Below are 92,693 nucleotides of genomic sequence, written 5' to 3'. Positions count from 1 at the left end.
GGGGCCCCGCGGGGGGGGGCCCCCCCCGGGCCCCCCCCGCCGGGGCCCCCCCCCCCCCCCGCGGCGCGGGGGCGGGGGCGCGGCCCCCGCCCCCCCCCCCCCCCACGCCGCTGGGCACCCGCAGTTCCGGGCCGTCCGGTGCGATGCCCTGGGCCCGGGCGGCCCTGAGCCACACCGGAAGCTCCGCGAGCAGCAGGTCGTACAGCTTCTGGTCGGAGACCTTCCGGGGGTCCTGCCCCAGGTGGACGAAGCCCGCGTTGTCGATGGGCCGTCTCGCCGGGACCGCCAACCCGTCCAGCTTGCGCAGGAAGTCGAACTGCCGGCTGCCCGGGTCGCCGAACCCGATGAACTGCCAGAAGATCGGCAGCTTCGCGGCCTCGCACAGCCGCTGCTCCGCCGCGCCCTTGTCGATCGGCCCGCCGTCCGTCTGGAACAGCACCAGGGCCGGCGCCGTGGTGCCGCTCTTCCGGTAGTGCTCGACCACGGCATCCATCGCCAGGTGGTAGCTGGTCCGGCCCATGTGGCCGAGGCGCGCGACGATCCGGTCGATCCAGCCCGCGTGGTCCGCCAGGGCGATCTCCTCCTCCGCGTCCACCTCGGTGGAGAAGAACACGACGGGCACGCTCCCGTCGTCGTCCAGGTTGGCCGACAGCCCCAGCACCCGGTCCGCGAGCGCCTGGACGCTGCCGTCCTTGTAGTAGGGCTTCATCGAGCCGGAGTAGTCGATCACCAGGTACACCGCCAACCGCTGGCCGCTCAGCCCGCTCCGCTCCACCGAGGCGCTCGCGGTCTTGTAGAGGTTCACCAGCGCGGGCGCGCTCTGCTCGACCTTGCTCAGACTGACGGCCACGGGCCACTCCCTCACTCACCGCGACAGCCGGGGGCCGCCGGAGCGCGTGATCGTCGACGCGCCCCGGACACTCTGCGGCGCGGACAGGCGTGGCGGCAAGCCGCTACGCGAAGCAGCCGTTCACAGGAACAGCGGGTCGGACGGCCACGGGTAGCCCAGTCGATCGACCTCGTACCCTCCCCAGACTTCGGCGGTGGCCCGGGGATCTCCTTCGGTCAGCCGTGCTTCGAGCTGCTCGGCCTGGACCGACGGGGCGTCCGCGGAGATCCAGAGGGTCGTCCCGAACTGCACGTGGGGCAGGTCCGTGTCGGCCCGGCCGCGGGGGTGCCTCAGGACGAGGTGGATCCGATCGGGTTGATCGCGGGAGGCCCAGACGGCTTCCAGCTCGCAGTCCCACCTGAGCAGCCAGTCCTCGCGCTCCCTCAGCGCCTCCTCCAGCAGCTGGGCGACCGCTCCCCCCGGCCACTGCCACCTGCGGTCCGCTCCGGCTCGCCGGACCTCGGCGTCGTACTGGCCCGCGCCGAACCGGAGTTCCGGCAGGCCGAAGTCCTGGTTGGCCGAGTCGCGCAGGTCCGACCAGACGACATGCTCCCCGTCCCGCCTGACCGTGACGTACAGGGCGCCGCAGCACATCTCCAGTCCGCACCCGGACCAGCCGAGACGGACCTCCCGGGGCGCCGCGGTGGCGCGCAGGGCCCCGGCCCGGCCCAACAGGGACCGGGGGTCCGCCGCCATGTACCGGGAGCCTCCGACGCCGCCGGGGAGCACCTCTGCCAGGAGATCCTGGCCGTTGACGACCGGGCGGACCTGCACGCCGCCCTTGTCGTCCGATGGGCACACGATGTTCAGGCTGAGAAGGTCCGGTTCCATGGCCACCGGCCCATGGTCGCGGAGCCGGCCGCGGCTGTCATCCGAATTCGCGCCGCCCCGCTCACAGGCCGCCCGGGTGCCGCGACAGCCAGTCGGCATGGCAGGGGAGTCCGCCACATCCGTCCCACCAGCCCCGGCCTGGTGAAATCCCCTCGTCAGGGCCGCCCGGCTCCCGTAGCGTGGTTCGGTCGATCTTGACGGCAGTACAGGGCAGAACGGGGCACCACAGATGCAGCAGTGCCAGGGCTGGGCCGACGAGCGCTTCGGCGCCGTCGCGGACGTCTTCGCCGCCAACTTCGCCGAGTTCCCCGAACTGGGCGCCGCCGTCACGGTGTTCGCCGACGGCCGGAAGGTGGTCGAGCTGTGGGGCGGCACCGCCGACGAGCGCACCGGCCGGGCCTGGACGCAGGACACCGTCGTCCCCGTGTTCTCCTGCGCCAAGGGCCCGGTGAGCGTCTCCGCGCACCTGCTCGCCGAGCAGGGCCGGCTCGACCTGGACGCGCCGGTGGCCCGTTACTGGCCGGAGTTCGCGCGGGGCGGCAAGCAGGCCGTCACCACCCGGATGATCCTCGGCCACCGCGCCGGCCTCCCGGCCCTGGACGCGGCGCTCTCCTTCGAGGAGGTCGCCGCCTGGGAGCCGGTGATCCGGGCGATCGAGGCGCAGCAGCCGCTCTGGGAGCCCGGCACGACCTACGAGTACCACGGCCACGTGCTCGGCTTCGCGGTCGGCGAGGTGATCCGCCGGATCACCGGGCTGACCCCGGGCGCGTTCCTGCGCAAGGAGATCGCCGAGCCGCTCGGCCTGCCGGTCTGGATCGGCCTGCCGGAGAGCGAACTGCCGCGCCTGGCGCGGCTGGTGGAGGCCGAGGGCCGCCGCCCGATGCCCGGCCCGGAGCACCTGCTCACCCGGATCGTCACCATGAACGGCGCCCTGGTCTTCCCCGGCCTGGACGTGCCGCACGGCTGGAACGACCCGGACCTGCACGCCATCGAGCTGCCCGGCGCGGGCGCCGTCGCCTCGGCCACCGGTCTGGCGGGCGTCTACGCGGCGGCGGCCACCGGCCTGGACGGCGGCGAGCGGCTGCTCTCCCACGACACGGTGACCGACGCGGTGCGCGAAGTCTCCTCCGGCGCGGGCTTCCTGGGCTTCGACATGGGTGCCCGCTGGGGCTCCGGCCTGCTGCTGGACTCCCCCGCCTTCCGCCCGCTGCTCGGCGCCCGCAGCTTCGGCAACGACGGCGCCGGCGGCCAGTTCGCCTTCGGCGACGACGAGTTCGGCGTCGGCTTCGCCTACGTCGCCAACCGGATGATCGGTCACGGCGACGCCCGGGCGAACCGGCTGATCGAGGCGGTGCGCGGGTGCCTGGGCTGACGGGCTTCCTCCCGATCGTCGCCGGCCTGGCCACCACCGGCGCCCTCGGCGAGCTGCGCTACGGCGCCTCGCTGCCCGAACTCGCCGCCCACTACGGCGAGCCGTGGGACGGCGGCGGCATCCACCGCGGCGACCGCTGGCCGCACGCCTTCGGCTGGGGCGACGTGCAGACGGTGTTCTGCCGCTGCCGGCAGCTCCACTCGCTGTCCCTGTCGGCCTGGCAGGGAGAGCTCGAACTCCCGGAGCCGGGAGGCGGGTCCGTGATGCTCGACACCCGCGTCACCGAGACCGACCTGATGGCCGCGCTGGCCGCCACCGGTCGCACCTGGGAGACGGTCACCTACGAGAACCTCCCGGACCAGCGGAACCTGGTCTTCTCGCCGGCCGAGGAGGTCCGGGTGGAGCTGGTCCTCTCCGACCGGCCCGCCTACGACCAGCCGCCGCTGGAGGGGTTCGTGCTGTACAAGGCGGTGCTGTGGGGCTACGAGCACGTCGACTGCCCCGAGCCGGACGCGGCCCTGCCGGACGACGGCTGGGGTGCGGCTCAGCCGTAGCGCGGTAGCGCCGCCGACCGGTAGCGCGGCGGCACGCTCAGCCCAGCGCCCGCGGCAGCACCACCCGCACCCACTCCTCCGGCTGCGACAGGTGCGGGGCGTGCCCGGCGCCCTCGTACAGGTGGCGTTCCGCCTTGGGCAGGGCGAGGTCGATGAGGTCCAGCACCTCGCCGAACATCGGCGCGCTGTCGTCGCTCTGGGTGAGCAGCGCCGGTTCGCCGAACCGGGAGAGCCCCGTGAGGTCGAGGTCGAGCGCGTCCGGGTCGCGCAGCTCGTCCAGGTAGGTGGGCGCGTTGCGGATGTAGGTGTGCCGGACCGGTGCGGGCAGCTGCTCCCAGGCACCCGGGCCGAAGGCGAGGCTGTCCACGTACAGTTCGGCGGCCGCGGCGGACTCGGCCTGCTCCAGCAGCTCCCGGACGGCGGCGATCCGGTCGGCGAAGGCGGTGCCGATCGGGCGCAGGTCCGGGTCGGCGAGCAGGATGCCGGTGCCCGGCGGCTCGTGCACGGCGATCCCGCGCAGCAGGTCGGGCCGGGCGGCGGCGAGCCGGAGGGTGACCAGTGCGCCGTAGGAGTCGCCGTAGGCGAAGGCGGGCGCGAGGCCCAGCCCCTGGATCAGCCCGGCCAGGTCGGCCGCGTCCTCGTGCACCGAACCCTGGGTGAGCAGGTCCTCGCTGCGGCTGTGCCCCCGGCGGTCGTAGGCGACCGCGGTGGTGGACTCGGCCAGGCCCGGCAGCACCCGCGCCCAGGAGTCCGCGTCGCTCCACGAACCGTGGACCAGGACGACGCCGGGGCCCTCTCCGTGGGCCTCGTAGTGCAGCGCCACCCCGTTCACCCTGATCTCGGTCATCACGAGCCTCCCGATCTCGGCGGTGCTCCCCCACCAGACTGACACAACCGCCCGGAACGCTCAGGTCCTCCGGCGGCGGGTCCCCTTCCCGGGGGAGCTCCGGTGACGAAGATCATCCCCGGGCGCGATCCGGCCGCCGTACCGTCCGTGCCAGGCTCGACGCATGCACTACGACGTACGCCGGCTGGCCGCCGGGGAGTGGCGGGAACTGCGCGGGATCACCCTGGAGGCGCTGCGGGACTCCCCGAACGCCTTCAGCTCCTCCTACGCCGACACCGCCGCCCGCCCCGACGACCACTGGCGGCAGCGGGCCGCCCACCAGGCCACCGCACGGGAGAGCGCCACCTTCACGGCCGGTGACGAGGACGGCGCCCGGGTCGGGATCGCCGGCGTCGAGCCGCTGGCGGACGTCCCCGACCACGTGCACATCCACTCGGTCTACGTCGCCCCGGCGCACCGCGGAGCCGGCGGCCCGGCCGCCGAGCTGGTGCACGCGGTGATCCGGCACGCCCGGGAGCACACCACCGTGGGGGCGCTGACCCTGGGCGTGCACGAGGACAACGAGCGCGCCCAGGCGTTCTACCGGCGGCTCGGCTTCGAGCCGACCGGGAAGGCGGTCCCCTACGTCCTGCGGCCGGCGGAGCGGATCCTCGTCCTCGGCTACCCCGGGTTCCGGGCGTAGGGTTTCCGGCGTCGGGGGGGCCTCCGGCGTCGGGGCTGTCGGCATCGGGGCTGCCGGGTGTAGTCGACCGGCAGCCGGCAGCCGCCCGTCAGCTCATCACCCGCACCGGCGGCTCGTCCCGCGTCCCGTCCTCCGCCACCACCGTGAACCGCTCCGGGCCCGACAGCGACAGGTCCACCGGGTAGAGCGACGCGGTGTCGTTGACGTCCAGCACGGCGCTCCGCCGCCCGGTCGCCGCCTCCACCCGGGTGATCCGGCCCCGGGTCATCGCCCACACCGAGCCGCCGTCCACCACCAGCCCGGTCACCCGGTCGTCCAGCCCCGCCGTCCACCGCCTGCCGCCGTCCGTGAGCGAGTACGCCAGCAGCCGACCGGTGGCGGTCCGGCTCGGGTGACTGCCGCCGCCGCTGATGCCGACGTCGCCGGGCCTCTCGCCCGGCACGACGAAGAGGTCCCCCACCACCACCCCGCCGAACAGCGGCCGGGCGCTGAACTCGTCGAAGGCGTGCAGCCCGCCCAGCATCACGTCCAGGTCGTACTCGTCCCCGGCGACCGGTATCGCCGCCCGCTGCCGGCCGGCCCGGTCGTAGCTGAGCACCGCGTGGGCGCCGCCCTCCGCCTGGGCGTCCACCCACACCGCGAGCGGGTCGACCGACACCACCGCGAGGTTCCTCAGCCCGCCCGCCGCGGGCAGCGCGATCCGCTGCCGCTCCCGGCCGTCCGCCGGCGCCAGCGAGCGCAGCACGGGCGGCGCGTCGCCGCACCGGGCGACCGTGACGGCGTCCCCGGGCCCGCCCGCGACCTGCAGCGGGGCGCAGCCGGGGTCGGCCGCGCTGCGCCAGACGTCCCGGCCGTCCGCCAGCCGTACCGCGCGCCAGCCGGCCTTCTCCTGGAGGAGGGCCTGCGGCCCGGCCACCGCGAGCACGTCCGGCGTGGCGTCGTCGCCGTCCCGAGCGGGCGCGTCCACGGTGGCGGTCCAGCGCTCCCCGCCGTCGGCGAGGTCGAGCGCGGTGACGGCGGAGCACGGCCTGCCGGGCGGCGAGTGGCCGATCAGGCCGACGGCGCCGCCGCGGCCGGTCCCGTCCGGCCCGGTGCCCCGGCTCATCGCGCACACCGAGTCCTCGCCGGGCGGGGTCCAGCGCCAGGCGACGGCCCCGGTGGCGCCGCGGTACGCCACCACCAGGTCCGGCCGGACCCGCACCACCAGGTCCCCGCCGGCCCAGCTGCCCACCGCACGGATCGTGGACGGACGGTCCAGCGGCGCCTTCCAGGAGTCGTTGAGCCCGTCCCCGGCGAAGCCGACGAAGATCCCGAGGCCCAGCAGCGCCCCGACGGCGGCCGAGGGGAGCCCGGCCCTCGGGTGGATCAGCGCCCAGACGAAGCCCGCACCGCACGGCACCAGCCCGAGGATGCTGACGATCCCCAGGCAGGCGAGGCTGTCGCCGCCGAACCCGTGCGCCCGGCCGAACAGCACCGCCAGCCCCATGCTCGCGAACATCGCCCCCAGGACCCCGCCCGAGACCACCGGCCAGGTCGCCCCGTCCCGGGCGAACCCGGCCCCCCACCCCGCCCGGACGACACTGTCCTCGGGCCGCCGAACGGCCATGCCGGTCTCTCCCCTGCGACGCGCCGCCCACCCGCGACAGGGCGACGATCATCGGATCGTCGCAGAGCGCGCCATGGTCCGGAACAAAGAGCAGGGAAAACCCCGGCCATGACCCGCACATACCAGGCCCCGGCGCAGGGACACGGTGAACCCCCGCCCCTACGCGCTGTCCGTCCCGGCTCCGCCCGGCCGCCTTCCTGGCGGCGGAAATCGATTGCCCGCCCCCGGGCCGCTGACTAGCGTCTCCCGACATGACCGCGACTCCCACCACCCCCGACTGGCGCACCGCCAACCGTGCGAACTGGGACGAGCGCGTACCCGTCCACGCCGCCGGCCGGTTCTACGACCTGCCCGGCTTCGTCGCGGGCCGCGACACCCTCCAGGACTACGAGCCCGCCGAGGTCGGCGACGTCACCGGCCGGACGCTGCTCCACCTCCAGTGCCACCTCGGGCTCGACACCCTCTCCTGGGCCCGCCGCGGCGCCGTCGTCACCGGGCTCGACTTCTCCGCCCCGGCCGTCGCGGCCGCCGCCGGCCTCGCCGCCCGGGTCGGCGCCGACGACGCCCGGTTCGTCACCTCCGACGTCTACGAGGCCGTCGAGGCGCTCGACGGACGGACGTACGACATCGTCTACACCGGCTTCGGCGCGCTCTGCTGGCTCCCCGACCTGACCCGCTGGGCCCGGACGGTCACCGCGCTCCTCTCCCCCGGCGGCTTCCTCTACGTCGCCGAGCACCACCCGGTGGCCGATGTCCTCGCCGACGACGGGCGCAGCTTCGAGGAGGACTACTTCGAGCGCACCCCGATCGTCGTCGACCACCCCGGTACCTACGCCGACCCGGACGCCCGGCTCGACGCCACCGTCACCGTCCAGTGGCAGCACGGCCTCGGCGAGGTGGTGACCGCCCTGGCCGACGCCGGCCTCCGCCTGGACTTCCTCCACGAGCACGCCCACGGCCACTTCCGCGTCCCGGCCGGCTCCCCCGCCCCGCAGTCCTACTCCCTCCGGGCCACCCGGCCCCGCTGACGCCGCCCTTCGGGTCGCGCCGGGGCCAGGGAGGGCCGGGGTGGGGCGGGCCCTGGGGTGGCACGGGCCAATATTTGCCCCCTACGGTCGGCCCGGCTCCGCCCCCGGCACCCAGTTCCCGTGCAGGCCCAGCGGCACCCGCACCGGCAGGTGGATGCGGGCGACGGGCTCGCCGGTGAAGTCCTGGGCGGCGAGGATCACCAGGTCCGTCGCGCCCCGGGCCGGGTCGAGGACGTAGGCCATCAGGTACCCGTCGTCCTCCGCCGTCGGCGACTCGGCGGCGACGAACACCGCCTCGCCCACCGCCCCGTCCCGCCCGAACTCGTGGGCCTCGACGGTCCCCCGGTCCAGGTCGTGCTTGAGCAGGGCGTTGCTGAAGCCCTCGTCCGGGCGGTCGTCCCCGGGGCCGGCCGGCGGCGCGTAGAGCTCGACGGCGGCCGCGTAGCCGTAGCGGTAAGGGCGGCCGGTGCGGCGCGGGTTGAGGCGCGGGAACTCCTGGACCCGGTCGTCCAGCCGCTCCTCCCGCACCGTCCCCGCCGCCAGGTCGATCGTCCAGCGGTCGAGCGTGGGCCGGCTCGCGCCGATGGCGCGCAGGTCCATGCCCGGCGGGTGCCGCACGACGTCGACCACCAGCGAATCCGCCGTCCGCTCGTACGCGTTGAGGGTGTGCCCGACCAGGTGCGGCGCGAGCTCGAACCACCGCACCGCGCCGCCCTCGCGCGGCATCACCCCGACCCGGGCCGTCCGCCGATCGTCCCAGGTGAACGGCACCCCGGTGGCCAGGTGCGCCGCGCTGAACACCACCGGCGTGTCGTACAGCAGCACGAACCGCTCGGTGAGCGCGAAGTCGTGCATGTACGGGTTCCCGGGCACCTCGATCAGCGTGCTGCGCCGGACGGCCCCGGCGGCGTCCATCACGATGTGCTGCACGTGCTCGGAGCCGTACCGGAAGGCCAGCGAGTGCAGTTCCCCGGTGTGCGGGTCGAGGATCGAGTGGGCGTTGGCGCTGTACCCCTCCGGCGTGGCGCCCAGCTCGCAGGGGCCCACCGTGTCCAGCTCGTAGGTGAGTTCGTACGGGCGGATGCCGCCCTCGATCAGCGCGTAGGTGCGCCCGGCGAGGCCCGCGACCTGCACGTTCGGGGAGACGTCCAGCCGCTCGTCGACGGGCGTGCCGCGCCGGGGCTCGCCGAGCCGGTCGGCGACCGCGCCTGAGCGGACCCAGCGGTTGCGGTACCACTCGGCCCGCCCGTCCCTGATCCGGACGCCGTGGACCATGCCCGCGCCCAGCGTCCACAGGTGCGCGACCGGGTCCTCGATGCCCAGCGGGTTGGGACCGTTGCGCAGGTAGCGGCCGTCCAGGTGGGCCGGTATCCGGCCGGTGACGGGCAGGTCGTAGGCGGTGACCTCCTCGGTCACCGGGGCGAAGTTGCCGGACAGGTAGCGGTTGCGGCCGGTGTCGCTGCCGCTGGCACTGCGGCTACGACTGCGGCTGGCGGTGTCACGGTTCATGGTGTCGACCTCTCGTCCGGTGATGGGGTGTCTGCGCCGAACGCCCTTCCCAGCGCGGCCATCAGCGCCTCGTAGCGCGCCCCGGCCTCGGCCGGCGCGAAGTGGCCGGCGAGCTCCAGGCTCACCGCGCCGTGGGTGGCCGCCCAGAACAGCTTGGAGACCTCCCGGGCGTCGCCGGGCCGGAAGGCTCCGGCCGCCATGCAGGCGTCCACGGCGGCCACCGAGGCGCCGAACGCCCCGTCCGCCACGGCCAGCGCCTCGGCGCTGGGCCGGAATCCGGGCACCGGCTGCTCGAACATCACCCGGTAGTAGGCGGGTTCGGCGATCGCCCGCTCCCGGTAGGCCCGGCCGAGCTCGGTCAGGTACGCCAACGGCTCGTCACCGCGCGGGACCTGCTCCTGCGCTCGGCGCAGCCGCGCGAAGCCCTCCCGGTACAGCGCGTCGAGCAGGCCCTCCTTCCCGCCGAACATCGTGTACAGCACCTTGGTCGAGGAGCCGATCTCGGCGGCGATCCGGCGCACGGTCAGCGCGGCGGGGCCTTCGGCGACGAGGAGGGAGATGGCGCGGTCGAGGATCACGGCGCGTACGGCGTCCTGGCCGGTCCGCTGCGCGTCCTGGTAGGGCGTGCTCATGGGTAACAACGTAACCGATGGGAAACACTGTTACCAGCCCATCGGGTGAAGCGCCTTCGAACCCGCGTCCCACCGCCGTGTCACGTTCCGGCGGCCCGCCCGGTCCCTGCTGGTGACGGCCTCGGCCCGGCCCGAATGCCCGGACCACCCGAAGGACCCGAACGACTCGAAGGAGCGAGCGATGCGCGTACTGCTGGCAGGTGCGACCGGGGCGATCGGTGCCCCGTTGACCAGGGTGCTGACCGGCGCGGGCCACCAGGTCCTCGCCCTGGCCCGCTCCGAGCGATCGGAGCGGGCCGTCCTCGCCGCGGGCTGCACGCCCGTACGGGCCGACGCGCTGGACCGCGAGGGGCTGCTGCGCGCGGTGGACGGCCTGGCGGCGGACGCGGTGATCCACCAGCTCACCGCGCTCCGCGCACCCTCCCGCAGGGTCGCCGCCGACAATCCGACCAACGTGCTGCGCGTCCGCGGCTCCGCCAACCTGCTGGCCGCCGCGCGGGTCCTGGGCGCCGAGCGCTTCCTCACCCAGTCCCTCGTCCTCGGCTACGGCTACCGCGACCACGGGGACCGGCCCGTCACCGAGGAGGACCCGTTCGGCGTGTACGGCACCGGCTCCCGGCCCACCGCCTCCGACCACGTCGTCACCGGCCTGGTCGAGGCCGAGCAGCGGGCCTTCGAGGCGCCGCACGTCGCCGGGATCGCCCTGCGCTACGGCCTGTTCCACGGGCCGGGCACCTGGTTCGACCCGACCCCCGGCGCCCGCCCGATGCCCGTGCCGCTGGGCGGCGGCGGCGTGCTGTCGTGGATCCACGTCGAGGACGCCGCCACCGCGACCCTGGCCGCGCTGGAGCACGGCCGGGGCGGCGAAGCCTACAACCTCGTGGGCGACCGCCCGGCGAGCTTCGGCGAGTTGGCCACCGCCGCCCGCCGCGGCCGCCCGGCCCTCCGCCTCCCCGGCTGGGCCCTGCGCGCCGCCGTGCCCTACCTCGGCGAGCTGATGCTGGACACCACCCTGCGGGTCTCCAACGCCAAGGCCGCCCGCGAACTGCACTGGACCCCGCGCCACCCCGACCCCCGCACCGCCCCGACCGCCGTCCCGCACTGACCGCCGCCCCGCACTGACCGCCGGGCACCGGGCGCGCCCGTCCGGAGCGGGAACTCGGCCCAGCCGGCTCCCCGCTCCGGGCACCCTTCCGACGCATCCCGCCCTCACCGGTGCGGCGCGTCCCGGGCGCGCGCCGGCCCCGGGCACCGGCGCGCCGGTCGGCGCGCCAGCCGTCCGCCAGGTGCGCGCCAACCATCCGCCACGGTCTGCCAGTTGGCGCGGGACCAAGGTTTGCCCCGGGCCGTCGGCGCACCCGATCTCCGCATCGTGCTGAGCCGACCGGGTCAACCTCTTCGCCGGACAGTACGCGTACGCCCGGTCGGCTCGTTCTGCTGTACATGCCTCCCCCGATCTCGACGCCGTCCCCGTCGCCCGCGCACGACACCGCAAGGAGGTTCCCGTGGCTGTGATCGGCCGCGCGACGGCCACCGTGGTCGCGCTCGGCATCCTGCTCGTCCCGGCGGCCGTCTCGGCGGGCACCGACCTGCCGCCCGAGCTCGGCGCGGGCTGGTGGGAGGTGTCGGCCAACGCCGCCAACGTCCGGGTCGACCACTTCGGCGAGGAGACCGTCATCGGCCTCGCCCGTTCGGGTGACCGGGTCGAGGTGGTGGACACCTGGACCTCCCCGCTCGGCGCCCGCTGGGCGAAGGTCATGGTGGAGCGCACCCGGGTGTCCGGCTGGGTCCTGTGGTCCTTACTGGCGCACCGCGACCCGTCGTCGGAACCGTAGAATCCGCCTGTACACATCAGGAGGGAATTCGCGTGTTCCGAGCGCAGCGTCCGCGCACCGCAGAGCTGACCCCGTGGCAGGGCGAGGAGCCGGTCAACGGCGTCGCCCTGCTGCTGCCGGGCGGATTCATCCGCAGCCGGCGCGCACCGCTGAAGGTCGCCGAGCTGGGCCTGCGGGACCTGGCCGCCGAGCTCACCGACCGCGGCCGCCCGCACGGCCTCGCGGTGCACCTGCTGCGCTACCGCCACGGCGGCTGGAACGGCGCCGACGCGGACACCGCCGTCGACACCCGCTGGGCGCTCGACGAGCTCGCCCGGCTGCACCCGGGCACGCCCGTCGTCCTGGTCGGCAACTCGCTGGGCGGGCGGGCCGCCTTCTGGTGCGCCGGGCACCCTTCGGTGGTCGGTGTGGCCGGGATCGCGCCCTGGCTGCCCAGCGGCGACCCGGTCGACCAGCTGGCGGGGCGGCGGGTGCTGATCGTGCACGGCACCGGGGACCACAGCTCGGCCAGTGCCACCCAGTCCCTGGAGTACGCGCTGCGCGCCCGGCCGGTCGTCCCGGACCTCGCGCGCTACGAGGCCCCGGGCGCCAACCACCTCCTGATCCGCGAGTCCCGCGACATCAGCGCGCTGACCACCGCCTTCACCCTGGCCGCCCTGGGCGCCGAACCCGATCCGCTGGTGGCGGGGACGGTCTGCACCCGGCTCCCGGCGCGGGTGTAGCCGACCCCGCCGTCCGCACCGTCCACTCCCCGGGCCTCCCCTGCCGATCGGCAGGGGAGGCCCGGCCACGTTTCCGTGGGATTCCTGCCGATCGGCACATGCGTGAACGGGGTCCTGGCGATCAGTCTTGGAGTCACCGCGACGGCGGCCACCCGGGCGGCCGCGGAAGGGAGTCTCCACCGTGTTCCGTGCCCCAGATCTCCACCTGCGCACCGCGGCGGCGCAACTGAACGGCCGTCAGCCTCGTGTTCTCCAAGGCGGGCCGGCCCGGCCCACACCCGTCCCAGCAGCACCGGAGAGCACATGGCCGTCAGCAAGCCCACCACCCTCGCACTCGGTCTCGCCGCCCTGCTCCTCGCGGCCGTGCCCGCCGCGCCCGCCCTCGGCCGGACCTCACCCGCCGGTCCCGATCCCGCCGCCCTCGACGCCGCGATCGCCGCCCGGGCGGGCGATCCGGCAGCGGGCGCGGTCGCCCGGGTGACGGTCGACGGCGTGGTCTGGCGCGGCAGCACCGGCGACCCGGTGAGCGGGCGGCCGGTGGCGCCGAACGCCGCCTTCCGGATCGGCAGCATCAACAAGACCTTCGTCGCCGCGGTGCTGCTCCAACTGGCCGCCGAGCAGCGGATCTCCCTGGACGGCACCGTCCAGCAGTACCTGCCCGGAACGCTCCCGGCGGGCTTCACGCTGCCGATCACCGTCCGTCAACTCCTCGACCACACCAGTGGACTGCCGCAGGCCGTCGAGGGCCCGGAGGGCGTGGACCGGGACGGCCTGATCGCCCAGCGGTTCGCGACGGAGACGCTCGACCAGGTCATCCAGCGGACGCTGCGTCCCCACCCGGAGGACGGTCTGCCCGAGGCCGTCCCGGCCTTCGACCCGGGCACCGCGCAGGAGTACAACAACTTCAACTACCGGCTGGCGGGCCGGATCATCGAGCAGGTGACCGGCAACACGATCAGGGAGGAGGTGACGGCCCGCATCCTGAGGCCGCTCGGTCTGCGGCACACCGAGGTGACGGAGGGCAGGCCCTCGATGCCCGAGCCCCACCTGGCCGGCTACTTCCCCGACAACGCCGGCACTCCGACGGACGTCTCCGAGCAGGGTGGCAACCCGGAGTCGATGGTGTCCACCCCGGCCGACCTGGACCGCTTCCTGCGCGCCCTGCTGGACGGCGAACTCCTGCCGCCCCGGCAACTGCAGGACCTGCTCACCCTGCCCCGGGACGCCTCCGGCCGGCTGCTGCCCGTACGCGGGGCGGGCGAGTGCCGGTTCGGCCCGGACAAGGGGCTGGCCTGCTACAGCGCCGGGCTGATGGCCATCCCCCTGCGGGACGGCACGGTGGTCTGGGGCAAGACCGGGCACGACCTCGGGTACTCCGACGGCTTGTTCACCACCCCGGACCTGCGCAGGCGGTTGGTCTACTCCATCGGTACCGGCGACGGCACCCCCGCACCGGCGCTCCGGCTCGCTGCCACGGCCTTCGGCCCCTTCGCCCCCTGAATCCGACCGCACCAGCGACCCGCACCAGCTACCCGCACCGACCCCGCGTCCCCGAGCGCCGCCGAGCGCCTGCCCCGCTACCCGCCGCCCCGAAGGAACCCGCATGATCACCGTCCCCGACGCCCTCGCCCGCACCACCGTCGACCGCGAGGGAGCCCCCGGCTCCGCCTGGATCGCCGAACTCCCCCGCATCGCCTCCGAACTGCTGGACCGCTGGGGCTGCGTGCCGGACGGCGGGGCCACCCACGGCGGCGTCGGCCTGATCCTTCCCGTCCGACAGACGGCGGGGCGCGCGGCCGTACTGAAGGTCTCGTTCCCCCACCCCGGCAACGTGCACGAGCCGGACGCCTTCGCGGTGTGGGCGGGCCGGGGCGCCGTCCGGCTGTACGAACGGGACGACGAGCGCTTCGCGATGCTGCTCGAACGGGCGAGTCCGACCACGCTCGCGGAGGTCCGGGACAGCGACGAGGTGCTGACGGTCGCCGGGCGGCTCAGTCGCCGGCTCGCCGTCCCGGCGCCTCCGGCGCTGCCCCGGCTGAGCGACCAGGCGGCGGACTGGGAGGCCAGGCTGCGCAGCGACGCGGCGTCCCTGGCCCACCCCCTGTCGGCCCGCGCGGTGGGCGCCGCCCTCGCGACCGTCCGCGAACTCGCCCGCACCCAGCCGGACGTGCTCGTCCACGGCGACCTCCACCCCCGCAACATCCTGCGGGCCGAGCGCGAACCCTGGCTGGCCGTGGACCCCAAGGGCTACGTGGGGGACCGGGCCTACGACGGCGGCACCCTGCTCAAGGCGCACGCCCTGGCCCTGCTCGGCGCGACGGACGTGCACCGCGCCCTCCTCCGCGCGCTCGACGTCTTCACCGAGGCCGCCGAGCTGGACCGCGCACGCACCCGTCGCTGGGCCCAGCTCCACGCCGTCCAGGCCGCCTTCTGGGGTCGACGGCACGGCTTCCGGCTCGCCCGAGGCGGCCCCGAGCTCGACCGGCTCACCCGGTACGCGGACGGGCTCGCCGAAGCGCTCACCCCCGCCTGACCAGTACGCCCGACCGCCGACGAGGGCCGAGTCCCACCCGCCCCCTCACGAAAGGAGCCCCACCCGACACCACCGCACTCGTACCACCGCAGTCGCACCACCGCACCCGCGACACCGAAATCGTGTTGGCGGTCGGCGGCCCGTGCTGCCTATGGTCGGGGGATGACCACTCGAACCTTCCGCATCATGGTGCGCGGCGTCTTCGACGGCCTGACCGACGATCAGCGCGCCGGCCTGCTCGCCACCGCACCCGAGCACGACGTGCTGCACGCCGCCTTCACCCGCGAGGGCCACCTCAGCTACGACCTCTCCGCGCGCGCCGCCTTCACCTTCCGCTTCCTCGACGAGGGCGAGGCCGAGGAGGACATCCTGGAGGCCACCGAGCGGGCCGAGCAGTCGGCGCGGACCTGGCTCGCCCAACGCGGTTACGGCTACAAGAACCTCCGTTCCCAGGCCGAGGACCTCTCCCAAGCGCCGCTCGGCAAGCGTCAGCGCCGCGCCGCCAACGCCACGCGCTGACCCGACCCCCTCCCCCTCCGCCACCTCCTTGACGGCTCCGCGTCGGGATATACTTGAGCAGTCAAGGAGGTGGCAATGACAGAACAGCCGACGCAGCCGGCACACCCGACGCCGGAGGCGCAGGTCGAGCGGCCCGGGACCGCACCGACCACCACGGGCCCGGGCCCCGACCCGTTGGACACCGCCCTGCGGCTGGTCCGCGCCCAGACCGCGGTGGTCAAGCGCTTCGACGCGAGCCTCAGCGGCCTGCACGGCGTCAGCCTGGCCGACTTCACCATGCTGCTCCACCTCTCCCAGGCCCCCGGAGCCCGGATGCGCCGGGTCGACCTCGCCGAGGCGCTCGGGCTCACCGCCTCCGGCGTCACCCGCGGCCTCGCGCCGCTGGAACGGATCGGCCTGGTCGCCCGCGAGGCCGCGGCCCGCGACGCCCGGGTCGCCTACGCCGCCCTCACCCCGACCGGCCGGGAGCGGCTCACCGAGATGCTGCACACCGCCCGACAGGTCGCCGCCGACCACTTCACGGCAGAGCGGTGGAGCCCCCAGGACCTCGGGCTGCTGGCCACCCTCCTCACCCGCCTCGGCGGCACCGCCCCCGGCCAGCGCCTCGGCTGATCCGCCGGTCCAGCCCCCCACCCACCACCCCCGCCACACCCGCCGCCCGATCCCACGTCCTAGGCTGATCCCGCACGGCTCGCACCACCCGCATCACCTGCACCACCGGCACCACGCACACCCCCGCGAAGGGCAGCACCATGACCGACACCCCCGACACCGGGCCCGGCCTGCTCCGCACCCTCGCCGACGCCCAACGTGCGCACTGGCAGCAGACCTACACCGCCGACCCGGGGGTGTACGGCGAGCGGCCCTCCGCTCCCGCCGAGTACGCCGCCGAGGCGTTCGCCGCCGCCGGGGCCCGGGAGGTGCTGGCACGGGGTGCCGGGCACGGCCGGGACGCCCCGCGCTTCGCCCGGGCCGGCTTCCGCGTGCCGGCCGCCGACTTCAGCCCCACCGGCCTGCACCGACTGAGCGACGCCGCCGCGGTGGACGCGCTCGCCGAGGGCCGGCGCCTGACCGACGTCCACCCCTTCGAGAAGGGCGAACTGCCCCGCCGCCTCTGGCGCATCACCCAGGAGACGCCCCGATGACCGCACCCGACGCCGCCACCGCCAAGAGCACCACCCCCACGGCCACCACCCCCACGACCGTCGCCCCCGAGGCCGTCTGCCCCGACACCGCCACCGCGGCGTCCCCCGACCTCACCATCGACGGCACCGGTCTGCTCTGCGTCCAGCTCCTGCTCAAGCTGCGCGCCCGGATCGCCCACCTCCCCGCCGGCGCGGTGGTCCACATCCACACCACCGACCCCGCCGCCCCGCTCGACCTCCCCGCCTGGTGCCACCTGACCGGCCACGAGTACCTCGGCCAGGTCCCGTACGAGGCGACCGACCGCGAGGTGTACGCGCTGCGCCTCACCTCCGCCCCGGTCCCGACCCGCCCCGACCGCCCCTGGCACCCGTCCCCCGAAGCCGACACCCACGCCGGCACCGGCACCGGCACCGACTGACCACCCCTCACACCGCCCGCCAGGGGCCCGCGCCCCGGAAATTCCCGCGCACCCGCCCCCACCGTCGGGCCAGACTGCGTCCATGCCCGCAGCCGACGCTCCGCGCACGAGCCCGCCCACACCCCCGGCCCCACCCCCACCGTCAACCACCTCCTCGGCCACCCGCCCGACGCCCGCCTCCTCCTCCTCAACTGCGACGACCTCGGCCTGGACGAGTCCGTCAACCTCGCCGTGATCGACACCGTCCGGAACGGCGTCGCCGCCTCCTGCAGCCAGATGACGCCCTGCGCCGCCGCACCGCACGCCCTTCGGCTGCTGCGCCGGCACCCGGAGGTCCCGTTCGGCGTCCACCTCGCGCTGGTCTGCGAGTCCGCCGACCGCCGCTGGGGCCCGCTCACCGCCCGCGACCGGGTGCGCTCCCTCCTCGACGCCTCCGGCGAGCTCTTCGCCCCCACCCCGGCCGGACGCGCCGAGCTGCTCGCCCGGGCCCGACTCGACAAGGTCGAGCGCGAGTTCCGCGCCCAGATCGACGCGGTGGCGGCGGCCGACCTCGCCCCGACCCACCTCGACTTCCACTGCCTGGCCGACGGCGGCCGCGAGGACATCCTCGACCTCACCCTCGCCCTCGGCGCCGACTACGGCCTGGCGGTCCGGGTCTGGCTGCCGCCCGCGCTGGCCCGGACGCGCGAGCGCGGCCTGCCGGTGGTGGACCACGGCTTCCTCGACAGCTTCTCCGTCCCCCTGGAGGGCAAGACCGCCCACTACGCCCGCTTGCTCGCCGCCCTCCCGCCGGGCCTCACCGAGTGGGCGCTGCACCCAGCCCTGTCCGGCCCGAACACCGGCAACCCGGACGACGGCCGGCGCGTCCGGCACACCGACCACGCGTTCCTCGTCTCCTCCGAAGCCCGTCGGCTGCTCACCGAGCACGGCATCACCGTCCTCGGCTACCGCACGCTCCAGGAGGCCTGGGAACGGGCCCGAGGACGGCTCACGGCCGACGCCCCCGGCCCGCCCGGTGTGCCACGATGAGGAGCTACGAACACCCCAGCGCCACACGGAGGTTGACCACCGTGAACCCGATCATCAGCTGCCGTTGGCAGGACCGGACCGGCGAGTGGGCCCTGACCGTCGGCCACAGCGGCGACGACTGGGAACTGCTCGCCTCGACCCCGTACTGGTCGGAGTCGATCCCCTTCGCGAACCCGGAGGAGGTCCGCCGACTCGCCCAGGCCCTGCTGGACCTGCCCGCCGAACCCGAGCCGTACGAGTTCGAATGGCAGCTCTCCCGCACCGGACCGACCGGACCGACCCCATCGACCGGACCGACCGGACCGACCGGCTCGCCCTCGGCAGGGGCCGAGGCGGCCGACTCGCCCCCTGACGGGAGCGAGCCCCAGCCGCACTTCGCGACCTTCGCCGTCGGCCTCGACCCCACCGACGACCACCGCCCGTACCTCGCCTACCAGTCCTACTACGACCTGGGCCGGGCGACCGGACTCGGCCTGGAGGTGATCTGCGAGGACCCGCCGGTCGACCACCTCCGCGCCCAGGCCCACGCCTTCCTCACCACCTTCCCCGGCTCCGCCCGCCGGTAGCCACGCGGACCGGCCCCTCACCAGCCCCCAGCCCCGCACCGACCCGGCGCACCGGCTCACGCCACGGCGCGCACCGCCCAGTCCACCTCCGTCGCCCAACTCTCCGGCGCCGGCCAACCGTTGACCACCGCCAGCAGCTCCAGGTACCGCTCCCGCCGCGGATCGGCCATCGTCCCCAGCCGCTCCGCCAACCGGTCCCGCACGGCCCCGGCATCCGCCGGCACCGCCCCCGCGCACCACCGCCCGTACCGCTCCACCAGCGCCGCGACGACGGCCGCCCCCTCCGGCGACCCCGGCTCCACCCCGGCCGCGACCGCCGGTCCGGCCAACTCCCGCACCGCCACGGCCAGACCGGGCCTCGGCAGACCGGCCCCGGCCTCCGGCGCCGCACCCACTTCCCCGACGCCCACTTCCCCGACGCCCGCCGCCTCCACGCCCGCAGCCTCCGCGGCCTCCGCCTCCACGAGCCCGCGCAACAGCGCCCGGAATCCGGCGTCCCCCGCCAACCGAGCCAGCTCCACCCAGGCCTCGACCTGTTCGGCCGACGGTTCCTCCGGCAGCTCCGGCGTCAACGAGCGTGCCGCGGCGGCGAACCGCCCGCCACCGGCGATCCCGTCGAACACCCCCGTCAGGAACTCCCCGATCAGGCGCCCCCGTTCGTCCTCCGTGAGCCGGGCCAACTGGTGCACGAGCGTCAACTCCTCAGGCGTCGAACCGAGCCTGGCCACCATCCCGAGCACCGCCCGCCGCAGCCGCAGCACCCGGATCCGGACGTCGATCGCCTCCGCCTGCGCGGCGGCGACGTCGGCCGGCGTCAGCTCGCGCTCCACCACCCGCCGGATCGCGGGCAGTCCGAGCCCGAGCTCGCGCAGGGTGCGGACCAGTTCCAGGCGCGCGACGGCGTCTGCGCCGTACCGCCGGTGGCCGGCCGGGTTGCGGTCGGCCGGCGGCACGATCCCCTGGTCCGAGTAGAAGCGGACGGTCTTGACCGTCAGCCCCGTCCGCCGGGCCAGCTCACCGATGGTGTACGTCGCGTCGCCGTTCATGGCCACCACCCTGCTACCTCCCCCCACGGGAGATGCAAGCACCGTTCGCGACCGTCTCACGCCCCGGACCCGCGCCGTGGGCCTCCCCCACTCGGACCGCCGCGGCGTCCGCCAGGCGGCGAACAGGTCGCCCGTCCCACCGATGACCGCCTGCAGCGCCCCCGTACCGGCAGGCAGGCCGGCAGACCAGGGTGCACACCGCCAGGATCACCATCAGGGCGATCAGATCGAGCCGGCGGCCGTCCCCCTCGGCCCGGCGGGCCCGGGGTTCCGGCGCGGCACTCCGCGAACCGGCGGGTCCGTCCTGCGATCGTCGAGTCTCCGATGACCCTGCCCGTCTCCCCCGGTCGGGAGGGGAAGCCGCCCGGGATCGCACCCCGCGCTATCCGAAGCAGCCGCGTCGCACCGCATGTCCTGTGGGGTTGCTTCCCCGGCCCCGCCGCCCCGACCTCCCCGCCAGTCCGGCTCCCGCCGGTCCGGCCTCCCCACCGAGGTGCCACCCCCGGCGGGGAGCCGGCGGGACCCGACGGGCCCGCCCTCCGCAGGTCAGGCGGTACGCCGCAGCAGCGCCAGGTACATCGCGTCCGTCCCGTGCAGGTGCGGCCAGAGCTGCACGTCCGGCCCGTCGCCGAGCGCCGGGACGCCGGGCAGCAGCGGGCGGGCGTCGATCCACTCGACCCGGCCTCCCTCGCCGCGCAGCACGTCGTCCACCACCGCGCGGGTCTCCGCGAGGTGCGGCGAGCAGGTCGCGTAGCCGACCACCCCGCCGACCCGGGTGGCCTCGATCGCCGAGCGCAGGAGGTCCCGCTGGAGCGGGCCGAAGGCCGCCACGTCGGCCGGCCGGCGGCGCCAGCGCGCCTCCGGGCGGCGGCGCAGCGCGCCGAGGCCGGAGCACGGCACGTCGACCAGCACCCGGTCGAAGCCGCCGGAGCGCCAGGCCGGGCGCGTCCCGTCGGCCGCGATCACGGTGTACGGGCCGGGGTTGCCCGCCAGGGCCCGCGCCACCAGCCGGGCCCGGTGCGGCTGCTTCTCGCTCGCGACCAGCGCCGCGCCCCGTTCGGCGGCCAGCGCGCCGAGCATCGCGGCCTTGCCGCCGGGGCCGGCGCAGCCGTCCAGCCAGAGCCGGTCCGGCCCGTCCAGCGGCGCCGAGGCCAGCGCCAGCGCGACCAGCTGGCTGCCCTCGTCCTGCACGCCCGCCCGGTTCTCCTGGACCGCCGCGACCGAGCCCGGGTCGCCGCCCTCGGCGAGCCGCAGCGCGAACGGGGACCAGCGGCCCGGCTGGGCCTCCGGCAGCGCGTCGGCCAGCTCGCCGACGGTGGCCCGGCCGGGCCGGGCCACCAGCGTCACCTCGGGCCGCTCGTTGTCGGCCCGCAGCAGTTCCTCCACCGCGCTGCGCCCGGAGGCGTCCGGCTGCCAGCGGCCGAGCGAGTCCCAGAGCGCGGAGACCACCCAGCGCGGGTGCGAGTGCACGACCGCCAGGTGGTCCTCGGCGTCCTGGTCGTACGGCGGGGCGACCTGCTCGATCCAGGCGTCCAGGTCGTGGGCGCTGATCCGGCGCAGTACGGCGTTGACGAACTTGGCCTTGCCGTCGCCGAGCACCACCCGGGCCAGTTCGACCGTCGCCGAGACGGCCGCGTGGCTGGGGATGCGGGTGGTGAGCAGCTGGTGCGCGCCGAGCGAGAGCACGTCCAGCACCGGCGGGTCGACCTTGCCGAGCGGCCGGTCGATGCAGGCGGCGATGATCGCGTCATAGGTGCCCTGCAGGCGCAGGGTGCCGTAGACCAGCTCGGTGGCGAGGGCGGCGTCGCGCCGGTCCATGCCCTTCTGCTCGGCCTCGCGGAGCAGCGAGGGCAGGATCAGGTTGGCGTACGCGTCGCGCTCGTCGACGGCGCGCAGCGCGCGGAACGCGACGATCCGGGCCGGGTCCTTCTTCGGGCGGCGGTGCGGGCGGGGAGCGCGCTTGGCGCCGGGGTTACTGCCGGGGGTGGTCACAGGTGCCTCAAGGTGCTGCGGTGGTTATCAACGAACATGGTGATCGACGAACACTGACGATCTCGAACGAACAGTAGCGCCAAACCGGAGCGTCAGCCTCCGAGGCGCTCCCCCGCCTCCAGCCGCGCGCCCCGCGCCCAGTCGGCGGCCCGCATCTCCTTCTTCCCCTGCGGACGCACCTCCCCCAGCTCGACGTCGTGGCTGCCGGTGCCGACCCGGACGCTGTTCTTGCCCACCATCGCGACCTCGCCCGGCGCCAGCTCGGCGGAGTCCGGCAGCAGCTTCACCGGCCCGGTGACCTTCAGCCGCTCGCCCCGGAACTCCGTCCAGGCCCCCGGGGCCGGCGCGCAGCCGCGCACCACCCGGTCGACCCGCAGCGCGGGGTGGTTCCAGTCGATCCGCGCGTCCTCGACGGTGATCTTCGGGGCGAGCGTGACGCCCTCGGCCGGCTGCGGCACGGCGTGCAGCGAGCCGTCCTCGATGCCGTCCATGGTGGCCGCGAGCAGCCGGGCACCGGAGAGCGAGAGCCGGGTGAGCAGCTCGCCGCTGGTGTCGGTCGGGCGGATCTCCTCGGTGATCACGCCGTAGACCGGGCCGGAGTCCAGGCCCTGCTCGATCAGGAAGGTGGACGCGCCGGTGACCTCGTCGCCGGCCAGCACCGCGTGCTGGACCGGGGCCGCCCCGCGCCAGGCGGGCAGCAGCGAGAAGTGCAGGTTGACCCAGCCGCGCTCGGGGATCTCCAGGGTGCCGGGGCGCAGCAGGGCGCCGTAGGCGACCACCGGGCAGCAGTCGGGGGCGAGTTCGGTGAGGCGGGCGACGAAGTCCGGGTCGCTGGGCTTCACCGGCTTGAGGACCTCGATCCCGGCCTCCTCGGCGCGCTGGGCGACGGGGCTGGCGACCAGCTTGCGCCCGCGCCCGGCCGGAGCGTCGGGGCGGGTGACCACCGCGACGACCTCGTGCCGGTCCGAGGCGAGCAGGGCCTCCAGGGCGGGAACGGCGACCTCGGGGGTGCCGGCGAAGACGAGACGCATCAAGTGCCTTTCTACAAACGGAAGTTCGGGAAACCAGCGGAAGTCAGCGGGCGGAGCCGAAGGTGCTGTGCGGCGAGACCTTGACCACCGGGGCCGGCCCGCCGCCCCAGTCCGCCTCCCGGATCGCCTTCAGCGCGGCCTTGCGCTGCTCGCGGTCGAGCCGGTCGATGAAGACGATGCCGTCCAGGTGGTCGGTCTCGTGCTGGATGCACCGGGCGAGCAGCTGGGTGCCCTCCAGGGTCACCGGATCGCCGTACATGTTGAAGCCCTTGGCCACCACGCCGTACGCGCGCCTGGTGTCGTAGCGCAGGCCGGGCAGCGACAGGCAGCCCTCGGGGCCGTCCTGCTCCTCCTCGCTCAGCGACAGGTCCGGGTTGATCAGGTGCCCGGTGACACCGTCCACGTGGTACGTGAACACCCGCAGGGACACCCCGAGTTGGGGCGCGGCGAGGCCGGCGCCGGGGGCGTCCAGCATGGTGTCGGTGAGGTCGGCGACCAGCTTGCGCAGTTCCTTGTCGAAGGTGGTCACCGGCTTGGCGGTGGACCGCAGGACGGGGTCTCCGAAGAGACGGATCGGCTGGATCGCCACGGGGTACGGGCTCCTGTCCGTAGGGGCGCGGGCTGCGGTCGGCCGCTGGTTCACCCGCCAGTCTATGCAACCCGCGCGGCCGCCCGCCGAGGGCTTCCCGGGGCCCGGATCCGCGGCCGGTACGGCCCGACTGTGCCGAGCCGCGTTACCCCGGCCCCCGCTTCGGCGTTGGTCAAGAGAGATTGACCGGGGCCGGGCGCACGGGACACCGCGCCCGGCCGAGCTGAACCGTACGGAAGGTGGCACGTAGGCCATGGCCGAGCAGATCAACCACGACGCCCGGGCGCGGGCGAGCCTGCACCTGCTGGTGCGGGACATCGAGCGGGTGAGGCGGCAGGTCGACGCGCTGCGGACGCTCACCGCTCAACTGGGCAACGTCTACCGTCCGCGCCGACCGAGCACCTCGGCCGGCTTCGTGGTGTACGGGCGGGCGCCGGCGCCGACCGTGCGCCTGGCGCAGGAGCTGCGGGAGAGCGTGGAGACGCTGGTGGCGGCGGCGGTCGAGTTCGACCGGGCGCTGGGCTTCTCCTGGGACTCGGTGGGCTCCGCCCTCGGGGTCACCAAGCAGGCGGTGCACCGGCGCTACGGCATGCGCCGCCCGACCAGCGAGCTCCTCGCCGCGAGCGGCGCCGTCCCGGGCCAGAGCCGCCCGGACCGCTCCGAGGAGCTGCCCACCGGCGCCGAGCGCACCGGTCTGGCCACGACCGTCCCGGCGGCCCGCCAGGGCGGCCTGGACCGCAGCGCCCTGGACCGCACCACGATCGACCGCACCGCTGTGGAGCGCACCTCCTTCGACCGCACCCCCCTGGACCGCACGACGATCGACCGCACCCCCGTCGACCGCGCCCCGACCGACCGCAGCACCACCGCCGACCGCCCCCAGGCGGACCGAACCGGCATCCCGCTGCGCGGCTGACCGAACCGCCGCAGCCGGGCCGTCCGGGGCGGGGTGGCCCACTCACCCCGCCCCACCGGCCCCCGCCCCACCGGCCGCGGCCCCGGCCGTCCTTGCCCCGGCCCGCCCGCGCCCCGTGCCCCGTGCCCCGGGCCCAACGGCTCCCTCAGCCGATGTCCGTCGGATCCACCCGCACCCGCACCGCCTCCGCCGTCCGCAGCGCGATCCGCGCGATCTGCGCCGCCTTGAGCGCCGCCGCCAGCGCGGCCCCCTGCCCGGGCGCCACCCGCAGCAGCGCGCGCTCCTGCTCCTCCCCCCGCAGCGCCGGCACCGGCACCGGCCCGAGCACGTCCGCCCCCTCCGGCAGCCGGATCAGGTTCAGCAGGTCCGCGACCGCCGCCGGGCTCCCGCTCACCGAGGCCATCCGGGACACCGGCGGGAAGTGCAGCTGCGCCCGTTCGTCCCGCTCCATCCCGGCGTGCCCCAAAGGGTCCCAGCGCACCAGCGCCTGCACCGGCCGGGCCGAGGGCTCGGCGACCACGACCACCGTCCCGCCCTCCGTCGAGGGCCGCACCAGCGCGGCCGCCGCGAGCCAGAGCCGCAGCGCCTCCTCCCCCGCCCGCAGGTCGGGCCGGCTGAGCAGCGCCCAGCCGTCCAGCAGCAGCGCGGCCCCGTACCCGCCGCCGCCCTCGACCACCGGCTCCGCGCCGGGTGTGGAGATCACCAGGGAGGGCTCGTCCGGCACGGTGGTGAGCACCGCCTCCCGGCCCGAGGTCCGCACCGGGATGCGCGGGAACGCCTTGCCCAGCTCCTCCGCCGTCCGCCGGGCGCCGACCACCTGGGCCCGCAGCCGGAAGGACCCGCACTCGGGGCAGTGCCAGTCGTTCTCCGGCTCCCCGCACCAGCCGCAGCACAGCGAGGCGTCCGCCGAGGGCGCCTCCAGCGGCCCTTCGCAGCGCCGGCAGCGGGCGGGGGTGCGGCAGCGCCCGCAGGCCAGCCGGGGCACGTAGCCGCGCCGGGGCACCTGGATCAGCACCGGGTGCCCGGCGGCCAGCGACTCCCGGGCGGCCTCCCAGGCCACCGAGGGCAGCCGGGCGGCCTGGGCGGCGGCGTCGCGGTGCTGGTCCTGGTCGGTGACGGTCCGCACCCTGGGCGCGACCTGCCGCACCGTCTCGCGGTCCGCGACCAGCGGGCGTGCCCAGCCGGTGCTGACCAGCTGCGCGCCCTCCACCGTCACCGCGTGCCCCCCGAGCAGCACCGCCGCGCCCTCCTCGGCGGCGCGCAGCAGCGCCACCTCGCGCACGTGCGGGTGCGGGGCGCGCGGGTCGCTGTGGCTGCCGTCCCCGTCCGACCAGACGACGACCAGCCCGAGGTCCCGGACCGGCGCGAACATGGTGGCCCTGGTCCCGACCACGGCGTGCACCGAGCCCCGGCTCACCGCGAGCCAGCGCCGGTAGCGCTCGCGCGGGCCGAGGTCCGCCTCCAGCGCCACGTGCATCCCGGCGCCGAGCAGTTCGGTCAGCGCTTGGTCGACCCGGGCCACCGAGCGCCCCTCCGGGAGCACGACCAGCGCCCCGCGCCCGCTCGCCAGCGTCGCGGCCACCGCCCGCGCGATCTCGTACGGCCAGCCGGGCCCGGGCAGCGCCGACCAGACGGCGCGCGGCGAGCCGCCCGCGGCGAGCGAGGCGAGGAAGTCGGGCCCGGCCGGGTAGCACTGCCAGCCGCCGGGGGCCGGGGCGGCCGGGCGCGGCAGCGGCGGCGGGGAGGGTTCGGCCTCGGCCTTGGCGTGCCGGGGCGGGATCGCCAGTTGGAGCACGTCGGCCAGCGTCCCGGCGTACCGGTCGGCGACGGTCCGGCACAGCCGCAGCAACTGCGGGGTGAGCACCGGTTCGGGCGAGAGCACCTGGGCCAGCGGGGCGAGCGGACCGGCGAAGTCGCTCTTCTCCAGCCGGGCGACGATGAACCCGTCGTGCAGTTCCCCGCCCTCGCGCTGGCCCTTGACCACCCGCGCCCCGAACCGCACCCGGACCCGGACTCCGGGCTGGGCCTCCTCGGCCATGTCGGCCGGCACCTCGTAGTCGAAGAACTTGTCGATGGTGAGCACGCCCTTGTCCACCACGACCCGGGCCACCGGCAGGTGCTCGGCCCGCTTGGCCCCGCGCCAGGTGCGCGGCTTGGCCCGCTTGACCGTCTCCCGGATGAACGCCAGCTGCTCCGGCTCGGCGGCCCCGTTCTCCCCTGTGCTGCTCATCGCCACCAAGTACTACCAGGTCACACCGACAATGCACGAAGCGGCGCCCGCCCCCGTACGGAGGCGGGCGCCGCTCGGGGCGCTTCGGGACGTCAGTCCTGGACGGCGGCCTTCAGCTGCTCGACCCGATCGGTGCGCTCCCAGGTGAAGTCCGGCAGCTCACGGCCGAAGTGGCCGTACGCGGCGGTCTGGGAGTAGATCGGGCGCAGCAGGTCCAGGTCGCGGATGATCGCGGCCGGACGCAGGTCGAAGACCTCGGAGACGGCCTTCTGGATGCTGAGGACCGGCACGGTCTCGGTGCCGAAGGTCTCCACGAACAGGCCGACCGGCTCGGCCTTGCCGATCGCGTACGCGACCTGCACCTCGGCGCGGCGGGCGAGGCCGGCGGCGACGATGTTCTTCGCCACCCAGCGCATCGCGTACGCGGCCGAGCGGTCCACCTTGGACGGGTCCTTGCCGGAGAAGGCGCCGCCGCCGTGGCGGGCCATGCCGCCGTAGGTGTCGATGATGATCTTGCGGCCGGTGAGGCCGGCGTCGCCCATCGGGCCGCCGATCTCGAAGCGGCCGGTCGGGTTGACCAGCAGGCGGTAGCCCTCGGTGGTCAGCTTGATGCCCTGCTCGGCCAGCGCCTTCAGCTCCGGCTCGACCACGAACTCGCGGATGTCCGGGGTGAGCAGCGACTCCAGGTCGATGTCGCTGGCGTGCTGGGTGGAGACGACCACGGTGTCGAGGCGGACGGCCTTGTCGCCGTCGTACTCGATGGTGACCTGGGTCTTGCCGTCGGGGCGCAGGTACGGGATGGTCCCGTTCTTGCGCACCTCGGTCAGGCGGCGGGAGAGGCGGTGCGCCAGGGTGATCGGCAGCGGCATCAGCTCGGGCGTCTCGTCGGACGCGTAGCCGAACATCAGGCCCTGGTCACCGGCGCCCTGCTTGTCCAGGTCGTCCTCGTCGCCCTCGACACGGGCCTCGTACGCGGTGTCGACACCCTGCGCGATGTCGGGCGACTGGGCCCCGATGGACACCGAGACGCCGCAGGAGGCGCCGTCGAAGCCCTTCTTGGAGCTGTCGTACCCGATCTCCAGGATCTTGTCCCGGACGAGCTGGGCGATCGGCGCGTACGCCTTGGTGGTCACCTCGCCGGCCACGTGCACCTGGCCGGTGGTGATGAGCGTCTCCACGGCGACCCGGGACGTCGGGTCCTCCCGCAGGAGAGCGTCAAGGATGGTGTCGCTGATCTGGTCAGCGATCTTGTCGGGGTGTCCCTCGGTGACGGACTCCGAGGTGAACAGGCGGCGAGACACAGCGCTCCCTGGGGTTGCAGCGGCTGCTGACTGAAGCGCCCCGGGTGAACCGGGGAACTCCGGAAAGACTTGATTCCTGGAGTCTAACGGTCTGGTTCCACCGAACGTCACCCGCTTCCGGAATTCCCGACCGTTGCGTGAACGGTTCCGATCAGTTGCCGCCCGTTTCCAACCGCTTTGCGACCAGGTCCCAGACCACGTCCGCGAGCGCCTCCTTCGGGCCCACCGGAACGGCCGTCTCACTGCCGTCCGAGCCCAGAACCACGGCCTCGTTGACGTCCGTGCCGAAGGCCTTGCCGTCGCCCACCTCGTTCACGACGAGCAGGTCGCAGCCCTTGCGGGCGAGCTTGGCCCGGCCGTTGGCGAGCACGTCGTCGGTCTCCGCCGCGAAACCCACCACGAGTTGACCCGAACGGGCCCGGTGGGCCGACAGCTCGGCCAGGATGTCGGGATTGCGGACCAGCGCGACCGGCGGCTGGTCGACCCCCTCGACCTTCTTGATCTTGCCGGTGGCGTACTCGGCGGGCCGGAAGTCCGCCACCGCCGCCGCCATCACCACGGCGTCCGCGTGCCGGACCGCCTCCAGCGCCGCCTCGCGCAGCTCCAGGGCGGTCGAGACGTGCACCACGTCCACCCCTGCCGGGTCCGCCAGCTCGGCGTTGGCCGAGAGCAACGTCACCCTGGCACCCCGCGCGGCGGCCGTCACGGCGAGCGCGTAGCCCTGCTTGCCGGAGGAACGGTTGCCCAGGTAGCGCACCGGGTCCAGTGGCTCCCGGGTGCCGCCGGCCGAGACCACCACGTGCCGGCCGGCCAGGTCGGTCGGCACCGCCCCGCCGCGGCGCAGCACGGCCCGGCAGGCGTCGAAGACCGCCGAGGGCTCGGGCAGCCGGCCCTTCCCGGTGTCCTTGCCGGTCAGCCGCCCGACGGCCGGCTCCAGCACGATGACGCCCCGGCGGCGCAGCGTGGCCACGTTGTCCCGGGTGGCCGGGTGCTCCCACATCTCGGTGTGCATCGCGGGCGCCACCACGACCGGGCAGCGGGCGGTGAGCAGGGTGTTGGTCAGCAGGTCGTCGGCGAGGCCGTGGGCGGCCTTGGCGATCAGGTCGGCGGTGGCCGGGGCGACCACGACCAGGTCGGCCTGCTGCCCGATCCGCACGTGCGGCACCTCGTGCACGCGCTCCCAGGTCTCGGTGGCGGCCGGGCGCCCGGACAGCGCCGCCCAGGTCGCCTCGCCGACGAAGTGCAGCGCGGCCGCGGTCGGCACCACGGTGACCTGGTGGCCGGACTCGGTGAAGCGGCGCAGCAGCTCGCACGCCTTGTACGCGGCGATCCCGCCGCTCACGCCGAGGACCACGCGGGGGGCGTCCGCACTCACAGCCATCAACCGGCCTTTCTCCGCATCGGGTGTCCGCATCGGGAACGCGCCCACCCTACGGCCCCTCAGCCGCCGCCCGCGCGGCGCCCTCCCGCCACGGAAGGCCGAAGGGCCGGGGGAAATACCGAAGGGCCCGGCGGAAACGATTCCGCCGGGCCCTTCCGGAGTTCAGCGACCGCCTCAGGCAGCCTCGACCGCCTCGGCGGTCAGCATGCCCGCGTTGATCTCGCGCAGCGCGATCGACAGCGGCTTCTCGTGCACGTGGGTGTCGACCAGCGGGCCGACGTACTCCAGCAGGCCCTCGCCGAGCTGGGAGTAGTACGCGTTGATCTGACGCGCGCGCTTGGCGGCGTAGATCACGAGGCTGTACTTGGAGTCGGTGGCCTCGAGCAGCTCGTCGATCGGCGGGTTGATGATGCCCTCGGGCGCGGTCATCGAAGAGGACACGCTAAAACCTTCCGAAAGGATGGAAAAGACAGACAGGTCAGGCTACACCGAGCAAGGCTAGCAGTTCGGCCGCTACCTGCTCGACGGAGGTGTTGACAAGGGTCGTGTCGAACTCGGGCTCGGCCGCGAGCTCGACCCTGGCCGCCTCCAGCCGCTTCTCGATCACGTCCGGCGACTCGGTGCCCCGGCCGGTCAGCCGGCGGACCAGCTCGTCCCAGCTCGGCGGGGCCAGGAAGACCAGCTGCGCCTCGGGCATCGACTCGCGCACCTGCCGGGCGCCCTGGAGGTCGATCTCCAGCAGCACCGGCTCGCCGCGCTCCAGCTTCTCCAGCACGGCCGCACGCGGGGTCCCGTAACGGTTCCCGGCGAACTCGGCCCACTCCAGCAGTTCGCCGTTGGCGACCAGCTTGTCGAACTCGTCGTTGTCGACGAAGTGGTACTGGACCCCGTTCTTCTCGCCGGGCCTCGGGTGGCGGGTCGTCGCCGACACCGAGAGCCAGACCTCGGGGTACATCTTCCTCATATGAGCGACGACCGTGCTCTTGCCGACCCCCGAAGGGCCGGAGAGCACGGTCAGCCGCGGACGCTCACTCATGCACCGATTATCCCGGATCGCGGGGGATCCTGGGACCACGGGGCACGGTCAGGCGGCGCCACCGCCGAACTCCCGCTCCAGGGAAGCGATCTGGTTCGTGCCGAGGCCGCGGACACGCCGGCTCTCGCTGATGCCGAGGCGCTCCATGATCTGCTTGGCGCGGACCTTGCCGACGCCCGGAAGGGACTCCAGCAGTGCCGAGACCTTCATCTTGCCGATGACGTCGTTGTCGGCCTTGCCGGCCTTGATCACCTCGTGCAGGGAGGCGCCGGAGTGCTTGAGCCGGTTCTTCACCTCGGCGCGCTCCCGGCGAGCCTCGGCGGCCTTGGCGAGCGCGGCGGTGCGCTGTTCAGGGGTAAGGGGCGGAAGAGCCACGCCGTTCACCTCAGGGTGTGGATGGATGGATTGAGCTAGGACTGGTTCGGTACCGAGGACACCGTCCGCAAGGGGAACCACAAGGCCCTGACCTGCGGGAGCCACGGAAATCGCGACTCGCCGATGACCTATCGCCGGACACTACCCGGATTGCGGCGCCACGTCAGGAAAAGAACACGAAAAGTCCTGGTCAGCCAAGGCCGACCAGGACTTTCCAGGGCAAAATGACCGCGATTGCGAGACTTTGGCGGGGCTGGTGTGACGGCGCTCACGTCCGCTCCGCGGCCACCGCGCGGTGCTGCGGACACTCCGCAGGGTCACCGCGCGGCTACCTGAGGGACCGGTTCCGCTTCTTGACGCGCCCGCCGTCGGACCGCGTCCGCTACCGGACCGCGTCCGCTACGCCACCGCGTCCGCGAACTCCCCGACGAAGCGCTCCGCCGCCTCCCGCAGCGCCGGCACCGAGGGTCCGTGCTTGAGGACGTCCCGGCTGACGCTCGGCACCACGTTGATCACCGAGGCGCCGAACACCCGCGGCAGGTCCGCCATGGTCGCGCCCTGGGCGCCGATCCCCGGGGCCAGCAGCGGGCCGTTGACGGCCAGGTCCACGCCCGCGTCGGCCAGCGTCGCGCCGACCACCGCGCCGAAGGAGCCCAGCGGCGCCGCGCCCTCGTTCTCGGCCGCCAGCCGGCGCAGCACCGTGGCCGCGACCGGCTCGCCGTCCGCGCCCACCGCGCGCTGCACCTCGGCGCCCTCCGGGTTGGAGGTGAGCGCCAGCGCGAACACGCCGCAGCCCTGCTCCCGGGCCAGGTCCAGGGCCGGGCGCAGCGAGCCGAAGCCCAGGTACGGGCTGACCGTCAGCGCGTCCGAGAACAGCGGGCTGCCCGGCGACAGGAAGGCCTCGGCGTACGCGGCCATGGTGGAGCCGATGTCCCCGCGCTTGGCGTCCATCAGGACCAGCGCACCCGCCGCCCGGGCCTCCTCGACGGTCCGCTCCAGGACCGCGACGCCCTTGCTGCCGAACCGCTCGAAGAAGGCGGCCTGCGGCTTGAGCACGGCCACCCGGTCGGCCAGCGCCTCGACCACGGTGCGACTGAAGGCCTCCAGCCCGGCGAGGTCGTCGCCGAGCCCCCAGGCGGCGAGCAGGGAGGCGTGCGGGTCGATGCCGACGCAGAGCTGGCCGCGGGTGTCGAGGGCCTGGCGCAGCCGGGCGCCGAACGGGGCGAGAGTCATGTCGTCCTTTCCAGAACGGGTTCCAGAACCGATGGGGGTGTTCACGAACTGCGCACGGCGCTGCCGACGGCGTCGGCCAGGCTGCGGAAGCCGCCCGCGCGGACCCGGGCGGACAGGCCCCGGTGGATCCGCCGGCACCAGAACGGTCCCTCGTAGATGAAGGCGCTGTAGCCCTGGACCAGGTCGGCGCCGTGGACGATCCGCTGCCAGGCGTCCTCGGCGGTCTCGATCCCGCCGACCGAGACCAGGGTCAGCCGGCCCCCGGTGCGGGCGCGCAACCGCTGGAGCACCTCCAGGGCGCGGGCCTTGAGCGGGGCGCCGGACAGGCCGCCCATGCCGATCTCCTCGACCCGCCCGGCGTCGGTGCGCAGGCCCTCGCGGCCGATCGTGGTGTTGGTGGCGATGATGCCGTCCAGGCCCAGCTCCAGGGCGAGGTCGGCGACCGCGTCGACGTCCTCGTCGGCCAGGTCGGGGGCGATCTTGACCAGCAGCGGCACGTGGTGCGCGGTGGTGCGGTCGGCGGCCTCGCGCACGGCGGCGAGCAGCGGCCGCAGGTGGTCCACGGCCTGGAGGTTGCGCAGCCCGGGGGTGTTCGGCGAGCTGACGTTGACCACCAGGTAGTCGGCGTACCGGGCCAGCCGCTCGGTGGACTTCACGTAGTCGGCGACGGCGTCGGCCTCCTCGACCACCTTGGTCTTGCCGATGTTGACGCCGATCACCGGGGTGGAGCTGGTGTGCGGGCGGGCCGCCAGGCGGGCGGCGACCCGGGCCGAGCCCTGGTTGTTGAAGCCCATCCGGTTGATCAGCGCGCGGTCCTCGACCAGGCGGAACAGCCGGGGCGCCGGGTTGCCGGGCTGGGGCTCGCCGGTGATGGTGCCGATCTCGACGTAGTCGAAGCCGAGCATCGACAGGCCGTCGATGCCGACGCCGTTCTTGTCGAAGCCGGCCGCCAGCCCGAACGGGCCGGGCAGGTCGAGGCCGAGGGCGCGGGTGCGCAGGGCCCGGTCGCGCGGGGCGAGCACCAGCCGCACCAGGGTGCGCAGGCCGGGCACCGAGGAGCCGAGGCGGATCCAGAAGAAGGCGAGGTGGTGGGCCTTCTCGGGGTCCATCTTCTTGAAGACCAGGTCGAACAGAAGCTTGTACAAGGGTGGTTCAACTCCCGGAGCGGAGACCGTACGTACGGGGGCATGGAAGTGGGGGGCACCCGACTGGCTTCGGTGCCCCCCACTGCGGTGGTGCTACTTGCGGCCGGCGTTGATCCGCTCGGCGTGCTCCTGGAGCGACATCACCCCGACCTCGTCGCGCAGCAGCCGGTCGATGCCCTGGACGGCCGCGCCCATCGCCTGGACGGTGGTCAGGCAGGGCACCGCGCGGGCCACGGCCGCGGTGCGGATCTCGTAGCCGTCGAGGCGGCCGCCGGTGCCGTACGGCGTGTTGATGATGAGGTCGACCTCACCGTCGTGGATCAGCTGGACGATGGTCCGCTCGCCGTTCGGGCCCTCGCCCTCGCTGTGCTTGCGCACCAGCGTGGACGGGATGCCGCCGCGCTGCAGCACCTCGGCGGTGCCGGCGGTGGCGAGCAGCTCGAAGCCGAGGCCGACCAGCGCCCGGGCCGGGAAGACCAGGTTGCGCTTGTCGCGGTTGGCGACCGAGACGAAGACCTTGCCCTTGGTCGGCAGCGCGCCGTAGGCACCGGTCTGCGCCTTCGCGTACGCGGTGCCGAAGACCTTGTCGATGCCCATGACCTCACCGGTCGAGCGCATCTCCGGGCCGAGCACGGTGTCCACCCCGCGGCCGTGGATGTCGCGGAAGCGGCTCCACGGCATCACGGCCTCCTTGACCGCGATCGGCGCGTCGGCGGGCAGCGTGCCGCCGTCGCCCTCGGCCGGGAGCAGGCCCTCGGCGCGCAGCTCGGCGATGGTGGCGCCGAGCGAGATCCGGGCGGCGGCCTTGGCCAGCGGCACGGCGGTCGCCTTGGAGGTGAACGGGACGGTCCGGGAGGCGCGCGGGTTGGCCTCCAGGACGTAGAGGATGTCCCCGGCCAGCGCGAACTGGATGTTGATCAGACCGCGGACGCCGACACCACGCGCGATGGCCTCGGTGGAGGTGCGCAGGCGCTTGATGTCGAAGCCGCCGAGGGTGATCGGGGGCAGCGCGCAGGCGGAGTCGCCGGAGTGGATGCCGGCCTCCTCGATGTGCTCCATGACGCCGCCGAGGTAGAGCTCGGTGCCGTCGTAGAGCGCGTCGACGTCGATCTCCACCGCGTCGTCCAGGAAGCGGTCGATGAGCACCGGGTGCTCGGAGATCAGGCCGGCGTGCCGCTCCAGGTACGAGGCGAGCGAGGCCTCGTCGTAGACGATCTCCATGCCGCGGCCGCCGAGCACGTAGGACGGGCGGGCGAGCACCGGGTAGCCGATCTCGTCGGCGATCGCCTTGGCCTCCGCGAAGGAGAAGGCGGTGCCGTGCTTGGGCGCGGGCAGGCCGGCGTCGCGCAGGACGCGGCCGAAGGCGCCGCGCTCCTCGGCGAGGTCGATCGCCTCGGGCTGGGTGCCGACGATCGGCACGCCGTTGTCCTTGAGCGCCTGCGCCAGGCCCAGCGGGGTCTGGCCGCCGAGCTGGACGATCACCCCGGCGAGCGGGCCGGCCTGCTGCTCGGCGTGGACGATCTCCAGCACGTCCTCCAGGGTGAGCGGCTCGAAGTAGAGCCGGTCGGAGGTGTCGTAGTCGGTGGAGACGGTCTCCGGGTTGCAGTTGACCATGACGGTCTCGTACCCGGCGTCGGCGAGCGCGAAGGAGGCGTGCACGCAGGAGTAGTCGAACTCGATGCCCTGGCCGATGCGGTTCGGGCCGGAGCCCAGGATGATCACGGCGGGCTTGGTGCGCGGGGCGACCTCGTTCTCCTCGTCGTAGGACGAGTAGAAGTACGGGGTCTTGGCGGCGAACTCGGCGGCGCAGGTGTCGACGGTCTTGAACACCGGGCGGATGCCGAGGGCGTGGCGCACCTCGCGGACCACGTCCGGCCGCAGGCCGCGGATCTCGCCGATCTGCTGGTCGGAGAAGCCGTGCCGCTTGGCGTGGCGCAGCAGCTCGGGGGTGAGCTCCTCCGCCGCGGCGAGCTCGGCCGCGATCTCGTCCAGCAGGAAGAGCTGGTCGACGAACCACGGGTCGATCTTGGTGGCCTCGAAGACCTCCTCCGGGGTGGCGCCGGCCCGGACGGCCTCCATCACCGTGTTGATCCGGCCGTCGGTCGGCACGACCGCCTTGGCCAGCAGCTCGGCCTTGTCCCCCACCGGGCCGGCCCAGGAGAACTGGGAGCCCTTCTTCTCCAGCGAGCGCAGGGCCTTCTGGAGCGCCTCGGGGAAGTTGCGGCCGAGGGCCATGGCCTCGCCGACGGACTTCATGGTGGTGGTCAGCGTGGCGTCGGCGCTCGGGAACTTCTCGAACGCGAACCGCGGGACCTTCACCACGACGTAGTCGAGGCTCGGCTCGAAGGAGGCCGGGGTCTCCTCGGTGATGTCGTTGGGGATCTCGTCCAGGGTGTAGCCGACGGCCAGCTTGGCGGCGATCTTGGCGATCGGGAAGCCGGTGGCCTTGGAGGCGAGCGCCGAGGAGCGGGAGACGCGCGGGTTCATCTCGATGACGATGACCCGGCCGTCCTCGGGGTTGACCGCGAACTGGATGTTGCAGCCGCCGGTGTCGACGCCGACCTCGCGGATCACGGCGATGCCGATGTCGCGCAGGATCTGGTACTCGCGGTCGGTGAGGGTCATCGCCGGGGCGACGGTGATCGAGTCACCGGTGTGCACGCCCATCGGGTCGAAGTTCTCGATGGAGCAGACGACCACGACGTTGTCGTGCTTGTCGCGCATCAGCTCCAGCTCGTACTCCTTCCAGCCGAGGATGGACTCCTCCAGGAGCACCTCGGTGGTCGGCGAGAGGGTCAGGCCCTGGCCGGCGATGCGGCGCAGGTCCTCCTCGTTGTGGGCGAAGCCGGAGCCGGCGCCGCCCATGGTGAAGGAGGGGCGCACGACGACCGGGTAGCCGCCGAGCGTGTCGACGCCGGCCAGCACCTCGTCCATGGTGTGGCAGATGACCGAGCGGGCGGACTCGCCGTGGCCGATCTTGGCGTTGACGGCCTCGACGACGCCCTTGAACAGGTCGCGGTCCTCGCCCTTGTTGATCGCCTCGACGTCGGCGCCGATCAGCTCGACGCCGTACTTCTCCAGCGTGCCCGCCGCGTGCAGCGAGATCGCCGTGTTCAGCGCGGTCTGGCCGCCCAGGGTCGGCAGCAGCGCGTCGGGGCGCTCCTTGGCGATGATCTTCTCGACGAACTCCGGGGTGATCGGCTCGACGTAGGTGGCGTCGGCGATCTCCGGGTCGGTCATGATCGTGGCCGGGTTGGAGTTGACCAGCACGACCCGCAGGCCCTCGGCCTTGAGGACACGGCAGGCCTGCGTACCCGAGTAGTCGAACTCGGCGGCCTGGCCGATCACGATCGGGCCGGAGCCGATCACCAGGACGGACTTGATGTCAGTGCGCTTAGGCACGCTGGCCCTCCATGAGCTTCACGAAGCGGTCGAACAGGTAGGCGGCGTCGTGCGGACCGGCGGCCGCTTCGGGGTGGTACTGCACGCTGAAGGCCGGGACGTCGAGCGCCTGGAGGCCCTCGACCACGTCGTCGTTGAGGCAGACGTGGGAGACCTCGACCCGCCCGTAGGGGGTGTCGCTCACCTTGTCCAGCGGGGCGTCCACGGCGAAGCCGTGGTTGTGGGCGGTCACCTCGACCTTGCCGGTGGTGCGGTCCTGCACCGGCTGGTTGATGCCGCGGTGGCCGTACTTGAGCTTGTAGGTGCCGAAGCCCAGGGCGCGGCCGAGGATCTGGTTGCCGAAGCAGATCCCGAAGAACGGGGTGGCGCGCTCCAGCACGCCCTGCGCGACGGCGACCTGGTGGTCGGCGGTGGCCGGGTCGCCCGGGCCGTTGGAGAAGAACACGCCGTCCGGGTCGACGGCGTAGACGTCCTCCAGGGTGGCGTCGGCCGGCAGTACGTGCACCTCGATGCCGCGCTCGGCCATCCGCTGCGGGGTCATCGCCTTGATGCCGAGGTCCAGCGCGGCGACGGTGAACCTCTTCTCACCGATCGCGGGCACCACGTACGGCTCGGTGGTGGCGACCTCGGCGCACAGGTCGGCGCCCTTCATCTCGGGCGACTGCTGCACCCGGGCGAGCAGGGCGGCCGGGTCGGCCAGCGCCTCGCCGGAGAAGATGCCGCAGCGCATCGCGCCGCGCTCGCGCAGGTGGCGGGTCAGCGCGCGGGTGTCGATGCCGCTGATGCCGACGACGCCCTGCGCGACCAGCTCCTCGTCGAGCGAGCGGCGGGAGCGCCAGTTGGAGGCGACCCGGGCGGGGTCGCGCACCACGTAGCCGGCGACCCAGATCCGCTTGGACTCGTCGTCCTCGTCGTTCCAGCCGGTGTTGCCGATCTGCGGGGCGGTCATCACGACCACCTGGCGGTGGTACGACGGGTCGGTGAGGGTCTCCTGGTAGCCGGACATGCCGGTGTTGAAGACCGCCTCGCCGAAGGTCTCGCCGAGGGCGCCGTAGGCCTGTCCGCGGAAGGTCCGGCCGTCCTCCAGGACGAGCACGGCAGGCACTCGTTCCCGCCGTTGGCGCTGCGTGGTGGGGGCAGGTGCGGTCATTGCGCGGCCTCTTCCGTCTTCGTCTTCGTACGTGTTGCGAGTTGGGTGACCGCCTCGACCCAGGCGGCGTGCTCATCGGGGTGGTCGGCCCGGAAGCCGGAGTCCAGCTCGATGGTGCCCATGGGGGTCCCCCCGGCCGAAGGCTGGGGGAGCGTCCAGGTGACGACGAGCAGCCCGGAGGGGACGACCTTGCCGGCGATCCCGGAGTCGGTGCGGGCGCCGGTCAGGTGCTCGGCCGGGATCCAGAAGTCCTCGGCGCCGGGGCGCTGCACCAGCAGGCCGTCCTCGCCGAGGGTGAGGTCGGCGCGGCTGCGGGTGCCCAGGCCGTGGGCGACGACCCGGTCGAGCCAGTTCCCGGCGGTGGTCGTGCCGTGGTACCGGCCGCTGGTCTCCAGGACGGTGCGCCCGGCGCGGGCCGGCACGGCCGGCAGCGGCGGGATGCCGGACTGCAGGGTGCGCCGCCAGTTCCAGCCCTGGCGCATCAGCCAGTAGACGAGGCCGATCACGATCAGCAGGCCGACCGACCAGCCGATGTAACCGGGCCAGTCGGTGACCCTGGCCTGCTCCTGGGCGAGCGCGGCGTGGTCCATCACCGCGTGCCGTCCTGCTCGGCGAGCTCACCGGCCAGCACGGTGGCGCGGCCCCGCAGGAAGGTGGCGTGCACCCGTCCGGGCAGGTCCAGGCCCTTGTAAGGGGTGTTGCGGCTGCGGGTGGCGAAGCTGTCCGGGTTCACGGCACCACGGTACGCGGGATCGAACAGCACCAGGTTGGCAGGCTCACCCACCGAGATCGGCCGGCCCTGGCCGCTGAGACGGCCGATCCGGGCCGGGCGGTGCGACATCCGGTCGGCGACGCCCTCCCAGTTCAGCAGGCCGGTGTCGACCATGGTCTGCTGCACGACCGACAGCGCGGTCTCCAGGCCGACCATGCCCATCGCGGCCACGGCCCACTCGCAGTCCTTGTCCTCGGCCGGGTGCGGCGCGTGGTCGGTGGCGACGGCGTCGATGGTGCCGTCGGCCAGCGCCTCGCGCAGCGCCTGGACGTCCGCGGCGGTGCGCAGCGGCGGGTTCACCTTGTACACCGGGTCGTAGCTGCGGACCATCTCGTCGGTGAGCAGCAGGTGGTGCGGGGTCACCTCGGCGGTGACGTCCCAGCCCTTGGACTTGGCCCAGCGGACGATCTCGACCGAGCCGGCCGTGGAGAGGTGGCAGACGTGCAGCCGGGAGCCGACGTGCGCGGCGAGCAGCACGTCGCGGGCGATGATCGACTCCTCGGCGACGGCCGGCCATCCGCCGAGCCCGAGCTCGCCGGAGACCTGGCCCTCGTTCATCTGGGCGCCCTCGGTCAGCCGCGGCTCCTGGGCGTGCTGGGCGACGACGCCGTCGAAGGCCTTGACGTACTCCAGGGCGCGGCGCATCAGCACCGCGTCGTCGACGCACTTGCCGTCGTCGGAGAAGACCCGGACGCCGGCAGCCGACTCGTGCATCGCGCCGAGCTCGGCGAGCTTCTTGCCCTCCAGGCCGACGGTGACGGCGCCGACCGGCTGCACGTCGCAGTAGCCGGCCTCCTGGCCGAGCCGCCAGACCTGCTCGACCACGCCGGCGGTGTCGGCCACCGGGGTGGTGTTGGCCATCGCGTGGACGGCGGTGAAGCCGCCCATCGCCGCGGCCTGGGTGCCGGTGAGCACGGTCTCGGCGTCCTCGCGGCCGGGCTCGCGCAGGTGGGTGTGCAGGTCGACCAGGCCGGGCAGGACGATCAGGCCGCCGGCGTCGATCTCGATGTCCGCCTCGACCGTCAGGCCGGTGCCGATCTCCTTGATCACGCCGTCGGCGAGGTGGAGGTCCTGCGGGGCGCCGCCCAGGATCTCGGCGTTGCGGATCAGGTAGCTGACCGTGTCGCTGGTTCGCTCGCTGCGCTCGTTCACTGGGCGGTCTCCACGGAGTCGGTACGGGGGGCGTCGGCGGGGGCGTCGGCGGGGGCGTCGGCGAAGACGGCGCCGCCGAGGAGCAGGTAGAGGACGGCCATCCGGACGGAGACGCCGTTGGCGACCTGCTCGACCGCGGTGCAGCGCGGCGAGTCGGCGACCTCGGCGGTGATCTCCATGCCGCGGACCATCGGGCCGGGGTGCATCACGATCGCGTGGTCCGGCAGCTGGGCCATCCGGCGGCCGTTCATGCCGTAGCGGCGGCTGTACTCGCGCTCGGTCGGGAAGAACGCGGCGTTCATCCGCTCGCGCTGCACCCGCAGCATCATCAGCGCGTCCGTCTTGGGCAGCACGCTGTCCAGGTCGTAGCTGATCTCGCAGGCCCAGTTCTCGATCCCGATCGGCAGCAGCGTGGGCGGGGCGACGAAGGTGACCTGCGCGCCGAGGGTGTTCAGCAGGTGGACGTTGGAGCGGGCGACCCGGCTGTGCAGGACGTCGCCGACGATGGTCACCCGGCGCCCGTCCAGCCCTCGCCGAAGGGCGTTCGCCGCCGGTCCCGGGTTGAGGTGGCGGCGCATGGTGAAGGCGTCGAGCAGCGCCTGGGTGGGGTGCTCGTGGGTGCCGTCACCGGCGTTGATCACACTGCCGTGCAGCCAGTCGGACTGGGCCAGCCGGGCCGGCGCGCCGGAGGCGTGGTGGCGGATGACCACCGCGTCGGCGCCCATCGCCTGGAGGGTCAGCGCGGTGTCCTTGAGGCTCTCGCCCTTGGAGACCGAGGAGCCCTTGGCGGAGAAGTTGATGACGTCGGCCGAGAGTCGCTTCTCGGCGACCTCGAAGGAGGTCTTCGTCCGGGTGGAGTCCTCGAAGAAGAGGTTGACGACGGTGCGGCCGCGCAGCGTGGGCAGCTTCTTGACGGCCCGGCCGGAGAGCTGGGCCAGCTCCTCGGCGGTGTCCAGGATCAGCAGCGCGTCGTCGCGGCTGAGATCGGCGGCGGAGACGAGGTGGCGCTTCACGCGGGCTACTCCGGGAGGTGCGGTTCGGACGGCTGGGGGGCCAGGGCCTGCGTCGAGCGCGCGGTGAAGTCGCGGTCGCCGACCAGGACGGCGTCCACGCCGTCGCTGTCGGACAGGCGCACCTGCACGGCCTCGCGCAGCGAGGTGGGGAGGTTCTTGCCCACGTAGTCGGCGCGGATCGGCAGCTCGCGGTGGCCACGGTCGACCAGGACGGCGAGCTGCACGGCGCGCGGGCGGCCGATGTCGTTCAGCGCGTCGAGCGCGGCGCGGATGGTGCGCCCCGAGAAGAGCACGTCGTCGACCAGGACGACGAGCTTGCCGTCGATGCCGCCGGGCGGGATCTCGGTGTGTTCCAGGGCGCGGGCGGGCTTCAGCCGCAGGTCGTCCCGGTACATGGTGATGTCCAGGGTGCCCAGCGGGATCTCGCGCCCGGTGATCTGGGCCAGCCGGCCGTGCAGGCGGCGGGCGAGGTGGACGCCCCTGGTGTGGATGCCGAGCAGCACGACGTCCTCGGCGCCCTTGGCGCGCTCGACGATCTCGTGCGCTATCCGGGTGACGACCCGGGCGATGTCCGTGCCGTCCAGCACCTGGTGCGGCGGCCGGGGCGTCGGTTCATGGTGTGTGGTCATGCCGAAGCGGACCTCCTTCCCCGCCTCACGGGACGGGTCTTAAAGGATGTCTGGGACAGCCCCCGCCGACCGGGCGCGGGCTTCGGGTCATCCTACCAGCGCGTCTGACGGCAAACAGACGTCCATCATTCCGCTTCCGGGGGTTAACACTCCGGACGCGCCGACGATGCGGGCCATTCGCACGACTGCCCCATTCGGCTTGACGCAACTACCTTACTCTACGTAACCTCACAGTGAGTTACGAGACGGACGTCGGACCCACCGGTAACGGCGTCGGCAATCGCCCGTGACCCACCACTGAACGCGAAGCAATCTCGTCCGGGGAGATCAATGTCCAGCGACTACGCGAAGCAACTCGGAGGCAAGCTCCGAGCGATCCGCACTCAGCAGGGTCTCTCCCTGCACGGTGTCGAGGAGAAGTCCCAGGGCCGCTGGAAGGCAGTCGTCGTCGGCTCGTACGAGCGTGGTGACCGTGCGGTCACCGTGCAGCGTCTGGCCGAGCTGGCGGAGTTCTACGGCGTCCCGGTGCAGGAGCTGCTGCCCGGCGGCACGCCGGGCGGTGCGGCCGAGCCGCCGCCGCGCCTGGTCCTCGACCTGGAGAGACTGACCCAGGTCCCTTCCGAGAAGGCCGGCCCGCTGCAGCGCTACGCGGCGACCATCCAGAGCCAGCGCGGTGACTACAACGGGAAGGTGCTGTCGATCCGTCAGGACGACCTGCGCACCCTGGCCGTCATCTACGACCAGTCGCCGTCGATCCTCACCGAGCAGCTGATCTCCTGGGGCGTGCTGAACCCCGACGCGCGCCGTGCGGTGCGCGAGGAGGACGCGAGCTGAGGCTCACCGCACCGGCTCCCGCCAGCGGATCCAGGCACGGTCCAGCACTCGTTCCGGTAGTGCCGACAAGCAGAAACGTCACGGCGCGGCTCCCTCGTCCGGGGGGCCGCGCCGTGGTGTCGGGCGGCCTTCCCGGGCGGCGACGGCCTCAGCAGACCGTGCCCAGGCCGTAGCCGGGCTGTGCCGCCACGCCGTCCAGCCGGACCGGCCGGTCCGCCGGCGCCCAGTCCTGCCCGCCGCTCGACCAGGCCCAGGAGGCCTGCAGGTACTCCCCGCAGGACGCCGCCGAGCCCTGCGAGCCGTGCAGCACCGCGACCCCCGGAAGCTCCAGGGCCAGCCCGGCGCAGAGCACCGCGCAGACCAGCTCCAGGTCCTCGTCGTTGATCCGGACCACGCCGTCCTCCCACTGGAGCACCCGCGCCGCGGCGGTCAGCGCCCCGCCGGGCGCGTCCACCCGCAGGCGCAGCTCGTACACGCCGGCGCCCGCGCCGACCAGCATCCGCCGGAAGACCTCGCCCCCGCGCTGGTAGGCGGCGCGCACCCAGGCGGCGTGCTCCTCGTCGGGCGCGCCCGCGCCCCCGTACAGGCCCCCGTCGAGCAGCAGGTCGGCGTGGCAGAGCGTCAGCCCGTTCTCCCGGGCGCGCACCAGGCGGGGCACGAAGTCCCCGGCCAGCTCCTCTCCCTGGTAGGCGAGCAGCTGGGTCTGCAGCGCCGGGTTGGCCAGGTAGCGGTCACGCGCGGCGGGCTCGGCCGGGTCCAGCCCGTGCAGCACGCAGAACTCCTCGAAGTCCTGCGGGTGGAACATCCGGGCCCGGACGCTGTCGAACCGCTCCAGCGCCTCGGCCAGCAGGTCGGCGGTGTCGGCCAGGTAGCGCTCGTGGTCGGGGGCGTCGCAGACCCCCCAGGCGCGGGCCCGGGCGAAGTCCGCGGCGTTGGTGAGCACCCCGATGACGAACGCCTGCTCGGCGCCCTCCGCCCGCCGCGGCCGGTGCGACGCCCGCACCACGGGCCGCGAGCCGCCGGCGGTGCAGTCGGAGTTACGGCGGGCGCGACCCTTCTGACTCATGCGCCCACCTCGCTGCGCTCGGCAGAGGCATTCGCCCATACGCGCCTGTTGACTGTTCGCTCGCTGCGCTCGCTCACGGATGGCTCCTGGCTTCGGCGGTCGGGAGATGGTTGACGGTCAAGCGGCGGGCTCGCCGCTTGACCGTCTTCATCCCCATCCGCGCGCGCCGCACACGTACGGCGTGTCACAGGAATGTAACCACCGGTAATGCGGAGCCCGGGGGTCAGGCCTGCCGGGGCGCCCGGGCCAGCTGACGGGACTGCGCGACCAGGCGGCCGGACTCGTCCCAGACCTCGGCGTCCTCCTCGAAGTAGCCGCCGGCCAGGTTGCGGGTCGCGTGGGTGACCCGCAGCCAGCCGGGCACCGGCCTGGCGCGCAGGTGCACGGTCAGCTCGACGGTGGGGGCCCAGCCCGGCAGGCCGAGGTCGAAGGTGACCGGCGGCAGCGCGTCGGCGACCAGCAGGAGCAGCAGCGGGTCGGGCTCGCGGCCGTCGGCGAGCCGGAACCAGCCCTGGATCCGCCCGTTGCCGGAGGGCTGCCCGAGTGCCCAGCCGATGGTGGCCGGGTCCAGCCGGAGGTCGAACCGCTCCAGCAGGGCGGCCTGGGCGATCAGCTCCTTGGGCGCGTGTTCGACGCCGACGCACTGGTCCGGCGGCGGCAGCTGCGGCGGCCGCGCACTGGTGCGCACCTCGCCGTCGGCGGCGGCGAGGTCACCGTGGCTGGCCACCACGCGCAGCCGCTCGACGCCGTCCTGGCTGAGCGAGGCGGTGCCGGTGGACAGGCCGCGGCCGGTGCGCAGCACCTCGGTGCGGACGGAGGCCGGGCCGGGGGTGGAGGCGGACAGGTAGTAACCACTGATGGACACCGGGTCCGGGTGGGTGCCGTGCTCCAGCGACAGCGCGTGTCCGGCCACGGCGAGCAGCAGTCCGCCGTTCACCCCGCCGCCGATCTGCCAGCCGGCGCCGAGCTCGGCCTCGTAGCGGCCGGCCTCCTCGGGGTGCCTGGTCAGGGCGATGCCCTGGTCGAACTCGCTGCGGATCGCCGTGGTCATGTGGGGGGACCTGCCCTTCGCGCGTGCTTCCGGACGTCAAGTTACTGACGAGTAGGAACCACCCTACGCCGCCCGGGTGAAACGCGGAACGGCCGCCGGACACCTGTTCGGGTCCGACGGCCGTCCGGGAGGTCGATCCGCCTACCGGCGGATGCCCGGCTTCAGCTCCAGGAAGCGGGCGAGCATGCCGTTGACGAAGGCCGGGGAGTCGTCCGTGGAGAACTCCTTGGCGATCTCGACGGCCTCGTCCAGGACGACGGCGTCCGGGACGCCGTCCTCCCAGATCAGCTCGTACGCGCCGAGCCGCAGGACGTTGCGGTCCACGATCGGCATCCGGTCGAGAGTCCAGCCCACGGCGTACTGCTCGATCAGGTCGTCGATGCGACGCGCGTGCTGGACGTACCCCTCGATGAGCTCCATGGTGTACTCACCGACCTGCGGGGTGCCCTCGTCGGGCTTGGGCTCGCGGGCGCGGGCCACCCAGTCGGCGAGGACCTGCTGCGGGTCGACCCCGCGGTGGTCGGCCTCGAAGAGGATCTGGAAGGCCCGGGTACGGGCCTTGCTGCGTGCGGCCGACACGGACTTACTTCACCCGGCCGAGGTAGCTGCCGTCGCGGGTGTCGACCTTGACCTTCTCACCGGTGGTGACGAAGAGCGGGACGGCGATCTCGGCACCGGTCTCCAGGGTGGCCGGCTTGGTGCCACCGGTGGAGCGGTCGCCCTGGACGCCCGGCTCGGTCTCGGCGATGACCAGCTCGACGGCGGCCGGGAGCTCGATGTACAGGACCGAGCCCTCGTTCTGCGCGACCGTGGCCTCGAAGCCCTCCAGCAGGTACTTGGCCGCGTCGCCGACGACGACCGGCTCGATGGTCAGCTGGTCGTACGTGGTCATGTCCATGAACACGAAGTTCTCGCCGTCCTTGTACGAGAACTGCATGGTGCGCTTGTCGACGTTCGCGGTCTCGACCTTGGTGCCCGCGTTGAAGGTCTTGTCGACGACCTTGCCGGTCAGGACCTCCTTGAGCTTGGTACGCACGAAGGCCGGGCCCTTGCCGGGCTTGACGTGCTGGAACTCGACGACGGACCAGAGCTTGCCGCCCTCCAGCTTGAGGACCATGCCGTTCTTGAGATCGTTCGTGGAAGCCACGGGCGCACTAACTCCTGTATAGCTGTCAAGGAACCAAGGGTTTGCGTCCTGCCGCCCGCGGCCCCCCGGGGGGCCGCGGTCACAGGGCGAGGAGCTCCTTGGTGGTGATGGTGAGCAGCTCGGGCCCGCCCTCCTCGAGGGGGCGCACGACGAGCGTGTCCTCGATCCGGACGCCGCCCTTGCCCGGGAGGTGGACCCCTGGGCCGACGGTGACCGGCACGCGGCTGTCCAGTTTACCCATGTCCGCCGGGCCGAGGCGCGGCGCCTCCCGCATCTCCAGCCCGATGCCGTGGCCCACCGGGTGCGGGGAGGCTTCGGCGTGGCCGGCCGCCTCCAGGACCTGCCGGGCCGCCCGGTCGGGTACGCACTGCTCCACGCCCGGTCCGAGCGCCTCCCGCCCGGCCCGCTGGGCCCGGAAGACCAGCCGGTGCAGCTCCACCTGCCAGGGCGCGGGCGCGGCGCCGATCACGAAGGTGCGGGCGGTGGAGACGCCGTAGCCGCGGTACTGGGCGCCCATCACCACGGTCAGGAAGTCGCCCTCCTCCACCCGGCGGTCGGTCGGCTGGTGGGCGGCCTGGCCGGAGTGGCTGCCGGTGCCGACCGAGACCGGGAAGGCCGCCCGGTCGGCGCCGTGGTCGATCATCCGGCGCTCCAGCTCCATCGCCAGGTGCCGCTCGGTGCGGCCGACCAGGATCGACTCCAGCAGCTCGCCCAGCGCCTGGTCGGCGATCTCCGCGGCGATCCGCAGGTCCGCGATCTCGCGCTCGTCCTTGACCACCCGCAGCCGCTCGACCGTCTGGCCGAGGTCCACCAGCCGGGCCCCCTCGGTCAGGCCGGCCACCGCCCGGTGCCGGGTGACGGTCAGGTCGTGCTCCTCCACCGCCAGGCCCGACACCCCGGACCGCGCGGCGGCGGTCGCGGCGGCCAGCGCGGTGTCCGAGCCGGCCGCCACCGGCAGCCTGGTGACGTCCGGAGCGATCAGGTGCTCCCCGGAGTCGTCCGGCGGCAGGTCGTCCGGCAGCGCGAGCAGGGCGCGCTCCCTGGTCAGCAGCAGGCTCGCCCCGCAGGGCGCGCAGCCCGTCAGGTACCGCACGTTCGCCGCGCGGGTGATCAGCGCCGCATCGGCCCCGGCCGCACTGCAGTGCTCCCTCACCCGCTCCCGCCGCCCCGCGTACGCATCCGCCATGCGTCGAGCCTACGAACCCCCGGCCCGAAGCGCCCGCCGAGCACCCCCGGCAGAACCCCCGGTGCTCCCTGCGCGCCCCCCGCGCGACCGCGCCGTCACCTCCGGGCGCGCGCCGTGCGCCCCGCCCCCGCCCGGGGCCGTGCCGAGGCCCCGGGGACGACCGGCGGGACGGGCGCTCAGGCCTCCTGGCCCGGCGTCCAGCGCTGCTCGACCCGGGCGAGCTTCCAGTACCCGATCGCGATCGCCCAGACCAGCACGAACAGCCCGGCGATGCCGTAGCCGACGTTGTCCAGCGAGATGTCCGCGACGAACCCGGAGACCGGGTCGGTCAGGTCGAGCTTCTCGTGCAGCACCCCGACCAGCTCGATGGTGCCGATGACGAAGGCCACCGCGATCGACAGACCGGTGATGGTCAGGTTGTAGTACACCTTCCGGACCGGGTTGGCGAAGGCCCACTGGTACGCGAAGTTCATGAACGTCCCGTCCAGGGTGTCGAACAGGCTCATCCCGGCCGCGAACAGCAGCGGCAGGCAGACGATCGCGTACCAGGGCAGCCCGGAGGCCGCGCCCGAGCCGGCCATCACCATCAGGGTGACCTCGGTCGCGGTGTCGAAGCCCAGGCCCAGCACCATGCCCACCGGGAACATCTGCCCCGGCCGGGTGATCGACCGGGTCGCCCGGTTCAGCACCCGGGCCATGAAGCCGCGCGAGTCGAGGTGCGCCTCCAGCTCCCGCTCGTCGAACTGCCCGGCCCGCATCGCCCGGAACACCTTCAGGATGCCGAGCAGTGCCGCCAGGTTGAGCGCGCCGATCAGGTAGAGGAAGACGCCCGAGGTGGTCGTCCCGACCACGCCGAGCCACTGGTGGGTGGCCGACTCGTCGTCCATCAGCGTGTTCGCCAGCTGCGCGCCGCCCGCCACCAGGGCGGCCATCAGGACCACCATCGAGGAGTGCCCGAGGGCGAACCAGAAGCCCACCGAGACCGGCCGCTTGCCGTCCGCCATCAGCTTGCGGGTGGTGTTGTCGATCACCGCGATGTGGTCGGCGTCGAAGGCGTGCCGCATGCCGAGGGTGTACGCGGTGATACCCAGGCCCACCCCGAAGACCTGGGTACCGACCGCGTACCGCTCGGGTGCGACCAGGAAGACGAGCGTCCCGAAGGCCACCACGTGCATGGCCAGGATCACCCCCATCAACCCGGCCGTACGGATGGTGTCCTCGCGCCGCCACCGGAAGCTCGGCAGCGCGGAGGGGGCCGTCTTCGCCCCGGTGGCGACGGTTTCGGGCAGGGTCATCTGCGGATCACGCTCCAGCACCTCGTGGAAAACCTCGTGAGATGCCGTGGCCGGTCTCCTGGCTGACGGGACGCCCGCACCCGCCTTCCCAGGCGCGCGGGGCGCCCAGTGGCTTCATGGGTACGGACGACGTTCCTCCGTGGGCGGAGGAACGACCCGATCACAGTGGCGAGGGCCGCTCCGGGCTGGGATCCCTGAGGATCCGTCACCGGTCTTCCCGAGCACCACGGCGGGGAACACCGTAGGGGCCGGGCCCCACGGGTGCAAGGCTGCGCACCTGCGCAGGTGTCCAGGATCACAGGACGCCGCCTGCAAGAATGTCCGCATGCATCTCGTACCGGCCGACCGCGCGGGCCACCGCACCATCGACGGGCACCGGGTCTGCGAGGCCATCGCCGCGATCGGCGAGCCCACGCACGTCCGGTCCTGGGCCGAGCGGTTCTCGCTGCTCGCCGACCCCGGGCGGCTCGCCCTGCTGCTCGCCCTCCACCGGGCCGGCCCGCTCGCCGTCACCGACCTCGCGGTCGCCACCGGCATGCGCGACCCCGCCGTCTCCCAGGCCCTGCGGCTGCTCCGCACGGCCGGCGTGGTGACCGGCGACCGGGACGGACGGGTGGTGCGCTACCGGCTCGTGGACGAGGCCATGCGCCCCCTCCTCGACGAGTGCACCGCCGCCGAGCACCACGAGCCCACCGCGGCCGCCGGCTGACACCCGGAAACCCGGGCCGGGACCGGGCCCGACCAGTACGATCATGGTGTGCCGTCCCACCCCCACGTCTGGCCCGCCGACCGCTGGAACACCCGCCCGGTCAGGGCCCGCGTGCTGGCGGTCGCCCGCACCCTCACCTCGGCCACCCGGGTCCTGGACGTCCTCACCCTGCTGAGCCCGGACGGCATCGAGCGGTACTTCACCGTCAACCCCGGCTCCGCCTTCGCCGACCGCGCCCTGGACGAGTACCTGCACGGCCTGCCCGGCTTCACCGTGCTGGACTGGGAGGACGCCGTCCGCCGCCGCTTCGACCTGGCCGTCGCCTGCGCCGTCCACTCCTCCATGCACCGCCTGGACGCCCGCCTCGTCGTCCTCCCGCACGGCGCCGGCTACAACCGCCTGGTCACCGAGTCGACCGGCGACACGGTCACCGCCGCCGGCCTGTCCCGCAACGAACTCACCCATCGCGGACGGGTGTTCGTGGACGTCCTCGGCCTCTCCCACCCCGAGCAGCTGGACCGGCTGCGGGACTCCTGCCCCGAGGCGCTGGACGTCGCCCGGGTCGTCGGCGACCCGTGCTTCGACCGGATGCTCGGCAGCCGGCGCTCCCGCGACGGCTACCGCGCCGCGCTCGGCGCCACCGGGGGCCGACGGCTCGTCGTCGTCAGCTCCACCTGGAGCGAGCACTCGTTATTCGGCCGCCGCCCCGACCTCCCCCAGCGGCTGGTCCGCCGGCTCCCCGCCGACGAGTACACGGTGGCCGTCGTCCTGCACCCCAACGTCTGGAGCCGCCACGACCCCGAGGCGCTGCTCGACGGCGCCCGCCGGATGGGCCTGCGCCTGATCCCGCCCCACCAGGGCTGGCAGGCCGCGCTCGTCGCCGCCGACTGCGTGATCGGCGACCACGGCTCGGTCACCGTCTACGGCGCCGCCCTGGAACGCCCCACCGTGCTCGTCGCCACCGGCGCCGCCGAACTCGACCCGCGCTCCCCCGGCTACGCCTTCGGCCAGGCCGCGCCCGTCCTCGACCCGGACGGGGACCTCGCCGCCCAGCTCGAACTGGCCCTGGCCCAGGACCCGGCCGGCCTGAGCGGCGTCACCGGCCGCTCGCTCGCCCACCGCGGCGAGTCCGCCCGGCTGCTGCGCCCGCTGCTCTACTCCTTCCTGGACGGACTGGACGAACCCCGGGAGGAGCCGGCCCTGCCGCCCTACCCCAGGCCGCTCCCCGCGCCCACCGAGGGGCCCACCGCGTACGACGTCGAGGGCAGCAGCGACGGCACCGAGGTCAGCCTCCGGCGCTACCCCTTCGCCCCGGACGGCCACCCCCCGCGCGGCTTCCACGCCCTCACCGACGAGCACCCGGGCGACGCCCTGCGCTACACCGCCGAGGTCCTCGCCCGCACCGAGGCCCACGCCGAACGCCCGGCCACCCGCTGGCTCGCCGACACCGCCGCCGAACTCCCCGGCCTGGCCGTCGCGGTGGCCGCCCTCGGCCCGGCCCGCCACCTGCTGCGGCTGCGCACCGGCCTGCTGCTGGAGGCCCGCGCCGAACCGGACTGGGCCCGCCCCGACCCCGGCATCGACCCGCTGCTGCTCGGCTCCGCCGTCGCCACCTGGCTCGCCGACGGCGGCGAGCCGGCCGGCCTCGCCGAGCACGGGCTCACCGTCCGCACCGGCGAGCACCGCACCCGGGTGTCGTTCCGCACCGGGTCCTAGCCGTACCGGTTCCTGGCCGTACCGGGTCCTCAGGCCGTACCGCGGCCCTGGCCGCCGGGGCCCTAGTCCGACAGCTCCCGCAGCCGCACCCGGCTGCGCTCGGCCAGCTCCGCGTCGTCCAGCTCCTCGGCGAGGGAGACGAGCAGGGCGTGCGCCTGCGCCTCCTTGGCGTACTGCCCGCGCTCCCTGGCCTGCCGGGCGCAGTCGTCCGCGTGGGCGACGGCGAGGTCCAGCTGCCCGAGCGCCCGGTGGGCCCGGGCGCGGACCAGCGGCAGCTTCATCAGCATGTCGTCGTCCCCGGTCCGCCCGGCGTGAGCCGTGGCCTCGGCCAGCAGGGCCAGCGCCTGCTCCGGACGGCCGTCGGCGATCAGCGCCTGCGCCAGGTTGTAGCTCTGGACGATCTCGCCGTGGTCGTCGCCCCGGTTCTCCGCCAGCGCCAGGGTGAACCGCTGCACCGCGTCGGCCGGGCGGCCGTCGGCCAGGCAGAGCAGGCCGTCCGTCTCGTAGAGCACCCCCACCACCTGGCGCTCGGTCACCAGCGGCACCTGCTCGGTGGCGAGCGCCAACTGCTCGGCGGCGAGCCGGTACTCGCCGCGGTCGACGTGGGCGCGGGCGAGCTGGTTGCGCATCCGCACCACGGCCGCCGGCCGGTTGTCCCACTGGGCCGACTCGACGCCGAGCCGGTGGGTGGCGATCCAGTCCTGGTAGAGCTTGCGGCCGTGGTAGAGCGGCCAGAGCGACTCGCAGAGCCGCCACACCTCGCCGTGCCAGCCCTGCTCGGCCGCCTCCGCCACCACCGCGCGGAAGTTGGCGCGCTCGGCGTACAGCCACTCCAGGGCCGCGGCCCCGGAGGCGAAGCGGGGCAGCTCGTCACCGCTCGGGTCCTGGAGGCGCAGGCGCTTCCCGGCCAGCGCGCGGTCGGCGGCCGACGCCCGGCCCCGGTAGTACGCCACGACCCCGGCGAGGAGGGGCCCGCGGTCCGGCAGCTCCCGGGTCCGGCCGTAGGCGTGCAGCCGCACTACGTCGTGGGCCCGGAAGCGGTCCTCGCGGTCGCCGTCCACCACCTCGTCCAGCAGGTGGGCGCCGCGCAGCTCCCCGATCGCCCGCTCGGCCCGCTCGACGCCGACCGCGCGCGCCAGTTCGGCGGACACGAAGGGGCCGGGGTGCACGCCGACCAGGTGGTAGAGCGCCCGGCCCTGAGCCGACAGCCGTTCGTAGACCAGGTCGTAGGTCGCGCCGAGATCGCTCTCCTCGTCCTCCAGCATCGCCAACCTGCCCTCGCGGTCGTGCAGTTCGGCCACCACCCGGCCGACCGGCAGGTTGTCCCGGTCCAGCAGCTGGCTGCCGACCGCGTTCAGCGCGAGCGGCAGCCCGCCGCACAGCTCGACCAGTTCCGCCAGCTCCCCGTCGGTGCCCCGCCCGGAGCCGACCCAGCCGCGCACCAGCTCGGCGCCCGCCGTCGCGCTCAGCGGCCCGAGCCGGCGCACCTCCGCGCCGTCCACCCGCAGCGCGGGCAGCCGCCGCCGGCTCGCGACCACCACCAGGCCGCCGGACGGGAGCAGGGCGCGGACCTCCGCGGCGTGCTCGACGTTGTCCAGGAAGAACAGGCACCGGCGCTCGGCGGTGGCGGTGCGGAACGCCGTGAACCGCTCGGCCTCCACAGCCGGGGGCTCGGTGCCGAGGGCGCGCAGGAAGCCGGCCAGCAGTTCGGGGAGGTCCACCCCGCCCTGGTGCCGGTAGGCCTTCAGGTCGGCGTAGAGGTCCCCGCCCGGGAAGTGCTCCCGGTGGTCCTCGGTGAACTTGGCGATCAGTTCGGTCTTCCCGACCCCGCCGAGGCCGGTGAACACCACGACCCCGAGCCCGTCCTCCTCGAACCGGCGCAGCGCGGCGGCCAGAGCGGCGATCTCCGGCTCGCGGTTGACGAACGGGCCGTGCGGCGCGCGCACCTGACGGGGCCTCGGCACCTCCCGCGGCTGGTGGAGGTGGAGCGTCCCGATGTTCCCGGCCTGCACCAGGTGGCCGCCCACCGTGGCGCCTGACACGGTGTTGGCCACCTCGTGCCGTTCCATCCGCCTGCTCCCTCCGGCCGGTCGGCCCCAGCCTACGGGCTGGGCGCCGCACCGGTGGGGCACTCGGATGTCACCGGGGGGTGATCTCGCCCATCTCCGCCCAGCCGTCCATGCCGGGGATCTCGGTCGACACGATCCGCGGCTTGGCGGCCACCGCGTAGGACAGGTCCTCCATGGCCTTGGCAAAGTGCGCGGACTCCACGTGCTCCCGGCCCGCGTCGCCGTCGCGGAACGCCTCGACCAGGACGAACTCGTTGGGGTCCTCGACGCTGCGGGACCACTCGAAGAAGATGTTGCCGGGCTCGTCGCGGGTGGCCCGGGTGAACTCGTCGACCAGGTCGAGCCAGCCGTCGACGCGCTCGGGGCGGACCGGGAACTTGACCGTGATGAAGATCATGGGACTTCCTTTCGCTGCACGTTCACACGTGGCAGTACCGGTAGGGGCAGGCTGCTCGGCGAGCACGCCGCCCATCGTCGCAGGTCAGAAAGGTCGTATGCGACACGGGGCGGCGTCGGCGCGCGGCGGCGCGTCGCGGGCGGCCCGGCGGGGCCGGGGCCCGGTCAGGCCGCCTGGCAGGCCGGGCACCAGAAGAGGTTGCGGGCGGCGTGCTCCTCCGTCCGCACGTCGGTGCCGCAGACCAGGCAGGGCATCGCGGCCCGCCGGTAGACGTACACCTCGCCGCCGTGGTCGTCCACCCGCGGCGGGCGGCCCATCGCCTCCGGGGTGTGCTCGGGACGGACGGTGTCGATCCGGCCGGCCGTGACGCCCTCGCGCATCAGGGCGACCAGGTCGGCCCAGATCGCGTCCCACTCCCGGCGGGTGAGGTCGCGCCCGGCCCGGTGCGGGTCGATGCCGTGCCGGAACAGCACCTCCGCCCGGTAGACGTTGCCCACCCCGGCCAGCACCTTCTGGTCCATCAGCAGCGCCGCGACGGTCGTCCGGCTGCCCGAGATCCGGCGCCAGGCGGTGTCCGGGTCGGCGTCGTCACGCAGCGGGTCGGGGCCCAGCCGGGCGGCGACGGCGGCCTTCTGCTCCCCGGTGACGAGCGCGCAGGTGTTGGGACCGCGCAGGTCGGCGTAGCCGTCCTCGTTCTCCAGCCTCAGCCGGACCAGCCCGACCGGCTCGGGCGCCGGGCCGGTGCCGAAGGTGAACCCGCCGTACAGGCCGAGGTGGACGTGCACCCAGCCGCCCTCCTCGAAGCCGAGGAACAGGTGCTTGCCGGTGGCCTCCGCTCCCGTGAGCAGTTGCCCGTCGATCACCTTGGCCTCGTCGGCGAACCGGCCCTGCGGGCTGGAGACCCGCACCGGGCGGCCGCCGAAGGCCGTCCGGCTCTCGATGGCGAGGCGGTGGATGATGTGGCCTTCGGGCACGGGCGTCGGCTCCTCCGGGCGCGGCGACAGGGACCCGTCCATCATCGCAGCCGGCACCGACAGCCCCGCGACACCGCTGGTCAGCGGACCGGGACGCCCATCAGCCGGGCCAGGATGACCCGGTCCAGCTCGGCGGCCGTCCCGGCGACGTCCAGGTAGGAGTTGTCGATGATCGGCAGCCCGGAGTTGTACCAGCCGGCCATCCGCCCGTGGATGCGGGCCACCTCCTCGTCCCCGAGGCGGCGGTTGCCGCTGCGCCGGGCGTTGCGGCGCAGCACCGAGTCCAGGCTGGGCAGCAGCACGACCGGGATCATGCCGGGGCCGATGTGGCGCTTCCAGCCGCCGAGGCCGATCGCCGGGCGGTCCGGGAAGACGGCGTCGTCGATGATGCAGGAGATGCCGTTGGCCAGGTAGTTGCGGCACGCGAAGCCGCAGGTGCGGCGGGCCAGCCGGTACTGCGCCTCGGAGGCGTTGTTCCAGCCGGACTGCGGGTTGGCGAAGCCCGACTGCACCCACTCGCGGACGTCGTCCAGGCTGATGTGCGCGGTCGGGCCGGGCCGCCGCTCGGCCCAGTGGCGGGCGACGGTGGTCTTGCCCGCCCCGGCCGGTCCGATCAGCAGGACGGCGATCGGCCCGGCGGGCGCGTGGTGCTGCGGCGGGTGGGTGGGCAGCTGGACGGGCGCGCCGGACGGCAGCACGAAGTGCCCGGTGCCCCCGGCGGGCACCGGTGCGCTCGGCACCGGACCGGCCGGCGCGGCCGGAGCGACCGCGGGGGCCGGAGCCGGACGGGCGGCGGGCCCGGGAGCCGCCGGGGCGGCGGGCGCCGGACGGACCGGCGGCGGAGACGGAGGGGAGACCGGCGCCCCCGACGACGTCCCCCGGGTACCGCCCACCGGCGGCACCGGCGGGGCGACAGGACGCGGCGGGACCTGCCCACCTCCGGCGTACTGCGTCACGACACCTCCCGACACCTCTCAGCGGGGACACTACACGGCGGCCCGGCGGCGGGCACAGTCCGCCGCCGGGCCACCGCCCGTACCCTCAGCGGGCGGTGAGCTGCTCGGCCAGCGCGCGCAGCGCCAGCTCGTAGGAGCCGAGCCCGAAACCGGCGATGGTGCCGGAGGCCACCGCGGCGATCACCGAGGTGTGCCGGAAGGTCTCCCGGGCGTACGGGTTGGAGATGTGCACCTCGATCAGCGGCGCGGTGCGCTGGGCCGCCGCGTCCCGCATCGCGTACGAGTAGTGCGTGAACGCACCGGGGTTGATCACCACCGGTACCCGCCCGTCGGCCGCCTCGTGCAGCCACTCCACCATCCGCTGCTCGGAGTTGGTCTCGTGGACCTCGACCTCGAAGCCGAACTCCCTGCCCAGCGCGGTGCAGCGCTCGACCAGTCCGGCGTACGAGGTGGCGCCGTAGACGTCCGGCTCGCGGCTGCCCAGCCGGCCCAGGTTGGGGCCGTTGAGCACCATCACCCTGGTCACGCCGAGACCTCCGCGTACGCGGCGACCAGCAGCGACGGGTCGGGGCCCTCCAGCACGGACGTCTTGCCCAGGCCGTCCAGCACGATGAAGCGGATAAGGTCGCCGCGCGACTTCTTGTCGATCTTCATCGCGTCCAGCAGCTTCGGCCAGGCGTCCGCCCGGTAGCTCAGCGGCAGGCCGACCGAGGCCAGGACGGTGCGGTGCCGGTCGGCCGTCTCGTCGTCCAACCGCCCGGCCAGGCGGCCGAGTTCGGCGGCGAAGACCATGCCGATGGAGATCGCTGCGCCGTGCCGCCACTTGTACCGCTCGTTGCGCTCGATGGCGTGGCCGAGGGTGTGGCCGTAGTTGAGGATCTCGCGACGCCCGGACTCCTTGAGGTCCCCGGAGACCACGTCGGCCTTGACCTGGATGGCCCGGCGGATCAGCTCGACGGTGTGCGGGCCGGCCGGCGTCTTGGCGCCCTCCGGGTCGGCCTCGATCAGGTCGAGGATGGCCGGGTCGGCGATGAAGCCGCACTTGATGACCTCGGCCAGGCCGGAGACGTAGTCGTGCCGGGGCACGGTCTCCAGGGTGTCGAGGTCGGCCAGCACGCCCACCGGCGGGTGGAAGGCGCCGACCATGTTCTTGCCCTCGGCGATGTTGATGCCGGTCTTGCCGCCGACGGCCGCGTCGACCATGCCGAGCAGCGTGGTGGGCATGGAGATCCAGCGGACCCCGCGCAGCCAGGTGGCGGCGACGAAGCCGGCCAGGTCGGTGGTGGCGCCGCCGCCGAGGCCGACGACGACGTCGCTGCGGGTGAAGCCGGTCTGCCCGAGCACCGACCAGCAGTACGCGGCGACCTCGGCGCTCTTGGCGTCCTCGGCGTTGGGCACCTGGAGCGCGATGGCCTCGTAGCCCTCGCCGAGCAGGTCCTCGCGGATCGCGTCGGCGGTGGCGGCCAGCGCCTCCGGGTGGATGATCGCGACCCGCTTGGCCCGGGCGCCGATCAGCGGCGCCAGCTCACCGAGCAGCTGGTGCCCGATCAGCACGTCGTACGGGTCGTGGCCGGCGCTGCCGCCGACGTGGATCCTGACGGTGGTGTCAGTCATGGGGGGTCTTCAGCTCCAGTGCTTCCAGTACGGCGTCCGCGACCTGCTCCGGGCTGCGCCCGGCGGTGTCGACCACGGCGGTGGCCACCTCCAGGTAGAGGGGGCGGCGGGCTTCCATCAGCTCCCGCCAGCGGGCCCGCGGGTTGACGGCCAGCAGCGGGCGCGGGGCGTCCAGGCCGACCCGCTTGACCGCGTCGGCGAGCGGGACCTCCAGGAAGACCACCGGCAGCTCGCGCAGCAGCGCGCGGGTGGCCTCGGCCGTCACCGCGCCGCCGCCGAGCGCCAGGACCCCGTCGTGCCCCTCGGCGGCCGCGCGGACGGCCGCCGTCTCCAGCGCGCGGAAGTGCGGCTCGCCCTCGTCGACGAAGATGTCCGGGACGGGCTTGCCGGCCGTCGCCTCGACGTCGGCGTCGGTGTCCCGGAAGCCGACGCCCAGGCGCTCGGCCAGGACCCGCCCGACGGTGGACTTGCCACTGCCGGGCGGGCCGACCAGCACCACGACGGGGGTCGTCATCGGATGATCAGGTGGTCGAGGTAGCCCTGCACGTTGCGGCGGGTCTCGGAGACGTGGTCCCCGCCGAACTTCTCGGTCACCGCGTCCGCCAGCACCAGCGCGACCATCGCCTCGGCGACGATGCCGGCGGCCGGCACCGCGCAGACGTCCGAACGCTGGTGGTGCGCCTTGGCCGGCTCGCCGGTGCGCACGTCCAGGGTCTGCAGCGCCCGCGGCACGGTGGCGATCGGCTTCATCGCGGCGCGCACCCGCAGCACCTCGCCGGTGGACAGGCCGCCCTCGGTGCCGCCGGAGCGGCCGGAGGTGCGCTTGACGCCCTCGGCGGTCGGGACGATCTCGTCGTGGGCCTTGGAGCCCGGCACCCGGGCCAGGTCGAAGCCGTCGCCGACCTCGACGCCCTTGATCGCCTGGATGCCCATCAGCGCGGCGGCCAGCCGGGCGTCCAGCCGGCGGTCCCAGTGCACGTGCGAGCCGAGCCCCACCGGCACGCCGTACGCCAGCACCTCGACCACGCCGCCCAGGGTGTCGCCGTCCTTGTGGGCCTGGTCGATCTCGGCGACCATCGCCTTCGAGGCGTCGGCGTCCAGGCAGCGCACCGGGTCCTCGTCCAGCCGGGCCTCGTCCGAGGGCAGCGGCACCACGCCGGCCGGCGCCTTGGCGGCGGCCAGCTCGACCACGTGGCTGACGATCTCGATCCCGGCCACCTCGCGCAGGTACGCGCGGGCGACGGCGCCCAGCGCGACCCGGGCGGCCGTCTCGCGGGCGCTGGCGCGCTCCAGGATCGGCCGGGCCTCCTCGATCGAGTACTTCTGCATGCCTGCCAGGTCGGCGTGGCCGGGCCGGGGGCGGGTGAGCGCCTCGTTGCGGGCCAGGCCCGCCAGCACCTCGGGGTCGACCGGGTCGGCCGACATGACCTGCTCCCACTTCGGCCACTCGGTGTTGCCGACCATGACCGCGACCGGGCTGCCCATGGTCAGACCGTGCCGGACGCCGCCGAGGAAGGTCACCTCGTCCTGCTCGAACTTCATCCGCGCCCCGCGGCCGTAACCGAGCCGGCGGCGCGCCAGCGCGTCGGCCACCACGTCGGTGGTGACCGGTACACCGGCGGGCAGGCCTTCCAGCGTCGCGACGAGTGCGGGGCCGTGCGACTCCCCCGCCGTCAGCCAGCGCAACGTACCCAACGGAGCTCCTTCATCAGCGGACCGGACCTCGGCACCGCCGGGGCCCGCCCGGGCGTGCCTTGTGCCTGAATCCTTTCATGCCCCAGCAGCACCTGGGGGCACAGTCCGCGTGACGGACGGCAACCGGCCACGATCCGGCCGGGAAGCTGCCGGGAACCTGCCGGGCAGGAGCCGTACGCCTGGGCCGGGTGCCGGGGCTCAGTGCCCGGCGAGCGCCTTCTCCCCCGCCTCGCGCATCGCCGCCAGCGGCCCGGGCCTGCGCCCGGTGAAGGCCTCGCTCTGCAGCACGGCCTGGTGCACCAGCAGGTCCAGCCCGCCCAGGACGGTCGCCCCGCGCCCGGCGCAGGCGGCGGCCAGAGCCGTCGGCCACGGGTGGTAGAGCACGTCGAACAGCGCGCCCGGCTCGGCGGGCAGCGCGTCGGCGAAGCCGTCGGTCGCGCCGACCGGCGTGGTGGAGACGGTCAGCGGCCGGGCCAGCGCCTCGGCGCCGCGCTCCCAGTCCGCGGTGCGGACGGCCACGCCGAGCCGGTCGCCCAGCTCGGCCATCTCCCGGGCCCGCTCGGCACTGCGGACGTAGACCGTCACCTCGCCGGTGCAGACCTGGGCCAGCGCGGCCAGCGCCGAGGAGGCGGTGGCCCCGGCGCCCAGCACGGCCGCCTCGGGCACCTCGGTGATGCCGCGCTCGCGCAGCGCGTTGACCAGCCCGGGGACGTCGGTGTTGTCCCCGGTGCGCCGGCCGTCGGCGGTGAACACCACGGTGTTCACCGCGTCCACCGAGCGGGCCGTCGCGCTGACCTCGTCGAGCAGCGGGATGACCGCCCGCTTCAGCGGCATGGTGAGCGACAGCCCGGCCCACTCGGCCTCGTCCAGGGCGGCGACGAACCCGGGCAGCCCGGCCTCGTCCACCTCGAAGCGGTCGTAGCGCCAGCCGTCCAGCCCGAGCGCCGCGAAGGCGGCCCGGTGCAGGTCCGGCGAGAGCGAGTGGGCGATCGGCGAGCCGAGTACGGCCGCCCGGTGCTTGCTGGTCAACGCTGCCTCTCCGCGAACTGTCTTCCGGCCGTGGCTACTTGGTGGTGCAGTGGCCGCGCGCCTCGTCGAAGTTCTGCCCGGCCGACTGGCAGTACTCCTTGACGTTGGCGTAGTGCTCCTTGCTCGTCTCGGCGAACCGGGTGTTGGTCGGGGACATCGCGATGAAGTACAGCCACTTGCCGTCCGCCGGGTGCAGCACCGCGTTGAGCGCCTCGTCGCCGGGGTTGGAGATCGGACCGGGCGGCAGGCCCGGGTTCACGTAGGTGTTGTACTTGTTGGACGCGTCGTCCATGTCCTTCTTGTTGAGGTCCTTGCGGCCCAACGAGTACTGGAGCGTGGTGTCCATGCCGAGCCGGTGGTTGATCTCGCCGCCGGCGGCCAGCCGGTTCTGGATGGTCTTGGCCATCTTGGCGAAGTCGCCGGCGTTGTTGCCCTCGCGCTGGAGGATGCTCGCCTCGATGAGCACCTCGTAGCCGGTCTTCAGCCCCACCGAGGCGGCCTGGGAGTCCAGGCCGGCGTACTTCTCGGTGGCGTTCTTGACCATCTGCTTGAGCAGGTCCTCGGGCTTCATGCCCTCGGCGATGTTGTAGCGGGTCGGCCAGAGGAAGCCCTCGACGTTGCCGTTCGCGTACGGCGGCAGGCCGAGCTCGTTCACCTGGGCCTTGGCTACGCCCGCCGTGGTGCCCGGCTGCAGCTTCAGCTTGGTGTCGATCAGGTTGTAGATCTCGGTGGAGTTCTTGCCCTCCGGGACCACGATCGCGGCGCCGCCCGCCTGGGCGAGCAGCTCCTTGAGCGCGGCGGCGGCCGGCATCTCCTTCTTCAGCCCGTAGTAGCCGTACTGGATGGTGCCGCACTTGGGCTCGGCCTTGCAGGCCTCGGAGAACGCGTCGACGCTCTTGACCACGCCGGCGTTCTTCAGCGCCAGGCCGATCTGCCCGCCGACCGCGCCCTTCTTGACCTCGACCTGGACGGAGCCGGTGCCCTCGCCGGTGAAGTCCGGCGCCGGGCCGAAGTGGTCCTGGTAGAAGCCGTAGCCCCACCAGCCGGCCCCGCCCATAGCGCCGAGCAGCACCAGCGCGACCAGCAGGCAGGCGCCGCCGTTGCGGCGGCCCGACTTCTTGCCCTTCTCCTTGCGCTTCTTCTGGGCCTCGCGGGAGTCGTCCTGCTCCCCGAGGAAGCCGGCGTCCCCGGCCTCGGCGTGCTCGTCGAGGTAGCCGTCGTCCTGGTGGCGGCCGTCCTCGTGGCCGTCCCACTCGTCCTTGGCACCCTCGCGGGCGGCGGCGACCGGGTCGGCCCCGGCCTCCAGGGCGGCGGCCTCGGCCTCCCAGTCGATCCCGTCTGGGCCGGGGCCGGAGGCCGGCACGGGCTCCGGGGCCGGCTGCCGGCGCCGGCTCCGCTGCCCCGGGGCTTGCTGCTGGGGCGATTGCGACTGGGGCGCCTGCTGCTGCATCGGCGCCTGCTGCTGGGGGGCCTGGCCCTGCTGCTGCGCCTGGCCCTGCTGCTGGCCCCCGGGGAAACCCTGCTGCTCGTAGCCTTGCTGCTCGTACCCCTGCTGCTCGTACCCCTGCTGCTGCATCGGCGCCTGCTGCTGGGGCATCTGCTGATGCTGCGCGTACCCCTGCTGCATCGGCTGCTGAGCCTGCTGCTGCGGCTGCCCGTACCCCTGCTGGGGATAGCCCTGCTGCGACATCTGCTGCGGGTAGCCCTGCTGGACGTAACCCTGCTGCTGGGGGGCCTGCTGCTGGTAGCCCTGCTGCTGCGCCATCATCTGCTGCTGCATCTGCGGCGTCATCTGCTGCTGCGCGTACCCCTGCTGCACGTCCCCGTACGGCTGCTGGGCCGGCTGGCCCTGCTGCGGGTACTGCTGCTGCCACTGGCCGTCCTGCTGGCCGGGGACCGGCTGTCGGCCGTCGTACCCGGGATCACCGGGGTGCCACGGCTCGCCCTGGGGGCCGTAGCCCCCGCCCAGATCGGTCATCGATCCCCTTAACCGACGGTGACGGCCGGAGGATCGAACCGGCCGTCCCGGGACGACGCGGTCCCGGCTGAATCTCGAACCGGCGTGCTAGCGCAGCGCCTGGAGGGAGACGTTACCGTACCGCAGCCTTACCCCCGGCCGGGCGGACGCACCGTCGGTGAGCGGTCTCACCGACGGCACACACCACCGCTACGGCGTCCCCGCACCGGCGCCGGAAGGCGAACCGGCCCCCGCCCCGGGGGCCGCCGGGCCGGAGCTCGGCGCGGACGCCGAGGCGCTCTGCCTGGCCGCCGCCCGGTTGGCGTTGAACTCCGCCACGTTGCGCTGCTGCACGTCGAAGCTGTCGGTGAACCGGGTGTCCCCGGGCTTCACGGTGACGAAGTACAGCCAGTCCCCCGGCGTCGGGTCCAGCGCCGCCATGATCGCCTGCCGCCCGGGGTTGGAGATCGGGCTCGGCGGCAGCCCGGGGTGCAGGTAGGTGTTGTACGGGGAGTCCAGCCGGGTGTCGGTCACCGAGGTGTTCAGGGTCGACCGGCCGAGCGCGTAGTTGATCGTGGAGTCCAGCTGCAGGGGCATGCCCTTGGCCAGCCGGTTGTAGATCACCCGGGCCACCTTGCCCATGTCCGCGGTGTTGTCGGCCTCGCCCTGGACCATGCTGGCCACGGTGACCAGCCCGTACAGGGTCTGCCCGAGGTTCTGCGCGACGACGTTGGCGTCGTCCCGGCCGAACTCCTTGCCGGCCCGGTCCACCATCTGCTTCAGCAGGTCGAAGGCGGTGGTGCCGTCGGTGACGCTGTACGTCGCCGGGAACAGGTAGCCCTCCGGGCTGCCGTTGGTGAAGTCCGGCAGGCCGAGCTCGGCGCCCTGCTCCTGGGCGGTCTTCTGGGTGGTGCCCTCGGGCAGGTTCAGCTTCTTGTCGATGGCCGCGTAGATCTGGTAGCCGCGCCAGCCCTCGGGGATGGTCAGGCCGTTGGCGTTGGCCGGGTCGATCAGGATCGCCAGCGCCGCCACGGCCGACATCTTCTGCTTGAGCGTGTACGTCCCGGGCTGGATCCGCCCGGCCGCCGCCGCACTGCCCTTCGCCGCCCGGGTGAAGGCCAGCGAGCTGGCCACCACCCCGTTGCGGACCAGTGCGGACGCGATCTGGGAGAGGCCGGCGCCCTCCGGCACCGAGACCTGCACGCTGCCGGTGCCCTGCCCGGCGAAGTCGGCGGCGGCCGGGGGTTTGCGCTGCGACTGGAACCAGGTGTACCCGGTCAGCCCGATCCCGCCGAACACCGCGACCAGGGCGAAGGCGGTGAGGCCGCAGGCCAGCCCGTTGCGCCGTCGGTGCGGATCCGGCGCATCGGAGCGCGGGCGGGGCGCGGACGGCGGACGGCCCTCCGGCTCCAGCACCGGCGCACCCAGGTGTCCGGGTGTGAGCCCCGGGTGGAAGTCCTGGTCGGTCATGGCTCGCGCCCCCTCGGCGGTCCCGGATCGGTGCGGATCCTCTCCGGTTCGGACTGGATCGATGCGAATCGATCCAAAACGGACACGGAAACGAACGAAGAAGGGGTCCGTGCGGACGCGTCCGCACGGACCCCTCAACGGGACGTTAGATCAGACCGGTCAGCCGGTCGCCTCGACGCTCTCACCGGGCGGGCGTCCGCTCACCCGTTCGGACTCAAGGGCGGTCTGGAGGATCACCACCGCGGCGGCCTGGTCGACCACCGAGCGGCCCTTCTTCGCCTTGACCCCCGAGGCACGCAGCCCGTGGGTCGCGGTGACGGTCGACATCCGCTCGTCCACCAGCCGCACCGGCACCGGGTAGAGCCGGTTCGCCAGCCGGGCCGCGTACGCCCGGACCTTCTCCGCCGCCGGGCCCTCCTTGCCGCTGAGCGAGCGCGGCAGCCCGACGATCACCTCCATCGCGCCGTACTCGTCGACGATGGCGGCGATCCTGGCCTGCGACTTCACCCCGGCCGGGACGGTCTCCACGGGCGTGGCGAGCACCCCGTCGGGGTCGCAGGACGCGACCCCGATCCGGGCGTCCCCGACGTCGACGGCGATCCGCCGCCCCCGCCGGAAGGGCCTCTCCTCCTGCTCCATCAGCTGGCGCGCTCCGCGACCAGGCCGCGCACCGCGGCGATGGCCTCGCCGACCGCGGCCGGGTTGGAGCCGCCGCCCTGGGCGACGTCGTCCTTGCCGCCACCGCCGCCGCCGAGGGTCTTGGCCGCGGTCCGGACCAGCTCGCCGGCCTTGATGCCGCGGCCGCGGGCGTCCTCGTTGGTGGCGATCACGGTCAGCGGACGGTCGTTGGCCACGGTGAAGGCGGCGACCACGGCCGGGCGCGAGCCGAGGCGGCCGCGCACGTCCAGGACCAGCTTGCGCAGCTCGTCCGCGCCCACGCCGTCCGCGACCTGCGCGGCGACCACGGCGACGCCGTGCACGTCCTCGGCCGAGTCGGCCAGGCCCGCCGCGGCGGCCAGCACCTTCTCGGCGCGGAAGCGCTCGATCTCCTTCTCGGCGTCCTTGAGCTTGGCGAGCATGCCCGAGATCTTCTCCGGCAGCTCCTCCGGGCGGCCCTTGACCAGCTCGGTGAGCTGGGAGACCACGGTGTGCTCACGGGCCAGGAAGCGGTACGCGTCGGTACCGACCAGCGCCTCGACGCGGCGCACGCCGGAGCCGATCGAGGACTCGCCGAGCAGCTTCACCAGGCCCAGCTGGGCGGTGTTGCCGACGTGGGTGCCACCGCACAGCTCCTTGGAGAAGTCGCCGATGGTGACGACCCGGACCTCGTCGCCGTACTTCTCGCCGAACATCGCGATGGCGCCGGCCTTGCGGGCCTGGTCCATCGTCATGACCTCGGCGCTGACCTCCAGCTCGCGGCCCAGCACGTCGTTGATCTTCTGCTCGACGTCGACCAGCACGCTGCCGGGGACGGCGGCGGGCGAACCGAAGTCGAAGCGGAAGCGGCCGGGGGCGTTCTCGGAGCCGGCCTGGGCGGCCGTCGGGCCGAGCGCGTCGCGCAGCGCCTGGTGGGTCAGGTGGGTGGCCGAGTGGGCGCGGGCGATCGCCCGGCGGCGCTCGGTGTCGATCGTGGCGTACGCCGAGGCGCCCAGCACGACCTCGCCGAACAGCACCCCGCCGGAGTGCACGATGACGCCCGGGACGGGCTGCTGCACGTCGCGGATCTCCACCACCGCGCCGGACTCCAGCCGGATCCGGCCCTGGTCGGCGAGCTGGCCGCCGCCCTCGGCGTAGAACGGGGTGCGGTCGAGGATGATCTCGACCTCGTCGCCCTCGGAGGCGGCCGGCGCCGGGACGCCGTCCACCAGCAGGCCGACCACGGTGGCCTCGCCCTCGGTGAGGCTGTAGCCGGTGAAGACGCTGGCGCCGGACTTGTCGGCGACCTCGCGGTACGCGGCGACGTCGGCGTGGCCCATCTTCTTGGCCTTGGCGTCCGCCTTGGCGCGGTCCCGCTGCTCCTGCATCAGGCGGCGGAAGCCGGCCTCGTCCACCTGGAGGCCCTGCTCCTCGGCCATCTCCAGGGTGAGGTCGATCGGGAAGCCGTAGGTGTCGTGCAGCTTGAAGGCCTGGTCGCCGGAGAGGACGGCGCCGCCGGCCTGCTTGGTCTCGGTGACCGCGGCGTCCAGCAGGCTGGTGCCGGCCTTCAGGGTCTGCAGGAAGGCCGCCTCCTCGCCGACGACGACCGTCTCGATGCGCTTGCGGTCGGTCTCCAGCTCGGGGTACTGCGGGGCCATCGCCTTGATCGCGATGTCCGTGAGGTCCTTGGCCACCACGCCGGTGGCGCCCAGCAGGCGCATGTTGCGGATGGCGCGGCGCAGGATGCGGCGCAGCACGTAGCCGCGGCCCTCGTTGCCCGGGGTGACGCCGTCGCCGATCAGCATCAGCGCGGTGCGGATGTGGTCGGTGACCACGCGCAGCGAGACGTCCGACTTGTGGTCGGCGCCGTAGGTGTGGCCGGTGAGCTCGGCGGCGCGGTCGAGGATCATCCGGCTGGTGTCGATCTCGAAGAGGTTGTCGACGCCCTGCAGGATGGCGGCGAGGCGCTCCAGGCCGAGGCCGGTGTCGATGTTCTTGCTCGGCAGGTCGCCGAGGATCTCGAAGCCGTCCTTGCCGTCGCCGTGGCCGCGCTCGTACTGCATGAAGACCAGGTTCCAGATCTCCAGGTAGCGCTCGCCGTTGACGGCCGGGCCGCCCTCCTCGCCGTACGCGGGGCCGCGGTCGTAGTTGATCTCCGAGCACGGGCCGCACGGGCCGGGGACGCCCATCGACCAGAAGTTGTCCTTCATGCCCAGGCGCTGGATGCGCTCCGAGGGCACGCCGATGACGTCGCGCCAGATCTGCTCGGCCTCGTCGTCGTCCTTGTAGACGGTGATCCAGAGCTTCTCCTTCTCCAGGCCGTAGCCGCCGTCCGCGACGGGAGTGGTGAGCAGCTCCCACGCGAACTTGATGGCTCCTTCCTTGAAGTAGTCGCCGAAGGAGAAGTTGCCGCACATCTGGAAGAAGGAGCCGTGCCGGGTGGTCTTCCCGACCTCCTCGATGTCCAGGGTGCGCACGCACTTCTGGACGCTGGTGGCGCGCGAGAACTGCGGCTTGACCTCGCCCAGGAAGTAGGGCTTGAACGGCACCATGCCGGCGTTGACGAGCAGCAGGGTGGGGTCGTCGGCGACCAGGGACGCCGACGGAACGACGGTGTGGCCGCGCTCCTCGAAGAAGCGCAGCCAGCGGCGGCGGATCTCAGCCGACTCCATTAGTGGTCCTTCCGGTTCGGGGTGCCGCCCCGCGGCGGCAGCGCGCGGCGGGGCGTTTCTTCAGTGGTCTGGGGGGTGGTGCCGGCACCGTCGGGTACCGAGCGGGTGCGGGACGACGGAGGCAGGGCGGCGGCCGGGCTACCGGGCGCCGCCGAGATAGCTCGGTACTGCGGCTCGCCGCGCAGCACCCCGCGGGCACTGCGGGGCTCCAGCACGGCGGTGCCGTGCAGCCCGAGGTCGTCCTTCAGCTGCTCCTCGCGCTCGGCCATGCCGGCCTTCACGTCCTGCGCGAACTGCTTGGCCAGGTCGCCCAGGTGCAGGGCACCACGGGCGGCGGTGCCGGAGAGGCTGTCCGGGGTGAGCCGGTGCACGGCCTCGTTGGCCTTGTTCATGGCCCAGACGGTGGCGCCGGCGCCGACCGCCATCCAGAAGATGCGTCGCACCATGCCGTCAGCCCCTCACCGCGCGCCGGACCCGGGAGAACAGGCCGTTCCTGGGCGCCGTCGCGGCGCGCACCTCGGCCCGGACCAGCCGGGCCAGCTCCTCGCGCTCGCCCGCCTGCGCCGGCACCGGCGGCAGGCCGCCCTGCTGCCGGGCGACGGCCTTGCGCACGCCGTAGCTGAACGCGGCGACCTTCACCAGCGGTCCGCCCAGGGTGGCGGCCACGGTGGAGGAGAGCGCGTTGGCGTTGGCGGCGGCGTCCTGCACGTTGGCGGTGATCTCGTCCACCCGCTCCAGCTGCTCGTTGGCGCTGCGCACGGCGGCGCCCGCGTCGGTCAGCAGCGGGACGGCCTGCTCGGTGACCGCGGAGACCAGGACGGCGGCCTCCTTGAGCACCCGCGAGAGGCGGACCAGCACCACGGCGAGCAGGGTGACCAGGACCGCCCAGAACACGGCGACGAGCAATCCGGCCAGCTCTCCCACGGACACCTTTGCGCGCTCCCTCGCCTTGCAACTATTCAGACGGAACCCTATCGCGCCCACGCCCGATTCCCGGACCGGGTTGTCCGCCCGGCGATCCGGTCGGGTGTGCGATCGGTGCGCGTAACCGAGCGGCCGGTCACCTCGTTCTGCCTGGCAGGCCGTCGCCCGTACGGCCCGACGCACGTCCGGACCGCGACGGTCCGGCCTGGAGCACGGGGAGCAGCCTTTGGCCGGGGACTGGAGAGCACAGCCCGGAGAGCCCGGGGCGGGGCCGTGGGAGCCGGAGCCCGGACGGCTGCCGGCCGAGGTGACCGGCTTCGTCGGGCGGCGGGGCGAACTGGCCGAACTGGCCGGCCTGCTGGCCTCGGCCCGGCTGGTGACCGTCACCGGGCCGGGCGGCGTGGGCAAGAGCCGGCTGGCCCTGCGCGCGGCGGCCCGGGCGGCCGACGCGTTCCCGGACGGCACCTGGCTGGTGGACGTGGCCCCGGTGCAGGACCCGCTGCTGCTCGGCCACGCCGTCCTGGAGGCGCTGCGGCTCTCCGACGGCACCGCCCGTCCGCCGCTGGACGTCCTGATCGAGCGGCTGGACGGCCTGTGCCCGCTGCTGGTGCTGGACGGCTGCGAGCACCTGGTGGAGGCCTGCGCCGAGCTGGCCGACGCGCTGCTGCGGGCGCTGCCCGGCCTGCGGCTGCTGGCCACCAGCCGCACCGCCCTGCGGGCCTCGGGCGAGCACCTGCTGACCCTCGCCCCGCTGCCGACCGCCCCACCGCGCCCGGGCGCGCTGCCGGACGCGGTGCGGCTGTTCGCCGACCGGGCCCGGGCGGTGCTGCCGTCGTTCGAGGTGACGGAGGCCAACGCGGAGGCGGTCGCGCTGCTCTGCCGCCGGCTGGACGGCCTGCCGCTGGCCGTGGAGCTGGCCGCCGGCCGGCTGCGCGCGCTGTCGGTGGAGCAGGTCACCGCCCGGCTCGACGACCGCTTCCGGCTGCTCACCGGCGGCTCCCGGACGGCCCTGCCCCGGCACCGGACGCTGCGCACGACGATCGGCTGGAGCCATGAGCTGTGCACGGTGCAGGAACGTTTACTCTGGGCCCGCCTGTCGGTCTTCGCCGGCGGTTTCGACCTGGAGGCCGCCGAGTACGTCTGCGCCGGCGAGGGCATCGAGCCCGAGGAGACGCTCGACCTGCTCGACGAGCTGGTCGCCAAGTCCGTGGTGCTCCGCGAGGACAGCCCCTTCGGCGTGCGCTTCCGGCTGCTGGACACCCTGCGCGAGTACGGCGGCCAGTGGCTGCGCGCCGCCGGCGAGGAGCCCCGGCTGCTGCGCCGCCACCGGGACTGGTACCTCGGCGTCGCCACCTGGGGCGAGGTCGAATGGTTCGGCCCCCGGCAGGCGGAGACCGCCGAGCGCACGGAGCTCGCCCACAGCAACCTCCGCGCCGCGCTGGAGTTCTGCCTCACCGAGCCCGGTGAGGAGCAGATCGCCCTGCTGCTGGCCGGGGCGCTCTGGTTCTACTGGGTCGGCTGCGGCCACCTCGGCGAGGGCCGGCACTGGCTGGACCGCGCGCTCGCCCTGGACCGCGAGCCCACCGAGGCCCGGGCCAAGGCGCTCTGGGTGACCGGCTACATGGCCACCCTCCAGGGCGACCTCGGCACCGCCCGCCCGGCGCTGGAGGAGTGCCGCCGCCAGGCCCTGAACACCGGCGACGACCGGGCCCTGGCCTACGCCGTCCACCGCCAGGGCTGCGTCGCCCTGGTCGGCGACGACCCCGACCGGGCCGCCGAGCTGTTCGAGGAGGCGCTCTGGCACTACCGGACGATCGGCGAGCTCAACAGCAACGTGGTGATGGCCATGCTGGAGCTGGGCCTGGCCTACCTCTTCCAGGGGGACCTCGACAGCGGCGAGCTCTGGTTCGGCCAGGCCCGCGAGCTGTGCGAGGAGCACGGCGAGCAGTGGGCCTACGCCTACGTGCTCTACGCGATGGCGTACTCGCACTGGCTGGACGGCGCGGTGCAGCCCGCCCGCACGCTGGCCCGGGAGTGCGTGCGGCTGAACCACCTCTTCCACGACCTGCTGGGCATCGTGCTGGGCATCGACCTGCTGGCGCTGCTGGAGACCGAGCCGACCGGCCCGGGCACGGTGGGCGACCTGCGCGAGGCCCGGGTGCTCCAGGGCGCGGCGCACCGGATCTGGCGCACGGTCGGCAACCCGTTCCTGGGCTCGCGCAACTTCTTCGGTCCGCACCAGGAGTGCGCCGAGCGGGCCCTGGCCGGGCTGACCGCCCAGGAGTACGAGGACTGCTACCAGGCCGGCGCCCTGCTGGACCTGGACGCGGCGGTCACCCGGGCGCTCGGCGGCGGTGGGGCGGCGCAGGGCCCGGAACCGGCGCCGGGCCCCCGCGCGGTGCCGCCCGCACCGGCCCCCTCGCCGGTGCGGAATAGTTGAAACTTGCCGATTGCTTGAGGAGGCAAGTAACTGCCCGGAAGGAGCACCATGGCCGTCCACAACACCGCCGACGAGTACCGCATGGCGAAGTTCTACTTCGAGTCCAAGGCGTACACCGACGCGGCCCGCATGCTCGAAGGCGTGGTGGCCGAGGAGCCGGCCAACCTCTCCGTCCGGCTGCTGCTGGCCCGCAGCTACTTCCACTCCGCGCAGCTGCGCCGCGCCGAGGCCGAACTGCTGCGGATCCTGGAGGCCGACCCGGCCGAGGACTACGCCCGGCTGATGCTCGGCCGCACCCTGGAGCGCCAGGGCCGCGCCGCGGAGGCCCGCCCGCACCTGCGGCTGGCCGCCGCGATGACCGGCGAGTCCGTCTGACCCGGCAGCCGGAACGGGGCGAGCCCCCGCCGCCTCGAAAGGCGACGGGGGCTCGCTCGCGGTGTCGCGAAGAGCGGAACCGGGTCAGCGCGAGTAGTACTCGACGACCAGCTGCTCGTCACAGATCACCGGGACCTCCTTGCGCTGCGGCGCACGGTCCAGGCGGAAGGCCAGGGCCTTCAGGTTGACCTCGAGGTACTTCGGGGTCTGGCCCTCACCCGCGTAGCCACCCTCACGGGCGACCTGGAAGGGGACCTTCTCCTTGCTGCGCTCGCGGACGGTCACCACGTAGCCCGGCTTCATCTGGAACGACGGCTTGTTGACCTTGCCGCCGTTGACCTCGATGTGGCCGTGGACGACCATCTGGCGGGCCTGGTAGATGGTGCGGGCGATGCCCGAACGCAGCACCAGGGAGTCCAGACGGGTCTCCAGGTCGGCGACGAGCGCCTCACCGGTCTTGCCCTCGGCCTTCTTCGCGCGGTCGAACGCGCGGGCCATCTGCTTCTCGCTCAGGTCGTACTGGGCGCGCAGACGCTGCTTCTCGAGCAGACGGACCTTGTAGTCCGAGTTCTGCTTGCGACCACGGCCGTGCTGGCCGGGCGGGTACGGGCGGGCCTCGAAGTACTTGACGGACTTCGGGGTCAGCGGCACACCGAGGGCGCGCGCGATCTTGACCTTGGGACGCTTCTGGTTCGCCATGAACCAAACCTTCCTTGCTTACGAATACGGCTTCACCAGGTGTTGACGGAGGTCGCATGTCGCGACCCGGAGAAAACCCCGCCGCCTGCGCGACGGGATCAGCCGCTCTCCGGAGCCGGGCACGGAAGTGCTGGTCACACGGACCGGCCCAGGGATCCTGGGCCGCCCGCGACACCGATGACGGTGCGCGACGCTCCTGGTGCGGGCCTCCCGGAGGAGGCCTACCGCCGATGCCCCGCTGGTGCGGCCGGTCGGTGGGGTCTCCCCCGCCGCCGTCCCGGGACATGGCACTCCGACCGAGTATACCGGTCGATCACTCGCCCTTTTCCCCGGGCTGCTCCTCCGCCTCCGGCTCCGGCTTCTCCGGTTTCTCCGGCGCCTTCCCGGCCGGCTTCGCGGCCTTCTTCTCCGCCCTGCGCTCCCCCCGCAGCCGCCCGCGCGTCCACTCCACGACCTCCGCGTAGCGGGCCTCGCCGCCGCGCCTGGTCGGCTGGTAGTACTCCTTGCCGTGCACCGCGTCCGGCGCGTACTGCTGGGCCGCGATGCCCTCCGGCAGGTCGTGCGGGTACCGGTAGCCCTTGCCGTGGCCGAGCTTGCCCGCGCCGCCGTAGTGGGAGTCCCGCAGGTGCGCCGGGACGGCGCCCGCCAGGCCCTGCCGGACGTCCGCCAGTGCCGCGTCGATCGCCAGGTAGGCCGCGTTGGACTTGGGCGCCAGGGCCAGCGCGATGGCCGCCTGGGAGAGGATGATCCGGGCCTCCGGGAAGCCGATGAGGGCCACCGCCTGGGCCGCCGCCACCGCCGTCTGCAGCGCCGTCGGGTCCGCCAGGCCGACGTCCTCGCTGGCCGAGATCATCAGCCGGCGGGCGATGAACCGCGGGTCCTCCCCCGCCTCGATCATCCGGGCCAGGTAGTGCAGGGTGGCGTCCACGTCGCTGCCGCGGATGGACTTGATCAGCGCGCTCGCCACGTCGTAGTGCTGGTCGCCGTCCTTGTCGTAGCGCACCGCCGCCTGGTTGACCGCCGTCTCGGTGGTGGCCAGCGTGATGCTCGGCTCTCCCTTCTCCAGCGCCGCCCCGGCCGCCGCCTCCAGCGTGGTGAGCGCCCGCCGGGCGTCCCCGCCGGCCAGCCGCACCAGGTGGTCCTCGGCCTCCGCGGTCAGCTCCAGCGCGCCCTCCAGGCCGCGCTCGTCGGCCACCGCGCGGCGCAGCAGCGCCCGGATGTCCTCGTCGGTCAGCGACTCCAGGGTGAGCAGCAGCGAGCGGGACAGCAGCGGGGAGATCACCGAGAAGTACGGGTTCTCCGTCGTCGCCGCGATCAGGGTCACCCAGCGGTTCTCCACCGCCGGCAGCAGCGAGTCCTGCTGGGCCTTGGAGAAGCGGTGGATCTCGTCCAGGAAGAGCACCGTCTCCCGGCCGGACATCCCGACCGCCCGCCGGGCGCCGTCGATGACGGCCCGGACCTCCTTGACCCCGGCGGTGATCGCGGACAGCTCCACGAAGCGGCCCTCGACGGCCTGGCTGATCACGTGCGCCAGGGTGGTCTTGCCGGTGCCGGGCGGCCCCCAGAGGATCACCGAGCTGGTCGCCGCCGGCCCGCGGGAGCCCGCGACCAGTCGGCGCAGCGGCGAGCCGGGCTTCAGCAGCTGCCGCTGCCCGGCCACCTCGTCCAGGGTGCGCGGACGCATCCGTACGGCCAGCGGCGCCCGCCCGGGCTCCCTGATCTGGCGTTCCTCGGCTGCGGCGGTGAAGAGGTCCGGTTCGTCCACACCGGAAGCCTATGCGAGGCCGCCGACAGCCCGTCCCTCGGCGGACGGCCGGGTCCGCGGAGGGACGGGCTGCGCGGGCTCACGGCTCCCCTGGACCCATGGCCCCCTGGACTCACGCTCCCCGGCCGCACGGCCGCCGCGGCTCGCGGCTACCGCGGCGGACGGCGGTCCAGCAGGACGACCTCGAACTCCTCCAGCGACCGCACCGTCACGCCGACCTCGGCGGTGACCCGGGACCGCGCCTCGGCCTGCGGGCTGCGGGAGGCCGCGAAGGTGGCCTCGTCCTGGAAGATCGTCCCCACCGAGGCCCGGCCGCGGTCCCGCTGGATCAGCAGGGCGCCGCCCACGAAGCCGTCCATCCGCTCCAGGTTGGGCAGGGCCTGCTCCCGGAACGCCGCGACCAGCCGGTCCGCCGAGGCGGGGTCGAACTCGGCCCGGATCAGCCGGAACCGGGCCCCCGGCCCGCCCTCCCCGGGCGGCGCGAAGGCTGCCGCCTCCCAGACGTCGACGGCCGCCGTGCCGGCGAAGGGGGCGAGCAGCTCGCCGCGCCGCGCGCCCAGCTTCGCGTCGCTGTCCCGCTCGGCCTGCGCGGTGTCCCACCAGGAGCCCATGGTGAAGACCCCCAGCTCGCGGTTGGCGAAGAGCCCGTAGCCCCGGTAGCCGTGCTCGCCGGAGAGCAGGCCGACGGCCTCCGCGCTGAAGCCGTCGAGGGTCCGGCCGAGGCGGGCCGGGTCGCCGGTGAAGTAGCCGGTGCGCACGAACATGGGCGGGTCTCCTGACGTCCGGCGGGCGCCGCGTCGGGCGCCCGCGCCGTGGTGGGCACGTCCATCGCACGACCCGGCCCGGGTACCGGCAACGCCACGCGTCCGTTCGGACGACCCTCCGGCCCCGCTAGCCGAGCCCGGCGGCGTGGTCCGGGACGTACTTCTGGAGGTCGCGCGGGGGCCGTTCGTAGCCGCGCGGCGCGGGGCGGGGCGGCAGCTCGATCTGCGGCGCCCTGATCTCGCGGTACGGCAGGGTGGACAGCAGGTGGGCGATCATGTTGATCCGGGCCCGGCGCTTGTCGTCGCTCTCCACCACGTGCCAGGGCGAGTCCGGGGTGTCGGTGTGGATGAACATCTCATCCTTGGCCCGCGAGTAGTCCTCCCAGCGGGTGATCGACTCGACGTCCATCGGGGAGAGCTTCCAGCGCTTCATCGGGTCCTCCAGCCGGTCCCGGAAGCGCCGTTCCTGCTCGGTGTCGCTCACCGAGAACCAGTACTTGCGCAGCAGGATGCCCGACTCGGTCAGCATCCGCTCGAAGGTCGGGCACTGGTGCAGGAACTGCCGGTACTCCTCGTCGGTGCAGAAGCCCATCACCCGCTCGACGCCCGCGCGGTTGTACCAGCTGCGGTCGAACAGCACGATCTCCCCGGCGGCCGGGAGGTGCTCGACGTAGCGCTGGAAGTACCACTGGGTCCTCTGCCGCTCGGTCGGCGTGGGCAGCGCCGCGACCCGGGCGATGCGGGGGTTCAGGTACTCCGTCACCCGCTTGATCGCTCCGCCCTTGCCGGCGGCGTCGCGGCCCTCGAAGACCACCACCAGCCGGGCGCCCTCGACCCGCACCCACTCCTGGAGCTTCACCAGCTCCTCCTGGAGCCGCAGCAGCTCCCGCTCGTACGGCTTCCTGGCCAGTCTCCCCGGCTTCCCGGTCCGCTGCTGCTCGGCCACCCTCGGGTCCTCCGTCCGGCTGAATGCTGATGCGCAATCACCGTAGGCGCCGTCGGCCGTACCCGCGGGTCGGCGGGGCCGTGGCGACCGGGGCCGGTCTCGTGGACCGGCCCTGGGGAGAGGTGCCCGAGGGAACGGCGCCCGGGGGCCGGGCCGGACGGGTCGAACGTGCCGGACGGGCCGGACGGCTCAGACGGCGACGAACGGCTCGGGGTACCGGCAGAGCCCGCGCGGGCCGCCGTCGTACGCCGCCAGCGGCAGCGCCTGGAAGTACGCCTCCGGCACCTCGAACGGGCCGGTGACCTCGTGCCGACCGGCCGGCGCGAAGCCGAACCGCCCGTAGTACCCCGGATCGCCGAGGACGACCACGAGCTTCTCGCCCGCCTTCTCGGCCGCCGTCAGCGCGGCCCGGACGACCAGCTCGCCGACGCCCCGGCGCTGCCACTCGGGCGCCACCGCGACCGGCGCGAGCGCCAGTCCCCTGCCGTCGCCGACCCGCAGCCGGGTCAGCAGCGCGTGCCCGATCACCAGCCCGGCCTCGTCGACCGCCACCATGGACAGCCCGGGCAGCCAGGCCGGGTCCCGGCGCAGCGCGTCCACCAGGTCCGCCTCGTCCGGGCCGGGGAACGCGGCCATGTGGACGCGTCTGGTGGCCGGTGCGTCCTCCGGACATTCGACTCTCGTTGTGACCTGCATCGGGTCAACCCTCCCTGTGTCACACACCGTTGTGGACCGGCCCCGGACGGCGACTGGGCCGTCCGGGGCCGTTGCAGGTTAGCGGATGACGCGGTGTCAGGACTTGGGCTGGGCCTCGCCCTTGGCGTCCTCGCGGACCTTCGGCTGGGCGTCCACGCCGGCCTCGCGGCGCTGCGCCGGGGTGATCGGGGTCGGGGCGCCGGTCAGCGGGTCGCCGCCGGTGGACGTCTTCGGGAAGGCGATGACGTCGCGGATGGTGTCGTACCCGCCCAGCAGCGTGACGATCCGGTCCAGGCCGAAGGCGACACCACCGTGCGGCGGCGGGCCGTAGTTGAAGGCGTCCAGCAGGAAGCCGAACTGCGAGGCCGCCTCCTCCTCGGAGAGGCCGATCGCGTCGAACGCCCGCTTCTGCACGTCGCGCTGGTGGATGCGGATCGAACCGCCGCCCAGCTCCGAGCCGTTGAGGACCAGGTCGTAGGCGTTGGAGAGCGCCGAGCCCGGGTCGGTGTCGAAGGTGGCCAGCGACTCCGCGGTCGGGGCGGTGAACGGGTGGTGCACCGCGTGCCAGCCCTGGAACTGGCCCTTGTCGTCCTCGATCGGCTCGAACATCGGGAAGTCGACGACCCAGAGGAAGGCCCACCGGGACTCGTCGATCAGCTGGCAGCGGCGGCCGATCTCCAGACGGGCGGCGCCGAGCAGCTCCTGCGAGGCGCGCTCCTTGCCGGCCGCGAAGAAGATCGCGTCGCCGTTCTTGGCGCCCGCGGCGGCGGCGAGGCCGGCCAGGTGCTCCTCGGAGAGGTTCTTGGCGACCGGGCCGCGCAGCTCGCCGGTCTCGGCGTCGATGAGGACGTACGCCAGGCCGCGGGCGCCGCGCGCCTTGGCCCAGTCCTGCCAGGCGTCCAGCTGCTTGCGCGGCTGCGAGGCGCCGCCGGGCATGACCACGGCGCCGACGTACGGGGCCTGGAAGACGCGGAAGTCGGTGCCCTTGAAGTACTCGGTCAGGTCGGTGAGCTCCTGGCCGAAGCGGACGTCCGGCTTGTCCGAGCCGTAGCGGCCCATGGCGTCCGCGTAGGTCATCCGCGGCAGCGGGTTGGGGATCTCGTAGCCGTGCACCTCGCGCCAGACGGCGCCGATGATCTTCTCGCCGAGCGCCAGGATGTCCTCCTGGTCGACGAACGACGCCTCGATGTCCAGCTGGGTGAACTCCGGCTGCCGGTCGGCGCGGAAGTCCTCGTCGCGGAAGCAGCGGGCGATCTGGTAGTAGCGCTCCATGCCGGCCACCATCAGCAGCTGCTTGAACAGCTGGGGCGACTGCGGCAGGGCGTACCAGTGGCCGGGCTGGAGGCGGACCGGGACGAGGAAGTCGCGGGCGCCCTCGGGGGTGGAGCGGGTGAGGTACGGCGTCTCGATGTCGAGGTAGTCGTTCTCCTCCATCACCCGGCGGATGATGTTGTTGACCTTGGAGCGCAGGCGCAGGCCCTTGGCCGGGCCCTCACGGCGCAGGTCCAGGTAGCGGTAGCGCAGCCGGACCTCCTCGTTGACCGTGCCGGGCTCGTACTCGGCGACCGGGAACGGCAGCGGGGCGGCCTCGGAGAGCACCTCGATCCCGCTGACGACGACCTCGACGGCGCCGGTCGGGATGTCCGGGTTCTCGTTGCCCTCGGGGCGGACCCGGACGTCGCCGACGACCTTGACGCAGTACTCGGCGCGCAGGCCGTGCACCGAGTCGAGGTCGCGGACCACGATCTGCACGGTGCCGGAGGCGTCGCGCAGGTCGATGAAGGCGACGCCGCCGTGGTCGCGGCGCCGGGCGACCCAGCCGGCCAGGGTGACGGTGGTGCCTGCGTGCTCCGGGCGGAGCGTGCCCGCGTCGTGCGTGCGGATCACAGCTGCTTCTCCTTCAGGGTGGTGACGAGTGCGTCGAGGGCGACGGGGGTCTGCTCGCCGGTGCTCAGGTCCTTGAGCTGGACGACGCCCTCGGCGAGGTCCCGGTCCCCGGCGATCAGGGCGAAGCGGGCGCCGGACCGGTCGGCGGACTTCATGGCGTTCTTGATGCTCTTGACGCCGAAGGCGAGGTCGGTGGCGACGCCGGCCCGGCGCAGCTCGACCACCTTGGCGAACAGGACGTTCTTGGCCTCCTCGCCGAGCGCGACGGCGTAGACGGAGGTGGCGGCCGGCAGGTCGAGGGTGACGCCCTCGGCCTCCAGCGCCAGGTAGCTGCGGTCCACGCCGAGCGCCCAGCCGACGGACGGCAGCGCCGGGCCGCCGATCATCTCGGACAGGCCGTCGTAGCGGCCGCCGCCGCCGATCGCGGACTGCGCGCCGAGGCCGTTGTGCACGAACTCGAAGGTGGTGCGGGTGTAGTAGTCCAGGCCGCGCACCAGCTTGGGGTCGTCCACGAAGGCCACGCCCGCCGCGGTGAGCAGCTCGCGGACCTTCTCGTCGTACGCCTTGCAGGCCTCGCACAGGTAGTCGCGCAGCATCGGGGCGTCGACCAGCTGGGCCTGCACCGACTCGCGCTTGTCGTCGAGGACGCGCAGCGGGTTGATCTCGGCGCGGCGGCGGGTGTCCTCGTCCAGGTCCAGCCCGGAGAGGAACTCGATCAGCGCGGCGCGGTAGACCGGGCGGCACTCCTTGTCGCCGAGGCTGTTGAGCAGCAGCGAGTAGTCGCGCAGGCCCAGCGAGCGGAAGGCGTCGTCGGCCAGGATGATCAGCTCGGCGTCCAGCGCCGGGTCCTCGGCCCCGATCGCCTCGGCGCCGACCTGGGAGAACTGGCGGTAGCGGCCCTTCTGGGCGCGCTCGTAGCGGTAGTACGAGCCGGAGTACCAGAGCTTGACCGGCAGGTTGCCCTGCTTGTGCAGGTTGGCCTGGAGCGCGGCGCGCAGCACCGAGGCGGTGCCCTCGGGGCGCAGCGCGAGCTCGTCGCCGCCCTTGGTGGTGAGGGTGTACATCTCCTTGGTGACGATGTCGGTGGACTCGCCGACACCGCGGGAGAACAGCTTCACGTCCTCGAAGACCGGGGTCTCGACGTAGCCGTAGCCGGCCCGGCGGGCGGGCGCGGCGATGCGCTCGCGGATCGCCAGGAACGTCGCGGAGCTGGGGGGCAGCAGGTCGTAGGTGCCCTTGGGGGCGGTGAAGGTGCTCAACTTCTCTTCCGTCACATTCCTCGTCGCGGGAAAGCCGGGGCGCCGGCCGCCCCCGCTGCCTGTCGGAGGTAGGGGTTGGTGGCGCGCTCGCGGCCGATGGTGGTCTGACCGCCGTGGCCGGAGAGGACCACGGTGGAGTCGTCGAGGGGCAGGCACACCCGGGCCAGCGATTCCATGATCGCCTCGCTGTCCCCGCCCGGGAGGTCCGTGCGCCCGATGGAGCCGGCGAACAGCAGGTCGCCCGAGAACAGCACCGGGGGGAGGTCCTCGGCACCGGGCGTCCGGAAGGTCACCGACCCCCCGGTATGGCCCGGGGCGTGGTCCACGGTGAGCTGCAGGCCGGCCAGCTCCAGCACGCCGCCGTCGGTGAGCTCGCGCACGTCGTCGGGCTCCCCGACGGTGAGCTCGCCCATCAGCTGGGTGCCCAGGGAGCGGCCGAGCGCCCTCTCCGGGTCGGACATCATGTACCGGTCCTCGGGGTGGATCCAGGCCGGGACGCCGCGGGCGCCGCAGACCGGGACCACCGAGGCCACGTGGTCGATGTGGCCGTGGGTGAGCAGCACGGCGACGGGCTTCAGCCGGTGCTCGCGGACCATCTCCTCGACGCCGCGGGCCGCCTGGTGGCCGGGGTCGACGATGACGCACTCCTCGCCCGCCGCCGGAGCGACCAGGTAGCAGTTGGTGCCCCAGGCTCCTGCGGGGAATCCGGCGATGAACACGCGCGTCCTTCGGGTGTGTGCGGCGGTCGGCTGCGGCGCCCACCGGTCTTGGTGCAGCCAGTGACGATGTACGTGCAGCCTACCGGCGCCGCGGGTGCGGTAGCGAACCAGATAGGGGTGGCGGGGCGCGGCGGCCTGACAGGTTCACCGCGTTCTTACGGGCCCGGTCCCTACACTTGGCCGCCGAGGGATGCGATGATCCGCTCCGGAATCCATCCACTTTTCCCGCACATCCGTAGGAGACACGGCCGGTGGTCAGCAGCGAACAGCGGCGGCGGCAGCTCGCCCGAGAGAAGTACGAGCGCCAGTTGGAGCGCCGGGTCGCGGCCCAGGCCGCGCGCAAGCGGCGGAACACGATCCTGGGCGCCTCGCTCGCCGTCGTGGTGCTGGCCGGCGGTGGCACCCTGATCGCCACCGGCGCGTTCAGCTCGGACGACAAGGGCGACACGAAGACCTCGGCCGCGGACCGCCCCCAGGCCGCGCCGACCGGCACCGACGAGCCGACCACCCCGACCCGCAAGCCGGTCGAGGGCTGCGCGGCCCCGGCGCCGGGCGCGCCCAACGGCAAGCAGTGGCAGGCCGAGCCGCCCATGACGATCGACGCCGGCGGCTCGTACACGATGACGCTGGACAGCAACTGCGGCAAGGTGACGGTCGCGCTGGACGCCGCCAAGGCCCCGCACACCGTGAACTCCTTCGCCTTCCTGGCCGGCGAGCAGTACTTCGACCACACCAAGTGCCACCGCCTCACCACCGACGGCATCTTCGTGCTCCAGTGCGGCGACCCGACCGCCAGCGCAACCGTTCCCGGCGGCACCGGCGGCCCCGGCTACAAGTTCGCGGACGAGAACCTGACCGGGGCGACCTACCCGGCCGGCACCGTGGCGATGGCCAACTCCGGCCCGGGCACCAACGGCAGCCAGTTCTTCCTGGTCTACAAGGACACCAAGCTGCCGCCGAACTACACCCCGTTCGGCAAGGTCACCGGTGGCCTGGACGCCGTCCAGAAGATCGCCGCCGCGGGCACCCTGGAGGGCTCGCCGGACGGCCACCCGATGGCCGACGTCACCTTCAACTCCGTTACGGTGGCGAAGGGTTGACCCACCCCGGGGCCGTCGGCGGGTGGCGTGCGCGCCGCCCCCGCACGGCCCCGGGCCGAAATCGCCCGGCCCGGATGCGGACAGCACCGGGCCTGGTCGCCTATGTTGGCGTTGTATAGGGTGCCCGCACCCGCCTGGCCGTCACCCTCGGCAGCAAGGCACGGCGGACGGGGACGGCGGACTTCTTTCGGTCCGTCGCACATCAACTGTGGACGACGGACGCGCGCCGCCCCGGCGCGGGCGCGACGTCATGTGGAGGACGCGCTATGAGCAGCGACCCGTGGGGCCGTGTGGACGAGCAGGGCACGGTCTACGTCAGGACGGCCGACGGTGAACGCGTCGTCGGTTCCTGGCAGGCCGGCTCGCCCGAGGAGGCCCTCGCCTACTTCGAGCGCAAGTACCAGGGCATCGAGGTGGAGATCGGCCTGCTGGAGAAGCGGGTGCGCACCACCGACCTGGCCGCCAAGGACGCCCAGGCCGCGCTGGAGCACCTGCGCGCCCAGGTCGTCGAGGGGCACGCGGTCGGTGACCTGGAGGGCCTGGCCAAGCGGCTGGACACGCTCGCCGGCGAGATCGAGAGCCGGCGCGAGGAGCGCAAGGCCGCCCGCGCCAAGGCCCAGGACGAGGCCCGCGCGGCCAAGGAGGCGCTGGTCTCCGAGGCCGAGCAGCTCGCCGAGTCCACCCAGTGGCGGGAGGCCGGCGACCGGCTGCGCGCCCTGGTGGACACCTGGAAGGGCCTGCCGCGCCTGGACCGCAAGAGCGACGACGAGCTGTGGCACCGCTTCTCGCACGCCCGCTCGGTCTTCTCCAAGCACCGCAAGGCGCACTTCGCCACCCTGGACGCGGAGCGCGAGAGGGCCCGGCAGACCAAGGAGGCGCTGGTCGCCGAGGCCGAGGCGCTGTCCTCGTCCACGGACTGGGGCAGCACCGCGGCCTCGTACCGCGACCTGATGGCGCGCTGGAAGGCCGCCGGCCGGGCCCAGCGGGACATCGAGGACGAGCTGTGGGCGCGGTTCCGCGGCGCCCAGGACGTCTTCTTCCAGGCCCGCTCCGCGGTGTTCAGCGAGCGGGACGCCGAGCAGGTGGAGAACCAGAAGCTCAAGGAGGCGCTGGCCGCCGAGGCCGAGGCGATCCTGCCGATCACCGACCTCAAGGCCGCCAAGGCCGCGCTGCGGGAGGTGAACGAGCGCTGGGAGGCGATCGGTCACGTGCCGCGCGAGGTCCGTCCGAAGCTGGACGGCCGGCTGAACGCGGTCGAGCGGGCCATCCGCGAGGCCGAGGACGCCGAGTGGAAGCGCTCCAACCCGGAGGCCAAGGCCCGCGCGGCCGGCATGGTGGGCCTGTTCCAGGCCAAGGCCGACAAGATCCAGGCCGACCTGGACAAGGCCCGCGCGGCCGGCAACGCCTCCCGGATCGCCAAGCTGGAGTCCGAGCTGGCCGGTGTGCGGACCCTGCTGGAGCAGGCGCACCGGAGCCAGGAGGAGTTCAGCGGCTGATCTCCTCGCCGCGCTGGACGACGAAGGCCCCCGGGAGCGCTCCCGGGGGCCTTCCGCGTACCCGCCGCTACTTGCGGGCGGAGGTGACGCGGTAGACGTCGTACACGCCCTCGACGCCGCGCACCGCCTTGAGCACGTGGCCCAGGTGCTTCGGGTCGCCCATCTCGAAGGTGAAGCGGCTCATCGCCACCCGGTCCCGGGAGGTCTGCACCGCCGCCGACAGGATGTTGACGTGCTGGTCGGAGAGCACCCGGGTGACGTCCGAGAGCAGCCGGGAGCGGTCCAGCGCCTCGACCTGGATGGCCACCAGGAAGACCGAGGACTGGGTGGCCGCCCACTCGACGTCGATCATGCGCTCCGGCTGCTGGCTCAGCGCCTCCACGTTGACGCAGTCGGCGCGGTGCACCGAGACGCCGTTGCCGCGGGTGACGAAGCCGACGATCGGGTCGCCCGGAACCGGGGTGCAGCAGCGGGAGAGCTTGACCCAGACGTCCTCGACGCCCTTGACGATCACGCCCGGGTCGCCCTTGGCCCGGCGGCGCACCGCGCGGCGGTTGTCGTGGGTCGGGGTGGCGGTCTCCGCCAGGTCCTCGGTCGCGCCCTCCTCGCCGCCGAGCGCCTGGACCAGCTTCTGCACGATGTTCGGCGCGGCGACGTGGCCCTCGCCGATGGCGGCGTAGAGCGAGGAGATGTCGGGGTAGCGCATCTCGTGGGCCAGGGTGACCAGCGAGTCGCCGGTCAGGATCCGCTGGATCGGCAGGCCCTGCTTGCGCATCGCCCGGACGATCGCCTCCTTGCCGTGCTCGATCGCCTCCTCGCGGCGCTCCTTGGAGAACCAGGCGCGGATCTTGTTGCGGGCGCGCGGCGACTTGACGAAGCCCAGCCAGTCCCGGGACGGTCCGGCGTTCTCCGCCTTGGAGGTGAACACCTCGACGGTGTCGCCGTTCTCCAGGGTCGACTCCAGCGGCACCAGCCGCCCGTTGACCCGGGCGCCTATCGTCCGGTAGCCGACCTCGGTGTGCACCGCGAAGGCGAAGTCGACCGGGGTCGCCCCGGCCGGCAGGGCTATCACGTCGCCCTTGGGGGTGAAGACGAAGACCTCGTTGCTGGCCAGGTCGAAGCGGAGCGACTCCAGGAACTCGCCCGGGTCGGCGGTCTCCTTCTGCCAGTCCAGCAGCTGCCGCAGCCAGGCCATCTCGTTGACGGCGCCGGCCTTGTCGTCCTTGCGGACCTGGGTCGGGGTGTCGGTGCGGACCTTGGACGCCCCGGCCACCGCGCGCTGCTTGTACTTCCAGTGCGCGGCGATGCCGTACTCGGCCCGCCGGTGCATGTCGAAGGTGCGGATCTGCAGCTCGACCGGCTTGCCCCCGGGACCGATCACCGTGGTGTGCAGCGACTGGTACATGTTGAACTTGGGCATCGCGATGTAGTCCTTGAACCGCCCCGGCACCGGGTTCCACCGCGCGTGGATGGTGCCCAGCGCCGCGTAGCAGTCGCGGACGGTGTCGACCAGGACCCGGATGCCCACCAGGTCGTAGATCTCGGCGAAGTCCCGGCCCCGGACGATCATCTTCTGGTAGACCGAGTAGTAGTGCTTCGGCCGGCCGGTGACGGAGGCGGTGATCCGGGCGCCGCGCAGGTCCGCCTGGACCTGGTCGATGACGGTCGCCAGGTACTCGTCCCGCTTGGGGGCGCGCTCGGCGACCAGCCGGACGATCTCGTCGTACATCTTGGGGTAGAGGATCGCGAAGGCGAGGTCCTCCAGCTCCCACTTGATGGTGTTCATGCCCAGCCGGTGTGCCAGCGGGGCGTAGATCTCCAGCGTCTCGCGGGCCTTCTTCTCCTGCTTCTCCCGCTTGAGGTAGCGCATCGTGCGCATGTTGTGCAGGCGGTCGGCCAGCTTGATCACCAGGACCCGCGGGTCCTTGGCCATCGCCACGACCATCTTGCGGACGGTCTCGGCCTGCGCGGCCTCGCCGAACTTGACCCGGTCCAGCTTGGTGACGCCGTCCACCAGCAGGGCCACCGAGTCGCCGAAGTCCTTGCGCAGGGTCTCCAGGCCGTAGTCGGTGTCCTCGACGGTGTCGTGCAGCAGCCCGGCCATCAGGGTCGGGGCGTCCATGCCGAGCTCGGCCAGGATCGTCGCCACGGCCAGCGGGTGGGTGATGTACGGGTCGCCGCTCTTGCGCTTCTGCCCGCGGTGCCACTTCTCGGCGACCGCGTAGGCCTTCTCGATGTCGCGCAGCAGCGCCGGGTCGGCCTTGGGGTCGTTGGCCCGGATCGAGCGGAACAGCGGCTCCAGGACGGGGTTCAGCACGCTGGAGCGCTGGCCGCCCAGCCGGGCCAGCCGGGCCCGCATGCCGCCGGTGGAGCCGCGGCCCGACGGGCCGAGCGAACGCGAGGAGGTGGGCGCCGGGCGTGCCGGGGTGGCCCCCGAGGGCGTGGGACGGTCTTCGGGGGCGGCCGCTGCGGCCGTGGGCACAACCTCGTCGGGCAAGGACAACTCCTCGGGGCACCGGGCCGACCCCCCGCCGAGACCCGAACCGTCGGGTACAACCGGGAGGGGATGAATCTTCATGGTACCGAGCCGGGCGCCGACGTGTTCATCCGGCCGGGCCCGGAAACGGAAGGACGGCGGTCGGATGTCCCGACCGCCGTCCTTCCGGGAGGCCCTCAGACCGTGACCAGCGTCTCCAGCGGAGCGCCGTCCAGGTGCCCGGACAGCCGCTCGCGGCCGTCCAGGAAGCCCAGCTCCATCAGCACCACGACGCCCGCCAGCTCGGCCCCGGCCTCCTTCACCAGGTCCAGCGAGGCGCCGATGGTGCCACCGGTGGCCAGCACGTCGTCCACCACCAGCACCCGCTCACCGGGCGCGAAGGCGTCGCACTGCACCTCCAGCGTCGCCGAGCCGTACTCCAGCTCGTACGACCGCCGGAACACCTCGCCGGGCAGCTTGCCCTGCTTGCGGATCGGCACGAAGCCGAGCCCGGCCGCGAAGGCCGCCGGGGCCGCCAGCACGAAGCCGCGCGCCTCCAGGCCCACCACCTTGGTCGCACCGAGCTCCTCGGCCCGGTCCGCCAGTGCCCGGGTGAGGGCGCCGAAGGCCTCGGCGTCGGCGAGCAGCGGCGCGATGTCCTTGAACAGCACACCCGGCTTCGGGTAGTCCGGGACGTCCCGGATCCGGCTGTTCAGCAGCTCGGCCAGTGCGGTGTCGGCGGTGGTCACGGTGGTGTCCTTCACGGTCTGTCGGTGCCTCGGGTCAGCGCTTGGTGGACGGACGGCCCTTGGCACGGCCGGTGCCGGCCGAACGGCCGCGCTGTCCGACCATACCCGCGGGCTGCTCCTCGCCCGACGGCTCCTCGTCCGCCGCGGCCCCCTCCGCGGCCTCGGCCTTGGCGGCCGCGGCGCGGTGCTGGAGGACCCGCTTGCGCAGCGCCTTCATCTCCGGCTGCTCCTCCTTGAGCTGCGCCAGCAGCGGGGTGGCGACGCAGATCGAGGAGTAGGCACCGGCCGCGAGACCGATGAACAGCGCGAGCGAGATGTCGTTCAGGGTGCCGGCGCCCAGGAGGCCGCCACCGATGAACAGCAGCGCGGCGACCGGCAGCAGCGCCACCACGGTGGTGTTGAGCGAGCGCACCAGGGTCTGGTTGAGGCCCGCGTTGGCGGCCTCGCTGTAGGTGCGCCGGTTCTGCTTGGTGAGCCCCTTGGTGTTCTCCTTCACGGTGTCGAAGACGACGACCGTGTCGTAGAGCGAGTAACCGAGGATGGTCAGGAAGCCGATCACCGTACCCGGGGTGACCTCGAAGCCCACCAGGGCGTACACGCCGATGGTGATCAGGAGGTCGTGGATGAGGGCGACCAGGGCGGACACCGCCATCCGCCACTCGAAGGCGATCGCCAGGTAGACCGTCACCAGGATCATGAAGACGATCAGACCGGTGAGCGCCTTCTGGGAGATCTGCTTGCCCCAGCTGGGGCCGATCACCTGGGCCTCGACGGTGTCCAGCGGCACGTCGAGCTTCTGCGAGAGCTCGGTGCGGATCTGGTCCGAGCTCTTCGGCTCCTCGGTGCTGACCTGGATGCGGATCTTGCCGTTCTCGGTCGACTGCACCAGCGGGTGCGAGGAGACGACCCCGTCCGCGGTTTCCTGCGCCTGGGAGACCGTCAGGCCGGGCTTGGCCACGGTGTAGACCGAGCCGCCCTTGAACTCGATGCCCAGGTGCAGGCCCATGGCCAGGCCGATCGCCGCGACCAGCACGATCACGCCGGAGATGGAGTACCAGAGCTTGCGGCGTCCGACGAAGTCGAAGCTGACTTCGCCCTGGTAGAGCCGGTGGCCCAGGTTGGAGAAGCGTGACACGGTGTCAGGCCTCCTTCACGGCGGCAGAGGAGGGGCTACGGCGACGGCTGCTGCGCAGCGGCGGGCGGGCGCCCAGCCGCTTCGGGTCCAGGCCGGACCACGGGTGGCCGTTCAGGAAGAACTTCCGGCGGGCCAGCAGCGTGATGAGCGGCTTGGTGAAGAGGAAGATCACCACGACGTCGAGCGCGGTGGTCAGACCCAGGGTGAACGCGAAGCCCTGGACCTTGCCGACCGAGACCACGTAGAGCACGGCGGCACAGAGGAAGGACACGAAGTCCGAGACCAGGATGGTGCGCCGGGCGCGCGGCCAGGCCCGCTGGACCGCCGGGCGCAGCGGGGCGCCCTCGCGGACCTCGTCGCGGATGCGCTCGAAGTACACGATGAAGGAGTCCGCGGTGATGCCGATCGCGACGATCGCACCGCAGACCGCCGGCAGGTTCAGCGCGAAGCCGATCGCGTTGCCGAGCAGGCTCATGATCGAGTAGGTCAGGGCCGCCGAGACGAGCAGACCGGCGATCGAGACCAGGCCGAGGCCGCGGTAGTAGACCAGCGAGTAGGCGACCACCAGGATCATGCCGATCGCGCCGGCGATCAGACCGGCCTTGAGCTGGTCGCTGCCGAGCGCCGGGGAGACGGTGGTGATGTCGCTCTTGCTGAACTCCAGCGGCAGCGCGCCGTAGCCCAGCACGTTGGCGAGGTCCTGCGCCTCGGCCTGCGAGAAGCGGCCGGTGATGACCGCGCTGCCGCCCGGGATCGCCCCGTTGACCTGCGGGTGGGAGACGACCTGGTTGTCCAGCACGATGGCGAACTGGTTGTTCGGCGGGGCCTGGGTGGCCAGCTGGCCGGTGACCTTGGTGAAGGCGTCCGTGCCGGTGCCGTTGAACTGCAGCTGGACCTGCCAGCCGGCGCCGGTCTGGGTGTCGATGGTGGCCTGGGCCTTGGAGACGTCCGAGCCCTTCACGGCCACGGGGCCGAGGGCGAGCTTCTCGTAGTAGCCGTTCTCGGCCTTCTGCGAGCAGGCGACGACGGCCTTGTCCTCGGCGCCGGTCTGGGCGGCGCGGACGTCGGGCTTGGAGCAGTCCAGGGCGGCGAACGCGGCGGCCAGCTCGGGCGGCACGCTGCCCTGGGTCATCGCGGCGCTCAGGTCGGCGGCGTTCGGCGTGGCCGCGGCGCTCGGGGCACCGGTGGCGGCCGGGGCCGCGCTGCCGGTGGCGGCGGGGGTCGCTGCGCCGGTGGCGGCGGGAGTCGGGGTGGCCCCTTCGGCGGCCAGCGCCTCGCTCGCGGGGCGGCCCTGCTTGGTGGCGCTCGCGGTCGCCGACGGGGTGCCGGTGGCGGCGGCGGACGGGGTCGCGCCCGGGGTGCCGGTGGCGGCCGCGGACGGGGTGCCGGTCGGCGCCGGGGCGCTGATGCCGCTGGGGGCCACGGCCAGGACCGGGCGGAAGAACAGCTTGGCGGTGGTACCCACCTGGTCCGCCGCGTTCTGCCGGTCGCCGCCCTTGGGGATGTTCACGATGATCGTGTCCGAGCCCTGGGTCTGGACCTCCGCCTCGGAGACACCCATCCCGTTGACGCGGCGCTCGATGATCCCGACGGCGATGTCCATGTTGGACTTGCTGAGCGCCTTGGGGTCGGACGACTTCGCGGTCAGCGTGATGCTGGTGCCACCGGCGAGATCGATCCCGAGCCGGGGCTTGGTGGTGCCCGTCCCGAACATGAGGGCGACCAGTCCGACGGTGACGACCAGGATGAGGGCAAGCGCCCGCCCTGGGTAGCCGTCGCGCGGGCGCGACTTGGGTGTTGCCACCTTGCTCGTTTCTCCCTGTCCATGCCACTTCCCCGGCCGTACCCCCGGCCGGCGATCGTCGGGACGGGGGTACGGGCGGTTGTGCGGCCCTGAGGTCCTGTGGGCTCGCGGCACTGCGCCGCGCGGCCGGGCGGGTTGCCCGTCCGTACTACTTGCTCGCGGGAGCCCCGCCCTCGGCATCGCCCTTCTCGGCGCTGTCCTTGGTGAGCGTCAGCGGCTTGTCCTCGGCCGGCTCGGCGTCGGCCTCCTCGGCCTCCGGCTCGGGCAGCTCGTCATCGGCGGGGCGGCCGTTGATGATCGCGTCGTACTCCTGGGGGTCCAGGACGGCCGCGATGGCGCTCTTGGTGAAGTGGGTGACCACGCCGGGCGCGATCTCCAGCTCGACGGTCTCCTCGTTGACCGCCTTCACCTGGGCGTACAGGCCACCGATGGTGCGCACCCCCGCCCCGGGCTCCAGCGAGGTCTGCATGCTCTGCATCTGCTGCTGGCGCTTCTTCTGCGACCGGAACATGAGCACGATCGCGATGATCGGGAGGAGAAGGATGATGAGGTTCACTGCAGCCAGGGTCCTTTACGGGCCGCCGGCCGGCGGCCTGTGTGGTATTGGTCGGCCCGTCAGGTGAGAGGGGCGGTCCGGCGGAGTCTAGGCGACCCCGAATCGATCGGACAACGCCAAGCATCGCATCCTGCCGCCGAAAGTGGCGACCCTCCGCCTGCACTGTTTCCCCGGACTTCCGTCCCGGCTCCTCCGTGTGCCGCCACGGATGCGCGGGGCGGGAACCGACCGGCCGGACTCACCCGTTCAGCCGATGGCGGTCAACTCTCGTCGGCGGGGAACAGCTCCGACTGGGCCGGAACGCTTCCGCGCGTGGTCTGGACCGGCGGGGTCTGCGCCGGCGGGGTCAGGCCGAGGTGCTGCCAGGCGGCGGCGGTGGCGATCCGCCCGCGCGGGGTGCGGGCGAGCAGGCCCTCGCGGACCAGGAAGGGCTCGGCGACCTCCTCGACCGTCTCGGACTCCTCCCCCACGGCGACCGCGAGTGTCGACAAACCGACCGGACCGCCGCCGAACAGCCGCAGCAGCGCGTCCAGCACCGCGCGGTCCAGCCGGTCCAGACCGCGGGCGTCCACCTCGTAGACGTCCAGCGCCTGGGCGGCGATCTCCGCCGTGACCTGCCCGTCGTGCCGGACCTGGGCGTAGTCGCGGACCCGGCGCAGCAGCCGGTTGGCGATGCGCGGGGTGCCGCGCGAGCGCCCGGCGATCTCGGCCGCGCCGGCCGGGTCTATCTCCACGTCCAGCAGCGTGGCCGAGCGGTGCACCACCCGCTGGAGCTCGGCCGGGGCGTAGAACTCCATGTGCCCGGTGAAGCCGAAGCGGTCGCGCAGCGGTGGCGGCAGCAGGCCGGCCCGGGTGGTGGCGCCGACCAGGGTGAAGGGCGGCAGCTCCAATGGGATGGCGGTGGCGCCCGGGCCCTTGCCGACGATCACGTCGACCCGGAAGTCCTCCATCGCCATGTAGAGCATCTCCTCGGCCGGCCGGGACATCCGGTGGATCTCGTCGAGGAAGAGCACCTCGCCCTCGGTGAGCGAGGAGAGGATCGCCGCGAGGTCCCCCGCGTGCTGGATGGCCGGGCCGGAGGTGATCCGGATCGGGGCGCCCAGCTCGGCGGCGATGATCATGGACAGGGTGGTCTTGCCGAGCCCGGGCGGGCCGCTCAGCAGCACGTGGTCGGGCGCGCTGCCGCGCTGGCGGGCCGCCTGGAGCACCAGCGACAGCTGCTCGCGCACCCGCTCCTGGCCGATGAACTCGTCCAGCAGCTTGGGCCGCAGCGCGGCCTCCACCGCCTGGTCCTCACCGTCGGCGGCGGCCGTGACCAGCCGGTCGGCGGGTTCCGGGTCGTACATCGTCGCGGGCTCCAGAGTCTCCGGTGTCGACAAGGGGACAGATCGTCAGGTGGTCAGCGGGCGCGGTTGAGGCCGCGCAGGGCGAGCCGGAGCAGGGCGCCGACGTCCGGCGTCGGCTGCGCCTCGGCCTCCGGGGTGACGGCCGCGACCGCCTCGTCCGCCTCGCGCGGGGCGTAGCCGAGGCCGGTCAGCGCGGAGTGCAGCTGCTCGCTCCACGGCGCCGGGCCGGCCGCGACCGGCTTCTGGGCGGGGACGGCGCCGTGCGGGGCGCCGAGCTTGTCCTTGTACTCCAGCAGCAGCTTGGCCGCCTTGGCCTTGCCGATGCCCGGCACGGCGACCAGCGCCTTCTCGTCGCCGCCCGCGACGGCGGCGCGCAGCGCGTCGGGGCTGTGCACGCCGAGGATCGCCTGCGCCAGCTTGGGGCCGACGCCGGGCGCGGCCTGGAGGATCTCGAACACGGCGCGCTCGTCGTCGTCCGCGAAGCCGAACAGGGTGAGCGAGTCCTCCCGGACCACCAGCGAGGTGGCCAGCCGGGCCGGCTCGCCCAGCCGCAGCCCGGCCAGGGTGTTCGGGGTGCACTGCACGGCCATGCCGACCCCGCCGACCTCGACCACCGCGATCCCGGAGGAGATGGCCGCGACGGGCCCTTGCACGAACGCGATCATCGGACGGTGCCCTTCACGGAGGTGGTACGGGGAGTGGCGCGGGCGGCCCGGACGGCCGCCTCCAGCCGGTTGGTCGCCCCGCCGCGCCAGATGTGGCAGATGGCGAGCGCCAGCGCGTCGGCGGCGTCGGCGGGCTTGGGCGGCGCGTCCAGCCGCAGCAGGCGCTGCACCATGGCGGTGACCTGCGCCTTGTCGGCCCGGCCGGAGCCGGTGACGGCGGCCTTGACCTCGCTGGGGGTGTGCAGGGTGACGGGGATGCCGCGCCGGGTGGCGCAGAGCATCGCGACGGCACTGGCCTGGGCGGTGCCCATCACGGTGCGGACGTTGTGCTGGGCGAAGACCCGCTCGACGGCGACCAGGTCGGGCCGGTGCTCGTCCAGCCAGGCCTCGATGCCCTGCTCGACCTGGAGCAGCCGCTGCCCGATCTCGGCCTCGGCGGGCGTGCGAACCACGCCGACCCCGGCCATCCGCAGCGGCCGGCCCGGCGCGCCCTCGACCACGCCGACCCCGCACCTCGTCAGCCCCGGGTCCACGCCCAGTACCCGAACCACTCGCCCCGCCTCTCGTCGACCGCCGCCCGCAGGCGACCTGCGAAGGCTACCGTCCGGGTCCGACAACCCGACCGACGACACCGGCCCGGTGGTCCAGGGACCACCGGGCCGGGCAGTGGGAACGGTCACCCGCCGTCGATCGGACGCCGCCGTGTCACTCGGCGTCGAGCTGCGCGCCGACCTCGTCGGGGATGTCGAAGTTGGCGAAGACGTTCTGCACGTCGTCGCTGTCCTCCAGTGCGTCGATCAGCTTAAGGATCTTGCGGGCGCCGTCGACGTCCAGCTCGACCTGCATGCTGGGGAGGAAGTTGGCCTCGGCCGAGTCGTAGTCGACGCCGGCGTCGACCAGCGCGGTGCGCACGGCGACCATCTTCGAGGCCTCGGAGACGATCTCGAACGAGTCGCCGAGGTCGTTGATCTCCTCCGGCTCCTGGTCCAGGACGACCTCGAACAGCTTGTCCTCGTCCACGCCGTCGGACTTCGGGACGATGACGACGCCCTTGCGGGTGAACAGGTACGACACCGAGCCCGGGTCGGCCATCGAGCCGCCGTTGCGGGTCATCGCGACGCGCACGTCGGAGGCGGCGCGGTTGCGGTTGTCGGTGAGGCACTCGATCAGGACCGCGACGCCGTTCGGGCCGTAGCCCTCGTACATGATGGTCTGGTAGTCGGCACCGCCGGCCTCCAGACCGCCACCGCGCTTGACGGCGCGGTTGATGTTGTCGATCGGGACCGAGCTCTTCTTCGCCTTCTGGATGGCGTCGTAGAGGGTCGGGTTGCCCGCCGGGTCGGGCCCGCCGGTCTTCGCCGCCACCTCGATGTTCTTGATCATCTTGGCGAAGAGCTTGCCGCGCTTGGCGTCGATCACGGCCTTCTTGTGCTTGGTGGTAGCCCACTTAGAGTGGCCGGACATCGCCAGCTCCTTTACGTCGCCAAAGGGAAATGAACAGATGAGATCTTACCGGTGTTGTCACCGGTGAGGCGCACACGGTCAGCGCGCGGCCGGCCCGGTCAGCGCGCGGCCGCCGCGAGGTGCTCCTCGACCATCCGCACGAAGTACGCGTGCACCCGGTGGTCGCCAGTCAGCTCGGGGTGGAACGAGGTGGCCAGCAGGTTGCCCTGGCGCACCGCCACGATCCGGCTCTCCGGGCCGTCCGCGGCGGGCAGCTCGGCCAGCACCCTGACGCCGGCGCCGACCGACTCGACCCAGGGGGCCCGGATGAAGACGCCGTGCACCGGCGCGTCGTCCAGGCCCGCGAAGTCGATCCCGGACTCGAAGGACTCGTTCTGGCGGCCGAAGGCGTTGCGGCGCACCGTCATGTCGATGCCGCCGACGGTCTGCTGGTCGTCGCGGCCGTCCAGGATCTTGTCCGCCAGCATGATCATGCCCGCGCAGGTGCCGTAGACCGGCATCCCGGCGGCGACCCGCTCGCGCAGCGGGTCCATCACGCCGAACAGCAGCGCCAGCTTGGACATGGTGGTGGACTCCCCGCCGGGGATGACCAGCGCGTCGACCTCGGCCAGCTCCTCGGCGCGGCGCACCGGACGGGCGAGCGCGTCGGCCTCGGCCAGCGCCACCAGGTGCTCGCGGACGTCGCCCTGGAGGGCGAGGACGCCGATGACAGGAGTGCTCACGGTCTTCAACCTCTATCGATCGTTACGACGGACTGCGTGGCGCGGCCCGCCGCGCGCCGAGGCGCTGCGGCGGGCCGGCCGGAGGGGGTGGTGGTTACCAGCCGCGGTTGGCGTAGCGCTCGGTCTCCGGCAGGGTGTCGCAGTTGATGCCGACCATGGCCTCGCCCAGGTTCCGGGAGGCGTCCGCGATGATCTTCGGGTCGTCGAAGAAGGTGGTGGCCTTCACGATGGCGGCGGCGCGCTTGGCCGGGTCGCCCGACTTGAAGATGCCGGAGCCGACGAAGACGCCCTCGGCGCCCAGCTGGCGCATCAGCGCGGCGTCGGCCGGGGTGGCCACGCCACCGGCGGAGAACAGCACGACCGGCAGCTTGCCGAGCTCGGCGACCTCCTTGACCAGCTCGTACGGGGCGCGCAGCTCCTTGGCGGCGGCGTACAGCTCGTTGTTGTCCAGGGCGCGCAGCTGGCCGATCTCGTTCTTGATCTGGCGCAGGTGGCGGACGGCCTCGACGACGTTGCCGGTGCCGGCCTCGCCCTTCGAGCGGATCATGGCCGCGCCCTCGGCGATGCGGCGCAGGGCCTCGCCCAGGTTGGTGGCGCCGCAGACGAACGGGGTGGTGAAGGCGAACTTGTCCGAGTGGTTGACCTCGTCGGCCGGGGTCAGCACCTCGGACTCGTCGATGTAGTCGACACCCAGCGACTGGAGCACCTGGGCCTCGACGAAGTGACCGATGCGGGACTTGGCCATCACCGGGATGGAGACCGCCTCGATGATCTCCTCGATCATGTTCGGATCGGACATGCGGGCCACGCCGCCGTCCTTGCGGATGTCCGCGGGGACCCGCTCCAGGGCCATGACGGCGACCGCGCCGGCGTCCTCGGCGATCTTGGCCTGCTCGGCGTTGACCACGTCCATGATCACACCGCCCTTGAGCTGCTCGGCCATGCCGCGCTTGACCCGGGCGGTGCCGATCTGCGGCTGGTCTGCGGTGGTGGGGGTGGTGGACACGTGAGACCTCACTCGAAGATGAATCAGTGCTATCGCCCTATGGTAGGCAGAACGGGTGACCCACTCTTGCGCCACCAAGTCCAGCCCGGACGACGGGATACGACAAACGGGCCGTA

Annotated in this window: 86 protein-coding genes, 1 pseudogene and 1 riboswitch; of the genes and pseudogenes, 23 read left to right on the top strand and 64 right to left on the bottom strand. The window is 73.5% G+C overall.

The genetic code is table 11. From position 1 onward, the window contains the following. The coding region (locus ACIQI7_RS04585; RefSeq protein WP_401105075.1) for a vWA domain-containing protein at nucleotides 1-850 on the bottom strand (850 nt) is incomplete at its 3' end. A gap of 120 nt (nucleotides 851-970) precedes the next feature. Then, complete coding sequence (locus tag ACIQI7_RS04580) at nucleotides 971-1,690, bottom strand: hypothetical protein (RefSeq protein ID WP_401105073.1); 720 nt, start codon at nucleotides 1,688-1,690, stop codon at nucleotides 971-973. A gap of 259 nt (nucleotides 1,691-1,949) precedes the next feature. Here ACIQI7_RS04580 and ACIQI7_RS04575 point away from each other — a divergent pair, with 259 nt between their 5' ends. Further along, complete coding sequence (locus ACIQI7_RS04575) at nucleotides 1,950-3,092, top strand: serine hydrolase domain-containing protein (protein ID WP_401105071.1); 1,143 nt, start codon at nucleotides 1,950-1,952, stop codon at nucleotides 3,090-3,092. Beyond that, nucleotides 3,080-3,646, top strand: a complete 567-nt coding sequence (locus tag ACIQI7_RS04570; protein ID WP_401105069.1) for a hypothetical protein — start codon at nucleotides 3,080-3,082, stop codon at nucleotides 3,644-3,646. Before ACIQI7_RS04575 ends, ACIQI7_RS04570 begins: the two co-directional genes overlap by 13 nt. 37 nt (nucleotides 3,647-3,683) lie before the next feature. Here ACIQI7_RS04570 and ACIQI7_RS04565 read toward each other — a convergent pair whose 3' ends face one another. Continuing rightward, entirely contained in the window at nucleotides 3,684-4,493 is an 810-nt protein-coding gene (locus tag ACIQI7_RS04565) for an alpha/beta fold hydrolase (protein WP_387751030.1), read from the bottom strand. Between the two features lie 163 nt (nucleotides 4,494-4,656). Between ACIQI7_RS04565 and ACIQI7_RS04560 the strand changes: the two genes are divergently transcribed. Then, nucleotides 4,657-5,175, top strand: a complete 519-nt coding sequence (locus ACIQI7_RS04560; protein ID WP_401105066.1) for a GNAT family N-acetyltransferase — start codon at nucleotides 4,657-4,659, stop codon at nucleotides 5,173-5,175. 88 nt (nucleotides 5,176-5,263) lie between these two features. Here the strand turns inward: ACIQI7_RS04560 and ACIQI7_RS04555 are convergent, their stop codons facing one another. Next, complete coding sequence (locus ACIQI7_RS04555) at nucleotides 5,264-6,781, bottom strand: PQQ-binding-like beta-propeller repeat protein (protein ID WP_401105064.1); 1,518 nt, start codon at nucleotides 6,779-6,781, stop codon at nucleotides 5,264-5,266. Between the two features lie 251 nt (nucleotides 6,782-7,032). On the opposite strand from ACIQI7_RS04555, the gene ACIQI7_RS04550 reads away from it, so the two are divergent. Then, nucleotides 7,033-7,809, top strand: coding sequence for a class I SAM-dependent methyltransferase (locus ACIQI7_RS04550; RefSeq protein ID WP_401105062.1), 777 nt, complete (start codon nucleotides 7,033-7,035; stop codon nucleotides 7,807-7,809). Nucleotides 7,810-7,890: 81 nt separating this feature from the next. Here ACIQI7_RS04550 and ACIQI7_RS04545 read toward each other — a convergent pair whose 3' ends face one another. Then, a complete protein-coding gene (locus tag ACIQI7_RS04545; protein WP_401105060.1) occupies nucleotides 7,891-9,318 on the bottom strand; it encodes a carotenoid oxygenase family protein in 1,428 nt (475 codons plus the stop codon). Continuing rightward, entirely contained in the window at nucleotides 9,315-9,950 is a 636-nt protein-coding gene (locus ACIQI7_RS04540; RefSeq protein WP_401105058.1) for a TetR/AcrR family transcriptional regulator, read from the bottom strand. Before ACIQI7_RS04540 ends, ACIQI7_RS04545 begins: the two co-directional genes overlap by 4 nt. Before the next feature lie 181 nt (nucleotides 9,951-10,131). Here ACIQI7_RS04540 and ACIQI7_RS04535 point away from each other — a divergent pair, with 181 nt between their 5' ends. The 11 genes and pseudogenes from ACIQI7_RS04535 to ACIQI7_RS04485 all read left to right on the top strand — a co-directional run bounded on the left by ACIQI7_RS04535 (nucleotide 10,132) and on the right by ACIQI7_RS04485 (nucleotide 18,718). Further along, nucleotides 10,132-11,055 (top strand): NAD-dependent epimerase/dehydratase family protein, encoded by a 924-nt coding sequence (locus ACIQI7_RS04535; RefSeq protein WP_401105056.1) that lies wholly within the window; start codon nucleotides 10,132-10,134, stop codon nucleotides 11,053-11,055. A gap of 400 nt (nucleotides 11,056-11,455) precedes the next feature. Beyond that, nucleotides 11,456-11,785, top strand: coding sequence for a hypothetical protein (locus ACIQI7_RS04530; protein ID WP_387751009.1), 330 nt, complete (start codon nucleotides 11,456-11,458; stop codon nucleotides 11,783-11,785). A 32-nt stretch (nucleotides 11,786-11,817) separates the two neighbouring features. After that, on the top strand, nucleotides 11,818-12,507 hold the full coding sequence (locus ACIQI7_RS04525; protein WP_401105053.1) for an alpha/beta hydrolase: 690 nt from the start codon (nucleotides 11,818-11,820) through the stop codon (nucleotides 12,505-12,507). A 303-nt stretch (nucleotides 12,508-12,810) separates the two neighbouring features. Further along, on the top strand, nucleotides 12,811-14,007 hold the full coding sequence (locus ACIQI7_RS04520) for a serine hydrolase domain-containing protein (RefSeq protein ID WP_401105051.1): 1,197 nt from the start codon (nucleotides 12,811-12,813) through the stop codon (nucleotides 14,005-14,007). A gap of 103 nt (nucleotides 14,008-14,110) precedes the next feature. Beyond that, a complete protein-coding gene (locus ACIQI7_RS04515) occupies nucleotides 14,111-15,040 on the top strand; it encodes an aminoglycoside phosphotransferase family protein (RefSeq protein ID WP_401105049.1) in 930 nt (309 codons plus the stop codon). Nucleotides 15,041-15,202: 162 nt separating this feature from the next. Beyond that, nucleotides 15,203-15,559, top strand: a complete 357-nt coding sequence (locus ACIQI7_RS04510; protein WP_401105047.1) for a DUF6204 family protein — start codon at nucleotides 15,203-15,205, stop codon at nucleotides 15,557-15,559. A 75-nt stretch (nucleotides 15,560-15,634) separates the two neighbouring features. After that, the gene (locus tag ACIQI7_RS04505; protein WP_401105045.1) at nucleotides 15,635-16,171 is read left to right on the top strand and encodes a MarR family winged helix-turn-helix transcriptional regulator; all 537 of its coding nucleotides are present in this window, start codon (nucleotides 15,635-15,637) and stop codon (nucleotides 16,169-16,171) included. 140 nt (nucleotides 16,172-16,311) lie between these two features. Further along, on the top strand, nucleotides 16,312-16,704 hold the full coding sequence (locus ACIQI7_RS04500; RefSeq protein WP_401105043.1) for a hypothetical protein: 393 nt from the start codon (nucleotides 16,312-16,314) through the stop codon (nucleotides 16,702-16,704). After that, nucleotides 16,701-17,123 (top strand): sulfurtransferase TusA family protein, encoded by a 423-nt coding sequence (locus ACIQI7_RS04495; RefSeq protein ID WP_401105041.1) that lies wholly within the window; start codon nucleotides 16,701-16,703, stop codon nucleotides 17,121-17,123. The genes ACIQI7_RS04500 and ACIQI7_RS04495 overlap by 4 nt, the downstream gene beginning before the upstream one ends. A gap of 192 nt (nucleotides 17,124-17,315) precedes the next feature. Then, nucleotides 17,316-18,152 (top strand): annotated as a pseudogene (locus ACIQI7_RS04490) (ChbG/HpnK family deacetylase); the annotation flags it as partial. A 41-nt stretch (nucleotides 18,153-18,193) separates the two neighbouring features. Further along, nucleotides 18,194-18,718, top strand: coding sequence for a hypothetical protein (locus tag ACIQI7_RS04485; RefSeq protein ID WP_401105039.1), 525 nt, complete (start codon nucleotides 18,194-18,196; stop codon nucleotides 18,716-18,718). 56 nt (nucleotides 18,719-18,774) lie between these two features. Here ACIQI7_RS04485 and ACIQI7_RS04480 read toward each other — a convergent pair whose 3' ends face one another. The 4 genes from ACIQI7_RS04480 to def all read right to left on the bottom strand — a co-directional run bounded on the left by ACIQI7_RS04480 (nucleotide 18,775) and on the right by def (nucleotide 23,376). Then, nucleotides 18,775-19,764, bottom strand: a complete 990-nt coding sequence (locus ACIQI7_RS04480; protein ID WP_401105037.1) for a MerR family transcriptional regulator — start codon at nucleotides 19,762-19,764, stop codon at nucleotides 18,775-18,777. 546 nt (nucleotides 19,765-20,310) lie between these two features. Further along, nucleotides 20,311-21,756: an RsmB/NOP family class I SAM-dependent RNA methyltransferase gene (locus ACIQI7_RS04475; RefSeq protein ID WP_401105035.1), complete on the bottom strand. Its 1,446-nt coding sequence runs from the start codon at nucleotides 21,754-21,756 to the stop codon at nucleotides 20,311-20,313. 92 nt (nucleotides 21,757-21,848) lie between these two features. Beyond that, nucleotides 21,849-22,787 (bottom strand): methionyl-tRNA formyltransferase, encoded by a 939-nt coding sequence (gene fmt, locus ACIQI7_RS04470; RefSeq protein ID WP_401105034.1) that lies wholly within the window; start codon nucleotides 22,785-22,787, stop codon nucleotides 21,849-21,851. 43 nt (nucleotides 22,788-22,830) lie between these two features. Further along, nucleotides 22,831-23,376 (bottom strand): peptide deformylase, encoded by a 546-nt coding sequence (gene def, locus ACIQI7_RS04465; RefSeq protein ID WP_387750973.1) that lies wholly within the window; start codon nucleotides 23,374-23,376, stop codon nucleotides 22,831-22,833. A gap of 253 nt (nucleotides 23,377-23,629) precedes the next feature. On the opposite strand from def, the gene ACIQI7_RS04460 reads away from it, so the two are divergent. Continuing rightward, complete coding sequence (locus ACIQI7_RS04460; protein ID WP_401105032.1) at nucleotides 23,630-24,292, top strand: hypothetical protein; 663 nt, start codon at nucleotides 23,630-23,632, stop codon at nucleotides 24,290-24,292. Between the two features lie 145 nt (nucleotides 24,293-24,437). Here ACIQI7_RS04460 and ACIQI7_RS04455 read toward each other — a convergent pair whose 3' ends face one another. The 14 genes from ACIQI7_RS04455 to pyrR form a co-directional block, all read right to left on the bottom strand. Continuing rightward, complete coding sequence (locus ACIQI7_RS04455) at nucleotides 24,438-26,522, bottom strand: primosomal protein N' (RefSeq protein WP_401105030.1); 2,085 nt, start codon at nucleotides 26,520-26,522, stop codon at nucleotides 24,438-24,440. A 92-nt stretch (nucleotides 26,523-26,614) separates the two neighbouring features. Further along, nucleotides 26,615-27,823: a methionine adenosyltransferase gene (metK, locus tag ACIQI7_RS04450; RefSeq protein WP_387750966.1), complete on the bottom strand. Its 1,209-nt coding sequence runs from the start codon at nucleotides 27,821-27,823 to the stop codon at nucleotides 26,615-26,617. A 151-nt stretch (nucleotides 27,824-27,974) separates the two neighbouring features. After that, nucleotides 27,975-29,204 carry a bifunctional phosphopantothenoylcysteine decarboxylase/phosphopantothenate--cysteine ligase CoaBC gene (gene coaBC, locus ACIQI7_RS04445; RefSeq protein ID WP_401105027.1) on the bottom strand — a complete coding sequence of 410 codons (1,230 nt, stop codon included), beginning with the start codon at nucleotides 29,202-29,204 and terminating at the stop codon, nucleotides 27,975-27,977. A gap of 174 nt (nucleotides 29,205-29,378) precedes the next feature. Then, nucleotides 29,379-29,645, bottom strand: coding sequence for a DNA-directed RNA polymerase subunit omega (rpoZ, locus tag ACIQI7_RS04440; protein ID WP_030056185.1), 267 nt, complete (start codon nucleotides 29,643-29,645; stop codon nucleotides 29,379-29,381). 37 nt (nucleotides 29,646-29,682) lie between these two features. Continuing rightward, entirely contained in the window at nucleotides 29,683-30,240 is a 558-nt protein-coding gene (gene gmk, locus ACIQI7_RS04435) for a guanylate kinase (RefSeq protein WP_401105025.1), read from the bottom strand. A gap of 48 nt (nucleotides 30,241-30,288) precedes the next feature. After that, nucleotides 30,289-30,615 carry an integration host factor, actinobacterial type gene (mihF, locus tag ACIQI7_RS04430; RefSeq protein ID WP_030056187.1) on the bottom strand — a complete coding sequence of 109 codons (327 nt, stop codon included), beginning with the start codon at nucleotides 30,613-30,615 and terminating at the stop codon, nucleotides 30,289-30,291. Nucleotides 30,616-31,014: 399 nt separating this feature from the next. Continuing rightward, nucleotides 31,015-31,848, bottom strand: a complete 834-nt coding sequence (pyrF, locus tag ACIQI7_RS04425) for an orotidine-5'-phosphate decarboxylase (protein ID WP_401105023.1) — start codon at nucleotides 31,846-31,848, stop codon at nucleotides 31,015-31,017. Nucleotides 31,849-31,889: 41 nt separating this feature from the next. Further along, the gene (locus ACIQI7_RS04420) at nucleotides 31,890-32,993 is read right to left on the bottom strand and encodes a quinone-dependent dihydroorotate dehydrogenase (protein WP_387750954.1); all 1,104 of its coding nucleotides are present in this window, start codon (nucleotides 32,991-32,993) and stop codon (nucleotides 31,890-31,892) included. A 93-nt stretch (nucleotides 32,994-33,086) separates the two neighbouring features. Next, the gene (gene carB / locus ACIQI7_RS04415) at nucleotides 33,087-36,395 is read right to left on the bottom strand and encodes a carbamoyl-phosphate synthase large subunit (RefSeq protein WP_387750951.1); all 3,309 of its coding nucleotides are present in this window, start codon (nucleotides 36,393-36,395) and stop codon (nucleotides 33,087-33,089) included. Further along, nucleotides 36,388-37,545, bottom strand: a complete 1,158-nt coding sequence (carA, locus tag ACIQI7_RS04410) for a glutamine-hydrolyzing carbamoyl-phosphate synthase small subunit (RefSeq protein ID WP_387750948.1) — start codon at nucleotides 37,543-37,545, stop codon at nucleotides 36,388-36,390. Before carA ends, carB begins: the two co-directional genes overlap by 8 nt. Continuing rightward, entirely contained in the window at nucleotides 37,542-38,135 is a 594-nt protein-coding gene (locus ACIQI7_RS04405) for a hypothetical protein (RefSeq protein WP_401105679.1), read from the bottom strand. The genes carA and ACIQI7_RS04405 overlap by 4 nt, the downstream gene beginning before the upstream one ends. Next, nucleotides 38,135-39,427, bottom strand: a complete 1,293-nt coding sequence (locus ACIQI7_RS04400; RefSeq protein WP_401105677.1) for a dihydroorotase — start codon at nucleotides 39,425-39,427, stop codon at nucleotides 38,135-38,137. The genes ACIQI7_RS04405 and ACIQI7_RS04400 overlap by 1 nt, the downstream gene beginning before the upstream one ends. Before the next feature lie 38 nt (nucleotides 39,428-39,465). Next, nucleotides 39,466-40,482 (bottom strand): aspartate carbamoyltransferase catalytic subunit, encoded by a 1,017-nt coding sequence (locus tag ACIQI7_RS04395; protein WP_401105017.1) that lies wholly within the window; start codon nucleotides 40,480-40,482, stop codon nucleotides 39,466-39,468. 5 nt (nucleotides 40,483-40,487) lie between these two features. After that, nucleotides 40,488-41,111, bottom strand: coding sequence for a bifunctional pyr operon transcriptional regulator/uracil phosphoribosyltransferase PyrR (gene pyrR / locus ACIQI7_RS04390; RefSeq protein WP_387750939.1), 624 nt, complete (start codon nucleotides 41,109-41,111; stop codon nucleotides 40,488-40,490). A gap of 330 nt (nucleotides 41,112-41,441) precedes the next feature. On the opposite strand from pyrR, the gene ACIQI7_RS04385 reads away from it, so the two are divergent. Further along, complete coding sequence (locus ACIQI7_RS04385) at nucleotides 41,442-41,945, top strand: transcriptional regulator (RefSeq protein ID WP_030056198.1); 504 nt, start codon at nucleotides 41,442-41,444, stop codon at nucleotides 41,943-41,945. 148 nt (nucleotides 41,946-42,093) lie between these two features. On the opposite strand, the gene ACIQI7_RS04380 is transcribed toward ACIQI7_RS04385, so the two are convergent. The 6 genes from ACIQI7_RS04380 to ACIQI7_RS04355 all read right to left on the bottom strand — a co-directional run bounded on the left by ACIQI7_RS04380 (nucleotide 42,094) and on the right by ACIQI7_RS04355 (nucleotide 47,690). Continuing rightward, complete coding sequence (locus tag ACIQI7_RS04380) at nucleotides 42,094-43,011, bottom strand: hypothetical protein (RefSeq protein WP_401105014.1); 918 nt, start codon at nucleotides 43,009-43,011, stop codon at nucleotides 42,094-42,096. A gap of 223 nt (nucleotides 43,012-43,234) precedes the next feature. Beyond that, the gene (locus ACIQI7_RS04375; RefSeq protein WP_401105012.1) at nucleotides 43,235-44,062 is read right to left on the bottom strand and encodes a thioesterase family protein; all 828 of its coding nucleotides are present in this window, start codon (nucleotides 44,060-44,062) and stop codon (nucleotides 43,235-43,237) included. 141 nt (nucleotides 44,063-44,203) lie between these two features. Next, complete coding sequence (gene nusB / locus ACIQI7_RS04370; RefSeq protein ID WP_316520206.1) at nucleotides 44,204-44,641, bottom strand: transcription antitermination factor NusB; 438 nt, start codon at nucleotides 44,639-44,641, stop codon at nucleotides 44,204-44,206. A 4-nt stretch (nucleotides 44,642-44,645) separates the two neighbouring features. Beyond that, entirely contained in the window at nucleotides 44,646-45,209 is a 564-nt protein-coding gene (gene efp / locus ACIQI7_RS04365) for an elongation factor P (RefSeq protein WP_401105007.1), read from the bottom strand. Nucleotides 45,210-45,288: 79 nt separating this feature from the next. Next, nucleotides 45,289-46,395 (bottom strand): M24 family metallopeptidase, encoded by a 1,107-nt coding sequence (locus tag ACIQI7_RS04360; RefSeq protein ID WP_387750926.1) that lies wholly within the window; start codon nucleotides 46,393-46,395, stop codon nucleotides 45,289-45,291. 176 nt (nucleotides 46,396-46,571) lie between these two features. Further along, the gene (locus ACIQI7_RS04355) at nucleotides 46,572-47,690 is read right to left on the bottom strand and encodes a HoxN/HupN/NixA family nickel/cobalt transporter (protein WP_401105004.1); all 1,119 of its coding nucleotides are present in this window, start codon (nucleotides 47,688-47,690) and stop codon (nucleotides 46,572-46,574) included. 30 nt (nucleotides 47,691-47,720) lie between these two features. Beyond that, a riboswitch (cobalamin riboswitch) is annotated at nucleotides 47,721-47,934 on the bottom strand. Between the two features lie 81 nt (nucleotides 47,935-48,015). On the opposite strand from ACIQI7_RS04355, the gene ACIQI7_RS04350 reads away from it, so the two are divergent. Both ACIQI7_RS04350 and ACIQI7_RS04345 read left to right on the top strand, forming a co-directional pair. Next, a complete protein-coding gene (locus tag ACIQI7_RS04350; RefSeq protein ID WP_401105001.1) occupies nucleotides 48,016-48,399 on the top strand; it encodes an ArsR/SmtB family transcription factor in 384 nt (127 codons plus the stop codon). A 48-nt stretch (nucleotides 48,400-48,447) separates the two neighbouring features. Then, nucleotides 48,448-50,115, top strand: a complete 1,668-nt coding sequence (locus ACIQI7_RS04345; protein WP_401104998.1) for a hypothetical protein — start codon at nucleotides 48,448-48,450, stop codon at nucleotides 50,113-50,115. A 62-nt stretch (nucleotides 50,116-50,177) separates the two neighbouring features. Here ACIQI7_RS04345 and ACIQI7_RS04340 read toward each other — a convergent pair whose 3' ends face one another. The 15 genes from ACIQI7_RS04340 to ACIQI7_RS04270 form a co-directional block, all read right to left on the bottom strand. Further along, the gene (locus tag ACIQI7_RS04340) at nucleotides 50,178-52,184 is read right to left on the bottom strand and encodes an AAA family ATPase (protein ID WP_401104997.1); all 2,007 of its coding nucleotides are present in this window, start codon (nucleotides 52,182-52,184) and stop codon (nucleotides 50,178-50,180) included. Nucleotides 52,185-52,254: 70 nt separating this feature from the next. Continuing rightward, nucleotides 52,255-52,581 (bottom strand): putative quinol monooxygenase, encoded by a 327-nt coding sequence (locus ACIQI7_RS04335; RefSeq protein WP_387750909.1) that lies wholly within the window; start codon nucleotides 52,579-52,581, stop codon nucleotides 52,255-52,257. A 164-nt stretch (nucleotides 52,582-52,745) separates the two neighbouring features. Next, nucleotides 52,746-53,555: an Fpg/Nei family DNA glycosylase gene (locus ACIQI7_RS04330; RefSeq protein WP_401104994.1), complete on the bottom strand. Its 810-nt coding sequence runs from the start codon at nucleotides 53,553-53,555 to the stop codon at nucleotides 52,746-52,748. Nucleotides 53,556-53,635: 80 nt separating this feature from the next. Continuing rightward, a complete protein-coding gene (locus tag ACIQI7_RS04325; protein WP_401104991.1) occupies nucleotides 53,636-54,511 on the bottom strand; it encodes an AAA family ATPase in 876 nt (291 codons plus the stop codon). Between the two features lie 85 nt (nucleotides 54,512-54,596). Further along, nucleotides 54,597-55,025 carry a type II 3-dehydroquinate dehydratase gene (aroQ, locus tag ACIQI7_RS04320; protein WP_387751916.1) on the bottom strand — a complete coding sequence of 143 codons (429 nt, stop codon included), beginning with the start codon at nucleotides 55,023-55,025 and terminating at the stop codon, nucleotides 54,597-54,599. A gap of 8 nt (nucleotides 55,026-55,033) precedes the next feature. Next, nucleotides 55,034-56,125 carry a 3-dehydroquinate synthase gene (gene aroB, locus ACIQI7_RS04315; RefSeq protein ID WP_387750901.1) on the bottom strand — a complete coding sequence of 364 codons (1,092 nt, stop codon included), beginning with the start codon at nucleotides 56,123-56,125 and terminating at the stop codon, nucleotides 55,034-55,036. Then, entirely contained in the window at nucleotides 56,118-56,639 is a 522-nt protein-coding gene (locus ACIQI7_RS04310) for a shikimate kinase (protein ID WP_401104988.1), read from the bottom strand. The genes aroB and ACIQI7_RS04310 overlap by 8 nt, the downstream gene beginning before the upstream one ends. Continuing rightward, nucleotides 56,636-57,820, bottom strand: coding sequence for a chorismate synthase (gene aroC / locus ACIQI7_RS04305; protein ID WP_387750896.1), 1,185 nt, complete (start codon nucleotides 57,818-57,820; stop codon nucleotides 56,636-56,638). Before aroC ends, ACIQI7_RS04310 begins: the two co-directional genes overlap by 4 nt. 198 nt (nucleotides 57,821-58,018) lie before the next feature. Continuing rightward, nucleotides 58,019-58,849: a shikimate dehydrogenase gene (locus ACIQI7_RS04300; protein WP_401104984.1), complete on the bottom strand. Its 831-nt coding sequence runs from the start codon at nucleotides 58,847-58,849 to the stop codon at nucleotides 58,019-58,021. Between the two features lie 34 nt (nucleotides 58,850-58,883). After that, nucleotides 58,884-60,827 carry an endolytic transglycosylase MltG gene (gene mltG, locus ACIQI7_RS04295; protein WP_401104983.1) on the bottom strand — a complete coding sequence of 648 codons (1,944 nt, stop codon included), beginning with the start codon at nucleotides 60,825-60,827 and terminating at the stop codon, nucleotides 58,884-58,886. Between the two features lie 189 nt (nucleotides 60,828-61,016). Then, entirely contained in the window at nucleotides 61,017-62,276 is a 1,260-nt protein-coding gene (gene mltG, locus ACIQI7_RS04290; RefSeq protein ID WP_401104980.1) for an endolytic transglycosylase MltG, read from the bottom strand. A gap of 159 nt (nucleotides 62,277-62,435) precedes the next feature. Further along, nucleotides 62,436-62,915, bottom strand: a complete 480-nt coding sequence (gene ruvX, locus ACIQI7_RS04285; protein ID WP_363385052.1) for a Holliday junction resolvase RuvX — start codon at nucleotides 62,913-62,915, stop codon at nucleotides 62,436-62,438. After that, on the bottom strand, nucleotides 62,915-65,584 hold the full coding sequence (alaS, locus tag ACIQI7_RS04280; protein WP_401104977.1) for an alanine--tRNA ligase: 2,670 nt from the start codon (nucleotides 65,582-65,584) through the stop codon (nucleotides 62,915-62,917). The genes ruvX and alaS overlap by 1 nt, the downstream gene beginning before the upstream one ends. Further along, complete coding sequence (locus ACIQI7_RS04275; RefSeq protein WP_401104973.1) at nucleotides 65,584-66,030, bottom strand: DUF6167 family protein; 447 nt, start codon at nucleotides 66,028-66,030, stop codon at nucleotides 65,584-65,586. Before ACIQI7_RS04275 ends, alaS begins: the two co-directional genes overlap by 1 nt. Nucleotides 66,031-66,034: 4 nt before the next feature. Continuing rightward, on the bottom strand, nucleotides 66,035-66,514 hold the full coding sequence (locus tag ACIQI7_RS04270; RefSeq protein ID WP_387750881.1) for a DUF948 domain-containing protein: 480 nt from the start codon (nucleotides 66,512-66,514) through the stop codon (nucleotides 66,035-66,037). Between the two features lie 220 nt (nucleotides 66,515-66,734). On the opposite strand from ACIQI7_RS04270, the gene ACIQI7_RS04265 reads away from it, so the two are divergent. Beyond that, nucleotides 66,735-68,948, top strand: a complete 2,214-nt coding sequence (locus ACIQI7_RS04265; RefSeq protein WP_401104969.1) for an ATP-binding protein — start codon at nucleotides 66,735-66,737, stop codon at nucleotides 68,946-68,948. Between the two features lie 48 nt (nucleotides 68,949-68,996). Then, a complete protein-coding gene (locus tag ACIQI7_RS04260; RefSeq protein ID WP_401104966.1) occupies nucleotides 68,997-69,323 on the top strand; it encodes a tetratricopeptide repeat protein in 327 nt (108 codons plus the stop codon). Between the two features lie 84 nt (nucleotides 69,324-69,407). Here the strand turns inward: ACIQI7_RS04260 and rpsD are convergent, their stop codons facing one another. The 8 genes from rpsD to ACIQI7_RS04220 form a co-directional block, all read right to left on the bottom strand. Beyond that, nucleotides 69,408-70,022 carry a 30S ribosomal protein S4 gene (gene rpsD / locus ACIQI7_RS04255; protein ID WP_030056230.1) on the bottom strand — a complete coding sequence of 205 codons (615 nt, stop codon included), beginning with the start codon at nucleotides 70,020-70,022 and terminating at the stop codon, nucleotides 69,408-69,410. Nucleotides 70,023-70,335: 313 nt separating this feature from the next. Further along, on the bottom strand, nucleotides 70,336-71,787 hold the full coding sequence (locus tag ACIQI7_RS04250; protein ID WP_401104962.1) for a replication-associated recombination protein A: 1,452 nt from the start codon (nucleotides 71,785-71,787) through the stop codon (nucleotides 70,336-70,338). A 149-nt stretch (nucleotides 71,788-71,936) separates the two neighbouring features. Next, a complete protein-coding gene (locus ACIQI7_RS04245; RefSeq protein ID WP_401104959.1) occupies nucleotides 71,937-72,551 on the bottom strand; it encodes a hypothetical protein in 615 nt (204 codons plus the stop codon). Between the two features lie 127 nt (nucleotides 72,552-72,678). Beyond that, nucleotides 72,679-73,497: a polyphosphate kinase 2 gene (gene ppk2 / locus ACIQI7_RS04240; protein ID WP_401104956.1), complete on the bottom strand. Its 819-nt coding sequence runs from the start codon at nucleotides 73,495-73,497 to the stop codon at nucleotides 72,679-72,681. Between the two features lie 189 nt (nucleotides 73,498-73,686). Beyond that, entirely contained in the window at nucleotides 73,687-74,193 is a 507-nt protein-coding gene (locus ACIQI7_RS04235; protein ID WP_387750863.1) for a GNAT family N-acetyltransferase, read from the bottom strand. A gap of 96 nt (nucleotides 74,194-74,289) precedes the next feature. Beyond that, entirely contained in the window at nucleotides 74,290-76,080 is a 1,791-nt protein-coding gene (gene aspS / locus ACIQI7_RS04230; RefSeq protein WP_401104953.1) for an aspartate--tRNA ligase, read from the bottom strand. Further along, a complete protein-coding gene (hisS, locus tag ACIQI7_RS04225; protein WP_401104949.1) occupies nucleotides 76,077-77,339 on the bottom strand; it encodes a histidine--tRNA ligase in 1,263 nt (420 codons plus the stop codon). The genes aspS and hisS overlap by 4 nt, the downstream gene beginning before the upstream one ends. Before the next feature lie 11 nt (nucleotides 77,340-77,350). Then, nucleotides 77,351-78,058, bottom strand: a complete 708-nt coding sequence (locus tag ACIQI7_RS04220; protein WP_401104946.1) for an MBL fold metallo-hydrolase — start codon at nucleotides 78,056-78,058, stop codon at nucleotides 77,351-77,353. Nucleotides 78,059-78,309: 251 nt separating this feature from the next. Here ACIQI7_RS04220 and ACIQI7_RS04215 point away from each other — a divergent pair, with 251 nt between their 5' ends. Together ACIQI7_RS04215 and ACIQI7_RS04210 are read left to right on the top strand one after the other, a co-directional pair. Then, entirely contained in the window at nucleotides 78,310-79,158 is an 849-nt protein-coding gene (locus ACIQI7_RS04215; RefSeq protein WP_401104944.1) for a peptidylprolyl isomerase, read from the top strand. A 266-nt stretch (nucleotides 79,159-79,424) separates the two neighbouring features. After that, the gene (locus ACIQI7_RS04210) at nucleotides 79,425-80,654 is read left to right on the top strand and encodes a DUF349 domain-containing protein (RefSeq protein WP_401104941.1); all 1,230 of its coding nucleotides are present in this window, start codon (nucleotides 79,425-79,427) and stop codon (nucleotides 80,652-80,654) included. A 67-nt stretch (nucleotides 80,655-80,721) separates the two neighbouring features. Here the strand turns inward: ACIQI7_RS04210 and ACIQI7_RS04205 are convergent, their stop codons facing one another. The 11 genes from ACIQI7_RS04205 to pdxS form a co-directional block, all read right to left on the bottom strand. Next, nucleotides 80,722-83,136 (bottom strand): RelA/SpoT family protein, encoded by a 2,415-nt coding sequence (locus ACIQI7_RS04205; RefSeq protein ID WP_401105675.1) that lies wholly within the window; start codon nucleotides 83,134-83,136, stop codon nucleotides 80,722-80,724. 191 nt (nucleotides 83,137-83,327) lie between these two features. After that, nucleotides 83,328-83,879 (bottom strand): adenine phosphoribosyltransferase, encoded by a 552-nt coding sequence (locus ACIQI7_RS04200; protein WP_401104938.1) that lies wholly within the window; start codon nucleotides 83,877-83,879, stop codon nucleotides 83,328-83,330. A 34-nt stretch (nucleotides 83,880-83,913) separates the two neighbouring features. Further along, entirely contained in the window at nucleotides 83,914-85,014 is a 1,101-nt protein-coding gene (gene secF / locus ACIQI7_RS04195; RefSeq protein WP_401104935.1) for a protein translocase subunit SecF, read from the bottom strand. A 4-nt stretch (nucleotides 85,015-85,018) separates the two neighbouring features. Beyond that, nucleotides 85,019-86,818, bottom strand: coding sequence for a protein translocase subunit SecD (gene secD / locus ACIQI7_RS04190; protein WP_401104932.1), 1,800 nt, complete (start codon nucleotides 86,816-86,818; stop codon nucleotides 85,019-85,021). Nucleotides 86,819-86,966: 148 nt separating this feature from the next. Further along, nucleotides 86,967-87,374, bottom strand: a complete 408-nt coding sequence (gene yajC, locus ACIQI7_RS04185) for a preprotein translocase subunit YajC (RefSeq protein ID WP_401104929.1) — start codon at nucleotides 87,372-87,374, stop codon at nucleotides 86,967-86,969. Nucleotides 87,375-87,634: 260 nt separating this feature from the next. Next, nucleotides 87,635-88,720 carry a Holliday junction branch migration DNA helicase RuvB gene (gene ruvB / locus ACIQI7_RS04180; RefSeq protein ID WP_387751914.1) on the bottom strand — a complete coding sequence of 362 codons (1,086 nt, stop codon included), beginning with the start codon at nucleotides 88,718-88,720 and terminating at the stop codon, nucleotides 87,635-87,637. A 53-nt stretch (nucleotides 88,721-88,773) separates the two neighbouring features. After that, nucleotides 88,774-89,385, bottom strand: a complete 612-nt coding sequence (gene ruvA / locus ACIQI7_RS04175) for a Holliday junction branch migration protein RuvA (RefSeq protein WP_401104926.1) — start codon at nucleotides 89,383-89,385, stop codon at nucleotides 88,774-88,776. Next, nucleotides 89,382-89,936 carry a crossover junction endodeoxyribonuclease RuvC gene (gene ruvC, locus ACIQI7_RS04170; protein ID WP_387750834.1) on the bottom strand — a complete coding sequence of 185 codons (555 nt, stop codon included), beginning with the start codon at nucleotides 89,934-89,936 and terminating at the stop codon, nucleotides 89,382-89,384. Before ruvC ends, ruvA begins: the two co-directional genes overlap by 4 nt. A 154-nt stretch (nucleotides 89,937-90,090) precedes the next feature. Continuing rightward, complete coding sequence (locus ACIQI7_RS04165; protein WP_401104922.1) at nucleotides 90,091-90,849, bottom strand: YebC/PmpR family DNA-binding transcriptional regulator; 759 nt, start codon at nucleotides 90,847-90,849, stop codon at nucleotides 90,091-90,093. Between the two features lie 98 nt (nucleotides 90,850-90,947). Next, nucleotides 90,948-91,571 (bottom strand): pyridoxal 5'-phosphate synthase glutaminase subunit PdxT, encoded by a 624-nt coding sequence (pdxT, locus tag ACIQI7_RS04160; RefSeq protein WP_401104919.1) that lies wholly within the window; start codon nucleotides 91,569-91,571, stop codon nucleotides 90,948-90,950. Between the two features lie 94 nt (nucleotides 91,572-91,665). Further along, nucleotides 91,666-92,577, bottom strand: a complete 912-nt coding sequence (gene pdxS / locus ACIQI7_RS04155) for a pyridoxal 5'-phosphate synthase lyase subunit PdxS (protein ID WP_401104916.1) — start codon at nucleotides 92,575-92,577, stop codon at nucleotides 91,666-91,668. Nucleotides 92,578-92,693 lie beyond the last annotated feature (116 nt).

The sequence above is a fragment of the Kitasatospora sp. NPDC092039 genome (assembly GCF_044756065.1).
In the GTDB taxonomy this organism is placed as follows: domain Bacteria; phylum Actinomycetota; class Actinomycetes; order Streptomycetales; family Streptomycetaceae; genus Kitasatospora.
Note: the sequence above shows the minus strand (reverse complement) of the source record. Positions and strands in the feature narration are given on the sequence as shown.

Coding starts and splice junctions, on each gene's coding strand:
- ACIQI7_RS04575 (WP_401105071.1), top strand. CDS start 1,950: ATGCAGCAGTGCCAGGGCTGGGCCGACGAGCGCTTCGGCGCCGTCGCG.
- ACIQI7_RS04565 (WP_387751030.1), bottom strand. CDS start 4,493: ATGACCGAGATCAGGGTGAACGGGGTGGCGCTGCACTACGAGGCCCAC.
- ACIQI7_RS04560 (WP_401105066.1), top strand. CDS start 4,657: ATGCACTACGACGTACGCCGGCTGGCCGCCGGGGAGTGGCGGGAACTG.
- ACIQI7_RS04555 (WP_401105064.1), bottom strand. CDS start 6,781: ATGGCCGTTCGGCGGCCCGAGGACAGTGTCGTCCGGGCGGGGTGGGGG.
- ACIQI7_RS04550 (WP_401105062.1), top strand. CDS start 7,033: ATGACCGCGACTCCCACCACCCCCGACTGGCGCACCGCCAACCGTGCG.
- ACIQI7_RS04545 (WP_401105060.1), bottom strand. CDS start 9,318: ATGAACCGTGACACCGCCAGCCGCAGTCGTAGCCGCAGTGCCAGCGGC.
- ACIQI7_RS04540 (WP_401105058.1), bottom strand. CDS start 9,950: ATGAGCACGCCCTACCAGGACGCGCAGCGGACCGGCCAGGACGCCGTA.
- ACIQI7_RS04535 (WP_401105056.1), top strand. CDS start 10,132: ATGCGCGTACTGCTGGCAGGTGCGACCGGGGCGATCGGTGCCCCGTTG.
- ACIQI7_RS04520 (WP_401105051.1), top strand. CDS start 12,811: ATGGCCGTCAGCAAGCCCACCACCCTCGCACTCGGTCTCGCCGCCCTG.
- ACIQI7_RS04515 (WP_401105049.1), top strand. CDS start 14,111: ATGATCACCGTCCCCGACGCCCTCGCCCGCACCACCGTCGACCGCGAG.
- ACIQI7_RS04510 (WP_401105047.1), top strand. CDS start 15,203: ATGACCACTCGAACCTTCCGCATCATGGTGCGCGGCGTCTTCGACGGC.
- ACIQI7_RS04505 (WP_401105045.1), top strand. CDS start 15,635: ATGACAGAACAGCCGACGCAGCCGGCACACCCGACGCCGGAGGCGCAG.
- ACIQI7_RS04500 (WP_401105043.1), top strand. CDS start 16,312: ATGACCGACACCCCCGACACCGGGCCCGGCCTGCTCCGCACCCTCGCC.
- ACIQI7_RS04495 (WP_401105041.1), top strand. CDS start 16,701: ATGACCGCACCCGACGCCGCCACCGCCAAGAGCACCACCCCCACGGCC.
- ACIQI7_RS04480 (WP_401105037.1), bottom strand. CDS start 19,764: ATGAACGGCGACGCGACGTACACCATCGGTGAGCTGGCCCGGCGGACG.
- fmt (WP_401105034.1), bottom strand. CDS start 22,787: ATGCGTCTCGTCTTCGCCGGCACCCCCGAGGTCGCCGTTCCCGCCCTG.
- ACIQI7_RS04460 (WP_401105032.1), top strand. CDS start 23,630: ATGGCCGAGCAGATCAACCACGACGCCCGGGCGCGGGCGAGCCTGCAC.
- ACIQI7_RS04455 (WP_401105030.1), bottom strand. CDS start 26,522: ATGAGCAGCACAGGGGAGAACGGGGCCGCCGAGCCGGAGCAGCTGGCG.
- coaBC (WP_401105027.1), bottom strand. CDS start 29,204: ATGGCTGTGAGTGCGGACGCCCCCCGCGTGGTCCTCGGCGTGAGCGGC.
- gmk (WP_401105025.1), bottom strand. CDS start 30,240: ATGAGTGAGCGTCCGCGGCTGACCGTGCTCTCCGGCCCTTCGGGGGTC.
- pyrF (WP_401105023.1), bottom strand. CDS start 31,848: ATGACTCTCGCCCCGTTCGGCGCCCGGCTGCGCCAGGCCCTCGACACC.
- carA (WP_387750948.1), bottom strand. CDS start 37,545: ATGACCGCACCTGCCCCCACCACGCAGCGCCAACGGCGGGAACGAGTG.
- ACIQI7_RS04405 (WP_401105679.1), bottom strand. CDS start 38,135: ATGGACCACGCCGCGCTCGCCCAGGAGCAGGCCAGGGTCACCGACTGG.
- pyrR (WP_387750939.1), bottom strand. CDS start 41,111: ATGACCACACACCATGAACCGACGCCCCGGCCGCCGCACCAGGTGCTG.
- ACIQI7_RS04385 (WP_030056198.1), top strand. CDS start 41,442: ATGTCCAGCGACTACGCGAAGCAACTCGGAGGCAAGCTCCGAGCGATC.
- ACIQI7_RS04380 (WP_401105014.1), bottom strand. CDS start 43,011: ATGAGTCAGAAGGGTCGCGCCCGCCGTAACTCCGACTGCACCGCCGGC.
- ACIQI7_RS04375 (WP_401105012.1), bottom strand. CDS start 44,062: ATGACCACGGCGATCCGCAGCGAGTTCGACCAGGGCATCGCCCTGACC.
- ACIQI7_RS04360 (WP_387750926.1), bottom strand. CDS start 46,395: ATGGCGGATGCGTACGCGGGGCGGCGGGAGCGGGTGAGGGAGCACTGC.
- ACIQI7_RS04355 (WP_401105004.1), bottom strand. CDS start 47,690: ATGACCCTGCCCGAAACCGTCGCCACCGGGGCGAAGACGGCCCCCTCC.
- ACIQI7_RS04350 (WP_401105001.1), top strand. CDS start 48,016: ATGCATCTCGTACCGGCCGACCGCGCGGGCCACCGCACCATCGACGGG.
- ACIQI7_RS04340 (WP_401104997.1), bottom strand. CDS start 52,184: ATGGAACGGCACGAGGTGGCCAACACCGTGTCAGGCGCCACGGTGGGC.
- ACIQI7_RS04335 (WP_387750909.1), bottom strand. CDS start 52,581: ATGATCTTCATCACGGTCAAGTTCCCGGTCCGCCCCGAGCGCGTCGAC.
- aroQ (WP_387751916.1), bottom strand. CDS start 55,025: ATGGTGCTCAACGGCCCCAACCTGGGCCGGCTGGGCAGCCGCGAGCCG.
- aroB (WP_387750901.1), bottom strand. CDS start 56,125: ATGACTGACACCACCGTCAGGATCCACGTCGGCGGCAGCGCCGGCCAC.
- ACIQI7_RS04310 (WP_401104988.1), bottom strand. CDS start 56,639: ATGACGACCCCCGTCGTGGTGCTGGTCGGCCCGCCCGGCAGTGGCAAG.
- mltG (WP_401104983.1), bottom strand. CDS start 60,827: ATGACCGATCTGGGCGGGGGCTACGGCCCCCAGGGCGAGCCGTGGCAC.
- mltG (WP_401104980.1), bottom strand. CDS start 62,276: ATGACCGACCAGGACTTCCACCCGGGGCTCACACCCGGACACCTGGGT.
- ruvX (WP_363385052.1), bottom strand. CDS start 62,915: ATGGAGCAGGAGGAGAGGCCCTTCCGGCGGGGGCGGCGGATCGCCGTC.
- alaS (WP_401104977.1), bottom strand. CDS start 65,584: ATGGAGTCGGCTGAGATCCGCCGCCGCTGGCTGCGCTTCTTCGAGGAG.
- ACIQI7_RS04275 (WP_401104973.1), bottom strand. CDS start 66,030: ATGGTGCGACGCATCTTCTGGATGGCGGTCGGCGCCGGCGCCACCGTC.
- ACIQI7_RS04260 (WP_401104966.1), top strand. CDS start 68,997: ATGGCCGTCCACAACACCGCCGACGAGTACCGCATGGCGAAGTTCTAC.
- rpsD (WP_030056230.1), bottom strand. CDS start 70,022: ATGGCGAACCAGAAGCGTCCCAAGGTCAAGATCGCGCGCGCCCTCGGT.
- ACIQI7_RS04245 (WP_401104959.1), bottom strand. CDS start 72,551: ATGTTCGTGCGCACCGGCTACTTCACCGGCGACCCGGCCCGCCTCGGC.
- ACIQI7_RS04235 (WP_387750863.1), bottom strand. CDS start 74,193: ATGCAGGTCACAACGAGAGTCGAATGTCCGGAGGACGCACCGGCCACC.
- ACIQI7_RS04210 (WP_401104941.1), top strand. CDS start 79,425: ATGAGCAGCGACCCGTGGGGCCGTGTGGACGAGCAGGGCACGGTCTAC.
- ruvB (WP_387751914.1), bottom strand. CDS start 88,720: ATGTACGACCCGGAACCCGCCGACCGGCTGGTCACGGCCGCCGCCGAC.
- ruvA (WP_401104926.1), bottom strand. CDS start 89,385: ATGATCGCGTTCGTGCAAGGGCCCGTCGCGGCCATCTCCTCCGGGATC.
- ACIQI7_RS04165 (WP_401104922.1), bottom strand. CDS start 90,849: ATGTCCGGCCACTCTAAGTGGGCTACCACCAAGCACAAGAAGGCCGTG.